Below are 112851 nucleotides of genomic sequence, written 5' to 3' on the forward strand. Positions count from 1 at the left end.
ACCCGGTTACATTCCGAACCCGGAAGTTAAGCTTCCCAGCGCCGATGGTACTGCACTCGGGAGGGTGTGGGAGAGTAGGTCACCGCCGCACAAAAACATGCAGGAGAAGGGGCCCGACCAATCCGGTCGGGCCCCTTCTTCGCGTTCTTCGCGTTCCGAGGGGCTGTCCCACCGTTGTGGGATAGCCCCTTTTTTGCGTTGCGGGCTCACCTGCGCGAGCCTGCCCCCCTCACGTGTGCGCCTCCACCACACGAACCCGGGCGGCCGGGGCTCACACCACCCCGCCCTCCCCACGCTTGTCCAGCGCCGGGACGGCGAGAACCCCGCGGGCGTGTTCGGCGCAACGCGTGTGGCGGCCCAGGGTTTCTGGCGCCTCGGGGCTCCTCGTGTGTTGGCGCGTGGTTGGCGAACTGACCGCGGCGCAGGCGGTGGTGGGCATACACGGTGCCGTCTACGGAGTGGCTTTGTGTGGGTGGTTAGCCGGTGGCGTTGCGGGGGGCGGCTATTAGGCCGTAGATGATTACTACGCATAGAGCGATGCTGATGATGGACCAGACCGGGTAGGCGGGGACGAAGGCGAACTGGCCGATCATGGCCAGGGCGGCGAGGATGACGCCGACTGCGCGGGCCCAGACTTGGCCTGCCATGATGCCGGCGCCGGCGGCGATCTGCAGGATGCCGACCGCGAGCCAGATCCAGCCCCAGGTGGTGTAGTCGAAGACGAGTAGGCGGCCGGCCGGGGTGATGAAGTAGTCGTTGCGGAACAGGGCGATCAGGCCTTCGATGGCGTTGAAGACGCCCAGCACGACGCCGAGCATCCCGGCGAAGGTCAGCCAGCCGGATTCCGGGCGGAAGGCCGGGCCGTGGTGCGTGGATGCAGTTGCCATGTCTGGATATATCCCCTGACGTGGGGAGATCTGGTTTATGGGTTGAGCAAAGGTATGGCTGGGCGGAGGATGAAGACGCCCCAGCCGAGGTACTGCCGGCCGTACTCGAGATGGGAAGTGCGGCATTGGCGGAGGAAGTCGCGCATCGCGGGGGCCTCCGGGTCGTCGGGGTTGTCGCGGAGCCAGTCGCTGATCGTCCACCATTGGGAGGCGGTGTAGCGGTCCCAGCTGTCGGGGTTGGCCAGGATCATGTCGAGGAGCTCGAAGCCGGATCGCTCGATGCGTTCGGCGGTCGCGGCCAGTGAGAGGCAGGGGTGGTTGGCGATGCCCAGCGCGGTGGCGGCTTCCGGGGGCGGAGTGGTGTTCCAGAAGATCTCGCCTACCAGGATCAGCCCGCCAGGGCGCAACAGCGGGCGCATGAGGTCCAAGGTGCCGGTGAGGCCGTTGCCGATCCAGGTGGCGCCTATGCAGGAGACGATGTCGTATGCGCTGGGTTCGGCCTTTTCTTGGGCGTAGGTGGCGGCTTCCGAGTGGATGAATTGGACGCGGTCGGTGACGTTGAGCTCATTCGCGCGTTCGCGGGCGGCGGTGAGGAAGACCTCGCTGAGGTCGACGCCGGTGCCATGGACGCCGTAGCGGCTGGACCACCGGTTGAGCAGTTCGCCTTTGCCGCAGGCGAGGTCGAGGTGCCGGGTCCCTGGGCTGGGGTGACAGATTTCGCCGAGGAGATCGAGTTTGTCTTCGGTGAAAGGGTTGAGGATGCGGTGGCGGGCTTCGGCTATCTCGTACGGGCGTAGCGACATGCCGTCATCCTGGTGGAGCCGGGCTTCGGGGGCGACCGAATATTGGCCCGGGTCGGTGAACTGCTGGAGCTTGCTAGGCTGGAGGAGCCGGGCCACCCCACCACGGGTGGCCTTCTTCGCGTAAGACCCGCGGTGCGGGCAGCCACAGTGGACCGTTGGGTGAGACACGGGTCCGCGGAGTGAGCCAACGAAATGGACCAGAAGTGAACAGAGATAGCGGATCGGACGGCGGACAGAGCGGGCGTGGCGACAGCCCCCGCGACGGAGACAAGCGCCCAGACGACAACAGAGGCGGGTACGGCTCCCGCGACTCGCGCGGAAACCAGGGCGACCGTCCGTTCCGTTCCGACGATCGGGGACGGGAGGGTCGCCGGGAAGGCGGCTACGACCGTGGCCCCCGTCGGGATGACCGCGGGCCGCGAGGAGAAGGCGGTTACGACCGCGGGCCCCGTCGCGAGGGCGGTTACGACCGCGGGCCTCGCCGTGAGGGTGGTTATGACCGCGGGCCTCGCCGTGAGGGTGGTTACGATCGTGGTCCTCGTCGTGAGGGCGGATTCGATCGTGGTCCGCGGCGGGATGATGACCGCGGTCCGCGACGAGAAGGCGGCTACGACCGTGGCCCGCGTCGTGAGGGCGATGCTCCGCGGCGGGCGTTCCCGGACCGGGATGAGCGCGGGTTCGCCGAGCGTCCGGACTTCGGGAGCGGCGGGCGGCGCGACGGTGGTTTCGACCGCGGTCCGCGCCGGGATGATCGTGGTCCTCGTCGGGACGACCGTGGTCCGCAGCGTGAAGGTGGTTACGACCGGGGTCCTCGTCGTGAGGGGGACTCCGATCGTGGTCCTCGTCGTGAGGGCGGGTATGACCGTGGGCCGCGTCGTGAGGGTGGCTACGATCGTGGTCCGCGTCGGGATGATCGTGGTCCGCAGCGTGAGGGTGGTTACGACCGGGGTCCTCGTCGTGAGGGGGACTCCGATCGTGGTCCTCGTCGTGAAGGTGGGTATGACCGTGGGCCGCGCCGTGAGGGTGGTTACGGTGGTCCGCGCCGGGATGATCGTGGTCCGCGCGATGACCGGGGCGGGTTCGACCGTGGGCCGCGCCGTGAAGGCGGCTACGACCGTGGTCCTCGTCGCGAGGGCGGATATGACCGTGGTCCCCGTCGCGAGGGTGGCTACGATCGCGGGCCGCGTCGTGAGGGCGGGTTCGACCGGGGACCTCGCCGCGACGATGATCGTGGTCCGCGTCGTGAGGGGGGCTACCGGGATGACCGGGGGCCCCGCCGTACCGACGGATTCCGTGACGAGCGGGACTCGCGCGGCGAGGAGCGGCGTGACTCCGACAGCGGCCGGCCGTTCTCGCGCGAGGGCGACAGTGGGTCGCGGGCGCGTTTCGGCAAGCCCGAGCGGGAGGAGACGCGCGAGCGCGAGCCGCTGCCCGAGATGCCGGCGGACATCACCGCGGACGAGCTCGACCAGGAGGTACGCGACGAGCTGCGCGCCTTGCCCGGCGATCTCGCGGATCTGGTGGCCAGGCATCTGGTCGCGGCCGAGCGGGCGCTTGGTGAGGATGATCCGGATCAGGCCTACGAGCACACCAAGGTCGGGCGGCGGTTCGCGGCCCGGATCGGGGTGGTGCGGGAGGCCGCGGGGATCGTGGCCTACCGGGCCGGGCATTTCGCCGAGGCGCTCAGCGATCTGCGGGCGGCGCGGCGGCTGACCGGGTCGGACGCGTACCTGCCGGTCATGGCGGACTGCGAGCGCGGGCTCGGACGGCCTGAGCGGGCGCTTGACCTGGTGCGTTCGCCGGAAGCGGAGCGGCTTGACCGCGCCGGGCGGATCGAACTGGCGATCGTGGAGTCCGGGGCCCGCCGGGACCTGGGGCAGCACGACGCCGCGGTCATCACGCTGCAGCGGCTTCCCGAACTGCGTGACCCGCAGACCCGTCCCTGGTCGGCGCGGCTGGCGTTCGCCTACGCGGACGCACTGGCCGAGGCCGGGCATGGCGAGGCGGCTACGGACTGGTTCGCGCGGGCCATGTCCTTCGACGAGGACGGCGAGACGGATGCGGCCGAGCGCTACGCGGAGCTGACCGGGGCGGTCATCGAGGACCTTGAGGAGGACGACGAGGACCTCGACGCCGACGCCGAGACCGATGTCGAGGCCGAGGAGGTGTCCGACTCGGCGGCGTTCGCGGAGGCGGGTGACCTGCTGGGCGGCGACGAGCCGGAGGCCGACGAGTCCGTGGCTGTGGATGCGCCCGCGCCGGAGGAGGCCGAGGTCCACGAGCCCGCCGACGCTGTCGAGGAGGCCGAGGTCGACGAGCCCGCCGACGTTGTCGAGGAGAAGTCCGTGGCTGACGACGCCACGGACCTGGCCGAGGCCGAGACGGTGACGGAGCCGCCGGCCGAAGCGGAGCCTGAGGCCGGCAAGGCGGACGATGAGGCCCCGGCCGCGGCCGGTATCACGCCCGCGTTCATCGAGCCGGACTTCGGTGACATCCTCGACGAGGCGCCTGAGCCCAAGGACGGCAAGACCGAGTCCTGACCTGCGTCGCCGCCCGCCGTACCGTGGAATCTTCTGGGGTACGGCGGGCGGCGCCGTTTACGGTGAGACGCGGTCGAGCCAGTGGAGGATGCCGGCGACGTTGGAGGCCGCGCCGCTGAGCAGTTCGAACTGCTCGGCGGTCTCGTCGTCGGTCTTGAGTGCGAGATAGCGCTCCTTGGTGCGTTCGTGGACCATGGCGACGGCGTGGTCCAGGTCCATCCCCTCGGAACGGGCCTGGCGCGTCATGTCCACCCAGACACGTAGTTCTTCCGCGGACCTCTCCAGGGTCTCCTGAACCGCCTCCACCGGTCCGTAGTGGCTGAACAGCAGCCGTTGTGGCCCCAACGCCTCGAACAGCGCGATCGAGTTGAGCGCCGTTTCGAGGTCGAAGTCGGGCGGCGGGGTGGCGGGGCGGAGGTCGCCGGTCTCGGGGAGGTAGACCCCGGCCGCGTCGCCGACATAGAGGTCGCCGGTGCCCGAATCGACCAGTCCGACATGGTGTTTGGCGTGGCCCGGGGAGTAGTGGCTGCTGAGTGTGCGGCCGTTGCCCAGGTCGATGGCGCCGGTGTCGCCGAGGGCGACGATGCGTTCGGCCTCGGTGGGGGTGAGTTCCCCGAACAGCGTGTCCAGCCGATCGCCCCACACCATCCGGGCACTGGCCATCAACCTCGACGGATCGGCCAGATGCCGCGCACCCTTCTCGTGCACCACGATCTGCGCGGACGGGAAGTACTTCGCCATGTCCCCCACTCCGCCCGCGTGGTCGAGGTGGATATGGGTGACGACGACCGTCGCGAGGTCCTGAGGCCCCACACCGAGCGAGGCCAGCGCGTCACGCATGACCGGCGCGGAGGTCGAGGTGCCCGTTTCGACCAGGCATGGCCGGTCACCCAGGATCAGATAGCCTGCGGTGATCCCGGAGTATCCGGCCATCTTCGTGTCGATTTCGTACACGTCGCCGCCAAGGGCGGTGATGTTGTCCACAAGCACTCCCGAGTCGTTCACCACAATCCCCAGAACGGCGTTCGAGCCGATCCGGCCATGCCCACATCGTAAAGAGTGATCTCGGCCAGTTCACCGACGAGGGAGGCCCGAGATGGACCACAACGACGTCCAGCTGACCGGCAAGCTGTCCGGCGCGCCGGAGCACAGGGAGATGCCGAGCGGCGACACGCAGACGGCGTGGCGCCTGGTCGTCCGCCGCCCACAGCCTCGGCCGCGCGCGGTCGTCGACACGATCCGGTGTGTGACGTACGACCCCGATATCACCGCGTTCGTCGAGGGCCTCGCGTCCGGCGACCGCATGGAGATCAGCGGCGCCATCCGCTGCCGCATCTACGGTCCGTCGCAGGCCAAGGTCTGGCGCTACGAAGTCGAGGTGGCCACGGCCACCCGGGCAGTCGTCCCCGAGTCCGAGGCGGTGGCCGCGTGCTGAGCCGCCCCGGCCGGATCAGTCGGCGTCCAGCGTGCGCAGCACCAGTCCCGTGCGCGGCTTCGGCCCGAACGACGTGGACTTGCGCGGCACCCGCTCACCCTCGGCCGCCACCGCGAGCACGTCGTCGACGGCCAGCGCGTTGAGGATCACCGCCGTGCCACCAGTGGTGGCGGCCAGATCCGCCGCGGCCTGCGCGTCGTGGTGCACGATCCGGACGTCGACCTCGTCGTCCCGCATCCCCCACACCCTGGGCATGACGAACTCCGTCAGGACGGAGGTGTTCAACGCGTTCCACCGCGCCGAGCGGTCAGCCGGCATGGCACGGGCGAACTGCACCGGATCCGGGTCGGTCAGCAGATGGCCGCCGCCCTCTCCGGCCAGCAGGAACGCCGGCTCATGTGCCTCCCGCAGCGCCGCCAGCCCGGAGGGCAGGTCCGCGAAGTCCTGGACTCGCCAGGCGCCCTTGGCGCGGGCGGCCGCCTCTTCGAGGGGCAGTCCGGGGATGACGCGATGGATCGCCTTGAGGTCCGGCGGGTAGGCGTCGGAGTCGACGAGCAGGGCCAGCCCGAAGTCCCACGGGCCGGACGCTTGGTTCTGCGTGCCGGACATGTGGTCGGCCTGGGCCGGGCTGGTCGCCGGTGCGGGCCCGTTCGTGCCGTCGGCCGATGGCCCGGGCCCGTTCGTGCCGTCGGTCGATGGCCCGGGCCTGTTCGTGACGTCGGCAGGGTCGGTCGATGGCCCGGGTCTGTTCGTGGCGTCGGCTGGGCTCGGGGCCGGGGTTGGGATGGCCGCTGCGTGCGGGCCTGTTGGTGCGGGGGTTGTGGGGGTGGTCGTACGGCGGGCGTGTTCGTGGCGTTGGAGTTCGCGGTAGGTGGCGTAGCGGTGGTGGCCGTCGGCGATGAGGGCCTGACGGTGGCGGAGGTCGGCGTTCACGGCGTCGATCTCGGCCCGGTCGGTGATGGCCCAGAGGCTGTGCCGTACGCCGTCGGTGGTTTGGGCGGTCACCAGGGGCCGGCGGGTGGTGGCGACCTCGTCGACCAGGCGGCTCGCCCTGCCCTGCCTGGCTGCCGAGCCGGACGTTCCGCTGCCTCGGTATCCGGCCGTCGGAGTGTCCTTGGGGTCTGCGTGTGTGCTGGGGGCGGTGGTGGGGTCGTTGCCGTTGTAGAGGAGGAGAATGGGTTCGAGGTTGGCCTGGGTGGTGCTCATGAGGGCCAGGCGGTCGGCTACGGGGCCGGGCATGACGTTCTCGTGGGGAAGGATGACGCGCTGCTCCGGGGCGGCCAGGCCGACGTCGCCGATCAGGCCGCGCTGCAGCATGCCCGGGGCTTGTTGCTCGTAGACGTACAGGGCCGGGCGGTCGTCACGGACCAGGACGCCGTCCGCCAGCCAGGCGCGCAGGGCCTCTCGGGCCGCGCCGTATCGGCGGGCGGAGGATGACGTGCGGTCTTGGGTCTCGGCCTGCGGGCGGGCCGTGGCGTGCTCGGCTGCCGGTGTGGCCTGCCGTGGGGCGTGGCTGGGCTCGTCGTCGGTGGCCTCGCGGGCCTCCTGGCCTGTGCCCGATGCCTGGTCCGCCTCGTGGGGGTTGTGCGGTGTCCCGGGGTGTGGGCGGTGCGTGGGAGCTTGCCCGACGTCGTCGAGGCGTGCGGAGACCGTGGGTCCATCGACGGTGGAGGCGGACAGGGAGGCTTGGGCCGCGCTGTGCTGCCCCGTCGTGTCCGTGGGCTGTGGGCGGCTGTTGTCGGCGGCGCGCTGGCCTGTGGTGTCCATGGGCTGCGCGCTTTCGGCGTCCGTGTTGTGTGGGTTGACGGAGGGCGGCTGGGGTGGGGCTTGGGGGGCGGAGGTGTGGGTCGGGGGGTGGGGCGCGCTCTTAGGGAGGGTGGCCGGGTCGCTGGAGGACTCGCCGGGTTCTTGGGGGATGGGGGTGGTGACCTGTGGTGAGGAGGCCAGGTGGGCAGGGGCGCGGGGAAGGATGAGGCGGACGACATTGTTGGGATGAGAGTCCAGGAGAGCTTGGACGTCGTCGTCCGAGATCAGGTCATAGGGCGGGGAGGTGACCGCCCCGGGATCGTCCACGGAGAAGCGGACACCGCGGAAGGGGCGCAGCATTAGCCCATCTGGCACCGGTAGTTCAGGAGTCCCCATACCGGGCATGCTCCCATAGAGGTCCGAGTCTTCCCCGGGTTGCCCCCATATCCCGGCGATGCCCGTTCTCTCCGGGAATCGCGCGGAACTGCCGTCGTTCGATGAAGGAGCCCTCACGCATGATCCAAGGCAGAAACGTCCCCGATGATTCCCCCGGAGCACCTTCGGGTGAGGTTTATGACTGGTACCAGCGTGGGGTGAAGCTTCTTCAGGAGGGCAGCCCGGCCGCTGCCGCGTCGCTTCTGGAACGTGCGGTGGCGGCTGAGCCGGAGTCGCGCAGCATTCGGGAGGCGTTGGCCCGGGCACAGTTCAACTCGCGGCAGTATGTGCAGGCTGCGGATACGTTTCGGTGGATTGTGGATGCGAATCCTGCGGAGGACTACGCCTATTTCGGGCTTGGGTTGTCGTTGTGGCGTACCGGGGATATGGAAGCGGCTCAGGAGCCGCTGGCTATCGCTGTGGCCATGCGGCCGGATGAGCGTAACTATGTGACGGCTTTGAGGAATGTGCGGGCGACTTTGCGGGCTCGGCGGGCCATGTGAGGGGCTCGGTGGCGTCCCGGTTCTCTGGGTGGCTTGGCCCGGGGAGCTGGGCGTTGCGTGGGTGCTTGATGCGCGCTTGTCCTGGGCGGCTGCCGATCCTCTGACGGTTGGGACTGCTGCCGAGGGGCCGGTGGGGTTCTGTGTGAAGGGGTTCTTGGAATCTGCGCCTCTGGGCTTGGTGCGTGCGGGATCTTTCAGTGCCGGTTGTCACTGCTCTCTTGGGTTCTCGGCATGGGCTGCGGGACTTCGGGTGGGTTCTCGGCATGGGCTGCGGGAATTGGGTTTCGGCTCTTGGGCATTGGCCCTTGGGCTTGTTCTTGGGTTTCGGCGTCGTTGGGGCTTTCCTGTGTGCGGCCGGACGGCTGGTTGCGGGTGGGTGAAGGCGCGGGGGCTAGAGTCGCTGGCGGTGTTGGTCGCGGGTTAGGGGAGATGTGGTGCTGGTCGATGGGTACGACACCTTGCTGCTTGACCTTGACGGGGTTGTCTATCTGGGGGATCAGGCCGTGCCTGGGGCGGCTGAGTCGCTGGTGGCGGCCAAAGGGCGAGGGGTCCGGCTGGCTTATGTGACGAACAACGCTTCGCGTACTCCCGCTGCCATCGCGGGGCATCTTCGGGAACTGGGGGTGCCTGCGGAGCGGGAGGACGTGGTCACTTCGGCGCAGGCGGCGGCCCGGTTGATCGCTGAGCGGTTCGAGCCCGGGGCGCGGGTGCTGGTGGTGGGTGGGACGGGGTTGCGGCTGGCCGTACGGGATCAGGGGCTTCGGGTGGTGACGACCGCGATGGACCAGCCTGTGGCGGTGGTGCAGGGGATCGCGGCCGGGTTGTCGTACGGGCTGCTGGCTGAGGGGGCTCTGGCGGTTCGGCAGGGGGCGCTGTTCGTGGCGTCCAACGGGGACGGCACGATGCCTTCCGGGCGTGGCGAACTGCCGGGAAACGGGGCCATGGTGCGGGTGATCGCCTCGGCGACCGGGGTGGAGCCTGTCTATGCGGGTAAGCCGGCGCCGCCGTTGCATCGGGAGTCGATGTTGCGAACGGGGGCCGAGCGGCCGCTCGTGGTGGGGGATCGGCTGGACACCGACATCGAGGGGGCCGGCAATGCGGGGGTCGACAGCCTCCTGGTGCTGACGGGGGTGGCGGGTCCGCTCGATCTGCTGACGGCCGCGCCTGAGCACCGGCCCACCTATGTCGCGGAGGATCTGCGGGCTTTGGGTGAGGACTATCCCGGGGTACGGCGGGGCTGGCGGGCCACGTGGGTCGAGGGGAGCCTCCGCCTGGAGGGTGACGGGACCTGGATCGACGGGCTCCGGACGGCCTGCGAGGCGGCTTGGGCGGCGGCCGGGGCGGGGCGCGTGGACGAGGACAGCGTGAAACCGGTGCTGGAACGGCTCCAGGCCGGCTGACATGGGGACGCGGCGCGGGCCCGGCCGCCCGGGGGCTGCTGGGCGGCCGGGCCGCGGCGGTGTGACGCCCACAGGCGGGGCGCCGGGGTGCGGGTGGGTGTTGGGGTGTTACGCGGGGGTGGGGCGTTGGGGGGCGGTGGGGTGGGTGAGGGCGCCCTCGGGGGAGAAGAACAGGTGGTCGATGTGGTCCAAGGCCAGGCAGGCCGCGCCCAGGACCACGCATTCCTCGCCCAGCGTAGAAGGCCGGATCTCCGGTACGCGCAGGCAGTGCGGGGCCAGGGCCTGGCGTAGCGGGGCGAGCAGGACGTCGGCTGAGCGGGAGAAGCCGCCACCCAGGACCACGACCTCGGGGTCGAGGGTGAGGACCATGGCCGCGGTGCCCAGGGCCAGGTCCCGCGCGTAGGCCTCGACGGCGGCGCGGGCGGCGGGGTCGCCGGTGCGGGCGGCGCCGAAGACGAGGGCGGCGGCGTCCTCCGCGGGCGCGCCGGCGGCGGCGGGGCAGGATTCCAGGTGGTCGGTCATGGTACGCCAGCCGGTGATCTCCATCAGCCCCACCTCGCCGGTGGCGCCGCTGAAGCCGTGGTAGGGGCGCCCGTTGAGGATCAGGGCGGCGCCGGGGCGGCGGCCGGCGTGGAGGTAGACGAGGTCGCGTACGCCCGCGGCGACGCCGAGGCGTTGTTCGGCGAGGGCGGCGAGCTTGCTGTCGTTCTCGATGGTGATGGGGCAGGGCAGGCGGGCGCCGAGGTGGCCGATGAGGTCGGTGCCGGCCCAGTCGGGCAGCGCTTGGACGCGGGTGATGACGCCTTCGCGATCGACGACGCCCACGGTGCCGGCGGCCACGCCCCACATCTGGGCGGGGGTGAGGTCGGCGGCGATCAGGGCGGCGTCCATGGCTCTGTTCATGGCGTCGAGGCGCTGCGGGCGCGGCGTGCCGGGGCTGACGGAGGTGCGGCCGCTGGCGATGGCCCTGCCGTTGAGGTCGGTGATGGTGGCCAGGACCTTGTGCACGCCGATGTCGATGCCGAGGACGTGTCCGGCGTCGGCGCGGAAGCGGTAGCGGCGGGCGGGCCGGCCCATGCCGCCGGGGGAGGGTTCGACCTCGGCGATCCAGCCGCGTTCCTGCAGGTCGGTGACGACGTCGACGATGGAGCCGCGCGAGAGCCCGGTGTGGGCGGCGAGTTCGGTGAGGGTGAGCGGCCGGCGCGCGTCGCGCAGGGCGCGGATGCTGCTGAGCGAGTTCAGCTGCCGCAACCGCTGTAGGTCCCCACCGCTGACGTGCACGCCTGGACTCCTCCTTTTTGATGGAAACCTCATTATGTACGGCAAGCGACGTCTCCGCCACCTTGAAACCTGGGGCTTGACCACGGCCGGTCATCCATGAATATTTATGGACTCCCACATAAGTCGCGGAGTGAAACACATCGATGACCGTAACCATCGCGATCGCCGGCGCCGGAGCGCGCGGGCAGATCTACGCCAGGGCGGCGGCCGCCTCCGGCCGTGCCAGGGTCGTGGCCGTGGCCGATCCCGATCCGGGGCGCCGCGCGGCCGTGGCCCGCGAGCACGGGCTGCCCGAGGAGGCCTGCTTCCCCGGCTGGGAGGAACTGGCCGCGGTACCGAAGCTGGCCGACGCCGTGGTCATCGCCACCCAGGACCACCAGCACGCCGGCCCCGCCGTCGCCTTCGCCGCGCTCGGCTACGACATGCTGCTGGAAAAGCCCCTGGCTCCGACGGAGAAGGAGGCCCGCCGGATCGTCGAGGCGGTCGAGCGGGCCGGTGTCGTGTTCGCCGTGGGCCACGTGCTGCGCTACACGGCGTATACGAGAGAGCTGAAGCGTGTCCTGGCCTCCGGCGTGCTCGGCGAGATCGCCAGCGTGCAGCACCTGGAGCCGGTGGGGTGGTGGCACCAGGCGCACTCGTTCGTGCGCGGGGCGTGGCGCAACGTGGCCGGATCCGGCCCGATGCTGCTCACCAAGTCGTGCCACGACCTCGACTGGCTGCTGCACGTCGTCGAGGACGAGCCCGCGAGGGTGGCCTCCTTCGGCTCGCTGATCCACTTCCGCCCCGGGAACCGGCCGGCCGGCGCCGCCGACCGCTGCGTGTCGTGCCCGCTGGAGATCGAATCGGCCTGCCCGTACTCGGCGAAGCGGTTCTACCTGGAGATGATCGGGGACCCGCACAAGGAGTTCTGGCCGCTCGGCGCGGTGACGGCGGACGCCAGCGTGGCCGGCGTCACGCGGGCCCTGGAGACGGGGCCGTACGGTCGCTGCGTCTACGCGGCCGACAACGACGTGGTCGACCAGCAGGTCGTGATCGTGGAGTTCGCGCGCGGGACGACGGTCTCGTTCACCATGACCGCCTTCACCCCGCTCGAACACCGCAAGACCAGGATCTTCGGCTCGCACGGTTACGCCGAGGGCGACGGCGTGTCGATCAGGGTCGTCGACTTCCGCACCGGTGAGGAGCACACCGTGGAGGCCACGGGCGGCGGAGCCTCGCTGGCCGACGGGCACGGCGGCGGGGACGGCGGCCTGGTGGAGGCGTTCGTGGAGGCCGTGGCCACCCGGGACCAGAGCGGGCTCGGCGGCGACGCCACCGACGCGCTCGCCGGGCACCTGCTGGTGTGGGCGGCGGAACGGGCCCGCGAAACCGGAACGGTGGTGACGCTGTGACCAGTGCCGTGCCGCTTGTTCCCGCACCCGTCGCCGCCGTCCCCGGGCAGGGCGCCTTCAGCCTGGGCCCCGCCACCACGCTCACCGCCGACCCCGCCCTGGCCCGCGCCGCCGCCTGGCTGCGCGGAGCGCTCGGCCCCGCGACCGGCTTACCCCTGCCGGAGGGCCCCGGCGGCATCGAGATGCGCCACGTGGGCGACATGGCGGAGGAGGAGTACCGCCTCACCGCCACCCCCGGCCGCGTCCTGATCGAGGCCGCCACCGCACCCGGCGCCTTCTACGGCGCCCAGACCCTGCGCCAGCTCCTCGGCCCGGCCGCCTTCCGCGCCGGCCGTACCGCGCGAGGGCCGTGGCAGGTGCCCGCCGTCACGATCGAGGACCGTCCCCGGTACGGCTGGCGCGGCTGCCTGATCGACGTGGCCAGGCACTTCCTGCCCAAGCACGACCTGCTGCGCTACATCGACCTGCTGGCCGCCCACAAGCTGAACGTCCTGCACCTGCACCTGACCGACGACCAGGGCTGGCGGCTGCAGATCAGGAAGTACCCGAAGCTCACCGAGATCGGCGCCTGGCGCCACGAGTCCCCGCTCGGCGCGAAAAGGCACCGCAGATGGGACGGCCGCCCGCACGGCGGCTTCTACACCCAGGACGACATCCGGGAGATCGTCTCCTACGCGGCCGACCGTTTCGTCACCGTGGTGCCGGAGATCGACCTGCCCGGCCACACGCAGGCCGCCATCGCCGCCTACCCCGAGCTCGGCAACCTGGACACGAGCCTGCCGGTACGCACCGAGTGGGGCGTCGGCGAGAACGTGCTCAACGTCGCCGACGCCACCATCGCCTTCTTCAAGGACGTCCTGGACGAGGTGCTGGAGCTCTTCCCCGGACCGTACGTGTGCGTGGGCGGCGACGAGGTGCCCAAGGGCCAGTGGAACGAGAGCGTCCCCGCCAAGGAACGCATCCGCGAGCTGGACCTGCGCGACGCCGAGGCACTGCAGAGCTGGTTCGTGCGCCACTTCACCGACTACCTCATCGCCCGCGGACGCAAGCCCGTCGGCTGGGACGAGCTGCTGGCGGGCGGGCTGCCGCCCGGTCTGACGGTCGCCGCCTGGCGCGGGCAGGCGTGCGCGGCGATGGCCGCGCGGGCCGGCCACGACGTGGTGGTCTCGCCGTTCGCCGAGACCTACCTGGACTTCCGGCAGGCCGAGGGCGAACAGGAGCCGGTCGCGATCGGCAGCGTGACCGGGCTGCGCGCCGTGCACGGGTTCGACCCGGTGCCGGCCGGGCTCTCGGCGGCCGAACGCGAGCGGGTGCTGGGCGCGCAGGCGGCGCTGTGGACCGAGCACATCGACTCGCCCCGGCTGCTGGACTACATGGCCTTCCCCCGCCTGGCCGCGTTCGCGGAGGCGGTATGGAACGACGGGCGCGACTTCGAGGACTTCCTCGGCCGCCTCGCCGTACACGAAAGGCGGCTGGACGCGCTGGGCGTGGAGTATCGCCCGGCCGGCGGGCCGCACCCCTGGCAACGGCGTCCCGACGCGCCGGGCCACCCACGGACCCGGGCGGAGATCGACGCAGAGCTCGCCGCCTGGACGGCCAACCTTCGATGGCCGTAGCCACACCCCCTGTTTGGAGAACGACCATGCGTAAGCGCCTGCCCATCGCCGGGCTGCTCGGACTGGCCCTGTTAGCTTCCGGCTGCGGCTCCAGCGAGCCCGAGAAGCCCGGAAAAATCGAGATCAGTTATGCGCTGTGGGAGAAGAACGACGCCCCCGCCGCCCAGAAGATCATCGACGCCTTCCAGAAGGCCAACCCCGGCGTCACGGTCAAGCTGGAGATCACCCCCTGGGACCAGTACTGGACCAAGCTCCAGACCGCCGCGGCCGGCGGATCGGCGCCCGACGTGTTCTGGATGAGCAGCCTCAACGTCCGCATGTACGCCAAGGGCGGCGTCATCGCCCCGGCCGACGAGAGCAAGACGACCGGCTTCACCCCGGCCACCGTCGCCGGATACCGCTATGACGGCAAGGTGTGGGCGCTGCCGTTCAGTGTGAGCCTGCCCGCGCTCTGGTACGACAAGAAGATCTTCGACGCCGCCGGGATGAAGTACCCGACCGCCGACTGGACCTGGGACGACGTCAGGGCCGCCGCCAAGAAGCTGACCGACCCGGCCAAGAAGCAGTGGGGCATCATGACCCCGATGTGGGACCAGGGCGGGTTCTACAACACGATGATCCAGGCCGGTGGGCGCGTGCTGTCGGCCGACGGCAAGAAGTCCGGCTTCGACGAGGCCGGCTCCATCCAGGGCCTGGAGTTCTGGACCGACCTGATGAACAAGGACAAGGTCGCGCCGCAGGCCCAGGTCTACAACGACACCGAGCCGCTGCAGCTGTTCCAGACGGGCAAGATCGGCATGCAGTACGGCGGGTCCTGGTTCGCCGCCACCTACGCCGCCAACCCCGAGGTGAAGTCCCGCGTCGACCTGGTCCCGCTGCCCAAGGGCCCGGCCCAGGAAGGCATGATCGTGGCCTCGCTGGCCAACGCGGTCTCGGCCAAGACCGAGCACCCGAAGGAGGCCACCGCCTTCGCCGCGTTCTTCGCCTCGGAGGAGGGCCAGAAGATCTTCAGTGACGCGGGCGGCGCCTCGATCTCGGCCCGCGAGGGCACCCAGGACGGCTTCTACAAGGCCTACCCCGACTTCGACCTGAAGGGGCTGTTCGAGGGCTCGATGCCGCACGGCGTGGAGTATCCCGTGACGCTCGACACCGCGAAGTGGCAGGACGTGCAGAACAAGCTGCTGGTCGACGCCTGGACGGGCAAGCGGCCGACGGCCGAGGTGGCCAAGGAGATCGCGGTCAAGATGAACGAGATCCTGGCCAAGGAATGAAAGGCAGAGAACGGCTCTGGGGTTACGCGCTGATCGCCCCGATGGCCCTGGGCCTGGCCGTGTTCTACGTCTGGCCGATCGCGCAGACGCTCTACCTCAGCTTCACCGAGTCCGGCGTGTTCGGCGGGCAGACCTGGGTCGGCCTGGACAACTTCACCGCGCTGGCCGCCGACGAGGAGATGACGGGGGCGCTGGGCAACACACTGCTGTACGCGGTGCTGGTGCTGGCGGGCGTGCCGCTGTCGATCGTGGTCGCGGCGCTGCTCAACGTACGCGGGCTGCGCGGGCTGGGCTTCTACCGGACGGTCTACTTCCTGCCGGTGGTCACCATGCCCGCGGCCGTGGGCCTGACCTGGCGTTACCTGTACAACGGCGACTTCGGGCCGATCAACCAGCTCCTCGCGGTGGTGGGGATCGACGGCCCGTACTGGGTGGCCGACCCCGACGCGGCGATCTACGCCCTCGCCCTCGTCGGCATCTGGAGCTCCATCGGGTACAACGCGGTGCTGTTCCTGGCCGGGCTCCAGGGCATCCCCCGCCACTACTACGAGGCGGCCGAGATCGACGGGGCCGGGCGGCTGCGCCAGTTCTTCCGCATCACGCTGCCGCTGCTCACCCCGACCACCTTCTTCGTCCTCGTCATCACGCTGATCAACGCGCTGCAGGTCTTCGACCTCGTCTACCTCATGATCGACCTCAAGAGCCCGGCGCTGCCCGGCGCCCGCACGATCGTCTACTTCTTCTTCGAGCAGGGCTTCGTGCAGAACCAGCGCGGCTACGCCGCCGCCATCGCCGTCGTCCTGCTCGGCCTGATCCTCGTGCTCACCGCGATCCAGTTCAGGCTGCAGAAGAGATGGGTGCACTATGCGTAGGACCTGGCCCGCGCACGTGACCCTGATCGCCGGGGCGCTGGTCATGCTGGCGCCCTTCGTGTGGCAGCTCATCGTCTCCCTGCAGACGCTCAGCGACTCGCTGCGGGTGCCGCCGGTGTTCGTGCCGTCGTGGCGGTGGGAGAACTTCGCCGACGTGTTCAAGACGGTGCCGCTCGGGCGGCAGTTCCTCAACACCGTCGTGGTCACCGCCGCGGTCACGGCCGGGCAGCTGCTGTTGTGCTCGCTGGCCGCCTTCGCCTTCGCGCGGCTGCGCTTCCCGGGCCGGGGCGTCATCTTCATGGTGTTCCTGGCCGTGCTGATGGTGCCGCAGGAACTGTTCCTGCTGCCCCGCTACGAGATCATGCTGGGTCTCGGCTGGCTCAACACGCTGCAGGCGCTCATCGCGCCCGGCGTGTTCGGCGCCTTCGGGACGTTCCTGCTGCGGCAGTTCTTCCTCACGCTGCCCAACGAGCTCGACGAGGCCGCCCGCCTCGACGGCGCCAGCCCGCTGCAGATCTACTGGCACGTCATGCTCCCGCTGGTCAGGCCGGGGCTGCTGGCGCTCGGGCTGCTCAGCGTCATGTGGTCGTGGAGCAGCCTGCTGTGGCCCCTCGTCGTCAACACCGACCCCGAGCAGATGACGCTGGCCGCCGGGCTGGCCTCGCTGCGCGGCCAGTTCCAGACCAACTTCCCGATCCTGTTCGCCGGATCGATCGTCGCCTCGCTGCCGGTCATCGTGCTCTTCGTGATCATGCAGCGGCAGCTCATCGCCGGAATCGCATTCACCGGAACGAAGGGTTAGATCCCCATGCGTTTACCCCTGCTGATAGGCGCGGCCGCCCTCGTGGCGCTCACCGCACAGCCCGCCTCGGCCGCCGGGCGCCAGCCCGTCGACGTGCAACTGCTGTCCATCACCGACTTCCACGGCTACATCACCCCGCAGAGCAACGCCGCCGACGGCACGATCAAGGACGGCGCCGGCAACACGCTGGTGGTGGGCGGCGCGCCGTACGTCTCGACCCACCTGAAGAATCTGCGGAACGGCAAGCGCAACACCGTCACCTTCACCACGGGGGACGACTTCAGCGGCTGGCCCGTGGAGGTCTCCCACCACGCCGACGAGCCGACCGTCGAGTTCCTGAACCGGATCGGCGTGCAGTTCACCGCGGCGGGCAACCACGAGTTCGACCGGTCGCTGGAGTTCACCCGCGACCACATGGGCAAGGGCAGGTGCTTCGGCGAGGTCGGCCTGGACAGCTGCTTCACCGACTCCTCCGGCAGGCGCTTCCCCGGCGCCCGCTTCGAGATCTCCTCGGCCAACATGACCCGCAAGGGCAGCACCCGGCCGGTGCTGCAGCCGTTCGTGATCAAGCGCTTCCAGGGCGTGCCGGTGGGCTTCATCAACCTCACCACGCCCACGACGGTCGCCGGCTCGACCTCCTACCAGCCCACGCTGGACAATTTGCCGCTGGTGGAGACGGCCAACAAGTACGCCGCGATCCTCAAGCGGATGGGCGTGGAGGCCATCGTCGCCAACGTGCACGAAGGCGGCGCCGCCGGCCAGGACTTCAACGGCTGCGGGGCGACCAAGAGCGGCCCGATCTGGGACTTCGCCCGCGACGCCTCGCCCGACATCGACGCGATCGTCACCGGCCACTGGCACTGGTTCTTCAACTGCTCGCTGCCCGACCCGGCGGGCAACCTCCGCCCGGTCGTGGAGGCGGCCAACCACGGCCGGCTCATCAACGAGATCAATCTGAAGATCGACCGCCGCACTCGCGACGTGATCAGGCCGGCCACGACCGCGCGCAACCACCCCGTCACCCGCGACGTGCCCGCCGACCCCGAGATGGTCGCGATGGTCGACTATTGGAACGCCAAGGCCAAGGAGACCGGCGCCCGCCAGATCGGCACGCTGACCGGTGACGTGACCAGGGTGCGTGACGCCGACGGCGAGAGCACGCTGGGCAACCTCGTGGCCGACGCGGGCAAGGCCGCCTCCGACGGCGCCGACCTGGCGATGGTCGCGGTGGCGCCGGTGAAGGGCTCGAACTCGCTGCGCGGCGACCTCAAGGCGGGCCCCGTCACCTTCGCCCAGGCGTGGGCGGCGTGGGGCTACGCCAACCCGGTGCTGACCGTCTCGGTGAAGGGCGCCCAGGTCGACCAGGCGCTGGAGCAGCAGTGGCAGACGCAGCCCAACGGGACGGTCCGGTTCGCCCCGCTGGCCGTATCAGGAAATGTCCGCTTCTCGTATGACGTGAGCAAGCCGGTCGGCGAGCGCGTCGAGAACGTGCTCATCGACGGCAAGCCGCTCGACGCCGCCCGCACCTACCGGCTGGCCGCCCTGGCCTACACGCTGATCGGCGCCGACGGCTACAGCGCCTTCACCGGCTACACCGACGCCGTGCGCGGGCCGCGCGACTACGAGGCCCTGCGCTCCTACCTCGGCACGGGCCCGCTGAACCCGCCCGCCCTGGACCGAGCTCAGCCGCTCCTCTAGGCGACGCGTTCGCTGGTCTGGCGTCCGAACTGCCACGCTCCCACCACGAGCAGCAGCGCGGACGCCAGCACCAGCGCCCCCATCGCCACCGGCAGCCCGGCGCTCCAGCCGTCCAGCATCAGCAGCCGCATCGCCTCGATCGCGTACGTGAGCGGGTTGGCCTTGGCCACGACCTGCATCCAGGCGGGCATCGCGGTCAGCGGCACGAAGGCGTTGGACATGAACAGCAGCGGCAGCGACGCGAACCCGGTGACTGCGAAGAACGTGCCGTGCGAGGGGACCGCGCAGGCCAGCGCCATGGCCGCGGCCGTCATCGCCAGCGTCAGCAGCGCCGCGGTGAGCAGGATCGCCAGCACGCCGGGCAGGCCGGTGGCGGGCCGTACCCCGAGCAGGAGCGCGACGAGCAGGATGACCAGCACCTGCGCCGAGTTCATGCCCATCTGGAAGACGAAGCGCGAGACGATCAGCGAGCTGCGCCTGATCGGCATGCTCATCAGCTTGTCGAGGTAACCGGTCTCCTTGTCGAACAGCAGCGGCATCGCCGCGCTCACCCCGTTGCCGACGACGGTGAAGGCGATGATGCCGGGCACCGCGAAGGCGAGGTAGTCGGTGGTGCCCACGACCTCGGCGTTCATGGCGCCGCCCAGCGAGCCGGCGAAGAACACCAGCCACACCGCCGGCTGGAGCACGCTGAACAGCAGGTTCAGCCGCTCGCGCAGGGTCATCAGCAGCCAGCGCCGCGACAGCGCGAGCACCTCCTGGGCCCACATCACGCGGCCTCCTCACGCAGCGCGTGGCCGGTGTGGCGCAGGAAGACCTCGTCCAGGCTGCCGGCGCCGATCTCCGCCTTGAGCCCGGCCGGGGTGCCCGAGACGACCTCGCGGCCGTGGTCGACGATGGTCAGCCGGTCGCACAGGCGCTCGGCCTCGTCCATGTAGTTGGTGGCCAGCAGGACGGTCATGCCCTCCTGGCAGAGCTGCCTGATGTGGTCCCAGACGTGGTGGCGCGACTGCACGTCCAGGCCCAGCGTCGGCTCGTCGAGGATCAGCAGCTCGGGCCGGTGCAGCAGGCCGCAGGCCAGCTCCAGCCGCTTCTGCATGCCGCCCGAGTACGCCTGCACCAGGCGGTCGGCGTGGGCGCTCAGGCCCACGAGCTCCAGGACCTCCGCCGCCCTGGCCTTCACCCGCTTCCTGGGCACGTGGTAGAGGGCCGCCTCGATCTCGGTCTTCTCCCGGCCGGTGAGCATGTAATAGCCCATCGGGGAGACCTGCTGCATGACGTAGCCGATGCGCAGGCGTACCTCGCCGGCCGCGCGTACCACGTCGAAGCCGCACACCCGCGCCGTGCCCGAGCTCGGCGGGAGCAGGGTGGCCAGCATTCTGATGGTCGTGGTCTTGCCGGCGCCGTTGGGACCCAGGAGGCCGACGACCTCGCCGGCGCCGGCCGTGAGGGTCAGCTCGTCAACCGCGGTGCTCTGCCCGAAGCGGCGGCCGAGCCGCTCCGCGTCGATGATCATTCCCATGGACGCACCCCAAGTACTTAACGGATGCGTTAAGCATATCAGAGCAACTTCCGCAGCCGCAGAAGGTCGCCGAAGCTGGCATCCACCTTGACCCTGCCGCCCAGCAGCGCCCTGGCCAGGTCGAGCTCGCCGTCGACCAGCGCGATCAGGTCGTCGCTCGTGATGGTCAGCTTCACGTCCGCCTCCTTGCCGCCGGCCGGAGGCTCCTGCGTGAACGGGTCCAGGCCGTCGTGGCTGAGCCGGCCGTAGAAGACGACGTCGAGGTCGGAGACACGGCAGCTGACCGTCCGCTCGACGACGTGCTTGGCGCGGTCCTCGTCGCTGATCTCATCGAAATTGGCGACAAGCTTGGCCAGGGCGGCCCGGCACTCCTCGACGCTTGCCATGGATGCGCTTCCTTTCTCCCCACTGACACGGACCGTAGCGTTCCATACGACTGCATAACGTGTGACACGCCTGCCGAGGTGCCGGGTGTCGGTGCCAGGCGTTACGGTCGTGTCATGACTGAGATCCCGGAGGGGACGGGCGACGAGCGGGTCGACGCCGTTCTCGCAGGTCTGGAGCGTCTGTCCGGGCTGCCCGTGGGCGAGCACGCCGCCGTCTACGACGACGCGTTCGCCGGGCTGGAGGAGACCCTCGCCGCGATGGACGAGCAGTGAGCCGACGCGTCCGGCTCGACAGCGAGCTCGTACGGCGCGGCCTGGCCCGCTCCCGCGAACAGGCGGCCCAGCTCATCGAAGCCGGCCGGGTCACCGTGGGCGGACAGGTCGCCGGCAAGGCGGCCACCCAGGTCGACACCGCCGCCGCCATCGTCGTGGCCCGGTCGCCCGACGGCCCCGACTACGTCTCGCGCGGCGCGCACAAACTGCTCGGCGCGCTGGAGGCCTTCAAGGCGCTGAGCGTCGAGGGCCGCCGCTGCCTCGACGCCGGCGCCTCCACCGGCGGCTTCACCGACGTGCTGCTGCGCCACGGCGCCGCCCACGTCCTGGCCGTCGACGTCGGCTACGGCCAGCTGGCCTGGTCGCTGCGGACCGACGAGCGGGTCACCGTCATGGAACGCGTCAACGTCCGTGACCTGACGCCGGAGATGGTCGGCGAGGCCCCCACCCTGATCGTCGGCGACCTGTCGTTCATCTCGCTGCGGCTGGTGCTGCCCGCGCTCGCCGCCGTGGCCGCGCCGTCCGCCGACTTCGTCATGCTGGTCAAGCCGCAGTTCGAGGTGGGCAAGGAGCGCGTCGGCGCCGGCGGCGTGGTGCGCGAGCCCGCGTTGCGCGCGCAGGCGGTCCGCGACGCCGCCACCAAGGCACAGGACATAGGTTTGGCGGTGCGCGGCGTCACGGCCAGCCCGCTGCCGGGACCGTCGGGAAATGTCGAATACCTGCTCTGGCTGGGCAAGGGGGAGGGCGAGCCGCCGGTCGCCGGGCTCCTCGACCTCGACGCCGAGATCCAGCGCGCCGTAGAAGAAGGGCCCCAATGAACCGGACCGTTCTGGTCACCGTGCACACCGGGCGCGGCGCCGCCGTCGACAGCGCCCGCCTAGTCGTCAACCGCCTGGTCGACGCCGGGATCACCGTGCGCGTGCTGGAGCAGGAGGCCGTGGAGATCGGGTGCGTCGGCGCCGAGGTGGTGCCGTGCGACCCCGGCGCGGCCAAGGACGCCGAGGTGATGATCGTCCTGGGCGGCGACGGCTCGCTGCTGCGCTCGGCCGAACTGGCCCGCTCGGCCGGCACCCCGCTGTTCGGCGTCAACCTCGGCCACGTGGGTTTCCTGGCCGAGGCCGAGGTCGACGACCTGGCCGCCGCCGTCGACAGCGTCGTCGCCGGGAACTACGACGTCGAGGAGCGCATGACCATCGACGTGCTCGCCCGGCTCAACGGCCAGGTGATCGCCGACACGTGGGCGCTCAACGAGGCCACCGTCGAAAAGCGCGAGCGCATGCTGGAGGTCGTGGCCGAGGTCGACGGCCGCCCGCTGTCGCGCTGGGGCTGCGACGGCGTCATCTGCGCCACCCCCACCGGCTCCACCGCCTACGCCTTCTCCGCCGGCGGCCCGGTGGTCTGGCCGGAGGTGGAGGCGCTGCTCATGGTGCCGATCAGCGCCCACGCGCTGTTCGCCAAGCCCCTGGTCGTCTCGCCGCGCGCGACCCTCGCCGTCGAGATCCTGCCCGGCACGCCGGGCGGCGTGCTCTGGTGCGACGGCCGCCGCCGCTTCGACCTGCCGACCGGCACCCGCGTCGAGGTCCGCCGCGGCGAGCACCCGGTGCGCGTGGCCCGCCTGCACGGCATCGAGAGCACCGGCGCGCCGTTCACCGACAGGCTGGTCGCCAAGTTCGAACTTCCCGTGCAGGGGTGGCGCGGAAGGGTGCGTCCCTGAGTCAATTGGCTCAGGAGCGCGTAGGATCGCTTGCGCACGTGTGTTCGGACAGTGGGCTCCGAAGCCGGGTGCGACCGTAAACGCAGGCAGCGACAGGAGTGGCCGGTGCGACCCAGGGTCGAAGAGGTCCGCATCCAGGGGCTGGGTGTCATCGACGAGGCCGTTCTCGAGCTCTCGCCGGGATTCAACGTGGTCACGGGCGAGACCGGAGCGGGCAAGACCATGGTTGTCACCGGGCTCGGCCTGCTGTTCGGCGGCCGTGCCGACCCCTCGCGCATCCGCCCGGGCTCCGACAAGGCGACCGTCGAGGGCACGCTAATCATCGAGGCCGGCGGCCGCGTCGGCCAGCAGGTCGAGGACATCGGCGGCGAGGTCGAGGACGGCGAGCTGATCATCTCGCGCACCGTCTCCGCCGAGGGCCGCTCGCGCGCCTGGCTGGGCGGGCGCACCGTCCCCGTCGGCACGCTCACCTACCTGGCCGACGACCTGGTGGCCGTCCACGGGCAGATGGACCAGCAGCGCCTCCTGCAGCCGGCCAGGCAGCGCGCCGCGCTCGACCGGTATGCCGGCGACGATCTGGTCAAGCCGCTGCGGGCGTACTCGCAGGCGTACAAACGGCACAAGCAGGTGGCCGCGCTGCTGGAGGAGCTGACGACGCGGGCGCGCGAGCGCGCCCAGGAGGCCCACCTGCTGCGCTTCGGCCTGGAGGAGATCGAGAAGGTCGACCCCAAGCCCGGCGAGGACGCCGAGCTGCGCGCGGAGGAGGAGCGGCTCTCCCACGCCGACGCGCTGCGCACCGCCGCCACCGGCGCCCACACGGCGCTGCTCGGCGACCCGATGGAGTCCGCCGACGGCACCCACGACGTGATCTCCCTGCTGGGCGAGGCTCGCTCGGCGGTCGAGGGCGTGCGCGACTTCGACCCGCAGCTCGCCCAGGTGGCCGACCGGCTGGCCGAGGCGGGCTACCTCATCTCCGACGTCGCCACCGACCTGGCCGCCTACGCCGAGTCGATCGAGGCCGACCCGGCCAGGCTGGCGATCGTGCAGGAACGCCGCTCGCTGCTGACGGGCCTGATCCGCAAGTACGCCGAGGACAGCGCCGGCGTGCTGGCCTGGGCCCAGCAGTCCTCGGCGCGCCTGGCCGAGCTCGAAGGCGACGACGAGCGCATCGACGAGCTCACCCGCGAGCTCGACGAGCTGACCGAGCGGCTCACCGAGCTGGCCGCCGAGCTGACCAAGGTGCGCAAGGCCGCCGCCGAGCGCTTCGGCGAGGCCGTCACCGAGGAGCTCACCGCCCTGGCCATGCCGCACGCCCGCGTGGTCGTGCAACTCGCCCAGAGCGCCGAGTTCGGCCCCGAGGGCGTCGACGAGGTCGAGCTGCGCATGGCCGCGCACCCGGCCGCGCCGCCGCTGCCCCTGAACAAGGGCGCCTCGGGCGGCGAGCTCAGCCGCGTCATGCTCGCCATCGAGGTCGTCTTCGCCGGCGCCGACCCCGTGCCCACCTTCGTCTTCGACGAGGTCGACGCGGGCGTGGGCGGCAAGGCCGCGGTCGAGATCGGCCGCCGCCTGGCCAGGCTCGCCCGCACCGCACAGGTCATCGTCGTCACCCACCTGCCCCAGGTGGCGGCCTTCGCCGACCAGCACCTCGTCGTGGAGAAGGCCAGCGACGGCAGCGTCGTGCGCAGCGGCGTCGTCACGCTCAACCACGAGGGCCGGGTACGCGAGCTTTCGCGCATGCTGGCAGGCCTGGAGGATTCCGAGCTGGGCAGGGCCCATGCGGAAGAACTGCTCGGGCTCGCCGCTGCCGACTCTGCGTGACATATCAGACACGCCGCGCAGTGCGTGGCCCCCGGGCTCTCCGGCTCTGGCAGGATGGTCTTGATGAAGGTACCGGGGAACAAGTTGCCGGGCCTCCGCGGCAGGAAGGTCGTTGACCTTCCCGGCCTCACGGCAGTGGCGAGAATCGACCGGCGGACGAAGAGGCTAACCAAGCGCCTCCAGCCGGGGGAAATTGCGATTATCGACCATGTTGACGTGGACCGGGTCAGCGCGGAGGCGCTCGTCGCGTGCGGCGCCGCCGCCGTCGTCAACGTCGCGGCGGGGATCAGCGGGCGCTACCCCAACCTGGGTCCGCAGATCCTGATCGAGGCCGGCATCCCGTTCATCGACAACGCCACGCCCGAGCTGTTCGAGCGGGTGGCCGACGGCGAACCGGTCCGCGTCTGCGACGGGATCGTCTACCTCGGCGAGGAGATGGTCGGCAAGGGCGACGTCGCGACCGAGGAGACCGTCGAGGCCGCCATGGCCGAGGCACGCGCCGGACTTTCCGTGCAGATTGAGGCTTTCGCCGTCAACACGATGGAGTACGTTCGTGGTGAGGGCAGGCTTCTCATCGACGGAGTCGGCGTGCCGGAGATCCGCACCCCCATCGAGGGCAGGCACGTTCTCATCGTCGTGCGCGGGTACCACTACAAAGAGGACATCGCCACGCTCCGTCCCTACATCCGCGAATATCGCCCCGTCCTCATCGGCGTCGACGGCGGCGCGGACGCGCTCCTGGAGGCCGGATACCTGCCCGACGTGATCGTCGGCGACTTCGACTCCGTCTCCACCAAGGCTCTCACCTGCGGCGCCGAGCTCATCGTGCACGCCTACCGCGACGGCCGCGCGCCCGGCCTCGAGCGCGTGCACCAGCTCGGCCGCGAGGCCGTCATCTTCCCCGCCACCGGCACCAGCGAGGACATCGCCATGCTCCTGGCCGACGACAAGGGCGCCGAGCTCATCGTCGCCGTCGGCACCCACTGGACGCTGGAGGAGTTCCTCGACAAGGGGCGCTCCGGCATGGCCAGCACCTTCCTCACCCGGCTGCGCATCGGCAGCAAGCTCATCGACGCCAAGGGCGTCAGCAGGCTCTACCGCAGCCGCATCTCCACGCAGCAACTGCTGCTGCTGGTGGGCACCGCGCTCGTCACGATGGGGGTCGCTCTGTTCAGCTCGCCCATCGGCCAGACCTGGCTCAACGGCCAGCAAGACCTTTGGAACGCCTTCATCTTCTGGCTGGTCGGACTTTTCTCGTGATCGATTTCCGCTATCACCTCGTCTCCATCGTCGCCATCTTTCTCGCGCTGGCGGTCGGCATCGTCATGGGCACCACGCTGCTGCAGAATCCGGCCATCCAGATGGCCAAGGAGACCACGGACGGGCTGATCAAGAACAACAGCGAGCTGCGGGCGGAGAAGGACGACCTGGCCCGGCGCCAGGCCGGCAACGACTCCTTCGTCAAGGACATGACCCCGGTGCTGGCCCTGGTCGCGGGCGGGCTCAGCGGCCAGCGCGTGCTGCTGGTCGACACGCCCGGCTCCACCGGCGCCCTGCGCGAGGCGCAGCAGCAGGTGCTCGACCAGGCCGGCGCGACCGTCGGCCAGCGGGTGACGATCAGCGACAAGTTCCTGGCCCTCGACAGCGAAGGCGTCCTCGACGGCCTGGCCACCCAGCTCAAGCCCGCCGACCTCACCTACACCGCCGGCGCGAGCGTCTACGACAAGGTCGCCCAGCTCCTGGCCGCGACGCTGACCACCGCCGACCCCACCCAGGCGGGCACCGCCAACGCCGAGACAGCCGCCGTGCTGGCCGCGTTCGAGAAGGGCGGCTTCATCAGCGTCGAGGGTGACGTCGACAAGCGCGCCACGCTCGCGGTGATGTTCGCGCCCGACAAGCCCTTCGAGGGCGAACGCGCCGAGACTCAGGCGGGCGCGCTCGTCTCCCTCGCCTCCGGCCTCGACGCCGGGAGCAAGGGCGCGCTCATCGCCGGCAGCACGACGGCGGTGGCCCCCGGCGGCGTCATCACCGAACTGCGCGACTCCGGCGACATCAGCCAGCGGGTCTCCAGCATCGACACCCTCGACATGCCCGCCGGCCGCGTCGTCGGCGTCTACGCCCTGCGCGAGCAGATCGCCGGGCGGGCCGGCCAGTACGGCATCGGCACCGGCGTGACCGACTTCCAGCCGCCGCTGCCCAGTCCCACCCCCGTCCCCACCTCGTCAGGGAGCTGAACCATGGCCCGTGCCCTGCTGTGCGCGCTCGCCGGAGCCGCACTCGGCGCCGTCGCCGCCCGCGCCGCCTACTCCGCCTTCACCTCGCGTGTGGCCGAGGCTCCGGAGAAGACGGCCACACCGTCCGGCGAGGTCGTGGCGACGGGCGGGCTGCGCGCCGCCGCGACCTGGACCCGGAGCAACCACCGCGGCGAGCCGATCACCCTGCTCGAAGGCCCCGCGTTCGTGGCGGGCGCGAGCGCCGCCGCCGCGCTCACCCCCGGCCTGGACCCCCGCGTACGGCTGGCCGCCCTCCTGGCCGGAGCGGGCAGCGGCACGCTGGGCGCCTACGACGACCTCTACGGCAGCACCTCGTCCAAGGGCTTCAAGGGCCACCTCAGCGCCCTGGCCAAGGGCGAGGTGACCAGCGGCGCCGTCAAGATCCTCGGCATCGGCGCCACGGGCCTGGCCGCCGCCGCGCTCGTCTCCCGCGGCCCCCTCGACACCCTCGCCAACGGCGCCACCATCGCCGGCGCCGCCAACCTGGCCAACCTCTTCGACCTGCGGCCCGGCCGGGCCATCAAGGTCGCGCTGCTGACCGGCGGCCCACTGCTGGCCGCCTCGCTGCTGCGCGGCTCCCCGTCGGGCGCGGCGCTGGCCGCCGTCCCGCTGGGCGCCGCCGCCGCGCTGCTGCCCGACGACCTCGGCGAGCGCGCCATGCTCGGCGACGCCGGGGCCAACGCCCTGGGCGCCCTGCTCGGCCTGGCCGCCGTCACCACGCTCGGCCGCCCGGGGCGGCTGGCCGTGCTCGGCACCGTCGCCGTCCTGACCGCCGCCTCGGAGAAGGTCTCCTTCACCAAGGTCATCGCGGGCAACCCGGTGCTCCACCGCATCGACATGCTCGGCCGCCGCCCCGCCCCGTGACAGGACGGCTGGCGCGGGGCGTCGCGGGCGGCGCGGTACTGATCGGCGCGATCACGATCCTCGCGCGCGTCACCGGCTTCGCCAAGCAGTACGTCTTCGCCCAGACCGTCGGCACCGGCTGCCTGTCCACCGCCTACTTCACCGCCAACCAGATCCCCAACATCGTCTTCGAGGTGGTGGTCGGGGGAGCGCTGGCCGGCATGGTGGTCCCGGTCCTGGCCGGCGCCGCCGCCCGCGCCCGGCCGTGGGGTGAGCCGCCGCTGGAGGAACCCGACTCCCCGGAGGCCGCCCGCGGCGCCCAGGCCGTGGCTGCCTCGCCCGTCGAGGCCCACGCGTACGTGAGCCGCGTCTCCTCGGCGCTGCTGACCTGGGTGCTGGTCGTGCTGGTGCCCCTGGCCGTGGCCGTGGCGGTGCTGGCGGGCCCCATCGCCGGACTCTTCTACGGCTCCGAGCTCGCGTCGTGCGAGGTCGAGGCCGTGCGGGCCGTCACCGCGGACATGCTGGTCGTCTTCGCCCCCCAGATCCCCCTGTACGGCGTGGCCGTCGTCCTCTACGGCGTCCTTCAGGCGCACAAGCGCTTCGCCGGACCCGCCGTGGCGCCGCTGGTGTCCAGCATCGTGGTGATCGCCGCCTACCTGGTGTTCGTTCCGGTCAGCGATGGCACGAGCGCGCCGGCCAGCCCGCTCGACGCGGGGGAGACCGTGCTGGCGGTCGGCACCAGCCTGGGCGTGCTCGCGCTCGTGCTCACCGTCGCCGGGCCCGCGTCGCGGCTCGGGCTCCGGTGGCGTCCCACGCTGCGCTTCCCCGCCGGCGTGGCCGCGCAGGTGCGCGGGCTGGCGTTCGCGGGGATCGCCGGGTTGCTGGCCCAGCAGGCGGCCATGGTCGTGGTGCTGTACCTGTCCAACGGGATCGGCGTGGGGGCGATCGCGGTCTACAACTACGCGTGGGCCATCTACCTCGTGCCTTACGCGGTGCTGGCCGTACCCATCGCGACCAGTGCCTTTCCCGGGCTGTCCGCGCGGGCGGAGAGCGGCGACGAGGAGGGGTTCGCGGGCCTGGCCGCGCGCACGACGCGGGCGGTCGTGCTGGTGTCGGGGCTGGCGGCGGGGGCGCTCGCGGCAGTGTCCGGGCCGGGCGCGGAGGTGTTCCTGCTGGGGTCGGAGTCGGCGGTGCCGCACGCGCAGTTCGCGCGGACGATCGCGCTGTTCGCGCCGGGCCTGATCGGGTACGGGCTGATCGCGCACCTGAGCCGGGTGCTGTACGCGGCGGGAAGGGGCCGGGAGGCCGCCGCCGGGACCGTGGCCGGGTGGCTGGTGGTGATGGTGGCGCAGGCCGGGTTCGTGCTGGTGCTGCCGGATGAGTGGGAGATCGCCGGGATGGCGCTCGGGATGAGCGCCGGGATGACCGTGGGCGGACTCTGGCTGCTGGTGGCGGTGCGCAGGGCCCGTGGCAGGGCGGCGGTCGCGGGGCTGGTCAGGGCGGCGTTCGCGGCGGTGGCCGGAGGGACCGCGGGGTTCCTGGCGGGCGCCTGGGCGGCGGGCCTCGTCGGCGCTGACGGGCTCTGGCCTCTCCTAGGAGCCACGGCTCTGGGCGGGGCGGTCGCGATCGTGGCGGGCGCGGCGGTGGCGGCGCTCCTGGACCGCGACGACGCCCGCGCCCTGGCCGGGATGGCCAGGCGGCGCTGACGGGGAACGGAACGGGCTTCAGCGGATGGGTGAGAGGAGAGGGTCGTGCGGGTGGTGTTCGTGCTCGGAACCACGTCAGGCGGGACCGGGCGGCATGTGCTCATGCTGACCGAAGGCCTGGTACGGCGCGGCCACCAGGTGGTCGTCGCCGGGCCCGCGGCCGTCGGCGAGGCGTTCGGGTTCGGCGCGGCCGGGGCGCGGTTCGCCCCGGTCGCCGTCTCCGACCGGCCGCACCCGGCCCGCGACCTGGCGGCGGTCGCCGCGATCCGCCGCATCACCCGCGAGGCCGACGTCGTGCACGCCCACGGGCTGCGCGCGGGCGCCCTCGCCGCCCTGGCCGGGCTCGGCCGGTCCCGACGCCCGGCCACCCGGACGTCGGCGACGAATCAGGCCGCCCGCCCGGCCCCCCGTACGTCGGCGACGAAGCGGGCCGCCCGCCCGGCCCTGGTGGTGACGCTGCACAACGCGCTCACCGCCGGGGGATTCGTCGGCGCGGTCCACGGCGTGCTGGAGCGGATCGTGGCGCGCGGCGCCGGCCGCGTGCTGGTCGTCTCACCGGACCTGGGCGAGCGGATGACCGCACTCGGCGCCCGCGACGTGCGCCCGGCCGTGGTGCCCGCCCCCGTGCCCAGGCCGCCGTCACGCGCCGCCGCGCGGGTGCGCGAGGAACTCGGCGCCGGGGATCGGCCCGTGGTGCTGACGGTCGCGCGGCTGGCGCAGCAGAAGGGACTGGAGTTCCTGCTCGACGTGGCGGCCGGTCCCTGGGGCGCGCGGGAGCCGATGTTCGCGATCGCGGGAGAGGGGCCGCTGCGGCGGGAGCTCCAGGAACGTGTAAAGAAGGAGAGGCTGCCCGTGCGGCTGCTGGGCAACCGCGACGACGTGCCCGATCTGCTGGCCGCGGCCGACGTCGTGTTCTGGCCGAGCCGCTGGGAGGGACAGCCGCTCAGCCTCAGCGAGGCGCTCATGGCGGGCCGTCCGGTGGTGGCCACCGCGGTGGGCGGCATCCCTGACCTGCTGGGGGGTGCCGGGGCGCTGGTGCCGTACGGGGACGTGGGGGCGGCGCGCGCGGCCGTACGGGCGATTCTGGAGGAGCCGGGCGCGGCGGAGCGGCACGCTCGGGCGGCGGCGGAAAGGGGCGCGGCGCTGCCCCGCGACGACGACGCGGTGGACGCTGTCCTGCGCGTCTACAACGCGTGAAGACCTCCGGGAAGATTAGGCCGCGACCCCGCGTTCTCCTATACTGCGTTGGTTAGGGGAGGGGAGTATCCCTTCGCGGCAGCCTCGTCATCACGGTGTAGCCCCGCTCCACGGGGCCCCCGGGGCTGCCGGTCGGCCGATATAGCGCCGGCGGGAGAGACCTCCGGCTGTCAGTCATGCGTGCCGGAGGTAGGAAGACCGTGACCGTACCCGTGTGGGCCTGGATCGCCGTGATCGGCGGGCTCCTCCTGGTCATCGCCATCGATCTGTGGATCGTCGACAGAGGCGAGGCCCGCGAATTCTCCATGCGGCAGGCGACCTACTGGGTCTCCTTCTACATCGCGCTCGCCGTCGCCTTCGGTGTGCTGTTGTGGGTGACCGAGGGGGGCGGCAAGGCCGGTGAGTTCTTCGCCGGATACATCACCGAGTACAGCCTGAGCGTCGACAACCTGTTCATCTTCTTCATCATCATGAGCCGGTTCGCGGTGCCGAAGCAGTATCAGCACAAGGTGCTGCTGGTCGGCATCCTGATGGCGCTGGTCATGCGCGGCATCTTCATCGCGCTCGGCGCGGCCGCCCTCGAGCGCTTCAGCTGGCTCTTCTACGTCTTCGGCGCCTTCCTCGTCTACACCGCGATCAACATCGTCCGCCAGCACCTCAAGGGCGACGACGAGGACTTCCAGGAGAACGCGGTGCTGCGGTGGGTGCGCAAGGCGTTCCCGACCACGCCCGACTACGTCGGCTCCAAGATCATGGTCAAGATCCACGGTCGCCGCCTGGTCACCCCGATGCTCATCGTCATGGTCGCGATCGGCACCACCGACCTGCTGTTCGCGCTCGACTCCATCCCCGCCATCTTCGGGCTCACCAAGGACCCGTTCATCGTCTTCACCGCCAACGCGTTCGCCCTGATGGGCCTGCGCCAGCTCTACTTCCTGCTCGGCGGACTGCTCCAGCGGCTGGTCTACATCAGTTACGGCCTGGCGTTCATCCTCGGCTTCATCGGGGTTAAGCTGGTTCTGGAGGCTCTGCACGCCAGCAATGTCTCCTGGGCGCCCACCGTGCCCATCCAGCTTTCGCTCGCGGTCATCGGCGTCACGATGGTCGTCACCACCGTCGCCAGCCTGCTCAAGTCCCGCAGCGACGCGCGCAAGAGCGTGAAGAGCGCAAGCCAGAGCGGGGCTAGCTAAAAGGCGTTCTAGGCGCTTTGCTGTGTCTAGTTGCGTCGTGTCATAGTTGCAAGTTCTGTAACATCACGGCAAAGCGCCGGTTCGTTCACCACTCCAAAGGTTGTCCGTGTCAGACGATTCAGCTAAGACCGCCCGCGTGCGCCTGGCGCGCGGGGTGTCCCCGTGGCTCCTCCCGACCGTGGCGGCCGCCGCCGCGACCACGCTGCTCACCCGCAAGGACAAGCGCTGGGCGCTGGCCGCGGTGCCGCTGACCGCACTCACCGGCGGGATGCTCTGGTTCTTCCGCGACCCCGACCGGACGCCCGGTCAGGGCCGCGTCCTGTCGCCCGCCGACGGCGTGGTGCAGAGCATCGACCCGTGGCCGGACGGCCGGACCCGGGTGGCGATCTTCATGAGTCCGCTGAACGTGCACGTCAACCGGGCACCCCTTGCGGGAACCGTCACCTCCGTGCAGCATGTGGCGGGTGGGTTCCTGCCGGCGTTCAACAAGGACAGCGACCAGAACGAGCGCGTGGTGTGGCATTTCGAGACCGCGCTCGGCGACATCGAGATGGTGCAGATCGCGGGCGCGGTGGCGCGCAGGATCGTGCCGTACCTGAGCGCGGGGGCCAAGGTCACCCAGACCGAGCGGATCGGCCTGATCCGGTTCGGCTCGCGTGTGGACATCTACCTTCCCGAAGGCATCACGCCCGCGGTCGCCGTGGGTGAGAAAACGGTTGCGGGGGTGACCCGAATTGACCACGGCTGACGCAGGCGGCTGGCAAGCCGACGACGAGGACCCCCGTGGGCCCGTCGGCAAGGCGTTCCGCCTTTCCGCCGCAGACTCCCTGTCGCTGGGCAACGCGCTCTGCGGCTTCCTGGCCGTGTGCGTGCTGGCCACCTCGGCCGTCAGCTCCCTGCAGGCGAACAAGGGCCTGGTGATCCAGCCCGGCTTCTTCGCCACCGCCGTGGTGCTGCTGCTCATCGGCGCCACCTGTGACCTGTTCGACGGCCTGGTGGCGCGGCGCTTCCGTGCCTCGGCGATGGGCGCCGAGCTCGACAACCTCGCCGACGTCATCAGCTTCGGCTTCGCGCCCGCCTTCATGGTGGTGATCTGGGGCGGCTTCAACGGCACCGTCCCCATCTGGTGGGTGCTGACCGCCGCCGCCTCCGTGCTCATCGCCGGCGTCGTACGGCTGGCTCGCTTCGCCTGCGTGAAGACCAAGAGCGGCGACTTCATGGGCCTGCCCATTCCCATGGGCTGTATGACCGTCATCTCGATCGTCATGCTGTTCGAGGCGAATGTCTGGTCGCTGCTGGCCGTGCTCGGCGTGTCCTGGCTGATGGTCAGCCGCGTGGAGTACCCGAAGCCCAAGGGCCAGCTCGCCGCCGTCGTCCTCGGCTGGATCATGGTCAACGTCGCCTTCCTGACGTTCTGGGTGGCCTTCCCCCAGGGCGGTGACCTGCCGATCAAGATCGGTGCGACCATGCAGATCGCGCTCGTGGCGGCGATCCCGCTGCGGATGCTCTTCTACAAGCGCGAGCAGCGCAAGGAAGCCCACCGCGTCGACAACTGAGTCTCCTCAAGCCGGGCGTCATCGGCTTTGATGGAGGCATGGCGCGCGAACACACTCGCACGTACTTCCTCGGCAAGCTCGCGAGGGAGCTGGAGTTTCGTGGCTTCGATGCCACACTGCGCGCCGACCCGCCCTCGTTGCGGGTCGGCGACCCCGGTGCCCGGCTGCTGACCGAGACGGTCGACTGCGTTCCGCTCGCCGAAGGCTGGTACTACCGCTGGTCCTGGGGCGAGGTGGTGGAGTCGACCACCAACCCCGCCGAGGCCGCCGACCGGATCGCCAGGATCCTCGGGCCGATCCCTTGACTCAGCTCGCGGCCGGGTTCACCATCCCCTGGCCTTCCACTCCGGCAGCGACGGGCGCTCGGCGCCCAGCGTGGTGTCCTTGCCGTGGCCCGGGTAGACCCAGGTCTCGTCCGGCAGCCGGTCGAAGACCCGCTCGGCCACGTCGGTGTAGAGCTGGGTGAAGCGCTCGGCGTCGTCCCAGGTGTTGCCGACGCCGCCGGGGAACAGCGAGTCACCGGTGAACAGGTGCTTGATCGTCTCGCCGCCGTCGTAGAGCAGGGCGATCGAACCCGGCGTGTGTCCGCGCAGGTGGATGACCTCCAGCGCGACCTCGCCGACCGTGACGTGGTCGCCGTGCTCGACCAGGCGGGCGGGCACGACGGGCAGCGCGGGCGCGTCGAGCGGGTGGGCGACCACCTGGGCGCCCGTGACCTTGGCCACCTGCTCCAGCGCCTGCCAGTGGTCGCCGTGCTGGTGGGTGGTGACGATCGTGCTGATCGCCTGCTCGTCGACCAGCGCCAGAAGCCGGTCGGCCTCGGCGGCCGCGTCGATGAGCAGGCCGTCGCCGGTCACGGAGCAGCGCAGCAGATAGGCGTTGTTGTCGAAGGGGCCGACGGCGAGCTTGGCGATGCTCAGCGCGGGCAGCTGCCGCACATCGGCAGGGCCGCCGACCGTGACGTCGCCGGTGTAGGTCATGAGATCTCCTCGGGGCCCGATCACGGATAGTCGTCGGGGGGCGCCGCCGGAAGGCCGGGCGGGGCCGGCTGGCTCAGCCAGGGCGGCGGCTCAGGAACGGCGTGCCCCTCGCGCACCACCCTAATCCCCTCGCCACGCGAGCGACCCGTGAGCCAGGCGAGCACGTCCACCGGCCCGCCCGCCACGGCGGGTAGCCCTCCGCCGGGAGCCGCCGCGTCCCCGCCGAGGTCGCGCCAGGTGTCCGGGGGCTCGCCCAGCAGGGTGATCTCACCGACCGTGCTCTGCCCATATGGCCAGCTCGCCAGGCAGTCGTGCAGCTCGCGCCGGACGAACGCGGCGGGCCAGTCGGCGGGGCCGTAGCCGGCGCCCAGGTCGGCGTGGTGGATCTCCAGCTCCCTGATCCGCCTGACCAGCACGTACCAGGCGGGGTGCCAGGGCGGGCGCAGAGCGCGTACCATGCCGCTCCACGCCTGCGCGGGCTGCTCGCGGATGGCGCGCGCGAGCCGTACGGCGCCGTCTTCCAGATCGGCGAGATGTTCGGCCGGGGTACGGCCGGCGCCGTCCTCGATGCCGGCGACCCGGGCGGCGAGCGAGGGGTACTGGGGCGTCTCGACCCCGGTCCTGGCCCAGGCGAGCAGGTTGAGCAGGCCGTCGGCGTTGCGGGCGAGGTGGGCCAGGACGTGGCCGCGGGTCCAGCCGGGCAGGTTCGACGGGGCGGACAGGTCGGCGGGCGACAGGCCGGCCGCGGTGGCCAGGAGACGGTTGGTGGCCGCCGTGATCTCGGAGTGGAGCGCGGGGATGACCGTCATGGCGGCCATTCCAGCAGGTTTCGCCGCGTCCTCACCAGCGGTCCGGGCCGTACGCGGGCATAAAGGCGCAGGTCGCGCGGTTGACTCCCAAAGAGCGCCTGCCCTCGCGGCGGGAGGCCGTAGTCTGAGGAGGACGGATTTTCGGGGGCCGGGGAGCGGGCCACCGAAATTGTCGGTGCCCCCATCTACTATCCCCGTGGACCTATCCGTTTATCGACTTCCGGGATCGCCGTGGCTGACCGCCTGATCGTGCGTGGAGCACGTGAGCACAACCTCAAGGACGTCTCGCTGGACCTGCCGCGAGACTCGCTGATCGTCTTCACCGGCCTGTCCGGATCGGGCAAGTCCAGCCTGGCCTTCGACACGATCTTCGCTGAGGGACAGCGGCGCTACGTCGAATCCCTGTCGGCCTACGCCCGCCAGTTCCTCGGCCAGATGGACAAGCCCGACGTCGACTTCATCGAGGGCCTGTCGCCCGCGGTGTCCATCGACCAGAAGGCCACCAGCAAGAACCCCCGCTCGACCGTCGGCACGATCACCGAGGTCTACGACTACCTGCGCCTGCTGTGGGCGCGCATCGGCAAGCCCCACTGCCCGGTCTGCGCGCGGCCGATCGCCCGGCAGATGCCGCAGCAGATCGTCGACCGCGTGATGGACCTGGAGGAGGGCACCCGCTTCCAGGTGCTCGCGCCGGTCATCAGGGGCCGCAAGGGCGAGTACGCCGAGCTCTTCCGCGAGCTGCAGACCAAGGGCTTCGCCCGTGCCCGCGTCGACGGCACCGTGATCAGGCTGGAAGAGCCGCCGACGCTGAAGAAGTACGAGAAGCACGACATCGAGGTCATCGTCGACCGCCTGTCGGTCAAGGACTCGGCGCGCCGCAGGCTCACCGACTCGGTCGAGACCGCGCTGCAGCTGTCCGGTGGCACGATCACGCTGGAGTTCGTCGACCTGCCCGAGGGCGACCCCGGCCGCGAGCGCTTCTACTCCGAGCACCTCTACTGTCCCTACGACGACCTGTCGTTCGAGGAACTGGAGCCGCGCTCCTTCTCCTTCAACTCGCCCTTCGGCGCCTGCCCCGAGTGCACGGGCCTGGGCACGAAGATGGAGGTCGACCCCGACCTGGTCGTGCCCGACCCGGAGAAGACGCTGCGCGACGGCGCCCTGCACCCGTGGTCGGGCGGCCACACCAGCGAGTACTTCATCCGCCTGACCGAGGCGCTCGGCCACACCATGGGCTTCACCCTCGACACGGCCTGGGAGAAGCTGCCGAAGAAGGCGCAGAAGTCGCTGCTGTTCGGCCACGAGGAGCAGGTCCACGTCCGCTACAGCAACCGCTATGGCCGCCAGCGCTCCTACTACACCACCTACGAGGGCGTCATCTCGTGGGTGCAGCGCCGCCACGCCGAGGCCGAGAGCGACGCCACGCGCGAGCGCTTCGAGGGCTACATGCGGGAGATCCCGTGCCCGGCCTGCGACGGCAAGCGCCTCAAGCCGGTCACGCTGGCCGTGACGGTCGCCGACATGTCGATCGCCGACGTGGCGAGCATGTCCATCGGCGAGTGCGCGAAGTTCCTGGCGGGGCTGAAGCTGTCCGACCGCGACATGCACATCGCCGAGCGGGTGGTCAAGGAGATCAACGCCCGGATGGGCTTCCTGCTCGACGTCGGCCTCGACTACCTGTCCATGGACCGCGCCGCCGCCACCCTGGCCGGCGGCGAGGCGCAGCGCATCCGCCTGGCCACGCAGATCGGCTCCGGCCTGGTCGGCGTGCTGTACGTCCTGGACGAGCCGTCCATCGGCCTGCACCAGCGCGACAACATGCGCCTGCTCGACACCCTCATCAGGCTGCGCGACATGGGCAACACGCTCATCGTCGTCGAGCACGACGAGGACACGATCGCCGCCGCCGACTGGGTGGTCGACATCGGCCCCGGCGCGGGCGAGCACGGCGGGCAGGTGGTCGTCTCCGGCACCGTCCAGGACCTGCTGTCCAGCGAGGAGTCGATGACCGGCGCCTACCTGTCCGGCCGCAGGTCCATCGCCGTTCCCGCCAAGCGCCGCAAGCGCGACAAGAAGCGCCAGATCACGGTGAAGGGCGCCCGCGAGCACAACCTCAAGGGCGTCGACATCGACTTCCCGCTCGGCGTGTTCACCGCGGTCACCGGCGTCTCGGGCTCGGGCAAGTCGACGCTGGTCAACGACATCCTCTACAACGCCCTGGCCAAGGAGCTCAACGGCGCCCGCACGGTGCCGGGCCGCCATGCCCGGATCAACGGCATGGACCAGGTCGACAAGGTCGTCCACGTGGACCAGTCGCCGATCGGGCGTACCCCGCGCTCCAACCCGGCCACCTACACCGGGGTCTTCGACCACGTCCGCAAGCTGTTCGCGGCCACGACCGAGGCCAAGGTGCGCGGCTACCAGCCGGGCCGCTTCAGCTTCAACGTCAAGGGCGGGCGCTGCGAGGCGTGCGCGGGAGACGGCACCATCAAGATCGAGATGAACTTCCTGCCGGACGTCTACGTCCCGTGCGAGGTCTGCCACGGCGCCCGCTACAACCGCGAGACCCTGGAAGTCCACTACAAGGGCAAGACCATCTCCGAGGTGCTGGACATGCCGATCGAGGAGGCCCTCGGGTTCTTCGACGCGATCCCGGCGATCAAGCGCCACCTGCAGACGCTCAACGACGTCGGCCTCGGCTACGTGCGGCTCGGCCAGCCCGCCACCACGCTGTCGGGCGGCGAGGCCCAGCGGGTCAAGCTCGCCTCCGAACTGCAGCGCCGCCAGACCGGGCGGACGATCTACGTCCTCGACGAGCCGACCACCGGTCTGCACTTCGAGGACATCCGGCGCCTGCTCGGCGTCCTCGGGCGGCTGGTCGACGGCGGCAACACGGTGATCGTCATCGAGCACAACCTCGACGTCATCAAGACGGCCGACTGGGTGATCGACATGGGCCCGGAGGGCGGATCCAGGGGCGGCACGCTGGTGGCGGCGGGGACGCCGGAAGACGTCGCGGCGGTGGAGGAGAGTCACACCGGGCGCTTCCTGCGCAAGATCCTGTCCGTCTGAGACGAGTGACCTCCCCTGTGCGGCCGGCGCGAGCCGCACAGGGGCTTTCCGGCCGGTCAGGCGCGGGGCGGCGTTGGCCAGTCAGGGCGGCGGCGTTGGCCGGTCAGGGTGGGCGGGACGGCGTTGGACGGTCAGGGGCGGACGCGGCGGCGGCCGGAGGCCGGGCGCTCCAGCCACCACTCGGCGAACAAGAGCGGCAGCACCCATCCCATCCAGGTGGACAGACCGGCGACCGTCTGGCCGACCTGCTCCGGCGTGCTGCCCAGAGACTCGCCGGGCACGAACATCACGACCAGGGCGCCCCAGATCCGGTTCGTGATGATGGACATGGTCAGGGCGAAGCTGCGGATCATCCAGCGCCGGTGGCCGGTGAAGCGCCGCTGCCTGGCCATGCGCCAGCCGGCCAGCGTGCACCCCAGCCACAGCAGCGCCAGCAGGACGTTGCTCGCCCGCGCCACGTGCCCGAACGGCGTCGCGGCGCCCACCACCAGGCCCAGCAGCCCGGCGGGCAGCACTCCGGCCAGCACGTACACGCGGCCCGTGTGGCGGTGAGCCGTCGGATAGCGGCCCCTGAACCACGGCCAGATCTGCAGACAGCACGTGATCATGGCGATCGACCCGAAGATGACGTGCAGGGCCAGCAAGGGGAAGTGCGGCGGGAAGAAGTCCGGCGCCGGAACCCTGGAGCCGGCCTCGTCGAACGTCGCGTACGGCGGCAGGGAGAAGGCGATGAACGCCACCGCCGCCACCGCCAGGGGGGCGATCCAGGGCCGCCGCCACCAGCGCGCGCGCTGCGGGGCCGGTGGCTGTGGCGGGCTCATGGTGTCGGTCACGACGGCTCCTTAGGGGGTTGCTGGGGTTGAGGTCCGGTGCCCGGAGAGCGGACGCTGGACGTGACGCGGTGTGCGCGTTCAGAGTCGGGCGGAGCGCTGACCGTCCGCCTACCACCCGCTGACGGGACCGCCCTGGGCGGCCAATAGATTGGTGCGACGGGTAACGACCTGGCCTGTTGGGGGTCACGGGCGACGCGGAAGGGTCGGGAAATGACAAGTTCTGAGCGTGATGTCGTCATGCCGGAAATCGGCCGCCGGACGGTGCTGGGCGCGGCGGGCGTGGCCGCGTGCGGCGTGGCGCTGGCCGGATGCGGCGGCGAGCCCCAGGGCGCGGCGCCCGGCATCAAGGGCAAGGAGATCGCCAAGGCGGCCGACGTCCCCGTGGGTGGCGGCAAGGTGATCTCCAAGTGGAAGATCGTCGTGACCCAGCCGACGGCCGGCGTCTACAAGGCGTTCAGCGCCGCGTGCACGCACAAGGGCTGCGCGGTCGCCTCGCCGAAGGAAGGCGTCATGACCTGCCCGTGCCACGGCAGCGAGTTCGACGCCAACGACGGCAAGTGCCTCAAGGGGCCGGCCACGGCGCCGCTGGCCGCCTACCAGGTCAAGGTTCAGGGCGACGGGATCATCATCGTCTGAACCGGTAATTGTGCGTGGTTCCCGGGATCCGCACGCCTCAGGCTGAACCGGTGCCGGTGCGCCGGCCGTACCTGAAGTGAGCAAACGACCTGGGAGGACCGGATATGGCGGAGACGACACGCAGGGCCGTGGTGCTGGGCGCCGGCGCGGCGGTGCTGACCGCGTGCGCGGGATACGGACAGCCAGCCGGGGAGGACGCGGCCGCACCCAGTTCGGAGGCGCCGAGCTACGGAGCCACGGAGCCGAAGAAGAGCAAGAAGCCGGCCGCCGGAGGCAAGGCGCTGACGACCACCGCCGACATCCCCGAAGGCGGCGGCAAGGTCTTCGAGAGCCAGAAGATCGTGGTGACGCAGCCGACCGCGGGGGAGTTCAGGGCGTTCAGCGCGACGTGCACACACGCGGGCTGCACGGTCGCCGACGTCGCGGACGGCACGATCAACTGCCCCTGCCACGGCAGCAAGTACGACATCTCCGACGGTTCGGTGACCGGCGGCCCGGCGCCGAAGCCGTTGCCCAAGAAGAAGATCACGGTGGACGGAGACGAGATCAAGCTCGCCTGACGCGGGCCGATTCATGCAATTCTCACGCGGGTGCGGTTGTCTGTCCCGCATGGGAGATGACCTTCAGAGCCGTAGAACGATGATCGCCGGCGTCGGTGCGGGCGGGCTGACGCTCGCGCTGGCGGCCTGCGGCGGTGGCTCCGCCGAGACGTCGGCGGAGGCTTCCAGCGCTCCGGCGACCTCGGGTTCCGCCGCGCCGCAGGCGCCCGCGGGCGGGCTGGGCAGCACGGCCGACGTGCCGGTCGGCGGTGGGAAGATCTTCGCGTCCGAGAAGATCGTGGTGACGCAGCCGAAGGCCGGTGAGTTCAAGGCTTTCAGCGCGTCCTGTACGCATAGCGGGTGCACCGTCGGTTCCGTCTCCGACGGGACGATCAACTGCCCGTGCCACGGCAGCAAGTTCGCCATCGCGGACGGGGCGGTGGTCAAGGGACCGGCGGACAAGCCGTTGCCGGCCAAGGACGTCACGGTCGAGGGCGATCAGATCAAGCTCGCCTGAGAGCGCCGGAGCGGCCCGTCGCGCATCGTGTACGGCGGGCCGCTCCGTCCGGGCCGCATGAGGTTGTCGGTCGGGCGGGCTAGGCTTCTATCCGTGCCCAGCCCACTCAGTTTCCGCCCCCGATCCGGCTCCATCCCCGACTCCCCAGGGGTCTACCGGTTCCGGGACGCGCACCGCCGCGTGATCTACGTGGGCAAGGCCAAGAGCCTGCGTCAGCGGCTCAACTCCTACTTCGCGGACTTCGCCGGGCTGCACCCGCGTACCCAGACGATGCTCACCACCGCCGCCGACGTCGACTGGACGGTCGTCAGCACCGAGGTGGAGGCGCTGCAGCTCGAATACTCCTGGATCAAGGAGTTCGACCCGCGCTTCAACGTCAAGTACCGCGACGACAAGTCCTACCCCTACCTCGCGGTCACCATGGGCGACGACTTCCCGCGCGTGCAGGTGATGCGGGGCGCCAAGCGGAAGGGCACCCGCTACTTCGGCCCCTACTCCCACGCCTGGGCCATCCGCGAGACCGTCGACCTGCTGCTGCGCGTCTTTCCCGTGCGCACCTGCTCGGCCGGGGTGTTCAAGCGGGCGGGCCAGATCGGCCGCCCCTGCCTGCTCGGCTACATCGACAAGTGCTCGGCGCCGTGTGTCGGCCGGGTCACCCCCGACCAGCACCGCGAGCTGGCCGAGGACTTCTGCGACTTCATGGCGGGCAACACCACGCGCTGGATCAAGCGCCTCGAACAGGACATGCGCCAGGCCGCCGCCGAGCAGGAGTACGAGCGGGCCGCGCGCCTGCGCGACGACATCCAGGCGCTGCAGCGGGCGCTGGAGAAGCAGGCCGTGGTGCTCGGCGACGCCACCGACGCCGACGTGATCGCGCTGGCCGAGGATCCGCTCGAAGCGGCCGTCCAGGTCTTCTACGTGCGTGGCGGACGCATCCGCGGGCAGCGGGGGTGGGTGGTCGACAAGGTCGAGGAGACGACGCCGGGCGAACTCGTCGAGCACTTCCTGCTGCAGATCTACTCCGAGGGGGAGATCCCCCGCGAGGTGCTGGTCCCCGAGCTGCCGCCGGAGCCGGAGGCGGTCAGTGAGCTGCTGTGCGAGCAGCGCGGCGCCCGGGTCGAGCTGCGTGTGCCGCAGCGCGGCGACAAGAAGTCGCTGATGGAGACCGTCGAGCGCAACGCCAAGGAGTCGCTGGCCCAGCACAAGATCCGCAGGTCGAGCGACCTGACCACCCGCAGCAAGGCGTTGCAGGAGATCGCCGACGCGCTCGACCTCGACCAGGCGCCGCTGCGCATCGAGTGCTACGACGTCTCCCACCTGCAGGGCGAGAACGTCGTGGCCTCCATGGTCGTCTTCGAGGACGGCCTGGCCAGGAAGAGCGAGTACCGCCGGTTCGCGGTGAAGACCAAGGAAGGCGACGTCGCCTCGATCTACGAGGTGATCAAGCGGCGGTTCCGCCGTTACCTCGAAGAGCGCTCCAACACCGGCGAGCTGACGCCGGAGGCGGGCGAGGACGAGGAGGAAGCCGGGGGCGTCGCCTCCGGCCCGATCGACCCGGAGACCGGCAGGCCGCGCAAGTTCGCCTACCCGCCCAACCTCGTCGTGGTCGACGGCGCCGGCCCCCAGGCCGCTGCCGCGCAACGGGCACTCGACGAGCTCGGCGTGGACGACGTGGCCGTGTGCGGCCTGGCCAAACGGCTGGAGGAGGTCTGGCTGCCCACCGACGACCAGCCGGTCATCATGCCGCGCTCAAGCGAGGGCCTCTACCTGCTGCAGCGTGTGCGTGACGAGGCACACCGCTTCGCCATCACCTACCATCGAGCCAAGAGGTCCAAGTCCGTGAAGGAGAGCGCGCTCGACGCGGTGCCCGGCCTTGGCCCGGCGCGCAAGCAGGCGCTGCTCAAGAGGTTCGGCTCGGTCAAGAAGCTCAAGGAAGCCACGGTGGCCGAGATCCGCGAGGTCCCCGGCATCGGTGAGGCGACCGCGGAGATGATCGTGTCGAGGCTGAAGGGGGAAGGACAGTGAGCACCACCGAGCCGGCGTTCGTGATCGTCACCGGCATGTCGGGGGCGGGGCGCAGCACGGCGGCCAAGGCACTGGAAGACCTGGGCTGGTTCGTGATCGACAACCTGCCGCCCGGGTTGCTGTTCGCCATGGCGGAGGAGGCCGGCAAGGTCAAGCTCGCCGCCGACAAGGTGGCGGCCGTCGTCGACGTGCGCAGCCTGGCCTTCACCACCGACCTCAACGCCGCCATCGAGGAGCTCGAAGGCCGCGGCGTCCGCGTCCGGGTGGTGTTCCTGGAGGCCAGCGACGAAGAACTCGTCCGCCGCTTCGAGAACGTCCGCCGCCCCCACCCGCTGCAGGGTGAGGGCCGCCTGGTCGACGGCATCGCCCGCGAACGCGGCATCCTGCGCGAGGTGCGGGCCAACGCCGACCTGGTCATCGACACCTCCGCGCACAACGTGCACGAGCTTCGCAACAAGATCGTCGCCTACTTCGGCGGGGAGGACCGGCCCGGCCTGCGGGTCAACGTGCTCTCCTTCGGCTTCAAGTACGGCCTGCCCGTCGACGCCGACCTCGTGGTCGACTGCCGCTTCCTGCCCAACCCGCACTGGGTGCCGGACCTGCGTCCCATGAACGGGCTCGACGCCCCGGTGCGCGACTACGTGCTCAGCCAGCCGGGTGCCAAGGAGTTCCTCGACGCGTACGAGGAGGTGCTGGGGGTCGTCGCCGCCGGCTACGCGCGTGAGGGCAAGAGCTACGCGACGCTGGCGGTGGGCTGCACGGGCGGCAAGCACCGCAGCGTGGCCATGGCCGAACAGGTCGCCGCCCGGCTGCGTGACCGCGGGATGGAGATCCAGGTGAGCCACCGGGATGTGGGCCGCGAGTGACTGACGAACTTCCGGGCGCGGGAGACGCCTCCACGGCGGCTTCCGGCGCCCGTTCGGCGTATCCGCCCGCCGGTTCCGGGGGGCGGGGTCCCTCGGCCGCTTCCGACGTGCTCGGGGTGCTGCTGGGGGACGGGGCGGCGGTGCCGTACCGGATGGAGGGGCAGATATCCGTCCCGGCGGAGAGCGGCGGGCCGGGCGGCGGGCCGCGGCGTGACGGGCCGCGGGTGGTGGCGCTGGGCGGCGGGCACGGGCTCTACGCGTCGCTGTCGGCGCTGCGCGGTGTGGCCGGTGAGCTGACCGCGGTGGTGACCGTGGCCGACGACGGCGGGTCCAGCGGGCGGCTGCGGCGTGAGCTCGGCGTGCTGCCGCCGGGCGACCTGCGGATGGCGCTGGCGGCGCTGTGCGGCGACGACGAGTGGGGCGGCACGTGGAGCGAGGTCGTGCAGCACCGCTTCCGCTCCGAGGGTGACCTGCACGGGCACGCGGTCGGCAACCTGCTGATCGTGGCGCTGTGGGAGCTGCTGGGCGATCCGGTGGCCGGGCTCGACTGGGTGGGCAGGCTGCTCAAGGCGCACGGCCGGGTGCTGCCGATGGCGTCGGTGCCGCTGGACATCGTGGCCCAGGTGGAGCTCGACGGGAACATCTCGATCGTGCGCGGGCAGGTCGCCTGCGCGCTGACGCCGGGGCGGGTTCAGGCCGTCTCGCTGGTGCCCGAGGACCCTCCGGCGCGGCCCGAGGCGATCGCGGCTGTGCGGGAGGCCGACTGGGTGGTGTTCGGGCCCGGGTCGTGGTTCACCAGCGTGCTGCCGCATCTGATGGTGCCGGAACTGGCCAGGGCGCTGCACGAGACGCGGGCGCGCCGCCTGGTCACGCTCAACCTGGCGCCCCAGCCGGGGGAGACCGATGACTTCTCACCACAGCAGCACCTGGAGGTGCTCCGGCAGCACGCGCCCGATCTTTCGGTAGATGTCGTCCTCGCCGACACCGGGGTGGTCGACGACCGCGACGCCCTGGAGAAGGCGGTGGCGGCGCTCGGCGGCCGGCTCGTGATGGCCGACGTCGCCACCTCCGACGGTTCCCCCAGGCACGACCCACGCCGACTTGCCTCCGTCCTGGACGAGATTTTCCTCCAGAAGCGCTGATCAAGGCCACCTATCGGGGGCGGCGGCCCGAAAGGTGCGAGAGACTGCTGTGAGGCCGGTCTGAATGGGGGAGGACTAACGCTTATGGCGATGACAGGTGTGGTCAAGGACGAACTGAGCCGACTGCCGGTGCTGAAGCCGTGCTGCCGCAAGGCGGAGGTCTCGACGCTGCTGCGGTTCGCCAGCGGCCTGCACCTGGTGGGAGGGCGGATCGTGATCGAGGCCGAGCTCGACACCAATGCCACCGCCCGTCGGCTGATCAAGGACATCGGTGAGGTGTTCGGGCACAAGGCGGAAGTGCTGGTGCTCGCGCCGGCGGGCTTGCGCAAGGGCTCGCGCTACGTCGTGCGCGTCTACCGCGACGGCGAGGCGCTGGCCCGCCAGACCGGGCTGATCGACAACCACGGCCGGCCGGTGCGCGGCCTGCCGCGTCAGGTGGTGGCGGGGGCCGCCTGCGACGCGGAGGCGGCCTGGCGGGGGGCGTTCCTGGCGCACGGGTCGCTGACCGAGCCGGGGCGCTCGATGTCCCTGGAGGTCACCTGCCCGGGGCCGGAGGCGGCGCTGGCCCTGGTCGGCTCGGCGCGCCGGCTCAAGATCCACGCGAAGGCCCGTGAGGTGCGCGGCGTCGACCGCGTCGTGGTCCGCGACGGCGACGCGATCAGCGCGCTGCTGACCCGCCTCGGGGCGCACGACAGCGTGCTGGCCTGGGAGGAACGCCGCATGCGCCGCGAGGTGCGGGCGACCGCCAACCGGCTGGCCAACTTCGACGACGCCAACCTGCGCCGCTCGGCCCGCGCGGCGGTGGCGGCGGGGGCGCGGGTGCAGCGGGCCCTGGAGATACTGGGGGACGACGCGCCCGACCATCTGGTGATCGCCGGGCGGCTGCGGGTGGAGCACAAGCAGGCCTCCCTCGAAGAACTCGGACAGATCGCCGACCCGCCGCTGACCAAGGACGCGATCGCGGGCCGCATCCGGCGGCTGCTGGCCATGGCCGACAAACGCGCCTCCGACCTGGGCATCCCCAGCACCGAGGCCAACCTCACCTCGGACATGCTCGCACCCTGATCGGCGTCTCTTCGTCGCCTCTTCCGGCGTCTCTTCGCCGCTGTTTCTCTCTGTGTGTCTGTTGCTGTTTCGGTCCTCGTATCCGCTACGGCTCCCGCCCCACCACCGCGCACGGTCCGACGTGCGCGCGCCTCTGTCCTGGCCGGTCGTGAGGGCCCACGGGGTTGCTCGCCGTGACGAGCGTCCTGTGGGCCGGGCTCCGTGGCCGCCTTGCCAGGTGACGACACGTCCGCCCTCCAAGGCGTCTCCGTGGGGCACCTTGTCACGCTGGAGTTATGGCTGCCGTTCCCGTTGTGCTGGGGTGAAGGGGGAGCCGGTGGGGCGGGGCGGCTGGACGGGATCGAAGGCACCGCGCTTCTCAGGTGACTGGGCGGGATCGAAGGCGCCGCGCTTCTCAGGTGGCTGGACCGGCTCGAAGGCTCCGCGCTGCTCCGGCGCTTGGATGGGGTCGGGCGAGCTGCCGTGGTCCGGGGTGCCGGGGGCATTCGGGGTGGTGGCGGGGGTGGTTTCGCGGGTCTGGCGGACCTTGAAGGCGACCGCGGCGAAGGCGAGCAGGGCCGGGATCGTCGTGAGCGTCCAGTAGGGCCAGGAGTGCTGGATGGGCTCCACGTAGGCCATGGCCGCCTGCCGGAAGCCGCCGAGGATGGTGTCCAGGGTGATCACCTGCTCCGCGGCGCCCGTGGTGGACAGCGCGTAGGCCGCCGGGGCGGAGCCGATGATCAGGCCCAGGGTCATGGCGGCGCCCGCGTACAGGAGGGCCAGGAACGGGAGCAGGAGGCTGCGCGGGCGGCCGATGCGCAGGGTGAGGCCCACCACGAGGCCGGGCAGCAGGGCCTGGGCGGTGCTCCAGGGCAGGCCGTCCGCGGTCTGGGTGATGGCCGCGGGCAGGCGGTCGCCGAAGAGCTTGGCGCAGGCGAGTGCCGTGGCGCTGACGGCCATGGCGAGGAAGCCGAAGATCAGGGCGCGCATCAGGACTCTCCCGGCTCCCGCGGCGGGGCGAACATGTCAGGGACGGGACGGCGCACGGGCGGCTGAAGCGGCTCGAACGCTCCACGCTCCTCGGTCGCACTCCGTTCCTCCGCGAGCCTGCGGTCCTCCGCGCCCCTGTGGGCGTCCTTGGCCCTGTGGTTCTCCGCGCCCCTGTGGTCTTCCTCAGCCCTGTGGCCCTCCTTGGCCCTGTGGTCCTTCTCCAGCCTTTGGCCGTCCTCGGCCGTCCGTGTGGCGTCCCGCCCGCTCGTGGGCCGGCGGAACGCCTCGTGGTCCACCGGGGCTCCTCCCGCCGCGGCCGGCTCGGCGGCCGCGGGGTTCTGGGCGGGCTGCGCGGACCGGGAGTCCTGTGCGGGCGTGGCGGATCGGGTGAACGAATCGAACTGCTCCGGCGCGGGTGTGGCGGGCCCTTCGGGTGTGGGGGAGGCGGGTGACGGGGCTGCGAGGGCGGCGGCCTCTGCCCGGTCCCGGCGGCGCAGGCGCAGGACGCGGAGCAAGGTGAGGAGGAAGGCGGGGACCGCGGCGATCGCCACGCCCTGCCAGAGGGTCGGGGAGGTGCGGAAGAGCTCGGGCAGTTCCGAAACGATGAGCAGGGCACGGTCGTCCAGCGACGACCACGGGAAGCCGGCCCTGACGTAGTTCCCCAGTTCGGAGCCCATCGAGCCGATCGTGCGGGCGCCGAAGGCGAACAGGGCGGCCAGTACCGGCACGAGCAGGCTCCGGGGGCGGGTCAGCCACAGGGCCAGCCAGATGAGCACGGCGATGACCAGGCCGAGGACGGTGTGGGCCAGGAGACGCTGGTCGCCTGTGAACCACCTCACGTTGTACGGCAGCAGCCTGAAGCCGTAGGAACCCGCGCTGTACGCGACCCCGGCAACCAGCATGGCGACGAACCCGGCGAACAGCCCTCGTACCAGGCCGGATCGTGGTTGTGACATCTCAGCCCCCAGAGAATGCCGCGAATTTACTCCGACGAGTCGGGCACTTTACTTCAATGCCGCAAATTGCGCTCCCTGATCTGTCATACGCAGGCCGGGGGTTGCAGTGGTCTAAACCAATTTAGGTCCGATAGGGTTCGTGATTGAGGTTTCAGCCCGCCATCACGTTCGAGGAGATCGGTTCCCGTGAGCATCCGCGTAGGCGTCAACGGCTTCGGCCGCATCGGTCGTAACTTCTGGCGCGCGGTCGCCGCCAGCGGCAAGGACATCGAGATCGTGGCCGTCAACGACCTGACGGACAACGCGACGCTCGCCCACCTGCTGAAGTACGACAGCATCCTGGGCCGCCTGCCGTACGAGGTGAAGGCCACTGCCGACGAGATCGTCGTCGACGGGAAGACCATCAAGGCCTTCGCCGAGCGCGACCCGGCCAAGCTGCCCTGGGGCGACCTGGGCGTGGACGTCGTGGTCGAGTCGACCGGCTTCTTCACCGACGCCAACAAGGCCAAGGTGCACGCCGAGAACGGCGCGAAGAAGGTCATCATCTCCGCCCCGGCGAAGAACGAGGACGTGACCGTCGTCATGGGTGTCAACCACGACACCTACGACCCGGCCAGCCACACGGTCATCTCCAACGCCTCCTGCACGACCAACTGCCTGGCCCCGCTGGCGAAGGTGCTCAACGACTCCTTCGGCATCGAGAAGGGCCTGATGACCACCATCCACGCCTACACGCAGGACCAGAACCTGCAGGACGGCCCGCACGGCGACCTGCGCCGCGCCCGCGCCGCCGCGCTCAACGTGGTGCCCACCTCGACCGGCGCCGCCAAGGCGATCGGCCTGGTGCTGCCCGAGCTGAAGGGCAAGCTCGACGGCTTCGCGATGCGCGTGCCGATCCCCACGGGCTCGGCCACCGACCTCACCGTCGAGGTCCGCCGTGACGTCACCGTCGACGAGGTCAAGGCCGCCTACAAGGCCGCCGCCGAGGGCCCGCTCAAGGGCTACCTGACCTACACCGAGGACGAGATCGTCTCCAGTGACATCGTCACCGACCCGGCCTCCTGCATCTTCGACGCCGGGCTCACCAAGGTGATCGGCAACCAGGTCAAGGTCATCGGCTGGTACGACAACGAGTGGGGCTACTCCAACCGCCTGGCCGACCTCATCGAGCTGGTGGGCAAGGACCTGTGACCTTCGCAGACACCGACGTCAGGGGTCGGCGCGTGCTGGTGCGCGCCGACCTCAACGTGCCGCTGGACGGCGAGACGATCACCGACGACGGGCGTATCCGCGCCTCGGTGCCGACGATCAAGGCCCTGGCCGGGCAGGGCGCCAAGGTCGTCGTCTGCGCCCATCTGGGCCGCCCCAAGGGCGAGCCCAACCAGAAGTACTCGCTGAAGCCCGTCGCCGCCCGCCTGGGCGAGCTGCTGGGCCGCGAGGTCGCCTTCTCCGGGAAGGTCGTGGACGGCGAGCTCGTCGACGGCCTCAAGGACGGCGAGGTGGCGCTGCTGGAGAACCTGCGGTTCGAGCCGGGCGAGGAGTCCAAGGACGACGCCGCCCGCGGCGCCTTCGCACGGAGGCTGGCGGGCCTGGCCGACCTTTACGTCGGCGACGGGTTCGGCGCCGTCCACCGCAAGCACGCCAGCGTCTACGACGTGCCGGAGCTGCTGCCGCACGCCATGGGCGGGCTGGTGGCCGCCGAGGTCGAGGTGCTGAAGCGGCTCACCGAGAACCCCGAGCGCCCCTACGTCGTGATCCTGGGCGGCGCCAAGGTCTCCGACAAGCTCGGCGTCATCGCCAACCTGCTCACCAAGGTCGACCGGCTGCTGATCGGCGGCGGCATGGCGTACACCTTCCTGAAGGCCCAGGGCTACGAGGTCGGCCAGTCGCTCCTGCAGGAGGACCAGCTCGACCAGGTGCGCGGCTTCCTCTCCGAGGCGATCAAGCGCGGCGTGGAACTGGTGCTCCCGGTGGACGTCCTGGCGGCCACGCACTTCGCCGAGGACGCGCCGTACGAGGTCGTGGCGGCCACCGAGATCCCGGCCGGCCGCCAGGGGCTCGACATCGGCCCGAAGACCCGCGAGCTGTTCGCGACCAAGCTCGCCGACGCGCGCACCGTCTTCTGGAACGGCCCGATGGGCGTCTTCGAGTTCGAGGACTACGCCGGGGGAACACGGGCGGTGGCCGAGGCGTTGATCCGCTCGCAGGCCTTCACGGTCGTGGGCGGGGGCGACTCCGCCGCGGCCGTACGCAGGCTGGGCCTGCCCGAGGACGGCTTCTCCCACATCTCGACCGGTGGTGGCGCTAGCCTCGAGTACCTCGAAGGAAAGACCCTTCCCGGGCTGGAGGCCCTTCAGTGAGAAAGCCGCTCATCGCCGGCAACTGGAAGATGAACCTCAACCACCTCGAGGCCATCGCTCTGGTGCAGAAGCTCGCCTTCGCCCTGAACGACAAGGACTTCGACAAGGTGGAGGTGGCGGTGCTGCCGCCGTTCACCGACATGCGCAGCGTGCAGACGCTCGTCGACGGCGACAAGCTGCGCATCGTGTACGGCGCGCAGGACATCAGCCAGTACGACGGCGGCGCCTACACCGGCGAGGTGTCCGGCGCCATGCTCGCCAAGCTGGGCTGCACGTTCGTCACCGTCGGCCACTCCGAGCGGCGCGAGTACCACAACGAGGACGACGAGCTGGTCAACGCCAAGGTGCTGGCCGCCTACCGGCACTCGATCACGCCGATCCTGTGCGTGGGCGAGGGCCTGCCGGTACGGCAGGCGGGCGGCCAGGTGGCGTATTCCGTGTCACAACTCGATGCCGCTCTGCGCAAAGTCTCGCCGGAGCAGGCAAAATCGATAGTGGTGGCCTACGAACCGGTCTGGGCGATCGGCACCGGCGAGGTGGCCACCCCACAGGACGCGCAGGAGGTCTGCGGGGCGCTGCGAGAGCGACTCGCTGAGCTCTACGACGCCGAAGTGGCCGCCGCGGTCCGTATCCTGTACGGAGGGTCGGTGAAGTCAGGCAACATCGCCGGGATCATGGCTCAGCCCGATGTCGACGGCGCGCTCGTGGGCGGTGCCAGCATCGACGCCGGGGAGTACGTCAAGATCTGCCGATTCGGCGAATTGTCCGGCTAACTGGGTCGTTCAGGGGGTGCGACTTGACACCAGGTCGTACCCTCTAGAAGCAAGTTTGAATCGTCACGCGTAACAGTGGATTGAAGGAACAGGCATACCGTGGAAATCGGAATCTCCATCGCCCTCATCCTGGCGAGCCTTCTCATGATCCTGCTCGTCCTGCTCCACAAGGGTAAGGGTGGCGGTCTGTCTGACATGTTCGGCGGCGGTTTCTCGTCGAACTTCGGCGGCTCGTCCGTGGTGGAGCGCAACCTCGACCGGCTGACCGTTATCACCGGCGTGGTCTGGTTCGTCTGCATCATCGCGCTCGGCCTGCTGCTCAAGCCCTGAGCTTCCCGGCGACGCGTGACAGTGATTCTCCCCCCGCCGCTCGCGGGGCGATCGAGCAAGGAGTTCATCCGTGGGTAGTGGCAACGCGATCCGTGGCAGCCGTGTCGGCGCCGGCCCGATGGGGGAGGCCGAGCGCGGCGAGGCAGCTCCCAGAGTGCGGGTCTCGTTCTGGTGCGCCAACATGCATGAGACGCGACCCAGCTTCGCCAGTGACGCGGCCGTCCCCGAGCACTGGGACTGCCCGCGCTGTGGCCTCCCGGCCGGTCAGGACGAGGCGGCCCCGCCCGCTCCTCCGAAGAACGAGCCGTACAAGACGCACCTGGCCTATGTGAAGGAGCGCCGGAGCGACAAGGACGGCAAGGCGATTCTGGAGGAGGCGCTCGAGCGCCTGCGCAACAACAAGTCGCCCTGGTAGACGCCGACCCGGTTTGACGGAAGCCCCCGCGCCCTCGCGGGGGCTTCCGTGTGTTCCCGGCGTGCGCGCTCCGGGGTGGTGGACGCGCAGCCCGATCCTTCACGTCATCCGTGTCCGCGACGACGACACGAGGGGAACCTTCGGTGAAGGCGCGGACAACGCTCCCGCGCTCAGCCGGCGTAGACCTGCTCGCCGTCGACGAACGTACGGCGCACGCGGGTCGTCCAGATCTCGCTCCCGGGCAGCGTGAACGGGTCGCGGTCGAGTACCACCAGGTCGGCGGGACGGCCCCGCTCGATGACGCCCGCCGGGGAGCGGTTGACCCACGCCGATCCGGCCGTGTACGCGGTGAGCGCCTCGGCCAGGCCGATGCGCTGGCCGGGCAGGAACGGCGTGCGCGCGGTCGGGTAGTCCGCGTGCACCGAGCCGCCGGGCTCGGTCCTGTTGACCGCCACGTGCACGCCCTGCAGCGGGTCGGCGCTGGAGACCGGCCAGTCGCTGCCCGCGCACAAGCGGGTGCCGTGGCCGAGCAGGTCGGCGAAGGGGTACTGCCACGACGAGCGCGGCTCGCCGAGGAAGGGCAGCGTCAGCTCGTCCATCTGGGCGTGGTGGGTGGCCCACAGCGGCTGCAGGTTGGCGGTGACGCCGAGCGCGGCGAAGCGCGGCACGTCCGACGGCTCGATGATCTGCAGGTGGGCGATGTGGTGGCGGTTGGCCGGATCGGTGCCTTCGAAGCTGTCCAGCGCCTCGCGTACCGCTCGCTCGCCGATGGCGTGGAAGTGCACCTGGAAGCCGAGCCGGTCCAGTTCGCGCACGTACTCCTTGAGCTTGCCCGGATCCACGTAGGAAAGGCCGGTGCCGCCGCACTGGCAGTACGGCTCCAGCGTCGCGGCGGTGAAGTTCTCCGTGATGCCGTCCTGCATGATCTTCACCGAGGTGGCGCGGAAGCGCTCCAGACCCTCGGCGGAGGCGCGGCGCTCCACCAGCCCGGGGATCTGCTCGGCGCCGCGGGTGCGGTCCCACCACAGCGCGCCCACCACGCGGGCCTTCAGCCGGCCTGAGCGGGCCGCCGACAGGTAGGTCGGCAACTGGTCGTCGGAGCCGGCGTAGGAGCCGACGATCGCGTCCTGCCAGCCGGTGATGCCCAGCGAGAACAGATGCGCCTGCGCGTCCACGAGCGCGGCGTCGGCGTCCTGGGCGGTGGCGCGCGGGGTCAGCAGGCCGACGAGGTCCATGGCGCCCTCGTGCAGGACGCCGGTCGGGGTGCCGTCGGGCTCGCGCTCGATGCGGCCGTCGGCGGGGTCGGGGGTGTCCTTGGTGATCCCGGCCCGCTCCAGGGCGCGGGTGTTGACCCAGGCGGCGTGGTGGTCGCGCTGGATCAGGTAGGCGGGGCGGTCGAGGAAGTCGAGCTGCGCGCGGTGGGGCAGGCCGCCGGGGAAGGCCGACATGTCCCAGCCGCCGCCGTCGATCCACTCCTTGTCCGGATGGCCGGCGGCGTAGCGGCTGATCTCCCCGAGGTAGGCGTCGAGGCCGTAGACCTCGCTCAGGTCGCACTTGGCGCGCTCCAGCCCGGCCTGGACCGGGTGGATGTGCGCGTCGGTGAAGCCGGGCACCAGCAGGCCGCCGTCCAGGTCCACGCTCTCGTGGCGGGGGGCCTGCCGTGCCAGGTCGGCCTCGTCGCCCACGGCGGCGATCACGCCGTCGCGCACGAGTACGGCCTCGGCGAAGCCGCCGAGCGCGGTGAACACGCGCCCGCCGCGGAAGAGGGTCGTCATCGGGGAGTGTTCTCCTTCAGTGGCCGGTGATGAGGTCGGCGAGGCGGGCCAGGGCCGAGGTGCGGGTCATGGAGCGCTCGCGCTGGTCGGCCATACGGTACAGGCGGTACATGGAGTGCACGCCCGCCCATCGCAGCGGCTCCGGCTCCCAGGCGCGCACCTTCCTGCCCACCCACGGCAGCGCGGTCAGCCCGGTGTCCTCGCCGAGGATCAGGTCGCGCAGGGTACGGCCGGCCAGGTTCGTCGTCGTGACCCCGTGGCCGGTGTAGCCGCCCGCCCAGCCCAGTCCGGTGTCACGGTCCAGGTGGACGGTCGAGCACCAGTCGCGCGGCACGCCCAGCACGCCGGACCAGGCGTGGGCCACCTTCGATGAGGCGGCGGCGGGGAAGAAGTCGATCAGTATCCGCCAGAGCGCCTCGACGGTCCAGTCGTGGGTGTTGCCGCGGGCGTCGACGCGGGAGCCGTACAGGTAGGGGCGGCCGCGGCCGCCGAAGGCGATGCGGTCGTCCTCGGTGCGCTGGGCGTAGATGTAGTAGTGGGCGAGGTCGCCCAGGAGTTCGGCGCCCTGCCAGCCGACCGTGTCCCAGAACGCGGCGGGCAGCGGCTCGGTGACGATCATGGAGCTGTTCATCGGGAGCCACTGGCGGCGCAGGCCCTTGAGCTGGGAGGTGAAGCCCTCGGTCGCGCGGATCACATGGTCGGCCTCGGCGGTGCCGTACGGCGTGATGGCCCGATGCGGCAGGATGCTCGTGACCGGGGTGCGCTCGAAGACGCGCACGCCGAGGTCGCGCACCACCCGCGCCAGGCCGCGCACGAGCTTGGCGGGCTGGATGCGGGCGCAGTGCGGCGTCCAGACCGCGCCCACGGCGCCGGCCACGCGCAGGTGGTCGGCGGGGTCCACCACACGCAGGTCCTCCTCGCGCAGGCCGGTCGCGCGCGCGTCCGCGACGAGCTCGCGCAGCCGGCCGGCCTGGGCGCTGGTGCGGGCCACGGTGAGTTCGCCGCCCTTGACGATGCCGGCGTCCACGTCCTCCTTGGCGCAGACCGCGATCACCTCGTCGATCGTGGCGTACATCTCCCGCTGCAGCGCCCGCGCGGCGTCCTCGCCGTGGGTCCTGGCGTAGCGGCCGTGGGAGCCGGCCAGCGCGCCGGTCAGCCAGCCGCCGTTGCGGCCCGAGGCGCCGAACCCGGCGAACTCCTGCTCCAGCACCACGACGTCGAGCGCGGGCCGGGCCTTCTTGAGGTAGTACGCGGTCCACAGCCCGGTGAGGCCGGCGCCGACGATGACCACGTCCGCCCGGAGGTCGCCGTCCAGGCGCGGTCCGGGCTCCGGTACGCCGGAGGAGCGATACCAGAAAGACACCTCGCCATTGACGAAGTCCTCAGATAGTGGCACACGCGCGTTCATAGCACCCCATCTTCCAGCATGCGGGATGTAACACGCTGCATCGAAAAGGGGTGTGAGCGAAACAGGGTGTTAGCTTGTCCGAAACAGCCTCCCCGCATGCTGGACGACATGGCATTCCTGCGTATCCGCACCACGGTCGACGAACGCCCCGGACGTCTCGCCGCGCTGGCCGCCGCCCTGGCCGGCCGGGGCGGCAACATCCTCGGCCTCAGCGTGCAGACCGACGCCGACGGGACCGTCGACGAGTTCGTCGCTGAGATCTCCGCCACACCCGAGACCGTCCGCACCGCCCTGGAGGCGGCCGGCGGACGCCGGGTACAGGTGGTGCCCGCCACCGCCCACGAGCTGACCGACGAGCCCACCAGGGCGCTGCTGCTGGCCTCCCGGCTGCGCTCGATGCCGTGGCGCCTGCCGGAGCTGCTGGCCGAGCTGCTGCGCGCGGACGACGGCCGATGGACCTATGGTGAAGCGGTGAGCGATCTTCCCGACCCGACGCGGCTGGTGGTGCCGGTCGCCGCCCGGCGCGCCGTACGGCTGCGCCGCGCGGAACTGCCCTTCACGCTGACCGAGGCGGCGCGGGCGGCCTCCTTCGTGCGGCTGGCGCAGCCCGTCCCCGGCCACTCCACCGCCGAGCAGGGCGTCCGGCTGGCCGACGGCGCCCAGGTCACGGTCAAACCGCTCACCGGCATCTACCGCGAAGCCGTCCGCGACCTGCACGACCGGTGCTCGCCGGAGGCGCGCAGGTTCCGCTACTTCACCTCGATGCCGGCGCTGCCGCCGCGCATGTTCGAGCGCCTGTGCGACCGCACCCGCGGCCACTCTCTCGTGGCCGGGCACGACGGCCAGGTCGTGGCCATGGCGAACCTGATGTTCACGCCGGATCCCGGCATCGCCGAGATGGCCTTCCTGGTCGAGGACCGCTGGCAGGGGCGCGGTCTGGGCGCGGCGCTGGCCAGGATGCTCGTGACCGAGGCGCGCGACCAGGGCTACGCCGAGGTGCGGGCCACGATGCTCTCCGACAACGTCAGGATGCGCCGCCTGCTCGTCTCCCTGGGCGCGACGCTGGGCTACACCGACGACCCAGGCGTGGTCGAGGCCCGCCTGCCGGTCGGCGCCCTGACCGTGGCCTGACGTGCCCGCGCGAGGGCCTCAGCCCGATGCGGCTTCGCCCTCTTCGCCGGGTTTGTGGCCGGGCCCCTCGGCGGGCGGGTCGTCCGGACGGGCGATGCCCAGGTGCCGCTCGATCCGCCGCAGGCTCGCCTCGATGCGCGTCAGCCGTTCCTCCAGGTGGGTCGCCCGCGGCCCGATCAGCGGATCGGCCAGGCTCTCCGGGCCGCGGCCGCGGGTCTTCTCCACGACCTTGGCGCGCAGGGTGCTGAGGTTCGCGCCCCGCTTGACCAGGACCTGCGCGGCCACCCCCTCGCCCTCCCTGATCAGGCCGAGCAGGATGTGCTCCGTGCCGATGTAGTTGTGGTGCAGTTGCAACGCCTCGCGCAGCGACAGCTCCAGCACCTTCTTGGCCCGAGGCGTGAACGGGATGTGCCCCGACGGCGACGCCTGGCCCTGCCCGATGATCTGCTCCACCTCCACGCGGACCTCGGGCAGCGCGATGCCGTTCTCCCGCAGCACCATGGCGGCGATCCCCTCGCCCTCATGGATCAGCCCGAGCAGGAGGTGCTCGGTGCCGATGTAGTTGTGATTGAGCATCCTGGCCTCTTCCTGGGCCAGAACCACCACGCGGCGGGCACGGTCGGTGAAACGCTCGAACACGGGGGCCTCCCGGCTAAGAGGGCTGATTCCACTATGCGCTACAAACCCCCCGATGTGGGGTAATTGACAGGTGTGGATCTTGACGAGGTGGCGGACCGCCTGTATGGCCTCCCGCCTGCCGACTTCACCGCCGCACGCACCGCCGAGGCCGCCGCGGCGAAGGAGTCCGGGCAGGTACGGCTGGCGCGCGAGATCGCCGCGCTGCGCAAGCCCACGGTCTCGGCCGCAGCGGTCAACCGCGCCCGCAGGGAACATCCCGAACTGCTGGCCGAGCTCCTGTCGGTGGGGGAGGGCCTGCGCGCCGCCTGGGCCGAGGGCGACGCCGACGCGCTCGCCGAACTGACCAGGCGCCGCGGCGAGGTGACCGGCAAGCTCGCCCGGCTCCTGCGCCAGGGCGGCCTGTCCGGCGCGGCGGCCATGGAAGCCGACCAGACCCTCGACGCGGCCGTGGTGGACGAGGAGGCGGCCGGCCTCGTACGGCTCGGCCGCCTGGTGAAGCCGCTCAGCTACAGCGGTTTCGGCGGACCTTCCGGGCTGCCGTCGGCCGGGCCAGGGCTGGGCCGTACCTCCGCCCGGCCCCGCCGCGCCACCCGCTCAGCGGAGGAGGTGGAGCGGGAGCGGCGCGAGGCCGGGGAACGGCGGGCCAGGGAGCTGGCCCAGGCCGAGTCCGACTACCAGGAGTGGCGGGACACGCTGGCGCTGGCCGTACAGGAGCTGGACGAGCGCTCGGAGAAGGTGGCCAGGCTGGAGAAGAAGCTGGCCAAGGCCCGCAAGAAGCAGAACGAGAGCCACCAGCGCGTCGAGGTCGCCCGCCGGGAGGAGCGCCTGGCCCGCCAGCGCCTGGAAAAGGCCCACTAGAGCGGGCCGGCGACGCGGTAGCGCGCGACGATCGCGCCGCCGTCGAACACCCGCGTCCCGGCGAGCTCCAGGCCGAGGTCGGCGGTCAGGCCGTCGAACATCCGCGGTCCCGAGCTCAGGACGGCGGGGGTGACGGAGAACAGGTACTCGTCGATCAGCCCGGGGGCGGCGGCGAGCGGCGCGAGCGTGTCGGGCCCGCAGGACAGGATGACGTCCCCGCCGTCCTCGCGCTTCAGTGCCGTGAGCTCGGCGACGAGGTCGCCGCCGACGACCAGGCGTTCGGGCGTGGAGCGCAGGGTCCGGGAGAAGACGATCTTGGCCATGGCCCGCTGCCGCCGGGCGAAGCGGTGGTCGGCCGCGGTGAGCGGGCCGTCGCCGGGGTTCTCGCCGCGCGCGACCCGGTCCCACCAGGACACGATCGCCTCGTACGCCGTCCTGCCCAGCGCCCACGTGTCCGCACGGGCGAACTGCCCGGTGATGTACGCGGTCTCCTCCTCGCCCCACGGGAACGGCTCCCAGAACCCACCGGCGGCGTTCGCGATGCGGTTGTCTAGGGTGGTCTGCATGTGGAACACGATCTTGCGCACGTGAAGCGGCCTCCTTGCGTACGGTTCACCTGTGAGGTAGACCCCCGCGGGCGCGCGAACTCATCGGTTGCCCGGTTAGCGGGTGGCGTGGGCGAGGTGGGCGCAGACCGGGAAGCCCTGCTCGGCGTAGGGGGCGGCCAGGGTGAGGTAGGCCTGGCGGATGTGTTCCACGGTGGCCGCGTCCTGGTCGAGGATGAACGCGAAGCGGGGCCCGGCGGCGCCGGTGAGGTCGTCCCACCAGGTGGCGAGGTCGACGCGGTGGCGCCAGCGGATGGTGTCGACCGCGCCGCCGGAGAAGCCGGTCTTCCTGAGCAGGGCGGTGAAGGCCGCGGGGCCGGCGTACGGGTCGAAGTCGCGCGGCGGGTCCGGGTCCCTCGAAAGCCCGGCGCGGGCGGCGGCGTCGGCCGGCAGGGTCGTGGCGGGCATCTCGTCGCGCTTCCACCAGCTCAGTGCGAGGGTGCCGCCGGGGCGCAGGACGCGGTGGAGCTCGGCGAGGGTGGCCGGAGTGTCGGGGGCGTGCTGGATGACGAAGTTTCCCGCCACCGCGTCGAAGGAGCCGTCCGGGAAGGGGAGCTCGGGCAGGGCGGCCAGCCGGACGGCGGCGTGGGGGTGGGCGCGGGCGGTGTACTCGAGCATGTCCAGGTCGGAGTCCACGGCGGTGACGTCGGCGCCCAGCGCCAGGGCCGCCGCGGTCACCACGCCGGTGCCGCAGCCGAGGTCCAGAAGTCGTGGGGCGCGGCTCTTGCGGACGAGGTTGAGCAGCGGGTCCACGGTGTGGGCGGTGAGGCTCGCGAAGCCGCGGGCGTACACCTGGGGGTTGGTCACGGGCGGCAGCCTATCGGGGGAGATGCCGGGCCGCAGCCCCGCAACCGCAAAGCTCACATTCTTATGTGAAATTTCGCGATAAAGCCTGTCATAGCCAATTGAAGGCGACCTATGGTCGTCCGCATGACGATCGACGCCTTCATCGACGCCCTGCCCAAGGTGGAACTCCACGTCCATCTGGTCGGCTCCGCCTCGGTTTCCACGGTGCTGGAACTGTCGCGGCGCCACCCCGGCAGCGGCGTGCCCACCAGCGAGGAGGAGCTCCGCGCCTTCTACACCTTCACCGACTTCCCCCACTTCGCCCGCGTCTACCAGGCGGTCAACTCCCTGGTCCGCGACCCGCAGGACGTCGCCACCCTGGTCCTGGGCCTGGCCCGCGACCTGTCCGCCCAGAACGCCCGCTACGCCGAACTCCAGGTGACCCCGTACGCCCACGCGATCATGGGCATGCCGATGCGCGAGGTGACGGAGGCCCTGAACCTCGCCGCCACCGCCTCCCGCGAGGACCACGGCGTGGAGATGGCCTACATCTTCGACATCCCCGGCGAGTACGGCGAAGAGGCCGCCAGGATCACCCTCGACCACGCGCTCGGTGAACCTCCCGCCGCGTTGGTAGGTTTCGGCCTGGGCGGGATCGAACAGAAGCGTCCCCTCTTCCGCGACGCCTTCGCCGCGGCCCGGGCCGCCGGCCTGCACAGCGTCCCGCACGGTGGCGAGATGTCCGGCCCGGAGACGATCTGGGAGGTCATCGAGGGCCTCGGCGCCGAGCGCATCGGCCACGGCATCAACTGCCTGGGCGACGAGCGCCTGGTCGCCCACCTGCGCGAGACGCAGATCCCGCTGGACGTCTGCCCGACCTCGAACGTCTGCACCGGCCAGGTCGGCCGCATCGAGGACCACCCGCTGCCGCGCCTGCTGGAGGAGGGCCTGTACGTCACGCTGAACAGCGACGACCCGCCCATGTTCGCGACCACGCTCTCCCAGGAGTACCGGGTGGCCCACGCCTTGGGCCTGAGCGCGGAGCAGCTGGCCCAACTGGCCCGCAACAGCGTGAACGCCTCCTACCTGCCGAAGGAAACCAGGCAGACCCTCCTGGCCGAGATCGACGCCGTGCCCACCTCCTGAACGCAGCCGTCTCGCGCGGCCACCCTGCCACGGCGCGGGCCCACGGGGCGCTCGTCACGGCGAGCGACCCCGTGGGCCCTCACGACCGGCCAGGACAGAGGCCCGCCCACGTCGGCGCGTGCGGGTCAGCCCGGCTTGCCGTAACCCCTAAGGGCGGTGAAACCCGAACCGAAACCCGCAGGCGTCACAGGCCCGGGGTGTAGAGGAGGCGGTTGGGAGAGCCGGAGCCGGGGCTGCGGACGACGCCGGTGGTGGCGTTGGCGACGATGGCGTCGCGGACCTGCTGCGGGGTCGCGGTGGGATGGCCCTGCAGGTACGCGGCGGCGGCCCCCGCGACATGCGGCGCCGACATCGACGTGCCGCTGATCGTGTTGGTGGCGCTGTCGGAGGTGTGCCAGGCCGAGGTGATGTTGTAGCCGGGCGCGAACAGGTCCACGCACGGGCCGCGGTTGCCCCACGACGGCTTGGTGTCGGAGATGTTCGTGATGGACACCGTGATCGCCTCGGGCACCCTGGCCGGCGACTGCGTGCAGGCGTCGAGCGCGAACAGCCCGAACAGCCCGTTGCCCGCCGCGATCGCGTAGCTGACGCCGGAGGCGATGGAGCCCTTCACCGCGTCGTCCAGCGCGGTGTTCGCGGAGCCGCCCAGGCTCATGTTCGCCACGGCGGGCTTGACGGCGTTGGCGGTGACCCAGTCGATGCCGGCCACGACCTGCGCCGTGGTGCCGGAGCCCTGGCAGTTCAGGACGCGCACGCCGACCAGCGTCACGAGCTTGGCGACACCGTGGGCGGTGCCGCCGGTGGTCCCGGCGACGTGGGTGCCGTGGCCGTTGCAGTCGTTGCCGTTCTGGCCGTCGCCGATGGCGTCGAACCCGATCGAGGCGCGCCCGCCGAAGTCACCGTGGCTCGGCCTGATGCCGGTGTCGATGATGTACGCGCGCACGCCCTGCCCGGTGGGCCCGTAGGTGTAGGAGCTGTTGAGCGGCAGGTTGCGCTGGTCGATCCGGTCCAGCCCCCAGGACGGCGGGTTGGGCTGGGTGTCGGAGGCGCGGTGGATCGCGTTCTGCTGCACGTAGGCGACGGCCGGGTCGGCGGCCAGGCGGCGCGCCTGCCGCTCGGTGGCGTTCACGGCGAAGCCGCGCAGCGCGTGCCGGTATTCGGCGAACGTCGTGCCACCGTGCCGCGCGGTCAGGTCGCCGGCCCGGGCGCGTACCTCGCCGGAATCCTTGAGTACCACGATGTAGCTGCCGGGGATCGGTTCGGCCTCCGGGGTGAGGATGGCCGGGGCGGGGTCGGCGAGCGCGGGGGTGGTGCTCGCCAGGACGGTGGCGGCGGCCGCGGCCAGGGCGGCAGCCCAGCGGAATAACGCCATGGGGGTATCCCTTCGTGAGGATTCGCCCCCGAAGCTAAACGCGACTCCTGCTCATGACAAGGCCTAACATTTGTGGTCAAGCGGCGGGCGTACACCCAGGGGCCGATCCCGCCCGCCCCGCGCGTACACGCAACGCGGTACCCGCACGGTCTCTCCACGCCGGACGCGGCCGGAACCGCAAACCCGGACCCTGGACGTCATGAGACTGGGAACGAGAACCCGCAAGGTCGTCCTGGTCGGTCACGTCGTCTCGGTGAGCGCGTGGATCGGCATCGACCTCGCGCTCGGCGTGCTCGTGCTGACCGCGATGCTCACGGACGACACCGCCACCGCCGCGACCGCCTTCCAGGCCGCGCACCTGATCGCCGTGTGGCCGATGCTCATCGCCAGCCTGCTCAGCCTGGCCACCGGCGTCACGCTGGGCCTGGGCAGCAAGTACGGCCTGGTCCGCTACTGGTGGGTCGCGGCCAAACTGACGATCAACCTGGCCATGACGACGCTGATCTACTTCTCCCTGCGCCCGGGACTGTACGAGGCGGCCGAGCACGGACGGCGGCTGGCGGCGGGCGACACCGCCGCACAGCCGCCGGACCAGCTGCTCTACCCGATCTTCGTGGCCCCGAGCCTGCTGCTGGTCGCCGTCGTGCTGTCGATCTTCAAGCCGTGGGGCCGTATCTCACGGCGAGGCGATACGGCCAAGCCCCGCCGGTATCTTCGCCGCCGCGGCGCGATCTAGCAGGAACAACGTACGGCCACGCCCGCGCGCACCCGCGGCGGGCACCTGCACCGGGCCGGAGTCGGACAGCGCCAGCCGTACCGACCCGGCCTTCTCCGCACCCGCCGCCACCACCCACACCTCTCGCGCGGCCTGGATCGTGGGCAGCGTCAGCGAGATCCGCGTCGGCGGCGGCTTGGGCGAGCCGTGCACCGCCACGACCGGCCGGGTGTCGTACAGCGCCGGCATCCCGGGGAACAGCGAGGCCACGTGGGCGTCGGGCCCCATGCCGAGCAGCATCACGTCGAAGCTCGGCGCCGGCCCGTGGTCCTCAGGCCGCGCCGCCGCACGCAGTTCCGCGGCATAGGCGTCGGCCGACTCCTCGGCGGTCATCCCCGAGTCCGGCCCGCGCATGACGTGCACCCGGGCCGGGTCGAGGTCGACGTGGTCGAGCAGAGCCTTGCGCGCGCCGGTCTCGTTGCGCTCGGGGTCGCCCTCCGGCAGGAACCGCTCGTCGCCCCACCACACGTCCAGCTTCGGCCAGTCGACGGCGTCGCGGGCCGGCGTCGCGGCGATCGCCGCCAGCGTGGCGATGCCGACCGACCCGCCGGTCAGCACGATCGAGGCCCACCCCTTCGCCGACTGCGCGTCGACCAGCCGCGTGATGATCCGCGCTGCCACGGCCTTGGCCAGAACGTCGGCGTCGCGATGGACGACCACAGAAGGAACACTCACGGCATCATCCCGCCTTGTAGGACTTGGCCAGGCGTTTGACCGCCGCCTCGTAGATCTCATCGGAGTCGAGGCGGCGCAGCTCCTCGGCCAGCAGCTCCGCCGTGGTTCTCCTGGCCAGCGCCACGTTGCGGTCGGGCTGGCCGGGCCGCGACAGCGTCGCCAGGCGGGCGTCGCTGCGGCTCACGGTCAGCTCGCCGTCGGCCAGCGACAGCCGTACCGAGGTCAGGCCGGGACCCGCCGAGTCCGACACCTTGACCGGCGCGCCCAGGCGCTCGCTCAGCCATGCCGCCAGCAGCGGCGCGCTCGGGTGGCCGGCGGTGGCCTCCACGACGCCCCTCTTCAGCTTGCCCACCGGCTGGTCGAAGGCGGCGGCCAGCAGGCTGCGCCACGGCGTCAGCCGCGCCCACGACAGGTCGGTGTCGCCGGGCGCGTAGCCCTTGGCGAGGGTCGCCAGCTCCTTGATGCCGTCGTGCACGGCCTTGGCGTCGGTGATGCGGCGCTGGGCCAGCGCGCCGATCGGGTCCTTGGCCGGGACGCGCGGCGCCTCGCCCGGCCACCACGCCACCACCGGCGTGTCGGGCAGCAGCAGCGGGCTGACCACGGAGTCGGCGTGCTCGGTCAGCTCGCCGTACAGGCGGAGCACCACGACCTCGCCCGGCGTGGACTCGCCGATCCGCAGCTCGGCGTCGAGCCGGTTGGCCTCGTCGGCCTCCCGGTTGATCACCACGAGGATGCGGGAGGGATGCTCGCGGGCGGCCTCGGTGGCCGCGCGCAGGGAGTCGTACTGGTCGCGCTCGTCACAGATCACCACCAGCGTCAGCACCATCCCTATGGCGGGCGCGCCCATCTGGTGACGCAGGTGCATGAGCTGGGCGGAGATCTTCCCCGCGGTCGTGTCCGTCAGCATGAAAGTGGTCACAGTCTTCTCCACACACGCCCGTCACGGGCCATCATCTCGTCGGCCGACGGCGGGCCCCACGAGCCGGCCGGATAGTCCTCCGGCTGGCCCTGCGTGGCCCAGAACTCCTCGATCGGGTCCAGGATCTTCCACGACAGCTCCACCTCCCGCTGGTGCGGGAACAGCGGCGGGTCGCCGATCATGACGTCCAGCAGCAGCCGCTCGTAGGCCTCGGGCGAGGACTCCATGAACGACTCGCCGTAGGCGAAGTCCATGGACACGTCGCGCACCTCCATAGCGGTGCCCGGCACCTTCGAGCCGAAGCGCACCGTGATGCCCTCGTCCGGCTGCACCCTGATGACCAGCGCGTTCTGCCCGAGGATCTCGGTGTCGTCCTTGCTGAACGGCAGGTGCGGCGCGCGCTGGAACACCACGGCCACCTCGGTCACCCGCCGCCCGAGCCGCTTGCCCGTGCGCAGATAGAATGGCACTCCGGCCCAGCGGCGGTTGGCGATCTCCAGCTTGATGGCGGCGTAGGTCTCGGTCGTGGAGTCGGCGGGGATGCCCTCCTCCTCCAGGTAGCCGACGACCTTCTCGCCGCCCTGCCAGCCGGCCGCGTACTTGCCCCGGGCGGTGTTGTTCTTCAGGTCGGCCGGCAGGCGTACCGCCTTGAGCACCTTCTCCTTCTCCCGCCGCAGCGACGAGGCCTCGAAGGAGGTCGGGTCCTCCATCCCCACCAGCGCCAGCAGCTGCAGCAGGTGGTTCTGGATGACGTCGCGGGCCGCGCCGATGCCGTCGTAGTAGCCCGCCCGCCCGGCCAGGCCGATGTCCTCGGCCATGGTGATCTGCACGTGGTCGACGTAGGAGCGGTTCCAGATCGGCTCGTACAGGTTGTTGGCGAAGCGCAGCGCCATGATGTTCTGGACGGTCTCCTTGCCCAGATAGTGGTCGATCCGGAAGATCGACGACTCCGGGAAGGCCTCGTTGGTGATCTCGTTCAGCTCGTGGGCGCTCTTCAGGTCGTGGCCGAACGGCTTCTCGATCACCACCCGGCGCCACGAACCCTCCGGCGCGTCGGCCAGCCCCGTCCGCTTCAACTGCTTCACCACGGCGGGGAAGAACTTCGGCGGCACCGACAGGTAGAAGGCATAGTTGCCGCCCGTGCCCCGCGTCTGGTCGATCTCCTTCAACGCCATCGCCAGCGCGTCGAACGCGCCGTCGTCGGAGAACTCCCCGGGCACGAAGTGGATCCCCTCGGCCAGCTGCTTCCACACTTCCTCGCGGAACGGCGTCCTGGCGTTGGCCTTCACCGCGTCGTGCGTCAGCCGGGCGAAGTCCTGGTCCTTCCAATCACGGCGCGCGAAACCGACCAGCGAGAAACCGGGCGGCAGCAGCCCCCGGTTGCCCAGGTCGTAGATCGCCGGCAACAACTTGCGCTTGGCCAGGTCGCCCGTCACGCCGAACAACACCATCACACACGGTCCCGCCACCCTGGGCAGCCGCTTGTCGCGCGGGTCACGCAGCGGATTGGCCGCCGCCACCTCCAAGGTGGTGGCGGTGTTCGCGACGGCCGCCGCCACGGTGACGGCCTCCTCCGCGGGCGCTGCCGGGTCTGTCATCTCAAGCCTCCTGTGCGGCTGCGAGCAAGTGCGCGACTCCCGTCACGCGGTCGGTCAGATGCAGGCGTACGGCAGGCCGTCCCCGGTCCGCCAGCGCCTGAAGGTCGCCCAGAGCCTGGGCCAGCTGCAGCCCGCCCAAGCTGTACGGCCGGCCGGGCACCCCGAGGTCGTCCTCCACCACACCGGTGATCAGGATGAACACCCCGTTCCGTGGCCCGCCCTTGTGGTACTGCCCGGTGGCGTGCAGGTAGCGCGGCCCCCAGCCGAAGGTCACCGGCCGGTCGGTGCGCAGCGCTAGCAGCGCCCGCAGCGTCGCCGCGTCGGCCGCCATCCAGGCGTCGGTCATCTCCTCGAAGTCGGCGCCGTCGGGCACCGGGGCGTCGAAGGCCGCCAGCCGGTCGAGGTGGGCCAGCACGGCCAGGTAGCCGTCGCGGGGCACGGCCGCCAGCAGCTCGGCCAGCAGCCCGGGAAGGTCGTGGGCGGCGGTGGGGCCGTAGACCTCCACCGGTCCGTCGGTGAACGCGGGGCGCTCTGCCGCGGCCGGGCGATCCAGCAGCGCCGCGGTGTTCCGCTCGGCCCCGGCCACGTCCGGCCGGCCGAAGGGATCGACCTCCAGCAGCCGCCCGGCCAGCGCCGTCGCGTACTCCCACACCAGGAACTGCGCCCCGAGCGCGCCGTCCACGCGCACGTCGCCGTCGTCGGAGCCGATCGCCACGACGAGTTCGTCGCCGGCCCCGCCGGGGTCGGCGGCGACGACGGGCAGGATGCCGCGGCCGTCCTTGCCGAGCGACTCGGCGACCAGATTCTCGATCCAGCCGGGCAGCCCGGTGATCGGCGCGAGCCGGTCCTCCAGGATGAGCTTGTCGCGGCCGGCCAGCGCCGCGCCGCCGAGCACCGCGCCCAGGTCGAGGCCGGGGTTGCCGTCGGAGCGCGCCAGTAGCGGCGTCACCTCGTCGGCGTCGTCGAGCAGCCGCTCGATCTCCGCGCCCGCCAGCGCGCTCGGCACCAGGCCGAACGCCGACAGCGCCGAGTAGCGCCCGCCCACGTCCGGTCTGGCCAGGACCAGCTGGTACCCGGCGTCGATCGCGGCCTGCTCCAGCGGGGAGCCCGGGTCGGTCACCACCACGATCCGGTCGCCGGGGTCGATCCCGGCGGCGCGGAAGGCGGCCTCGAAGACGCGCAGGGCGGCGTCGGTCTCGACGGTCGTGCCGCTCTTACTGGCGACCACGAGGACGGTCCGGTCCAGGTCGTCGGCCAGCGCGCGGCGTACCTGCCGGGGATCGCTCGTGTCGAGGACGGTCAGCGGCACGTCGGCGCTGTCGCAGATCACCTCCGCGGCCAGCGACGAGCCGCCCATCCCGGCCAGCACGACGTTGGTCAGGCCCTGCGCCCCCGCCCACTCGGCCAGCTTGCCGATCTCCGGCAGCAGCTCGCGCGAGGTCAAAGGCAGGTTGAGCCAGCCGAGGCGGGTCGCCGCCCCGGCCGCCGCCTCCTCGCCCCAGAGCCCTGGGTCGCCGGCGGCCAGCCGTCGCGGCACACCGTCGTCGAGGAGACGTACCGCGGCGGAGGAGGCGGCGTCGGCCACCTCCTCGTCGCGGATCGTGACTTCCACTAACCGGCCAGCTTCTTCGCCACGCTGTCGAGCAGCTCGGTCCAGGAGGCCTCGAACTTGTCGACGCCCTCGTCCTCCAGGACCTTCACGACGTCGTCGTAGTCGACGCCGGCCTCCTTGAGCGCGGCCATGGTGTTCCAGGCCTGCTCGTAGAAGGGGCGAATGGTGTCGCCGGTGATGTTGCCGTGGCCGGCGGCCGCGTCGAGCGTCTTCTCCGGCATGGTGTTGACCGTGCCGGGCGCGACGAGGTCGTCGACGTACATCGTGTCGCGGTACTCGGGGTTCTTCACGCCGGTCGAGGCCCACAGCGGCCGCTGCGGGCGGGCGCCCGCGGCGCGCAGGCGCTGCCAGCGCTCGGAGTTCATGACCTCCTCGAAGGCCGCGTAGGCCAGGCGCGCGTTGGCCACGCCCGCCTTGCCCTTCAGCTCCGGCTTGCCGGCGGCGTCCAGACGCTTGTCGATCTCGGTGTCGACGCGGCTGACGAAGAACGAGGCCACCGACTCGACGCCGGCGAGCTTGAGCCCCTTGGCCTGCGCGGCCTCCAGGCCGGTCAGCCAGGCGTCCATCACCGCGCGGTAGCGCTCCAGCGAGAAGATCAGCGTGACGTTGACGCTGATGCCCTCGGAGATCGCCTGCGTGATCGCCGGCAGCCCCTCCCGGGTCGCCGGGATCTTGATGAAGAGGTTGGGCCGGTCGACCATCCACCACAGCGCGCGGGCCTCGGCGACGGTCTTCTCCGTCTCACGGGCCAGGCGCGGGTCGACCTCCAGCGACACGCGGCCGTCCACGCCGCCGGTGGCGTCGTAGACGGGGCGCAGCACGTCGGCGGCCCAGCGGATGTCGTAGGAGGTGATCGCGCGCACGGCCTCGCCCACGTCGACGCCGCGTACCGCCAGATCCTGGATCTGGCTGTCGTAGGCGTCGCCCTTGCTGAGGGCGCCCGCGAAGATCGTCGGGTTGGAGGTGACGCCGACCACGTTCTTCTCGCGGATCAGCTGCTCCAGGTTGCCGGTGCGCAGGCGCTCACGGCTGATGTCGTCGAGCCAGATGGACACACCCTGGCCGGACAGCTTGTTCAGGATCTCGCTGCTGCTCATCTCAGTTTCCCGTCGTCTCGCCCTTGTCCTGACCGAGCTTGGCGAGGCTGGCCTTGGCCGCCGCCGCCACGCGCTCGGCCGTCAGGCCGAACTGCTCGTACAACGTCTTGTAGGGAGCGGAAGCCCCGAAGTGCTCAAGGCTGACCGTCTCGCCCGCCTCACCCACAAACTCCCGCCAGCCGAGCGCGATTCCCGCCTCGACCGCGACGCGGGCCTTGACCGAGGGCGGCAGCACACTCTGCCGGTACGCGGAGTCCTGCCCGTTGAACCACTCCACACACGGCATCGAGACCACGCGCGCAGGGATGCCCTGCGCCTCCAGCAGTTCCCGGCCCTCCACGGCCAGCTCGACCTCGGAGCCGGTGGCGATGAGGATCACCCGCGGCTGCCCGTTGGAGGCCTCGCGCAGCACGTACGCGCCGCGCTTGACGCCCTCGGCGCTCGTGCCCTCGTAGACCGGCAGGTTCTGCCGGGTCAGCGCCAGCGCGGCCGGGCGGTCGGTGTGCTCCAGCACGGCCTTCCACGCGAAGACGGTCTCGTTGGCGTCGGCCGGGCGGACCACGTCCAGGCCCGGGATCGCGCGCAGCGCCCACAGGTGCTCGACCGGCTGGTGGGTCGGGCCGTCCTCGCCGAGGCCGATCGAGTCGTGCGTCCAGACGTAGGTGACCGGCAGCTTCATCAGCGCCGCCAGGCGTACGGCCGGCCGCATGTAGTCGGAGAAGACCAGGAAGGTGCCGCCGTAGGGCCGGGTGCCGCCGTGCAGGGCGATGCCGTTGAGAATGGCGCCCATGCCGTGCTCGCGGATGCCGAAGTGCAGCGTCCGGCCGTAGCGGTTACCGGGGAAGTCCTTGGTCTGGTGCTCCTCCGGGATGAAGGACGGCTCGCCCTTCATCGTGGTGTTGTTGGACTCGGCCAGGTCGGCGGAGCCGCCCCACAGCTCGGGCAGCACGCGCGAGACGGAGCTGAGGAACTCGCCCGAGGCCTTGCGCGTGGCGACCGAGGCGCCGGCCTCGAACTCCGGCAGCGCGCCGGTCCAGTCGGCGGGCAGCTCACGGGCGGAGATGCGGTCGAGCTCGGCGGCGCGCTCGGGGTTGGCCTGGCGCCATGCGGCGTAGCCCTTCTCCCACTCGGCGTGCGCCTCGCGGCCGCGCGCGGCCACCAGCCTCGCGTGCTCCAGCACCTCGGCGGGGACGTCGAAGGACTTCTCCGGGTCCATGTCGAGGATCTTCTTGGTGGCGGCGACCTCGTCGGCGCCGAGCTTGGAGCCGTGGATCTTGCCGGTGTTCTGCTTGTTGGGCGCCGGCCAGCCGATGATCGTGCGCAGCATGATGAACGACGGCTTGCCGGTCTCGGCGCGGGCGGCTTCCAGCGCGGCGTTCAGGGCGGCGACGTCCTCGGCGTACTCGCCGGTCTTCGTCCAGTCGACCTTCTGCACGTGCCAGCCGTAGGCCTCGTAGCGCTTGAGGATGTCCTCCGACAGCGCGATCTGCGTGTCGTCCTCGATCGAGATGTGGTTGGAGTCGAACAGCACGGTCAGGTTGCCGAGCTTCTGGTGGCCGGCGAGCGCGCTGACCTCGTGGCTGATGCCCTCCTCGATGTCACCCTCGGAGGCGACGCACCAGATGTGGTGGTCGAAGGGGCTCGTGCCGGGGGCGGCGTCCGGGTCGAACAGGCCGCGCTCGCGGCGGGCGGCCATCGCCATGCCGACCGCGTTGCCGACGCCCTGGCCCAGCGGGCCCGTCGTGGTCTCCACGCCGATCGTGTGCCCGTGCTCCGGGTGGCCGGGGGTGAGGCTGTCCCACGTACGCAGGCTCTCGATGTCCTGGAGCGTCAGCCCGTAGCCGGAAAGGTAGAGCTGGATGTAGAGGGTGAGGCTGGAGTGGCCGCACGACAGGACGAAACGGTCGCGGCCGAGCCAGCTCGCGTCGGTCGGGTCGTGCCGCATCGTGCGCTGGAAGAGCAGGTAGGCGGCCGGCGCCAGGCTCATCGCCGTGCCGGGGTGGCCGGAGCCGGCCTTTTCCACCGCGTCCATCGCCAGTGCTCGGACGACGTCGACCGCCTGCTTGTCGAGGTCGGTCCATTCAAAGGTGCTCAACTGCTCGATCTCCGGAATCTCGTTGTCATAGGTGGTGCCGGTTGGCATTTCCCGCCCACACCGGACCCTAACGGAGCCGCGGTCAAGATCGATTCCCTTGCCGCTCCGTGCGTGTCCGAGAGCGGGTCACGCCCCCCATGGCCGGACCGGCCGACCCTGCTACTACAGTTTGTGTGTTCGCAGAGACGCCACGGCGTCCATTCACGGATCCGCTCTAATCAGAGGTTACGCGTTGACTCCGCACGTGCTGGAAGCGCCTTGACGGTGCTCACGAACAGGCAATCGACGGCCCCGGCCCCGCAGGCCACGCCGCCGCGCTCCTTCGGCGCGGTCGTCAAGGCCTATGTCGCGCTGACCAAGCCGCGGGTCATCGAGTTGCTCCTGATCACGACGCTGCCGGTCATGTTCCTCGCGTCGGGCGGCCTGCCGCCCCTGTGGAAGGCCCTGTGGGTCATGGTGTTCGGCACGCTGTCGGCGGGCAGCGCCAACGCGCTCAACTGCTACATCGATCGCGACATCGACGTGAAGATGCGGCGCACCCGCAAGCGCCCGCTGGCCCGCCACCAGGTCACGCCGCGCAACGCGCTGATCTTCGGAATCGTCCTCGGAACTTTGTCCGTTGTTGGCATGTGGGTCACCACGAACCTGCTCGCCGCCGCGCTCAACCTGTCGGCGATCCTGTTCTACGTCTTCGTCTACTCGATGATCCTCAAGCGGCGCACGTCCCAGAACATCGTCTGGGGCGGCCTGGCCGGCTGCATGCCCGTGGTCATCGGCTGGTCGGGCATCACCGGCAGCCTGGAGTGGACGCCGCTGGTGCTGTTCGGCGTGGTGTTCTTCTGGACGCCGCCGCACACCTGGACGCTGGCCATGCGCTACAAGGAGGACTACGCCGCCGCCTCGATCCCGATGCTGCCCGTGGTCGCCACCGAGCGCCGGGTCGTCGTGGAGTCCATCGTCTACACGTGGGCGACGGTGATCTGCTCGCTGCTGCTGTGGCCCGTCGCCGGCACCACGCTGCTCTACCCGATCGTCGCGCTCGCGCTCGGCGTCGTGTGCCTGTGGGAGATCCACCGCATGCTGGCCAGGGTCAACGCCGGCAAGACCGGGGTCGATCTGCGGCCGATGCGCTTCTTCCACTGGTCCAACGCCTACCTGGCGCTCCTCTTCCTCGCCGTCGCCATCGACCCGCTGCTCACCTGAGCGTGTGCGGCGGGACAGCGTGCAACACGATCCGTTAAAGTCACCCTATGGCGTCCCGTGATCCACGCTGGGTGTTCAAGGACCGGCCATCCTTCGCCCTGATCATCGGGCTGGTCGTCACCGGCATCTGCGCACTCGTCTCGCTCTCCTTCGACGTGATCAACGGCGCGCCTGTCGACTTCCTCGTCGCTCTCCTGCTGGCCCTGGCTCCGGTGCCCGTCCTGCTCGCGGCGGTGCTCGCCCTCGACCGCATGGAGCCTGAGCCGCGGAGCAACCTCGTCTTCGCCTTCGCGTGGGGGGCGGGCGTGGCCGTCCTGGTCGCGGGCGTCGTCAACTCCCTCAACCTGCACTACATCGTGGACGCCGCCAACCTCACCCCCGACAACGCCCGCAGCGTCGCCGCCACGTTCGGCGCGCCCGTCGTCGAGGAGACGATGAAGGGCCTGGTCCTGCTCGGCCTGCTGCGCTTTCGCCGGGCCGAGCTCGACGGCCCCACCGACGGCATCATCTACGCCAGCATGGTCGGCCTCGGCTTCGCGATGAGCGAGAACGTCAGCTACTACGTGGCCGCGCTCACCGAGCGGGGCGTCGAGGGCCTGGCCGTCACGGTCGTGCTGCGCGGCATCCTGTCGCCGTTCGCGCACCCGCTGTTCACCTCGATGATCGGCGTCGCGGTCGCCTACGCCGCGCAGCGCAGCGGCTCGGTGCGGGTCGGCTACATCCTGGCGGGCTGGATCGGCGCGATGCTCCTGCACGGCCTGTGGAACGGCATGGCCTCCTACGGCGGCTTCGGCGGCCTCGTGATCGCCTACCTGATCCTGCTGCTGGTCCTCCTGGTCATGATCGGCATCGTCATCAAGGACAGGCGGCGCATCGTCGCCCTCATCCAGCGCTATCTGCCGCCCTACGCACCGACCCGCCTGGTCGACACGGCCGACATCCACATGCTCTCGGCCCTGTCCCGCCGCCGCCGCGCCCGCCAGTGGGCCAGCGCCCATGGCGGCAAGCGCGGGTTGCGCGCGATGAGCGACTACCAGCTGGCCGCCACCGAACTCGGCCTGCTGCACGACCGCGCGGCCCGCCGGGTGGTCGACGAGCGAACCTTCCACGAGGAACAACGCGCCCTCCTCGAATGCATGAGCGCCGCCCGCGCCGGCTTCCCCGTGCCCGCGAGAAGATAACGCCGCCCGCGTCTCGTTCTGCTCGATCGCTTTCCGTTATGGCTGCCGCCACCCCACCGCCACCCTCCGCCGTGGGCTGGCGCCGATCGTGGGGATCGCTTCTCACGTCGGACGTGGTCCCCGCCGTCACGGCCCCCTTGGCCGGCCAAGCCGCTACTCGTCCGGCCAAGCCCCTACTTGACCGGTTAGGGCCGCTTGGCCGGCCGAGCCGCTCCTTGACCGGAGCCGCTCTTGGGCCGATCGCGCCCGGCGGCATTTCGTGGCCCTTCGCCTTGGGCGGGCTCGATGGGTGTGGTCGTGGCCGCTCTTGCGGGCCCTAAGGGCGGGGGTGGGCCAGGATGTGGTCCAGGGTGGTTTCCCTCGGGCCCGGGAAGACGGGCTCGGAGCGCAGGAGGACGGCGTCGGCGAAGCCCTTTGCCGTGGCCAGGAGTTCCCTGGTCGCGTAGACGTAGGTCGCCGCCGCCCACTGCTTGGTCGAGTCGTCGCCCACCCCGTGGGTTTCCAGGCCGGCCGTACGGCAGAGCGTGACGGCGCGGGGGATGTGGAAGACCTGGGTGACCACGGTCAGGCGCCGGGCGCCGAAGACCTTGCGGGCCCGTACGCAGGAGTCCCAGGTGTCGAACCCGGCGTAGTCCAGGACCATCGCTCCCGGAGGCACGCCCTTGTGGGTCAGGTAGTCGCGCATGGCGGTGGGCTCGTCGTATTCCCGGCGGCTGTTGTCGCCGGACAGGAGCAGCGCCTTCACCTTGCCGGCCCGGTACAGCTCGGCGGCGATGTCCAGGCGGCGGGCGAGCATGGGGGAGGGCTGCCCGCCGTACAGGCCGGCGCCGAGCACGAGGGCGGCCTGCGCGTCCGGGACCCGCGCGAGCCAGCCCTCGGTGCCGGCGGTGGCGCGGTGCGGCGAGCTGCCGAGCCAGGCCCAGGTCATGGGGGCCAGCGCGAGCACGCTGGCCAGGACGAGCGTCTGGTAGCCCCATCTCAGGAGCTTCCGTTTATTTCCCGACAAGGGTGGCCTTCCGCCGGTGGGGGAGGGGCGGACCTATCGTGCCATAACCGGTCAGGCGGTGGCGGGCTCCCGGTCGGGGGAGGGGAGCGCCCCCACCGGCTCACGGACGCGCGTGGCGGTCGCCGCACGCAGCGCGAAGATCCACACCAGGGTCGAGCCGAGCACGTGCAGGCCCACGAGGAAGGCGGGCACGCCCAGGAAGTACTGCGTGTAGCCGATGACGCCCTGCAGCAGTTCGATGCCCAGCAGGGCCAGCGCTGCCCGGCGGGCGGCCCGTGGCGCGTCGCTCACGTGCAGGGCGATCAGCAGCGCGAAGGTCAGGCCGACGACGAGGTAGGCGAGGTCGGCGTGGATCCTGGCCACGGTCTCGATGTCGAAGTCGAAGCGCGAGGCCAGCTCGTCGCCGGAGTGGGGGCCGGTGCCGGTGACCAGCACGCCCGCCATCAGCAGCGCGAACGTCGCCGCGACCAGGACCTGCGCCAGCCGCCTGATGTCACGGTGCACGGTGCGCCTGATCACTCCCTCGCGCTCGCCCGTCCGCACGTAGAACAACCAGCAGGCGGCCATCAGGCCCACGGAGATCAGGTAGTGCGTGCCGACCGTGGCCGGGTGCAGTGCGCTCCTGACCACCAGCCCGCCCCAGAGCGCCTGCACGACGATGCCGACCGGCTGCAGCCAGGCCAGGCGTACCAGGTCGGGACGGCGCGGCGCCAGGCGCAGCGCGGCGATCACGCAGGCGAAGCCGACCGCCAGCACCAGGAACGTGAGCAGGCGGTTGCCGAACTCGACCGCCATGTGCAGCGGCGAGATCTCGGGGTGCAGGACCGGGAGGTAGCTGTCGCTGGTGCACTGGGGCCAGGTCGGGCAGCCCAGCCCGGACTCCGTCACCCGGACCGTGGCGCCGGTGACCGTGATGCCCGCGTTGACCACGACCGACGCCAGCGCCCAATAGCGGATCGAGGCCTGGCTGGGCGCCCAGAAGAAGAGACTCCTGATGATCGGGTTCGGGTGGTCCGTGGGTAGCTTCACGTCATCGATGGTAGGGGCCGTATGTGCCGGTCCTTCCACCGCGATGGCCTCTGGCCGACCGAGCGAAGTTCAGTGTAGTGTGACATATTACTGAAGGGAGGCCGATGTCGGACGTCATCGTCATCGGCGCCGGAGTGGTCGGCGCCGCCTGCGCCTACTACGCGGCGCGCGCCGGGCTGGACGTGACCGTCGTCGACCGCGGCCCCGTGGCGAGCGGCACCACGGGATCCGGCGAGGGCAACGTGCTCGTCTCCGACAAGGAGCCGGGCCCCGAGCTCGACCTCGCCCTTCTGTCCAACCGCCTCTGGCGCGAACTGGCCGGTCACGGCGGGTTCGAGTTCGAGGCCAAGGGCGGGCTCGTCGTCGCCGAGACCGCCGACGTCCTGCGGCAGCTCACCGAACTGGCCGCCAAGCAGGGCGTGGAGCACACGGCGGTACCCGGCGAGGCGCTGGGCGGCTACGAGCCGCACCTGGCGCCGGGGCTGGCCGGCGGCGTCCACTACCCCCAGGACGCGCAGGTCCAGCCCATGCTCGCCGCCGCCCGCCTGATCGGGCTCGGCGCGGACTCCTACGGCCATGGCGCCCTCCACCTGCGCACCGGCGTCACCGTCACCGGCTTCCTGCGTGACGGGGAGAGGGTGAACGGCGTGCGTACCTCCCACGGGGACATTCTCGGCGGCGCCGTCGTCAACGCCGCCGGCACCTGGGGCGGCGAGGTCGCCGCGCTGGCCGGCCTCCACCTTCCGGTGCTGCCCAGGCGCGGCTTCATCCTGGTGACGGAACCGCTGCGCGAACCGCTGATCCGGCACAAGGTCTACACCGCCGCGTACGTCACCAACGTCGCCAGCGACGCGGAAGGGCTGGAGACCTCCGCCGTGGTCGAGGGAACCCCCGCCGGACCCGTGCTCATCGGGGCCAGCAGGGAACGGGTCGGCTTCGACCGGACCACCTCGGTGCCGGTGCTGTCCAGGCTGGCCGCGCAGGCCGTCGCGCTGTTCCCCGCCCTGCGCGAGGTGCGGGCGATCCGCTCCTACTGCGGCTTCCGCCCGTACTGTCCCGACCATCTGCCCGTCATCGGCGAGGATCCCCGGGCGCCCGGCCTCTACCACGCCTGCGGTCACGAGGGGGCAGGCATCGGCCTGGCCCCCGCCACCGGCTACCTGCTGGCCCAGCTTCTGACCGGGCAGCGGCCCGGCCAGGACCTCCGCCCGTTCCGCCCCGACCGCTTCACCCGAGAGGAGACCGGCTGATGGAGCGGTTCGACATCTCCGTCGACGGCCGCGCCGTGCCCGCCGAACCGGGGCAGACGATCGGCGCGGCGCTGCACGCCGCCGGGGTGCGTTCCTGGCGCAGTACCCGGTTCGGCGGCCGGCCGCGCGGCCTGTTCTGCGGCATCGGGGTCTGCTTCGACTGCCTCGTCGAGGTCAACGGCCGCCCGGCCGAGCGCGCCTGCCAGCTGGAGGCCCGGCCCGGTGACGAGGTGAGCACCTCATGACCCACGACCTGGCCGTCATCGGCGGCGGGCCCGCCGGGGTCGCGGGCGCGCTGACCGCCGCGCTCGCCGGGCTGCGCGTCGTGCTGCTGGACGGTGGCCCGCGCCTGGGCGGCCAGTACTTCCGCCACGCCCACGGCGCCGAACCCGAACCCCGCTTCGCCCGCCAGTCCCACGCCCTGCGCCAACGGGCCGAGGTCCTGCTCAAGCACCAGGTCTGGGCCGTCAGCCGCGAGGACGACGGGTTCACCGTGCACGCCCACGGCACCGCCCGTACGCAGGTTCGGGCGCGGCGCCTGCTCATCGCCACCGGCGCCCACGACCGGCCCCTGCCCTTCCCCGGCTGGGACCTGCCCGGCGTGCTCACCGCCGGCGGCGCGCAGGCGCTGCTCAAGGGCGAGCGCGTCCTGGCCGGGCGGCGGATCGCCGTGGCCGGGACCGGGCCGTTCCTGCTGCCGGTGGCCGCCGGGCTGGCCGGGGCGGGCGCGGAGGTGGCCGGGGTGTTCGAGGCCTCGGGCGGGCTGGGGCTGGCCCGGCATCCGGTCATGGCACTCGGCAAGGCGGGCGAGGCCGCCGGGTACGCGTGGGCGCTGGCCGCGCGCCGCGTGCCGTACCGGAGGAACCACGCGGTGATCGCCGCGCACGGCGAGCACGAGCTGCGCGCGGTCACGGTGGCCAGGCTGGATCGCGACTGGAACGTTCTGGGCACCGAGGAACTGGAGTGCGACGCGCTGGCCGTCGGCTACGGGTTCGTGCCGCAGATCGAGCTGGCCGTCCAGCTCGGCTGCCTGACCCGTCACGACGCCGACGGCACGCCGGTCGTGGATGTGGACGCGCGCCAGCGCACCAGCGTTCCCGGGGTGTGGGCGGCCGGTGAGCCCACCGGTGTCGGCGGCCGGGAGCTGTCGGAGATCGAGGGCCGCGTCGCCGGCCTCGCGCTCGCCGGTGGGCCCTCCGGTGAGGTGCCCGGCCTGCTGCTGCGCAGGCGCGCCCGGCTTCGGGCCTTCGCCGCGGCGCTGCTGAGTGCCTACCCGGTGAGGCCGGGCTGGCAGTCGTGGCTCACCCGGGACACGCCCGTCTGCCGGTGTGAGGAGGTGCCGCTGTCTCGCGTGCGCGAGGCACAGGAGCTCGGCGCCACCGACGCCCGTTCGATCAAGCTGCTGGCCAGGCCGGGTATGGGCTGGTGCCAGGGCCGCATGTGCGGCTACGCGCTCGCCTGCCTGGCCGGGGAACCCCAGCAGCCCCCACGCCGCCCCATCGCCCAGCCGATCTCCCTAGGTGCACTAGCGGAGCCCCCACAGAAGGAATATTGATGACTAAACGCACCAAACCCTGGCACGGCGTCATGGTGGCCACCGCGCTTCCCCTGCACGACGACCTGTCCGTGGACGACGACGGCTACGCCGCGCACTGCCGCTGGCTGGTCGAGAACGGCTGCGACGGCGTCGTGCCCAACGGCTCGCTGGGCGAGTACCAGACGCTCACGCCGGAAGAGCGAGCCAAGGTCGCCGAGACCGCCGTCGCCGCGATCGGCGGCGAGCGCGTCATGGCCGGCGTCGGCGCCTACGGCGCGGCCGAGTCGCGCCGGTGGGCGGAGCACGCCCGCGAGATCGGCTGCGGCTCGGTGCTCGCGCTGCCGCCCAACACCTACCGCGCCGACGAGCGCGCCGTGCTGGAGCACTACCGCCAGGTGGCCGAGGCGGGCGTGCCCGTCGTGGCCTACAACAACCCCTATGACACCAAGGTCGACCTGACCCCGGCGCTGCTGGCCAAGCTGCACGCCGAGGGGCTGATCGTGGCGGTCAAGGAGTTCACCGGGGACGTGCGCCGCGCCTACGAGCTGGCCGAGCTCGCCCCCGGACTCGACCTGCTGGTCGGCTCCGACGACGTGCTGCTGGAGCTGGGCATCGCCGGGGCCGTGGGCTGGATCGCGGGCTTCCCCAACGCGCTGCCCGCCGCCAACGTCGCCCTGTACCGCGCCGCGCTCGCCCGCGACCTGGACACGGCGCTGCCCCTGTACCGCACGCTGCACCCGCTGCTGCGCTGGGACTCCAAGATCGAGTTCGTGCAGGCCATCAAGCTCTCCATGGACGTGGCGGGCCGGCGCGGCGGCCCCTGCCGCCAGCCGCGCGTGCCGCTGACGGAGGACCAGTCCGCCGCCGTCCGCGCCGCCACCGAGAAGGCCCTCGCCGAGGGGATCGCATAACTCTCTCCCAGCGTTGCTCTTCACGGAGGGCATTCTCTGGGAGCGAGCTCCCAGCGTTGCTCTTGACGGAAGGCCTTCTGCTGGAGAGCTCCTAGTGTTGCTCTTGACGGAGGGGCCTTCTCTCAGAGCGAGGCTTTCCCGTACGGCAAGCCGTGTGACCCCCACCCCGGTCTCGGGGCGGGCGGCACTCCAGGGGGACGGCCGGCGGCCGTGCCCCCTCCCGCCGTGACGAGGTCCGTCACACCGGCCAAGTGGCCCAGGCACCCCCCAGAGGAGCTGTATGAGAACCAACCGGGTCTTCCACGCGGTCGACTCCCACACCGAGGGCATGCCCACCCGGGTGGTCACCGGCGGCGTCGGGGTGATCCCGGGGGCCACCATGGCCGAGCGCCGGGTGTACTTCCGTGACCACCTCGACCACCTGCGCAACCTGCTCATGCGCGAGCCCCGCGGCCATTCGGCCATGAGCGGGGCGATCCTGCAGCCGCCCACCCGGCCGGACGCCGACTGGGGCGTGCTGTTCATCGAGGTGTCCGGGCTGCTGCCGATGTGCGGGCACGGCACGATCGGGGTGGCGACCGTGCTGGTCGAGACCGGCATGGTCGAGGTGAGCGAGCCGGTGACCACGATCCGGCTGGAGGTTCCCGCCGGGCTGGTCACCGTCGACGTCGCGGTCAGGGACGGCGTCGCCGAGTCGGTCACGCTCCGCAACGTCGCCGCCTTCGGCGACCGGCTGGACGCCGAGGTCGAGGTGCCCGGGTTCGGGCGGATCCGCTATGACCTGGCCTATGGCGGCAACTTCTACGCCATCGTCGGCCTCGACTCCTACAAGCTGCCGTTCGACCGGGCGGCCAAGAACGAGATCATCGCCGCCGGGCTGGCCACCATGGACGCGATCAACGCCACCGACGAGCCGGTCCACCCCGAGGACCCGCGCATCCGCGGCTGTCACCACGTCTACTTCGCCGCCCCCGGCTCCACCGCCCAGCACTCCCGGCACGCGATGGCGATCTTCCCGGGCTGGTTCGACCGCTCGCCCTGCGGCACCGGCACCAGCGCCCGGATGGCCCAGCTGCACGCCCGGGGCGAGCTGGCGATCGGCGCGGACTTCGTCAACGAGTCGTTCATCGGCACCCGCTTCATCGGGCGGCTGCTGGAGGAGACCACCGTGGGCGGGCGGCCCGCGGTCGTGCCGTCCATCACCGGACGGGCCTGGATCACCGGGACCGCCCAGTACTTCCTCGATCCCCGCGACCCCTTCCCCGAAGGGTTCGAGCTGTGATCACGACGGTCGACTACCACACCGGTGGCGAACCGTTCAGGATCGTGACCGGTGGGGTGCCGGACATTCCCGGTGCCACGGTGCTCGAACGCCGGTCGGCCACCGAGGGGGTCGATCACGTGCGGCGGCTGTTGTGCCACGAGCCGCGGGGCCATGCCGACATGTACGGATGTTTCCTGGTGCCTCCTGATGACGCCGGGGCTCATCTGGGGGTGCTGTTCTGGCACAAGGACGGCTATTCCACCGCGTGTGGTCATGGCACGATCGCGCTGGCCGTACACGCTGTGCAGGAGGGACTGGTCGCCGCCGGCCCGGACGGTGTCACCGACGTGGTCGTCGACGTCCCGTCGGGGCGCGTGACGGCCCGCGTGGCCCGCGCCGGGGGCCGGATCACCGGCGTCACCTTCCGCAGCGTGCCGTCGTGGGTGATCGCCCGCGGGGTCGAGGTCGCCGGCGTCAGCCTCGACCTCTCCTACGGCGGCGCCATCTACGCCAGCCTGCCCGCCTCCGCCGCGGGCCTGTCCGTGGAGCGGGAGCACCTGCCCGCCCTCATCGCCCACGGCCGCCGCGTCAAGGCCGCGCTGGAGCACCACCCCGCCGCCCGCCACCCCGGGGACGAGCGGCTGTCCGGGATCTACGGCGTCATCTTCCACGACGAGCTGTCCGCCGACGGAACCGCCCTGCACCAGCGCAACGTCACCGTCTTCGCCGACGGCGAGGTGGACCGCTCGCCGTGCGGCTCCGGCACCGCCGCCCGCATGGCCCTGCTGGCCGCCGACCACGGCGACGCCGTCACGCTGACCCACGACAGCGTGATCGGCACCCGCTTCACCGCCCGGGTGGCCGGGCGGACGGCCGAGGGGATCGTGCCGGAGATCGACGGCATGGCCTACCGCACCGGCCGCCACACCTTCGACCTCGACCCCGCCGACCCCCTCGGCACGGGCTTCGTCCTCCGCTGACCCACCCCGCTCACGAAAGCCCGACCGACACCCCCGGGCCGCCCGGCTCACACGCTGGCCGGGTCGCCCGGCCCACCCTCCGCCCGGCTCGCCTTCCACCCGGCTCGCCTTCCACCCGGCTCGCCCTCCGCCCGGCTCGCCTTCCACCCGGCCCACCTTCCGCCCAGCCCACACTCCGCCCGGCTCACGAACTGCCCCGGACCGCCCGGAAACCGCCCGCCACGCTCATGGGCGCCCAAGTATCCACGGCGGCCCGGCTCCCCGGGCTCAACGTCCGGCCGGCCGGATCACGGGCTGCCGGGCGTGCCGGGCCAAGGGCCGCCTGGTTCGATGACGCCGTGCTCGTACGCGTAGATGATCGCCTGGACGCGGTCCCGGCAGCCGATCTTGGCCAGGAGGTTGGCCACGTGCGTCTTGACCGTCGAGACGCTGACGGCCAAGGTCTGGGCGATCTCCCCGTTGGACAGCCCGCGGGCCAGGAGGACGAGTGTGTCGTGCTCCCGGCCGGTCAGCGCGGGCAGGGGCTCCAGGACCCGCGGCGGCTTCGAGGTGCGGGCGAACTCGGCGACGAGGCGGCGCGTGACGCCGGGCGCGACCAGGCCCTGACCTCCGGCCACCACCCGCACGGCCGCCACCAGCTCGTCGGGTTCGACGTCCTTCAGCAGGAAGCCCCGCGCGCCGCCGCGCAGCGCGGAGAAGACGTACTCGTCGAGGTCGAACGTGGTCACGACCAGCACGGCGAGCGGGTCGGCGACCCCCGCGCCGGCCAGTTGCCCGGTCGCGGCGATGCCGTCGAGGACGGGCATGCGGACGTCCATGATGACCAGGTCGGGCCGCAGGCGGCGGGCGAGCCGTACCGCCTCCTGCCCGTCGGCCGCCTCGCCGACGATCTCGAGGTCGGGCTCCGACTCCAGGATCGTGCGGAATCCGGCCCGGACCACGGCCTGGTCGTCGGCGATCAGGATCGTGAACGTCATGGACGCTCCAGGGGGAAGGAGGCGCTGACCAGCCAGCCGCCGTCGGGTTCGGGGCCGGCGGTGAGCGCGCCGCCGGCGTGGGTGACGCGTTCGCGCATGCCGAGCAGGCCGTAGCCGCCGTCGGGGCCGGTCGGCCGGGCGGCGCGGGCGGGCCTGGCGTTGCGCACCGCCACCGCGAACCCGGCCTCGCCGAAGGTGGTCGTGACGCTGACCTTGGCGCCGGGCGCGTGCCTGCGGACGTTGGTCAGCGCCTCGCGGACCAGGCGGGAGACCGCCAGCCCGGTGGTGACGGGCAGCGGTCGCGGCTCGCCCGAGGCGCTGACCTCGACGTCCATGCCGGTCGTCCGGAACCGGCGGACGGTCTCCTCCACGCCGGTCAGCGCGGGGGCGCGGCCGTCGGCCCCATCCGGCTCGCTGTCGCGCATGAGCCCCACCAGCGCGCGCAGCGCGGCCAGTGTGTCGCGGCCCTGGGACCTGATCGCCCGTAACGTGGCCCGCGCGGCCGCCGGGTCGCGGTCGAGCAGCCGGTCGGCGGCACCGGCCTGCACGACGATCGCCGACAGGTCGTGCGCGGCGATGTCGTGCAGTTCCCTGGCTATCCTGGCCCGCTCCTCGGCGACCGCGGTCCTGGCGCGTTCCTCCCGCTCGCGCGCGATGCCCGCCGCCGCCCTGGCCACACCCGCCCGCCTGGCCTGTACGGCGAAGCCCGCCGTGGCGGGAAGCAGATAGGCGGCGGCGACGGCGGCCGCCATCCCGGCCGGATCGCCGGGCGGCACGCCCCAGAAGGTGAGCAGCCCGCCGTGCCCGCCGCCCGCCAGCGTCCCGAGCAGCCCTCCGGCGGCATGGACGGCCCCGCAGGCCAGGATCGCGACCGTCGCCCGCACCTGGGGCAGGCGGCAGGCCACGGTGTAGGAGCACACCACGGCGCCCACGCCGATCAGGGCGGGACGGGCGGGCAACAGCATGGCCGCCAGCGGGATCACACTGGCCGCCGCCAGAGCCAGAACGGGACGGCGCCGCCGCAGGGCGATGGTGGCCAGGTCCGCGGCGGCCAGGGAGAAGCCGGCGGCGATGACGCCGGGGGCGAGCGCGCTCAGCGTGCCCTGGTGGACGGCCGGCAGCAGGCGGGCCGTACTGGCGAGGATGAGCAGAGCGGCGGCCAGCGCGTCACGCCCGGCGGCGGTGCGGACGCCGAGTCGCGCCGGCCCTTCGCTCCACACGCTCATGCCGCCCCGCGAGCTCCTCCGGCGTCGGCGCGACCGCCCATGGGCAGCCGCCGCCAGTACGTCACGCACCGCCAGGCCCACTCCAGCGGGCCGTAGCCGTACCTTCGCAACCACAGGTTACTCACCACGGCCTGAAGGAGCAGGATCGCTGCGCCCAGCGCCGCCGCGAGCGCCCACTCCTTGGAGCCGCGCAGGCCGAGCGCCGCGCCGATCGGGACGAACAGCAGGGCGGCGCCGAAGTAGTTGGTCAGCGCCATCCTGCCCATCGGCGCCAGCGCCCACGACAGCGCCGCCCCCGCCGGGGTGCGCAGAAGCAGCAGGAAGAGCGCGACGTAGCAGCCCGCGGTGGCCAGCGACAGCGTCGTGCCGAGCCGGATCTGCGCCACGTCGGGCAGCGGCAGGGTGATGAGCCAGTACGTCAGCCCGCAGACCGCCAGCGAGACGGCGCCCAGCGCGGCCAGATGCCGGGGACGCTCGCCGAGCGTCTCCGGCACCCGCAGTTCGGCCAGCGTGTACCCGAGCGCGAACAACCCGGGCAGCAGCCCCAAACCGCCCACCCCGGCCAGGACGCCCGCCACCGTCAGCGCGACGGCCACGGCGGGCAGTGCCCGGCGCGGCAGGTAGCTCAGGGGGAGAAGCACCAGGACGCCGGTGACGGCGAACGGCAGCAGAACCTCGCCCGGCTGCAGCAGGTGCAGGACGGCGCCCAGCGCGGCCAGCGCCGCGAACCGCCTCAGCAGCAGCGGCCTCGGCCGTCCCGTGCGCCGGGCGGCCGAGCGAAGGAAGATCCCGAAGCCGATGCCGAACAACAGGTAGAAGAGGGGATAGAAGCGCCCGAGAAAGAACAGGCGCAGCGGGCCGGGCAGTTGCCCGGCGTAGGCGAACATCTCCATGGTCTGGGGGATGTTCACGAAGATGATTCCGCACAGGGCGAACCCGCGCAGCGCGTCGAGCGCGGCGATGCGCTGCTTCGGGGCGACCGGGGCCTGCGGGGAGGACGGGGAGCCTGACACGCCTTCATGGTGATCGGGAACGGGGCCCTGGCGCTTCGGGACCGTGGCCCCTTCCTTCTCGGTCGCGGGGAGGAGGGCGACTCGTCCGCGCGGCCCCCTTCCCTTCTCCGGCCGGTGGCCTGGATGCTTGGCCCCATGAACGCGCTGCCCTATATCGACGCGGAGGCCCTCGGCCGCCTGGTTCCGGTGACGCGGGCCGTACACCTGCTGGAGGTGGCGCTGCGCGACGGGCTGGATCCCGAGGACACCCCGCGGCGGCCGGTCGTGGACCTGCCCGGTGGCCAGATGTTGCTGATGCCCGCCGCCACCCGCGCCTACGCCGGAGTCAAGGCGGTCACGATCGCGCCCGACGGACCCGAGCGCGACCTGCCCCGCGTCCAGGGCGCCTACCTGCTGTTCGACGGCGGCACCCTGAGCCCGCTCGCGGTCATGGACGGCATCGCGCTGACCAGCCTGCGCACCCCGGCCGTCTCCGCGCTGGCCGCCACCCACCTGGCCGCCGCCGACGCCCGCACGCTGGTGGTCTTCGGCTCCGGCCCGCAGGCTTGGGGTCACGTCCTGGCCTTGCGCGCCGTACGCCCGCTGGAGCGCGTCACCGTCGTCGCCCGGCACGGAGGGCGGGCCGAGGCCATGGCCGAGCGCTGCCGGTCACTCGGCCTGACCGCCCGGGCCCTTCGCGGCGACGATCCCGGCACGCGCGCGGCCGTCGACGCCGCCGTGGCCGGGGCCGACCTCATCGCCTGCTGCACCACCGCCCGCGAGCCGCTCTTCGCCGGTAAGCTCGCCCGCGACGGCGCCGCCGTCATCGCCGTCGGCTCCCACGAACCCGGCGCCCGCGAGGTCGACGACGACCTCGTCGCCCGCTCGTGCGTGGTCGTCGAGTCCCGGGCGAGCGCGCTGGTCGAGGCGGGAGATGTGATCGTCCCGATCCGCCACGGTACGATCACGACTGGTCACCTCGCCGGAAACCTCGCCGAGCTGATCAACGGCCGCATCACCGCAGGCCCAGAGCCCAGACTGTTCAAGAGCACAGGGATGGCCTGGCAGGACCTCGTGGTGGCCGCGGCCGCCTACGAGGCGTGGACGTAAGGAAAGGGATGCGCGCGATGGCTGCGGAGGACCGGCTCGACCTGCCGATGGTGGGGGAGCGGCAGAGCCTGCGCGAGCAGGTCGCGCACGCGCTCCGGGCGGCGCTGATCACCGGCGAGATGCGGCCGGGCGTGGTGTACTCCGCGCCGGTCCTGGCCGCCCAGTTCGGGGTGTCGGCGACCCCCGTCCGCGAGGCCATGCTCGACCTGGCCAAGGAGGGCCTGGTCGAGGCGGTCCGCAACAAGGGCTTCCGGGTCACGGAGCTGTCCGACCGCGACCTCGACGAACTCACCGAGATCCGCCAGCTGATCGAGGTGCCCACGGTGACCCGGCTCGCGGACGCCTCGCGGGCCGCGGAGTTCGAGAGCCTGCGGCCGCTCGCGGAGAAGATCGTCTCCGCGGCGGAACGCGGCGACCTGCTGGCCTACGTGGACGCCGACCTGCGCTTTCACGTGGAGCTGCTCAAGCTGTCGGGCAACGCGCACCTGGTGGAGGTCGTACGCGACCTGCGCAACCGGGCCCGCCTGTACGGCCTGCAGCAGCTCTTCGAGCGCGGCAGGCTCCCCGACTCGGGACGCGAGCACCTGGCCCTGCTCAGCGCCTTGGCCGCGGGTGACTCCGCCGCGGCAGAAAGCATCATGAGCGCCCACATCCAGCACGTACGCGGCATCTGGGCCGACCGCCCCGAATAGGCGGTCAGAGGTGGCGCGCACGGACCAGCCAGAGGTCCATCTCCGGGGTGCGCAGCCGCTGCGGCAGCGGAGGAAGCCACCCGCACGCCCCCGCGGCGATCTCCCGGTGCAGGGCGGCCGAAGCGCTCCACCCGTGCCGTGCCAGCAACGCCGCCGGATCGCGCAGCGCCCCCGCGAACGGAACGCCCCGCAGCGCCATCTCCCGCAGGAACGGCTGCATCACCGGGTCCCGCAGGAACGCCTCGTGCGGCACGTCGAACGTCAGCCACGAGCCCGGCGCCGCCAGCGCGCTGACCGAGTCCAGCACCGCGTGGGTCTGGGCCGGGGTCAGGTAGTAGAAGAGCCCGTCGGCGATCCAGCAGGCGGGCTCGGAAACGGAGAACCCGGCCTCGACCAGCGCCGGTGCCCAGTCGAGCCGGAGGTCGGCCTCGACCACCCGCACCTCGCAGCGCGCGCCGAACCCGGCCGCGGCCAGCAGTTCCGTCTTGCCGTCCAGCTGGCCGGGCAGGTCCACCTCGTAGTAGACGAGTGAGGGCTCGACGGGCAGCCGGTAGGCGCGGGCGTCGGTGCCGGATCCGAGGCAGACGGCCTGCCGTACGCCGGAGGAGAGCAGCGTGAGGTCGCCCAGCCGCCCGCGCAGCGGCACCACCGCGGACGGCAGCGCGCCGGCGCGCACGGTGTCGACGCCCGCCTCGGAGGCCGGGGTGACGAAGACGGCCGCGCACGGATCGTCCAGGTACGCATCGGGCTGGGCGTGTTCGCGGGCACGCAGCACGGCCATCCAGTCACTGGTGAGCTTGACCGGCTCGGACCCCATCGTCCACGACCCTTCGCATCCGAAGAATGACTCAGGGTAATAGTGCCTGGTGGTGGCGGTGGAAACCAGTCCAGGATCAGAGCTTCTTGCGCGCCCGGGTGGCGCCCAGGCTGGCCGCGACCACGCAGATGACCGCCGCCCACTCGCGGAGGTGCAGGATCTCGCCCAGCACCACCAGCCCGATCATCGCCGCCACGGCGGGCTCCAGGCTCATCAGGATCCCGAACACGTGCTTGGGCATCCGGCGCAGCGCCTGCAGCTCCAGCGAGTACGGGATCACCGACGACAGCAGCCCGACCCCCAGCCCGATCAGCAGCACCTCGGGCCGCAGCAGGTCCGCCCCGCCGGCCGTGACGCCGACCGGCGCGACCACCACCGCGGAGACCGCCATGGCCAGCGACAGCCCGGTGGCGCCGGAGAAGCGCTGCCCGGCCGCCGCCGACAGCAGGATGTACGCCGCCCAGCACGCCCCCGCGACCAGCGCGAAGCCGATGCCGGCCCAGCTGACCGAGGTCGACTGCCCCCAGGGAGCGAGCAGGACCACGCCGCCCCCGGCCAGAAGCACCCACAACAGGTCGAGCCGCCGCCGCGAGGCCGCCACCGCGACCCCCAGCGGCCCCAGGAACTCGATCGCCACCGCGATCCCCATGGGCAACCGGGCCAGAGCCTCGTAGAACGTCAGATTCATGACCGCCAACGTGGCGCCGAAGCCGACCACGACCGCCCAGTCACGCCTGGTCATGCCCCGCAGCCGCGGCCGGGCCACAGCGGTGATGATCAGCGCCCCGGCCGCGATGCGCAGGAAGACCATGGCGCTCGGCGGCAGGATGTGGAACAGGTCCTTGGCGAACCCGGCGCCGAGCTGGACGGAGACGATGGCCAGCAGCACGAGCCCGGAGGGCGGGATCGAGTCGGCGGCGGTGCGCAGCAGACCGCCCGGTCCCGGCACACCGGACTTGGAACGGTCGAATGGTTCATCAAGGGCAAAGGCGGTCAAGGGGACTCCTCAGGTCGTCGTCAGAGGGTACTCACGACGACCGACACAACCGGAGCCCGGGGTGTCACTCCCAGCGGAACGTGCGCGAGGCCAGCCCCAGCGTGAGCACCGCCCAGACCGCCAGAACGGCCAGCGCGCCGAGCGGCAGCGCGGCGCCGTCGCGCAGCACCGCGCGCAGGCCGCCGGTCAGCGCCGAGATGGGCAGCAGCTCAAGCGCCGAGCGCAGCCCCTCGGGGAACTTCGACAGGGGGAAGACCACCCCGCCCGCCCCCAGGAGCACCAGGTAGACGAGGTTGGCCGCGGCCAGCGTCGCCTCCGCGCGCAGCACCCCCGCCATGAGCAGGCCCAGCCCGCTGAAGGCCGCGGTGCCGAGCAGCACCAGCAGGGCCGCCCCCAGGAACGAGCCCTGCGGCCGCCACCCGAGCGCCAGCGCCACGGCCACGATGACCACCACCTGCAGGGCCTCCACCGCGAGTACGGCCAGCGTCTTGGCCAGCATGAGCCCGGCCCGCGACAGCGGCGTGGCCCCGAGCCGCTTCAGCACGCCGTAGCGGCGCTCGAACCCGGTCGCGATCGCCTGCCCGGTGAACGCCGTGGACATCACGGCCAGGGCCAGCACGCCGGGGGCCAGGAAGTCGACCCGGCTCCCGCCCCCGATGTCGATCAGCGGCGCCAGCGAGAAGCCCGCGAGCAGAAGCACCGGGATGATCAGCGTGAGCAGCAGCTGCTCGCCGTTGCGCAGGATGGCCCGCACCTCGGCTCCCGCCTGCGCCAGCACCATCCTGGGCAGCGACGCGGCGCCGGGGGCCGGAGTGAAGTCAAGGGCGGTCATCGCAGTTCGCGTCCCGTCAGTTCGAGGAAGACGTCCTCCAGCGTGCGGCGCTCGATGCGCAGGTCGTCGGCGGTGACGCCCTCGGCGGCGCACCAGGCGGTGACCGTGGCCAGCAGCTCGGGCCCGACCTGGCCCTCGAGGATGTAGTGGCCGGCCGGGGACTCCTTGGCGGCGCTGCCGGCCGGCAGCGCGTTGAGCAGTTCCTCCAGCGCCAGGCCGGGACGGGCGCGGAAGCGCAACTGCCGCTCGGCGCCGGTCAGCTGGGCGGGGCTGCCCTCGGCCACGACCTGGCCGCGGTCGATGATGACGACGTGGTCGGACAGGCGCTCGGCCTCGTCCATGTGATGGGTGGTGAGCACCACGGAGACCCCGGCCGCGCGCAGGTCGCCGATCAGGTCCCAGCAGCCGTGCCTGGCCTGCGGGTCGAGCCCGGCGGTCGGCTCGTCGAGGAAGACCAGCTCGGGGCGGCCGACGACCGCCGCGGCCAGGGACAGGCGCTGCTGCTGGCCGCCGGAGAGCCTGCGGTAGGGGGTGCGGGCGTGCTCGGCCAGCCCGAGGCGTACCAGAAGGGCATGCGGGTCGAGGGGGCGGGCGTAGAAGCGCGAGACCAGCCGCAGCCACTCGCCGCAGCGCATCGCGGGCGGGACGCCGCCCGCCTGGAGCATGACGCCCACCCGGGGGCGCAGCGCGTGGGTGCGCGGATCGGCGCCGAGCACCCGGACGGTGCCGGCGTCGGCGCGTCTGAAGCCCTCGCAGATCTCGATCGTGGAGGTCTTGCCCGCGCCGTTGGGGCCGAGGATCGCGGTGACCGCGCCGCGGGCCGCCGAGAGCGTGAGGCCGTCGATCGCCGTGGTGGCGCCGTAGCGCTTGACCAGATCGATGATCTCGACGGCTGGGGAATCCATGGCAAGAGTCTAGGGACTGCCCGCGATGGTCCGGGCTTCGACCTGGCAGTGCGTAAAGGCTTGCGGACGAACCCGTCAAGTCGCCTGACGGGTGAGACGGGACGTGATTGGGTAATTGTGGTCCATCTCACAGAAGGAGGGGGAAGTGTCAGTACGCAGCGCTTATGATCCAGGCGTTCCCTGCTGGGTGGATCTGTCGACCACCGACGTGGCGGCGGCGGTCGGCTTCTACGGCGAGCTGCTCGGGTGGCGGGCCGAGATGGCCGAGGACCCGGCCGCGGGCGGCTACGGGCAGTTCTACGTCGGCGACAAGGTCGTGGCCGGCGTCGGCCCGCTCCAGGCTCCGGGCATGCCGCCGGTCTGGAACATGTACGTCTCCACCGACGACGCGGCGGCGGTCGCCGACCGGGTCAAGAACGCGGGCGGCACGGTCGTCGCCGAGCCGTTCGCGGTGTTCGAAGAGGGCACGATGGCGGTCTTCCAAGGCCCCGACGGCGGCTTCTTCAGTGTCTGGCAGCCCGGCAACCACCATGGCGCGGCGCTGGTCAACGAGCCGGGCGCGTACTGCTGGAACGAGCTCGTCAGCCGCGACGTCGAGGCCGCCACCCGCTTCTACGGCGAGGTGTTCGGCTGGCGGCCCCACGCGCAGCAGATGGGCGAGATCGCCTACACCGAGTGGTACAACGGCGAGAACAGCATCGCGGGCATGATGCCCATGGGCGAGGAGTACCCGCCGCAGGTCCCGTCCCACTGGGGCACCTACTTCGCCGTGGCCGACCTCGACGCCACGATCGCCAAGGCCCGCGAGAAGGGGGCCACGATCCTCGTGGACAGGATGGACGCGCCGCCCGGTGCGTTCGGCGTGCTCACCGACCCGCAGGGGGCGGCGTTCAACGTCATCCAACTTCGTGAAAATTCCTGAAATGGGGAATTAGGGCGACCTAATCCCCGTTCCACCCCTCGGCCCTCGTGGGCCATCGGTCTACGAGGGAGAGGGGATCACGCATGTCCGTGGCAGAGGCCACGCCGGCGATCGAGGTCAGGAAAGAACGCCGCGGACTGCTCCTGGTGATCCTGGGCGCGCTGAGCGCCATCGGACCGCTGTCCATCGACATGTACCTGCCCGCGCTGCCGGCCATCTCCGGCGAGATGATGTCGGCCCCGGCTCAGGTGCAGCTCACCCTCACCGCCTGTCTCATCGGCGTCTCCGTCGGCCAGGTGCTGGCCGGGCCGCTGAGCGACGTACGCGGGCGCCGCGGGCCGCTGCTCGTGGGCGTCGGCGGGTTCGCGCTGGCCTCGCTGCTGTGCGCCTTCGCCCCGAACGTGCCGGCGCTGATCGCGCTGCGCCTGCTGCAGGGCGTGCTCGGCGGCGCCGCGCTGGTGATCGTCCGCGCCGTGGTGCGCGACCTGTACGACGGGGCGGCCATCGCCCGCATCTTCGCCACCCTCATGCTCGTCAGCGGCCTCGCGCCGATCCTGGCCCCGATCGCCGGCGCGCAACTGCTGGCGTTCACCTCCTGGCGCGGCGTCTTCGTCGCGCTGAGCCTGCTCGGCCTGGCGCTGCTGCTCGCGGTCATCCCCGGCGTCAAGGAGACGCTCCCCGCCGACCAGCGGGAGAGCGGCGGGCTCAGGCACACCGCCATGACGTTCTGGCGCCTGCTGCGCGACCGCGCCTTCATGGCCAGCGCGCTGACCGCGGGCCTGGCCTTCGCCGCCATGTTCGCCTACATCTCCGGCTCGCCGTTCGTCCTGCAGGGCGTCTACCAGGCCACGCCGCAGCAGTACTCGCTCATCTTCGGGCTCAACGCCCTCGGCCTGACCGTCATGGCACAGGTCGGCGGGCGCCTGGCCGGACGTGTCCGGCCCGCGCTCCTGGTCCGGGTCGGCCTGGTCGTCACGCTGGCGGGAGGCGTGCTGCTCGTCGCCGCCGCCACCGCGGGGCTGGGCCTCGGCGGGATCGTGGCGGGGTTGTTCGTCATCATGTGCGGGCAGGGCCTCGTGCTGCCGGGAACCGGCGCGCTCGCCCTCGCCAGCCAGCCTCCGCAGGTCGCCGGGAGCGCCTCGGCGCTGCTCGGGGTGCTGCAGTTCGCCCTCGGCGCGGTCGCCGCGCCGCTGGTGGGACTCGCCGGATCCGGTACGGCGGTGCCCATGGCGAGCGTCATGCTCGGCCTCATCCTGGCCTCGGGAGTGGCGTTCACCCTGCTCCGGCGTGGAGTTAGGTAAGGCTACCCTGCGTGAGAAATTGCATTCTCCGCATCTCCGGAACCGTTTGTGAACGGGGAAGGAATTACGGCACACTGATGTTGTGAAAAACGTGACCTCCTCGATCGAGCCAGGAAGCGAGCGCAGCACACGCGCCCGCGTGGCCCGGCTGATCCTGGAGCACGGTCCCGTCACGGCCGCGGCGCTCGGCGAGCGGCTCGGGCTCACGCCCGCAGCCGTGCGACGCCATCTCGACGCGCTGCTGACCGACGGGATGATAGAGCCTCGCACCGTGCGGCCGCGCGGGCAGCGCGGCAGAGGGCGGCCGGCCAAGCTGTTCGCCATCACCGACGCGGGGCGCAGCGCTTTCGAGCACGCCTATGACGACCTGGCCGGGAGCGCGCTGCGCTTCCTGGCCGAGCGCATGGGTGAGGAAGCAGTGACCGAGTTCGCCCGCTCGCAGGTCAAGAGCCTGCTGCAGCGGCTTGAGCCGGTCATGGCGACAGTGCCGGAGGACCAGCGGGTGCACGTGCTGGCCCAGGCGCTGTCGGCAGAGGGTTACGCCGCCTCGGCCAGCAAGGCCAAGTCCGGCGGCGACCAGCTCTGCCAGCACCACTGCCCGGTGGCGCACGCGGCGGCGGAGTTCCCGCAGCTGTGTGAGGCCGAGACGGAGGCGTTCGCGCAACTGCTCGGCACCCCGGTGCAACGCCTGGCCACCATCGCACACGGCGACGGGGTCTGCACCACGCATGTGAGCCCCGTTCGGATACAGGGAGCGCATCCGCCCACCCAGCGGAATGAGCGAGGAGCGGTGCGCGACCCATTGGACACTGAGAGCAAGGAGACCGGAAGGTGACTGTCACCGACCGCCCGGAGCTGGAAGGCCTCGGGAATTACAAGTTCGGCTGGGCCGACTCGGACGAGGCGGGCGCGGCCGCCAAGCGCGGCCTGTCCGAGGAGGTCGTCCGCAACATCTCCGCGCTCAAGAACGAGCCGGAGTGGATGCTCGACCTGCGTCTGAAGGGCCTGCGGCTGTTCGGCAAGAAGCCGCTGCCCACCTGGGGCTCCGACCTCACCGGCATCGACTTCGACAACATCAAGTACTTCGTGCGCTCCACCGAGAAGCAGGCCGCTTCCTGGGAAGAGCTGCCCGAGGACATCAAGAACACCTATGACCGGCTCGGCATCCCCGAGGCCGAGAAGCAGCGCCTCATCGCCGGCGTCGCCGCCCAGTACGAGTCCGAGGTCGTCTACCACAAGATCCGTGAGGACCTTGAGGAAAAGGGCGTCATCTTCGTCGACACCGACACGGGCCTGAAGGAGCACGAGGAGCTCTTCAAGGAGTACTTCGGCTCGGTCATCCCGGTCGGCGACAACAAGTTCGCCGCGCTCAACACCGCGACCTGGTCCGGCGGCTCCTTCATCTACGTGCCGCCGAACGTCAACGTCGAGATCCCGCTGCAGGCCTACTTCCGGATCAACACCGAGAACATGGGCCAGTTCGAGCGCACCCTGATCATCGTCGACGAGAACTCCTACGTTCACTACGTCGAGGGCTGTACCGCGCCGATCTACTCCAGCGACTCGCTGCACTCCGCGGTCGTCGAGATCGTCGTGAAGAAGGGCGCCCGCTGCCGTTACACGACCATCCAGAACTGGTCGAACAACGTCTACAACCTGGTCACCAAGCGCGCCGTCGCCTACGAGGGCGCCACCATGGAGTGGATCGACGGCAACATCGGCTCCAAGGTCACGATGAAGTACCCGGCCGTCTACCTGATGGGCGAGCACGCCAAGGGCGAGACCCTGTCGGTCGCGTTCGCGGGCGAGGGCCAGCACCAGGACGCCGGATCCAAGATGGTCCACCTGGCGCCCCACACCTCCTCCAGCGTCATCTCCAAGTCGGTGGCGCGCGGCGGCGGCCGTACCTCCTACCGCGGTCTGGTGCAGATCGAGGAGGGCGCCCACGGCAGCGCGAGCACGGTCAAGTGCGACGCGCTCCTGGTCGACCAGATCAGCCGCTCCGACACCTACCCCTACGTCGACGTGCGCGAGGACGACGTCTCGATGGGCCACGAGGCCACGGTCTCCAAGGTCAGCGAGGACCAGCTCTTCTACCTCATGAGCCGCGGGCTCGGTGAGGACGAGGCGATGGCGATGATCGTGCGCGGCTTCGTCGAGCCGATCGCCCGCGAGCTCCCCATGGAGTACGCCCTCGAACTGAACCGCCTGATCGAGCTGCAGATGGAAGGAGCCGTCGGCTGATGGGCCTGAACGAGAAGCCCCTGTCGACCCTGCACGAGAAGTCCTCCTACAACCTGGACGACTTCGAGGTGCCCACGGGCCGCGAGGAGCAGTGGCGCTTCACGCCGCTGTCCCGTCTCAAGGGCCTGCACAACGGCACCGCCGCGGCCTCCGGCCACGTGATCGTGGACGTCGACGCGGCCCCCGAGGTCACCGTGGAGACGGTCGGCCGCGACGACGCCCGGGTCGGCAAGGCGTACGTGCCCGCCGACCGGGTCAGCGCGCAGGCCTACAACTCCTTCGAGAAGGCCACGGTCATCACCGTGCCGCGCGAGGCCGTCGTCGCCAAGGAGACGGTCATCACGCTCACCGGCTCCGGCGACGGCGCCGCCTACGGTCACATCGTGATCAAGGTGGAGCCGATGGCCGAGGCCGTGGTCGTGCTCGACCACAAGGGCAGCGCGGTCTACGCCGACAACGTCGAGTTCGTGGTCGGCGACGGCGCCACGCTGAAGGTCGTCAGCCTGCAGGACTGGGCCGCCGACGCCGTGCACGTCTCCCACCACCACGCCCAGCTCGCCAAGGACGCGACCTTCCGCAGCTTCGTGGTGACGCTCGGCGGTGACCTGGTACGCCTGTCGCCCAGCGTCTCCTACACCGGCCCCGGCGGCGACGCCGACCTGTCGGGCGTGTACTTCGTTGACGCCAAGCAGCACCTGGAGCACCGCCTCCTGGTCGACCACTCCGAGCCCAACTGCAAGAGCAACGTGGACTACCGCGGCGCCCTGCAGGGCGAGGAGGCGCACGCCGTCTGGATCGGCGACGTGATCATCCGCGTGGCGGCCGAGGGCACCGACACCTACGAGCTCAACCGCAACCTCATCCTCACCGACGGCGCCCGCGCCGACTCGGTGCCGAACCTGGAGATCCTCACCGGCGAGGTCGCCGGGGCGGGCCACGCCTCCACCTCGGGCCGCCTGGACGACGAGCACCTGTTCTACCTCCAGGCCCGCGGCATCCCCTTCGACGAGGCCCGCCGCCTGGTCATCAGGGGCTTCCTCGGCCAGCTGATCGAGAAGATCGAGGTCGAGGCGATCCGTGAGCGCGTGATGACCGCGGTGGAAGCGGAGCTCGCGCGGTGAGCTACGAGAAGGTCTGCAGGGTGGGTGACATCCCCGACTCGGGGGTCATCGCCGTCGAGGTGGGCGAGACGCCGGTCGCGCTCGTGCGCAAGGGCGCTGAGGTCTTCGCGCTGCACGACATCTGCTCACACGCCGAGGTCAAGCTCAGCGAGGGCGAGGTCTACGACGACACCCTCGAATGCTGGCTGCACGGCTCGTGCTTCGACATCCGCAGCGGCAAGCCGACCGGCCCGCCGGCCACCAAGCCCGTGAACGTCTACACAGTGAAGATCGATGGCGATGACGTGCTCGTCTCGCTCTCGAAGGAGTCATAAATGAGCACTCTCGAAATCCGCGAGCTGAAGGTCGCCGTCGAGGACAAGGAAATCCTGCGCGGCGTCAACCTCACCGTGAAGTCGGGCGAGACCCACGCCATCATGGGCCCCAACGGCTCGGGCAAGTCGACGCTGGCCTACGCCATCGCCGGCCACCCGAAGTACACCATCACCGGCGGCCAGGTGCTGCTCGACGGTGTCGACCTGCTGGAGCTGACGGTCGACGAGCGGGCCCGCGCCGGCCTGTTCCTGGCCATGCAGTACCCGGTCGAGGTGCCCGGCGTCTCGGTCTCCAACTTCCTGCGCTCGGCCGTCACCGCCATCCGCGGCGAGGCGCCGAAGCTGCGTGAGTTCGCCAAGGACCTCAAGGGCGGCATGGACGCGCTGGCCATCGACGCGGCCTTCGCCCAGCGCAACCTCAACGAGGGCTTCTCCGGCGGCGAGAAGAAGCGCCACGAGATCCTCCAGCTCGAACTGCTCAAGCCGAAGATCGCGGTGCTCGACGAGACCGACTCCGGCCTCGACGTCGACGCCCTGCGCGTGGTGTCGGAGGGCATCAACCGCTTCCGGGCCTCCGGCGAGACCGGCGTCCTGCTGATCACGCACTACACCCGCATCCTGCGGTACGTGAAGCCCGACTTCGTGCACGTCTTCGCCAACGGCAAGATCGTCGAGGAGGGCGGCCCCGAGCTGGCCGACAAGCTGGAGGCCGAGGGCTACGTGGCCTACACGAAGGCTGCCGTCTAATGTCCGCGGCCTTCGACGTGGAGAGGATCAGGAAGGACTTCCCGGTCCTCTCCCGCGAGCTGCCCGGAGGCCGGTCGCTGGTCTATCTCGACTCGGGCAACTCCTCGCAGAAGCCGGCGCAGGTCGTCGAGACCATGCGCGAGCACCTGGCGATGCACTACAGCAACGTCGGCCGTGCCATGCACGTGCTCGGCGCGGAGTCCACCCAGGCCTACGAGGACGCCCGTGACAAGGTCGCGGCCTTCGTCGGCGCGCCCTCGCGCGACGAGGTGGTCTTCACCAAGAACGCCTCCGAGGCGCTCAACCTGGTCGCCTACAGCTTCGGCAACAAGACGAACGAGGACCCGCGCTTCACGATGGGTCCCGGCGACGAGATCGTCATCTCGGAGATGGAGCACCACTCCAACATCGTGCCGTGGCAGATGCTGGCCCAGCGCACCGGCGCCACGCTGAAGTGGTTCGGCGTCACCGACGAGGGCCGGCTGGACCTGTCGGGCGAGGTCATCACCGAGCGCACGAAGATCGTCTCGATCGCGCACCAGTCGAACGTGCTCGGCACCGTCAACCCCGTCGCGCCCGTGCTCAAGCGGGCCCGCGAGGCCGGCGCGCTGGTCATGCTCGACGCCTCCCAGTCGGTCCCGCACCACCCGGTGGACGTGGCCGCGCTGGGCGTCGACTTCGTCGCCTTCACCGGCCACAAGATGCTCGGCCCGTCCGGCATCGGCGTGCTCTGGGCCCGCGGCGAACTGCTGGAGGCCATGCCCCCGTTCCTGGGCGGCGGCGAGATGATCGAGGCGGTCTGGATGGACCACTCGACCTACGCGCCCTACCCGCACAAGTTCGAGGCCGGCACGCCGCCGATCGTCGAGGCCATCGGTCTCGGCGCCGCCGTCGACTACCTCACGGCAACCGGGATGGAGGCGATCGAGGCGCACGAGCGCGCCCTGACCGCCCACGCTCTCGACGCGCTGGCCGAGGTGCCGTCGCTGCGGCTCATCGGCCCCTCCACGCTGGAGGAGCGCGGCGGGACCGTCGCGTTCACGCTTGAGGGGATTCACCCGCACGACGTTGGGCAGATCCTCGACGACGAGTTCGGTATCGCGGTACGCGTCGGGCACCACTGCGCACGGCCGCTTCACCTGCGCTTCGGAATACCCGCGACCACGCGGGCGTCGTTCTACCTGTACAACACCACGGGCGAGATCGACGCCCTGGTGCGCGGCCTCCATCACGTCCAGAAGGTGTTCGCATAGTCATGATCGGCGAGTCGATGTACCAGGAGCTGATCCTGGAGCACTACAAGCACCCGCAGGGGCGGGGGCTGCGCGAGCCGTACGATGCCGAGGTTCACCACGTGAACCCGACGTGCGGCGACGAGATCACGCTCCGGGTGAAGCTCGGCGACGGCGGCAAGATCGAGGACGTGTCCTACGACGGCCAGGGCTGCTCCATCAGCCAGGCCGCCGCGTCGGTGCTGCACGAGCTGACCACCGGTTCGACCGTCACCGAGACGTTGTCCGTGGTCGATGAGTTCACCCGTCTCATGCAGGGCAGGGGACAGGTGGAGGCCGACGAGGACGTGCTGGGCGACGCCGTCGCCTTCGCCGGGGTCGCCAAGTTCCCGGCGCGGGTCAAGTGCGCGCTGCTGTCGTGGATGGCCTACAAAGACGCTGTGGTGAGGAGTGCCTCGTGAGTAAGCCAACGCAGACCCCGACGCAGGGGTATGACGGTGAGGCCACCGTCGAGGAGGTCATGGAGGCCCTGAAGGACGTCGTGGACCCCGAACTCGGGATCAACGTCGTCGACCTCGGCCTCATCTACGGCCTCCACCTTGACCCGGCCGAGGGCGCCGCGCCCGTGGCCACCATCGACATGACCCTGACCAGCGCCGCCTGTCCGCTGACCGACGTCATCGAGGACCAGGCCCACTCGGCGCTCGACGGCATGGTCTCCGACGTGAAGATCAACTGGGTCTGGCTCCCGCCGTGGGGCCCGGACAAGATCACCGACGAGGGGCGCGAGCAGCTCCGTATGCTAGGCTTCAACGTCTGATCCCCAAGGGTCTGAACTTTTCTTGTGCTGCACGGCTGACGCAGCCCGCGTCAGCCGCTTCAGCGTGCCAGGGCGGGAATAGATCGATCTCCTCCCGTGTTGGCCACCACGTGCACCTGACGCATCATCTCGCGTCTTCAGCCGCCTGCGCCGGCACCGGGTGCGCGTAGACGACCGCCTTCATCAAGGCGGGCACGTCCCCACCCCGAGGTGTTTTCTCTGCACAGGTACGGCGCTGCCGTACGCCCCGGCTCGTCCTTTCGCAGAAGTGACGCGCCACTTCGACCGAAAGGCACGATTTTCCGTGACCATGCTTGACGTTGTCCTGCCCGAAACCTCCCCGGAGTCGGGTCCGTCCGAGTTCGAGCTGCTGGGCCTGCCCGCGCCGATCGTGAACGGCCTCGCCCGGCAGGGCATCAGCGCCCCGTTCCCCATCCAGAGCGCCACCATCCCGGACGTGCTGGCGGGTCACGACGTGCTCGGCCGCGGCCAGACCGGCTCCGGCAAGACCCTCGCCTTCGGCCTGCCGACGATGGTCCGCATCGCCGGTGACCGGCCCAAGCCGAAGCACCCGCGCGCCATGATCCTCGTTCCCACCCGTGAGCTCGCCCTCCAGGTGCACGACGCCCTCGAGCCTCTCGGCCGCGGCCTCGGCCTGCGCATGAAGGTCGTCGTCGGCGGCATGTCCATGGGCAAGCAGGTCGAGGCGCTGCGCCGCGGCATCGACCTCGTCATCGCCACCCCCGGCCGCCTCGGCGACCTCATCCGCCAGGGTGAGTGTTCGCTGTCGGAGGTCGAGGTCAGCGTCCTGGACGAGGCCGACCACATGTGCGACCTCGGCTTCTTCCCCGTCGTCACGGACCTGCTCGCGCAGACCGCGCCCGGCGGCCAGCGCCTGCTGTTCTCGGCCACGCTCGACGGCGACGTCGACAAGCTGGTGAAGAAGTTCCTGAAGGACCCGGTCACCCACTCCGTGGCCCCGGCGACCTCCCCGGTCGACACCATGGAGCACCACGTGCTGCAGGTGACCCGCGACGAGAAGTTCGACGTGACCGCCGAGATCGCCAACCGCGAGGGCCGCACGATCATCTTCGTCCGCACCCAGCACGGCGTGGACCGGCTGTGCAAGCAGCTGGCCCGGGTGGGCGTGCGTTCCGGCGGCCTGCACGGCGGCAAGCGCCAGAACCAGCGCACCCGCATCCTGGCGGAGTTCCGTGAGGGCTCCGTCAACGTCCTGGTCTGCACCGACGTGGCCGCCCGCGGCATCCACGTCGACAACATCAGCCTGGTGCTGCACGTGGACCCGCCCCAGGACCACAAGTCCTACCTCCACCGCGGCGGCCGTACGGCCCGCGCGGGGGAGAAGGGCACCGTCGTCACCCTGGTGCTGCCCAACGAGCGGCGCTCGACCGACCAGCTCACCCGGCGCGCGGGCATCCACCCGTTCCGCCTCAAGGCCGCTCCCGGTAACTCCCGGGTGGCCGAGGTCACCGGCGCCCGCGTTCCCAGCGGCGAGCCGATCCCGGTCTGGGAGCCGGACGTCCGCAAGCCGCTGCGTCCCCGCCGCGAGGGTGGTCACGGCGGCGAGCGTCGCGGCCGTCGCGGCGAGCGTTCCTACGGACGTCGTCCCGAGAGCGGCGAGCGCCCCACCGGCGGCCGTCGTCACGAGGACGGCGAGCGTTACCCGAAGCGTCACTTCGACGGCGGGCCCCGCACGGTCGGCGAGAACCGCTCCGAGCGCGACGACCGCGGTCAGAGCGGCGGCGGCTTCCGTTCGGGTGAGCGCTCCGGCGACCGCGGTCCCCGTGGGGGCGGCTTCCGCTCCGACGACCGCGGCCGCGGTGGCTACCGTTCCGACAACCGTCAGGGCTTCCGCTCCGACGACCGCGGACAGGGCGGCGGATTCCGCTCCGACGATCGTCAGGGCGGACGCTCCGACGACCGTGGCGGCTTCCGTTCCGGCGAGGACCGCGGTCCTCGTGGTGGCTACCGCTCCGACGACCGTCAGGCTCCCCGCTCCGACGACCGTGGCGGCTACCGCTCGGACGACCGTGGCGCTCGTGGTGGCTCCTTCCGTTCCGACGACCGGGGCTCGCGTCCCTTCCGCGCCGACGACCGCGGCCCGCGCGGTGGCGCGTTCCGTGCCGACGACCGTGGCGAGCGCCGTCCGTTCTCGGCCGACCGCGGCGAGCGTCCCCGTGACGGTTACCGTTCCGGCAACACCGGTAACTCCGGCCGCCGCTACGGCCGCTGACCCCGGCCGCCGGGCCTGACGCCCGGCGCGCCTCCTGAGATCCCGGCCGATCAGCGCGATCGGCCGGGATTTCCCGTTCCGGTACGGCCCTCCCGCGGTAACCCGCGAGGCTCCGGTACGGCCCGCCCGCGGTAACCCGCGAAGCCGTGGCGGGCTGTGCCCGCCGTTCCCCCGGAGGAGGCACGGCGGGCCGCAGCACCCCGTTGTGTCCGTGCGCCCTGAGACGCACTCCCCCGACACAGCCGCGAGCGTAGCGCCGAGCGCTTTCGATTCGTTATCGACGGACCGAAACCAGGGCGTCTCGGGTCGCGGACGCCGCACGTACGAAGCCGCCGCGAACGTTAGGCTGGACCCGCATGTCAGCCGACCGACGAGAGAGATCATGAAGACCTTCGAAGAGCTGTTCGCCGAGCTGTCGGACAAGGCCCGCCTGCGCCCGGAGGGATCGGGCACCGTGGCGGCGCTCGACGCGGGCGTCCATGCCATCGGCAAGAAGGTCGTGGAGGAGGCGGCGGAGAGCTGGATGGCCGCCGAGCACGAGTCGAAGGACCGCGCCGCAGAAGAGATCTCTCAGCTGCTGTACCACGTGCAGGTGCTGATGATCGCCCGGGGTATCGGGCTGGACGAGGTTTACAAGCACCTGTAGGGGGTTGAGCACTGATGTTGCGGCTTGCCGTACCGAACAAGGGCGCGCTCAGCGAAGCGGCCCAGACCATGCTCAAGGAGGCCGGCTACCGGCCCCGCCGAGACAGCAAGGAACTGGTCGTCGTCGACACCGACAGCTCCTGCGAACTGTTCTTCCTGCGCCCGCGTGACATCGCCGTCTACGTCGGGGAGGGTACTCTCGACGCCGGCATCACCGGGCGCGACATGCTCATCGACTCCGGCGCGCAGGTCGAGGAGGTGATGCCGCTCGGGTTCGGCGGCTCCACCTTCCGCCTGGCCGCGAGCAGCGGGCAGATGAGCTCCGTGCAGGACCTCAAGGGGCTGCGCGTGGCCACCGCGTATCCGGGGCTGCTGGAGAAGTACCTGGCCGAGTGCGACGTCGACGCCCGCGTGATCAAGCTCGACGGCGCCGTCGAGACCGCCATCCGGCTCGGCGTGGCCGACGCGGTCGCCGACGTCGTCGAGACCGGCACCACCCTGCGCAACGTGGGGCTGGAGGTGTTCGGCGAGCCGATCATGCGCTCGGAGGGCGTGCTGATCAGGGGCCGCGAGAGCGCGGGCACCCCCGGTCTCGAACAGGTCGTGCGCCGCCTGCAGGGCGTCATCCACGCGCGCGACTACGTGATGATGGACTACGACATCCGCGCCGAGCGGATCGAGGAGGCCATCGCGCTGACCCCCGGCATGGAGGGCCCGACGGTCTCCCCGCTCCACCGCGAGGGCTGGGTGGCGGTACGCGCCATGGTCCGGCGCAAGGGGCACCAGCACGTGATGGACGAGCTGTGGGACATCGGCGCCCGGGCCATCCTGGTCACCGACATCTACGCCTGCAGGCTGTAGCCCCGTGATCTCCCGGCGACCACCGTGCCGCCGGGAGATCCGCTCGGGGCTAGCGCAGGGCGGCGACCGCCTTGACCGCCCGGTCGACCTCCTCGGGCGTGTTCATGATCGTGGTCCCGAGACGCAGCAGCGACTCGCGGTACGGGGTGCTGCTGGCCACGATCCGGTGCTGCTCGCGCAGCCTGCCCACCGCCTCGTACGGGCTGGCGATCCCGTCCACCTCCATGCACACCAGCCCCGCCGACAGCTCGGGCGCGACCGGCGTGGCCAGCTTGACGTGGGCGACCCCGGCCAGGCCGCTCTTGAGGCGGGTGGCCAGTTCCTGGATGCGGGCCTGGACCCGGTCCTTGCCGATCGCCTCCTGGAAGGCGAAGGCGGCGCCGGCCGCCCAGCGGTGCTCGAACGCCTTGTAGCCACCGGGAGTGAAGTACTCGGCGGTGACCGGCTGTTGTGAGGACCCTTCGAAGAAGTAGTCGAAACTGGCCTGGCCGAAACTCGGGATTAGCGGCACGACCGCCTCCCACGCGCGTCCCCACACGATGCCGGTGCCGCGCGGCCCGCACAGCCACTTGTGGGTGCCGCTGGCCAGGAAGTCACAGCCGAGGTCCTCAGCGCCGTCGGCCAGGGCGCCGAAGCCGTGCACCCCGTCCACGCACAGCAGCGCCCGGTCCTTGTCCTCGCGGCCCTTGTTGGCCTCGGCGACGACCGCGGCCATCTCCTTGACCGGCAGCCGCACGCCGGTGCTGGAGTGCACCCAGGTGACGGCGACGATCCTGGTTTTCGGGCCGATCGCCTTGCGCAGCCGGCCGGCGATCTCGTCCACGGAGGCCTTGGCGGGCTCGTCGTACAGGCGCACCCTGCGTACGGCGGCGCCGGTGCGCTCGGTACGCAGCCGCAGCGCCTCGTGCGTGGCCAGGAAGTCGTGCTCGGTGGTCAGCACGTCCTGGCCGGGCAGGAGCTTGATGCCGCCGTACAGGAGGGCCAGGCCCATCGTGGTGCTGTCGGTGAGCACGATCTGGGCCGGGGCGCCGCCCAGGTAGCGTGCCGCGGCCTCGCGTACGGCCTGGTCGGGGTTGCCCCCGGCGGGAAGGTACTCGGGATCGGCGTCCAGCCCCCTGCGGTGCTCCTCGATCGCGCGGCGGACCTCGGCGGGGTGGCGGGCCAGCACGAACGCGGCGAAGTCGGCACGATCCTTCGGCAGGTCGAACTGGGCGCGCACCGACGCCCAGTCGTCGGCCTTGAGCGGTGGCGCCGGACTGCCGCCGGTCGGGGCGGCGGCCGGGGGAGCGGAGGTGCAGGCGCCCACTCCGGTCAGGAGTCCGGCGCTGAGCAGGGCCCGTCTGTTCAGCTGCTGGTTCACGCCTCCTGCTTACCCGCACGCGAGGCCGCGAGACAGGGCCGATCCATCACGGTTTCACGACAGGTCAGGTCTTGGCGACATGCCGGATCAAGTCGGAGACGCGGACGATGCCCAGGCAGCGGTTCAGCTCGTCGGTCACCACCAGGTCGTCGTACACGCGCATCGAGTCGCGCCCCGCCGCCTGCATGGCCGCCACCGCCGGGGTGGTGCGCGGCACCGTCCTGGGCGGGTCGGCCAGCCGGTGGGCGGGCTTCTTGCCGTGCAGCGCGTGCCCGTAGCGCGCCGCGAACGACAGCAGGAACCGGCTGCGGTCCAGGCTCCCCTTGGGCCGTTGGTACTCGTCGACCAGGATCACGCTGGAGATCGACGGCTCGTGCCCGAACGCCGCGACCACGTCCTCGGCGTTGGCCTGGGCGGGCAGCGTCACCGCCGGCAGCAGCAGTTCCTGCACTCTCGGCCCCAGCATGAACGCCTCGGGCGTCTCCTCGGGCGCGGGCAGCGGCACCCGCACCCGCCCGTCGGGTCCCGGCGACAGCAGCGGCCCGTAGGCCAGACGCACGCCGCAGTTGCGCGCCGCGCCCAGCTCCGCCTCGTCCTCCACGCCGGGCGCCAGCACATGCGCCCCCAGCCCGCGGGCCAGCGTCGCGGTCGCGCGCGCCACCGCGACGCTGCGGTGGTCGCGCGGCATCCGCGCGACCAGCTCCGTCTCCAGCAGCAGCAGGTACGGCGAGGCCTGCGACACCAGATCCAGCGGCACGCCGCCGGACCCGCTGAAGGCCAGCAGGTAACCGTGGGCCCGCAGCCCGTCGAGGCCGACCTTGAACACGTCCTTCTCGGTCTCCCCACACGTGCCCCGGAGGGTGAGCACCACCTCCCGCGGGTGCCGCCCGGCCCGGCGGAGCGCTTCGTGGAGCGGGGCCAGCGCGCCGGCGCCGTTCAGGACCACCTGGACGGGCAGGTCGAGCAGCAGCGGCAGCGGTCCCTGGGGGATGCTGTCTGTGGCGTGCGTCGCGATGACCGCCCCCGTGTCAAGATCTACAACAGGGGCTGTGAACTGGGAAGACACGCAAAAATGATCCGCCCGGCAACCGGTGCGGCATAAGTGCCGGGAAACGAAGTTCACCGACATTTCAGGCGGTGTTCCTTACCACCGAACCCCCGAATTGGCCACCCCCAGCCCCCGTTCACGTCCGGAACCCACCCCACCTGCACCCCAGGCCCCACCACCCCCAACCAGCCGCCTTCAGCCCCGAAAGCCCCAGCGCCCACCCACCCTGACCAGAACCCCGCCCGAACCCCAACGGCCCCTGACCAGAACCCCGAACGCGGCACGGCCCCGCGACGCGGCCCCCGCACAGCACCTGCCACCCGGGACAGGGCGAAGCGTCTGCCATGAGGCGGGGTGTGCCGGACAACACGTGCCGCGGGAGAGCCCCGGGAGGTGGTTGACCGGGAGGGGGTGACGAAGGGCCGTCGCGGTGGGGACCACGTCCGACGTGAGAAGCGATCCCCACGATCGGCGCCGGCGCACGGCGGCGGGTGGCGGTGGGCGGCGACAGCCGTAACGGATGGGCGCCCTCAAGCGGGAGATCTGTCAGAGGGAGAGCAGAAGAGAGCGGATAGGGTGCGGGGATGGGGCCGGCGCGGGGTGGGGGGAGATGGGTGGCGGTCGCGCCCGGGCGGATGAACAGGTGGATCGATGGGTTCGCCGACCGGCACGGTGCGTTCGAGGCCAGCGGGGATGGGCTGGTCGTGCGGCTGCGCGCCGAGGACGGGGCGCTGGCGGAGATGCACGTGCCGTTTCCGCCGCTGACCCAGGGGCCGCCTTTTGTGTCCAGGTTCGTGGCGCACGCTCAGCGTGACCGGCGCGTGGGTGTGGTGCTGGTGCGGCTCGGAGGGTACGCGGCCGGGGTGTTTCAGGGGAGCGAGCTGGTCGCGTCCAAGGTGGGGTCACGGCTCGTGCAGGGGCGTACGGCGGCCGGCGGCTGGTCGCAGCAGCGGTTCGCCAGGCGGCGCGCGCTCCAGGCGAACCAGGCGTTCGAGGCCGCGGCCGAGACGGCGCTGCGGGTGCTGACGCCGCACCTGGACGGGCTGGAGGCGGTGGTGTTCGGGGGCGACCGGAAGGCCGCCGACGCGCTCAGGGCCGATCGGCGGCTGGCGCCGCTGGTGGCGCTGGAGGTGGAGCCGTTCCTGGTGGTGCCCGATCCCCGGCTGGCGGTGCTGAAGGAGGCTCCGGAGCAGTTCCGCGCGGTGCGCATCCGGGTCGTGGACCCAGAACCCGGGAGCCGTGGGGGCCCGTAGACTGGCCGCATGCACACTCCCGGTTAACCGGCGCAAGCATGCCCACGTCTCCGACGTCCTTTCCTAGCCCGGGAGCGTCCTTTCAACCATGATCCTTGCTACTGACATCGAGCTGCGCGCCGGTGCGCGTCTGCTGATCGAGAAGGCCAGCTTCCGCGTCAACCCAGGCGACAAGATAGGACTTGTCGGCCGGAACGGGGCGGGCAAGACCACGTTGACCAAGGTGCTGGCGGGTGAGGGCCTGCCCGCCGCGGGCACGGTCACGACCACGGGCGCGGTCGGCTACCTGCCGCAGGACCCGCGTACCGGCGACCTGCAGGTGCTGGCGCGCGACCGCATCCTGTCGGCGCGCGGCCTGGACGAGGTGCTGCGCAAGCTGCACCAGGCGGAGCTGGCGATGTCCTCCGCCGACGACAAGACCCGTGAGAAGGCCGTGCGCAGGTACGGCAGGCTCGAGGACCAGATGCACGTCCTGGGCGGCTACGCGGCAGAGGCGGAGGCGGCCTCGATCGCCTCCAGCCTGGGGTTGCCGGACCGGGTCCTGAAGCAGCCGCTCGAAACGCTCTCGGGCGGCCAGCGCAGACGCGTGGAATTGGCACGCATTCTTTTCAGCGGAGCGGAAACTCTCCTTCTCGACGAGCCGACAAACCACCTTGATGCAGACTCAATCGGGTGGCTTCGTGATTTTTTGCGATCACATCACGGCGGGTTGGTGATCATCAGTCACGACGTCGGTCTTCTTGAAGCGACGGTCAACAAGGTCCTCCACCTCGACGCCAACCGCTGCGTGGTCGACCACTACAACGTCGGCTGGAAGGCCTATCTGGACCAGCGCGAGACCGACGAGAAGCGCCGCAAGCGCGAGCGTGCCAACGCCGAGAAGCAGGCGGGCGCGCTGCTGGCGCAGGCCGACAAGATGCGTGCCAAGGCCACCAAGGCCAAGGCCGCCCAGGACATGATGCGCCGCGCCAACCGCCTGCTGGCCGGCACCGAGGAGGAGCGGCAGAGCGACAAGGTCGCCAAGCTGCGCTTTCCCGACCCCTCCCCGTGCGGCAAGACGCCGCTGCAGGCCGTGGACCTGTCGAAGTCCTATGGCTCGCTGGAGGTCTTCACCGACGTCGACGTGGCCATCGACCGAGGTCACCGGGTCGTCATCCTCGGGCTCAACGGCGCGGGCAAGACCACGCTGCTGCGCATCCTCGGCGGCGTCGAGGATCCCGACACCGGCGAGATCCGCCCGGGTCACGGCCTCAAGATCGGCTATTACGCCCAGGAGCACGAGACCCTGGAGGCCGATCGCACCCTCCTGGAGAACATGCGCTCGGCCGGCGGGGAGTACACCGACACCGAGCTGAGAAAGGTCCTCGGATCTTTCCTGTTCACCGGCGACGACGTCGACAAGCCGGCGGGGGTGCTGTCAGGAGGTGAGAAAACCCGGCTTGCCCTTGCGCTGCTGGTGTTGTCGAGCGCCAACGTCCTCCTCCTGGACGAGCCCACCAACAACCTCGACCCCGTCTCCAGGGAGCAAGTCCTCAGCGCTTTGCGGTCGTATTCAGGAGCAATCGTCCTGGTTACCCATGACGAGGGTGCCGTTGATGCACTTTCACCGGATAGGGTGATCTTGCTACCAGACGGAACTGAAGACGCGTGGAGCGAGGAATTTTCCGATCTTGTGGCACTCGCCTGATCTGAATTTGAGTGGGTACGGATCTTTTCCCGTGGAGTAGGTAGCCGATCCCGCTGAAATGACTGATCATGGCGGTGTAACGCTGCGGAAGTCTGGCACTACAGGAGGTACTCGTGGCCGAGACTCTGAAGAAAGGCACCCGGGTGACCGGGGCCGACCGCGACAAGCTGGCCGGTGATCTCAAGAAGCGCTACGCCGCGGGTGAGAGCATCCGCGCCCTGGCCGCTTCGACCGGTCGCTCCTACGGGTTCATCCACCGCATCCTCAGCGAGTCCGGAGTGACTCTGCGCGGGCGCGGCGGGGCGACCCGAGGCAAGTCCAAGCGCTAAGGCCGCCTCGGAACGTCGCGACCGCAGCCGCTTCGTCTCCAGTCGACCGGCCGTCGCGCCCGGGTCAGAATCTTATTCTGTAAGCTCGGGCGCGACGGCACAGCGACGGACGGAGCGAGGCGATGGCGGAAGCGAAGGCGCCTTATCAGCGCGGGGGGAGTGCGAGGGACGCCTCTTTCGAGGAGGCGGGCCTGCGCTTCGAGGTGGACGGTGAGATTGCCACGATCACGCTCGCACGACCGGAGAAGCGGAACGCGCAAACGTTCGCGACCTGGTCGGCACTGGCCGGCATCGGCGACAGCCTGCCGGAGCGGGTGCGCGTCGTCGTGGTGAGAGGTGAGGGACCGTCCTTCTCGGCAGGGATCGACCTACGCATGTTCACCCCTGAGGGGGTTCCGGGACAGGGCTCGTTCAGCTCTGTGGCCCGGCAGGATCAGGACACGTTCGACAAGGGGATCGAACGAGCACAGCAGGGATTCCTGTGGTTGCGCCGTCCGGAGATCGTCTCGATCGCGGCCGTTCAGGGCCATGCGATCGGCGCCGGATTCCAGCTCGCGCTTGCCTGCGATCTACGGATCGTGGCCGACGACGTCAAATTCTGCATGAAGGAGCCCGCACTGGGCCTGGTCCCCGACCTGACCGGCACCAAGCCGCTGGTCGAGCTGGTGGGCCTCGCCAAGGCGAAGGACCTGTGCCTGACCGCCCGCATCGTCGGGGCGGAGGAGGCCTTCCGGATCGGCCTGGCCGAACAGGTCGTCGAACCGGGTGAGCTGGCGAAAGCCGTACAGGAGAAGGTCGCGCAGCTGCTGTCGACCAACAGGGAAGCGGCCGCGGCGACCAAGCGTCTCCTCCAGGGGGCGCAGACGCGCACCCTGGAGGAGCAGAGCGCCGCCGAGCGGACGGAGCAGGCGGCGCGGATCCGGGCGTTGTTCGCCGGGAGCTGAGAGGGGAACAGCCGCAGGCGCCCGCGTGCTGACCAGACAATGGCGATGATGGGTGGCGGGTTCGGCCCGCAGGCGATGCGGTCGCTACGCCGTGACGAGTCGGTCATGGACCAGCGGCTGACGCCCGGCACCGTGCGGCGCATCGCCTCCTACGCGCGGCCGTACAAGAAGCAGATCACCGCGTTCCTGCTGCTGGTCGTGGCGGGCGCGGTCATCGTGGTGGCCAACCCGCTGCTCATGAAGGCCATCATCGACGACGGCATCCTGCCCAAGCGGCCGGGCGTGGTGATCGCGCTGGCGGTCTCGATCGCCGCGCTGGCCCTGCTGGACGCCGGGCTGACGCTGGCGCAGCGCTGGTTCTCCTCGCGCATCGGCGAGGGCCTCATCTACAACCTGCGCACGGAGGTCTTCGACCACGTGCAGCGCATGCCGGTGGCCTTCTTCATGCGTGCCCAGACCGGCGCGCTGGTCTCCCGCCTCAACACCGACGTCATCGGCGCCCAGCGCGCCCTGACGACCACGCTGTCGTCGGTGGTGTCCAACGTCATCAGCCTCCTGCTCGTGCTCGGCGCCATGCTCGCGCTGTCGTGGCAGGTCACGCTGGTCGCGCTGGTGCTGCTGCCGGTCTTCATCGTGCCCGCCAAGTGGGTGGGCCGCCGCATGTCCGCGCTGACGCGCGAGCAGATGCGACTCGACGCCGAGATGAGCTCGGTGATGACCGAGCGTTTCAACGTGGCGGGCGCGATGGTCGCCAAGCTGTACGGCAGGCCGCAGGAGGAGACCGACCTGTTCGGCAGGAGGGCGGCCAGGGTGCGCGACGTCGGCGTGACCGTCGGCATGTACGGCACCATCTTCCGGGTCGCGCTCGGCCTGGTCGCCGCCCTGGCCACCGCGCTGGTCTACGGCATCGGCGGCGTCATGGCCACCCGCGACGTCTTCGAGCTCGGGACGCTGGTCGCCCTGACCGCGCTGCTCATGCGGCTGTACGGCCCGCTGACCTCGCTGTCCAACGTGCACGTGGACGTGATGACGGCGCTGGTCAGCTTCGACCGGGTCTTCGAGGTGCTCGACCTCAGGCCGATGGTCGCCGAGAAGCCGGAGGCCAGGCCGCTGCCCGACGGCCCGGTCACGATCACCTTCGACGACGTGCACTTCCGCTACCCGGCGGCCGAGGAGGTCTCACTGGCCTCCCTGGAGTCGGTGGCCCGCCAGGACACCGGTCCGTCGCACCCGGTGCTCAAGGGCGTCTCGTTCACCGCCGAACCGGGACAGCTCATCGCCCTCGTCGGCCCCTCGGGAGCGGGCAAGACCACGATCACCTCGCTGGTCTCGCGCCTGTACGACGTGAACGAGGGCGCGGTGCGCGTCAACGGCGTCGACGTGCGCGAGGCCACGCTGGCCTCGCTGCACGACACCGTGGGCGTCGTCACGCAGGACGCGCACCTCTTCCACGACACCATCGGCGCCAACCTCCGCTACGCCAGGCCCGGCGCCGAGGAGGAGGAGATCTGGGAGGCGCTGCGCGCGGCGCAGATCGCCGACCTGGTCGAGGCGCTGCCCGACCGGCTCGACACCGTCGTCGGCGACCGGGGCTACCGGTTGTCCGGCGGGGAGAAGCAGCGCCTCGCGCTGGCCCGGCTGCTGCTGAAGGCGCCGCGCGTGGTCGTGCTGGACGAGGCCACCGCCCACCTCGACTCCGAGTCGGAGTCGGCCGTGCAGCAGGCGCTGAAGACGGCGCTGGCCGGGCGTACCTCGCTGGTCATCGCCCACCGGCTGTCGACGATCCGCGAGGCCGACACGATCCTCGTCGTCCAGGACGGCCGCATCGCCGAGCGCGGCGGGCACGACGAACTGCTGGAGCGCGGCGGGCTGTACGCCGAGCTCTACCGCACCCAGTTCAGCGCGACAGGTAGCCCAGGCGTGTGAGCTCCTGTCTGGCGACCTTCTCCACCAGCGCCAGGTCGTCGGGGCGCAGGCCGGAGCGCCAGGAGCCGACCTTCGGGGCCGGCCGGCCGTACAGGGCGACCTTCGACACGCGCGTCTCCAGAAACTCCGACACCGACGCGATCGTCTGCGCGGGCCGCAGCACGAGGTCCTCGTAGCGCAGCGTCAGCAACTGCTCGGCGGGCAGGTCGCGGCGCAGGGAGGCGCTCAGGCGCACGGCGCTGCGCCAGCGCAGCGCCGACTTGCCCGCGGCCGGCATGTCCCGCCAGCGCTCGCGGTGCTCGTCGCGGTTGAGCCCCAGGAACGCGTTCGGAAACTCGGTGCCCTCGGCCAGCATGACCGGACGGAACCAGGCCAGGCACGACGGGTCGGCCAGCATGTCCACCGCCACGTCGCGGCCGTCGCGGATCAGCTGCAGGAACCGGGCGTCGGGAAAGGCCTGCCGTAGCACCGGCGCGCTGTAGAGCAGGTCGGGGCTGGCGTCGCCGAAGCGGGTCACGGTGTTGGTGGCCACGCACGGGCCGAGTCCGGTCACGCCGCCGGCCTCACGGCAGGTCTCCGGGCACAGCGCGCACGAGCCGCGCAGCACCTGCCATGACTCGGCCAGCGAGTCGCGCAGTACGCGGACGGCGCCGGGACCACTGGCGATCGAGGGTTTGCGGGCGAAGGCGTAGACGACGTTGGCCACGCAGGCCCTGCCCGTCGTCACGTGGAAGCCGGGGGAACGTTTCAACGCGCGGGCGAGCAGGTCCGCACCCGAATGCGGGGCTCCGAGCAGGAACACCGGGCGGCGGACCTTGATGCCGTTGACCACGAGGATGTGAGGCGGAAGTCGCATACGGCATCCAAGTGTGACACCGTTTGCCAGGTGAGCGAGCCAATGTCGGTGACCGTCCTGACAGGTGCGGGAATCTCCACGGATTCCGGGATTCCCGACTTTCGCGGGCCCCAGGGAGTATGGACGAAGGACCCCGCCGCCCAGGAGCTGTACACCATCGACAACTACCTGGCCGACCCTGGCGTACGGCGCCGCGCGTGGATCGGCAGGCGCGAGCACGCCGCCTGGCGGGCCGGCCCCAACGGCGGCCACGCCGCCCTCGTCGAGCTGGAACGCGCCGGCCTGCTGCGTGCCCTGGTCACCCAGAACATCGACGAACTGCACCAGCGCGCGGGCAGTTCGCCGGAGAAGGTCATCGAGCTGCACGGCACGCTCTTCCACGTCGTCTGCATGTCCTGCGGGCTGCGCACGCCCATGCGCGAGGTGCTCGACCGGGTCGAGGCGGGGGAGGAGGACCCGCCCTGCCCGGAGTGCGGCGGCATCCAGAAGGCCGACACGATCTCCTTCGGCCAGTCGCTCAAGCCGCTCGTCATCCACGCGGCGCTGGAGGCGGCGCGGTCCTGCGACCTGTTCCTCGCGGTGGGCACGTCACTGACCGTGCATCCGGCCGCCGGGCTGTGCGGCGAGGCGATCGACGCCGGCGCCCGCCTGGTCGTCATGAACGCCCAGCCCACCCCCTACGACGACTTCGCCCACGAGGTCGTCCGCGAGCCCATCGGACAGGCGCTGCCGGCGCTGGTCAAGGAGCTGGTTCATGCGGCCGGGTGACACCGTCGCCGTCGTCTCCCCCTCCGGACCACCCGACGCCGTCCGGCTCGCGCGCGGGGTGGCGCTGCTGGAAGGGCTCGGCGTGCGGGTCGTGGTGGGCGCGCACACGATGGCGCGCCAGCACCTTCCCCACCTGGCCGGCTCGGACGCCGCGCGCGCCGCCGACCTGCAGGCCGCCTGGTGCGATCCGGCCGTCACCACGGTGTTCTGCACCAGGGGAGGGTACGGCGCCGCCAGGGTCCTCGACCTGCTGGACTGGAACGCCATGCGGGCCGCCGGGCCCAAGACGCTCGTGGGGTCGAGCGACGTGACGGCTCTGCACCACGCGTTCCGGGCGGAGCTCGGGGTGGCGACGCTGCACGGGCCGATGCCGGCCTGCACGACGTTCTCCGACGAGGGCGGGCCGGAACCGGCGACCTGGGCGTCGCTGACCGGGGCGCTGAAGGGCGAGCCGTGGTCGGTGGCGGGCACGTCGATGCTGTCGCAGGGGCCTGCCGGAGCCGCCGGTCCGATCGCCGGGGGGAACCTGTCGGTGCTGGCGTCGCTGTGCGGGACCCGGTGGCAGCCACGCTTTACCGGAAATATCGTGTTTTTGGAGGATGTGGGGGAGGCGCCTTACCGCATCGACCGGATGCTCACGCAACTCCAGCGGGCTGGGGCCTTCCAAGGAGTGCTCGGCTTTGCGCTCGGCTCCTGGGAGGAGTGCGGGGACCCGTACCCCGTTCTCCGGGAGCGGTTGCTGCCGCTCGGCGTCCCCGTGCTGGCCGGGCTTCCCGTGGGACACGGCACTCCGCAGCTGAGCGTCTGGCTTGGTGCGCTTGGTGCTATCGATACCGAATCGTGCTCGCTGGCTGGTCAGTTCAGCGACGTCGGCACGGCAAGGTAGGAGAAACACGCAGGGACGAAACCGGCATGAGGGGATAGAGCGCGTGAAATTCTTCAGGCGTGAGCCGTCCCGCCGCCGCCCTGAGGACGTGGACCTCGATTCGCTTCTCGCCCTGGTGGCGGACTCGCTGGGCTACGGCTGCGACTTCGCCGCCGACGGTGCCACCCTGACCCTGACACCCGGCCCGGCCGGTGGCGTCCGGTCGGCGTTCGACCTGGGCCGCGACACCCGGCCGATGCGGGACGGGCTCGTTCTGGTCCGGCTGACCGGCCTGCGCAGGGAGGCCGGTCGACGGCCCCGCGAGGACTGGCCCACGCTCGTCTCCGAGCACCTCGGCAACGCGGTCTCCGGTGACCTGGTCGACTTCTGCGACCTGGACCAGGTACGCCCGCTGCTGCGTACCCGCGTGGAAGCCGTGGACGCCGTCGAGGACCTGACCCGCGTCGTCGGCCGCCACCTGAACGGCGACCTGGTGGAACTCCTGAGCG

General features: G+C 71.2%; 107 protein-coding genes, 1 rRNA gene and 1 pseudogene (1 of these 109 only partly in view). 72 read left to right on the forward strand and 37 right to left on the reverse strand.

The genetic code is table 11. The features are described from left to right. Positions 1–91, forward strand: a 5S ribosomal RNA gene (rrf, locus tag ACIBKY_RS48995); the annotation flags it as partial. A gap of 385 nt (positions 92–476) precedes the next feature. Here the strand turns inward: rrf and ACIBKY_RS49000 are convergent. Together ACIBKY_RS49000 and ACIBKY_RS49005 are read right to left on the reverse strand one after the other, a co-directional pair. Next, on the reverse strand, positions 477–887 hold the full coding sequence (locus ACIBKY_RS49000; RefSeq protein ID WP_397108497.1) for a hypothetical protein: 411 nt from the start codon (positions 885–887) through the stop codon (positions 477–479). Between the two features lie 35 nt (positions 888–922). Then, positions 923–1786 carry an SAM-dependent methyltransferase gene (locus ACIBKY_RS49005; protein ID WP_397108499.1) on the reverse strand — a complete coding sequence of 288 codons (864 nt, stop codon included), beginning with the start codon at positions 1784–1786 and terminating at the stop codon, positions 923–925. Between the two features lie 1340 nt (positions 1787–3126). Between ACIBKY_RS49005 and ACIBKY_RS49010 the strand changes: the two genes are divergently transcribed. Beyond that, entirely contained in the window at positions 3127–4230 is a 1104-nt protein-coding gene (locus ACIBKY_RS49010; protein ID WP_397108501.1) for a hypothetical protein, read from the forward strand. A gap of 57 nt (positions 4231–4287) precedes the next feature. Here ACIBKY_RS49010 and ACIBKY_RS49015 read toward each other — a convergent pair whose 3' ends face one another. Continuing rightward, the gene (locus ACIBKY_RS49015; protein ID WP_397108503.1) at positions 4288–5214 is read right to left on the reverse strand and encodes an MBL fold metallo-hydrolase; all 927 of its coding nucleotides are present in this window, start codon (positions 5212–5214) and stop codon (positions 4288–4290) included. 112 nt (positions 5215–5326) lie between these two features. Between ACIBKY_RS49015 and ACIBKY_RS49020 the strand changes: the two genes are divergently transcribed. Next, positions 5327–5665: a single-stranded DNA-binding protein gene (locus ACIBKY_RS49020; protein ID WP_397108505.1), complete on the forward strand. Its 339-nt coding sequence runs from the start codon at positions 5327–5329 to the stop codon at positions 5663–5665. A 15-nt stretch (positions 5666–5680) separates the two neighbouring features. Here the strand turns inward: ACIBKY_RS49020 and ACIBKY_RS49025 are convergent, their stop codons facing one another. After that, entirely contained in the window at positions 5681–7771 is a 2091-nt protein-coding gene (locus ACIBKY_RS49025) for a DUF1015 family protein (protein WP_397108507.1), read from the reverse strand. 155 nt (positions 7772–7926) lie between these two features. Between ACIBKY_RS49025 and ACIBKY_RS49030 the strand changes: the two genes are divergently transcribed. Beyond that, a complete protein-coding gene (locus tag ACIBKY_RS49030) occupies positions 7927–8349 on the forward strand; it encodes a tetratricopeptide repeat protein (protein ID WP_379617555.1) in 423 nt (140 codons plus the stop codon). 434 nt (positions 8350–8783) lie between these two features. Continuing rightward, positions 8784–9749, forward strand: a complete 966-nt coding sequence (locus ACIBKY_RS49035; RefSeq protein ID WP_397108715.1) for an HAD-IIA family hydrolase — start codon at positions 8784–8786, stop codon at positions 9747–9749. Positions 9750–9857: 108 nt separating this feature from the next. Here the strand turns inward: ACIBKY_RS49035 and ACIBKY_RS49040 are convergent, their stop codons facing one another. Further along, positions 9858–11030 carry an ROK family protein gene (locus ACIBKY_RS49040; protein WP_397108509.1) on the reverse strand — a complete coding sequence of 391 codons (1173 nt, stop codon included), beginning with the start codon at positions 11028–11030 and terminating at the stop codon, positions 9858–9860. 143 nt (positions 11031–11173) lie between these two features. Between ACIBKY_RS49040 and ACIBKY_RS49045 the strand changes: the two genes are divergently transcribed. From ACIBKY_RS49045 to ACIBKY_RS49070, 6 genes are read left to right on the forward strand one after another with little or no spacing between them, the layout of a single operon-like run. Further along, entirely contained in the window at positions 11174–12421 is a 1248-nt protein-coding gene (locus ACIBKY_RS49045) for a Gfo/Idh/MocA family protein (RefSeq protein WP_397108511.1), read from the forward strand. Next, positions 12418–14037 (forward strand): beta-N-acetylhexosaminidase, encoded by a 1620-nt coding sequence (locus ACIBKY_RS49050; RefSeq protein WP_397108513.1) that lies wholly within the window; start codon positions 12418–12420, stop codon positions 14035–14037. The genes ACIBKY_RS49045 and ACIBKY_RS49050 overlap by 4 nt, the downstream gene beginning before the upstream one ends. 26 nt (positions 14038–14063) lie before the next feature. Next, positions 14064–15308, forward strand: coding sequence for an ABC transporter substrate-binding protein (locus ACIBKY_RS49055; RefSeq protein WP_397108515.1), 1245 nt, complete (start codon positions 14064–14066; stop codon positions 15306–15308). Beyond that, positions 15305–16180, forward strand: a complete 876-nt coding sequence (locus ACIBKY_RS49060; RefSeq protein WP_397108517.1) for a carbohydrate ABC transporter permease — start codon at positions 15305–15307, stop codon at positions 16178–16180. Before ACIBKY_RS49055 ends, ACIBKY_RS49060 begins: the two co-directional genes overlap by 4 nt. Beyond that, positions 16173–16982, forward strand: coding sequence for a carbohydrate ABC transporter permease (locus tag ACIBKY_RS49065; RefSeq protein WP_397108519.1), 810 nt, complete (start codon positions 16173–16175; stop codon positions 16980–16982). Before ACIBKY_RS49060 ends, ACIBKY_RS49065 begins: the two co-directional genes overlap by 8 nt. Before the next feature lie 6 nt (positions 16983–16988). Next, a complete protein-coding gene (locus ACIBKY_RS49070; RefSeq protein WP_397108521.1) occupies positions 16989–18680 on the forward strand; it encodes a bifunctional metallophosphatase/5'-nucleotidase in 1692 nt (563 codons plus the stop codon). On the opposite strand, the gene ACIBKY_RS49075 is transcribed toward ACIBKY_RS49070, so the two are convergent. The 3 genes from ACIBKY_RS49075 to ACIBKY_RS49085 are packed head-to-tail and all read right to left on the reverse strand — an operon-like array spanning position 18677 to position 20588. Beyond that, positions 18677–19450, reverse strand: a complete 774-nt coding sequence (locus ACIBKY_RS49075; RefSeq protein WP_397108717.1) for an ABC transporter permease — start codon at positions 19448–19450, stop codon at positions 18677–18679. The two genes, ACIBKY_RS49070 and ACIBKY_RS49075, sit on opposite strands and share 4 nt — an antisense overlap. Further along, positions 19450–20202, reverse strand: a complete 753-nt coding sequence (locus ACIBKY_RS49080) for an ABC transporter ATP-binding protein (RefSeq protein ID WP_397108523.1) — start codon at positions 20200–20202, stop codon at positions 19450–19452. The genes ACIBKY_RS49075 and ACIBKY_RS49080 overlap by 1 nt, the downstream gene beginning before the upstream one ends. 38 nt (positions 20203–20240) lie before the next feature. Next, positions 20241–20588, reverse strand: coding sequence for an SCP2 sterol-binding domain-containing protein (locus ACIBKY_RS49085; protein WP_397108525.1), 348 nt, complete (start codon positions 20586–20588; stop codon positions 20241–20243). 114 nt (positions 20589–20702) lie between these two features. On the opposite strand from ACIBKY_RS49085, the gene ACIBKY_RS49090 reads away from it, so the two are divergent. From ACIBKY_RS49090 to ACIBKY_RS49150, 13 genes are all read left to right on the forward strand, one after another. Beyond that, on the forward strand, positions 20703–20861 hold the full coding sequence (locus ACIBKY_RS49090; RefSeq protein ID WP_379617577.1) for a hypothetical protein: 159 nt from the start codon (positions 20703–20705) through the stop codon (positions 20859–20861). After that, entirely contained in the window at positions 20858–21679 is an 822-nt protein-coding gene (locus ACIBKY_RS49095) for a TlyA family RNA methyltransferase (RefSeq protein ID WP_397108527.1), read from the forward strand. The genes ACIBKY_RS49090 and ACIBKY_RS49095 overlap by 4 nt, the downstream gene beginning before the upstream one ends. Beyond that, positions 21676–22575: an NAD kinase gene (locus tag ACIBKY_RS49100; RefSeq protein WP_379617581.1), complete on the forward strand. Its 900-nt coding sequence runs from the start codon at positions 21676–21678 to the stop codon at positions 22573–22575. The genes ACIBKY_RS49095 and ACIBKY_RS49100 overlap by 4 nt, the downstream gene beginning before the upstream one ends. A gap of 105 nt (positions 22576–22680) precedes the next feature. Next, the gene (recN, locus tag ACIBKY_RS49105) at positions 22681–24393 is read left to right on the forward strand and encodes a DNA repair protein RecN (protein WP_397108530.1); all 1713 of its coding nucleotides are present in this window, start codon (positions 22681–22683) and stop codon (positions 24391–24393) included. 63 nt (positions 24394–24456) lie between these two features. Further along, positions 24457–25653 (forward strand): putative cytokinetic ring protein SteA, encoded by a 1197-nt coding sequence (steA, locus tag ACIBKY_RS49110; RefSeq protein WP_397108532.1) that lies wholly within the window; start codon positions 24457–24459, stop codon positions 25651–25653. Then, positions 25650–26627 (forward strand): copper transporter, encoded by a 978-nt coding sequence (locus tag ACIBKY_RS49115; RefSeq protein ID WP_397108534.1) that lies wholly within the window; start codon positions 25650–25652, stop codon positions 26625–26627. The genes steA and ACIBKY_RS49115 overlap by 4 nt, the downstream gene beginning before the upstream one ends. Positions 26628–26630: 3 nt before the next feature. Next, positions 26631–27530 carry a hypothetical protein gene (locus ACIBKY_RS49120; protein ID WP_397108536.1) on the forward strand — a complete coding sequence of 300 codons (900 nt, stop codon included), beginning with the start codon at positions 26631–26633 and terminating at the stop codon, positions 27528–27530. Then, positions 27527–29215 (forward strand): murein biosynthesis integral membrane protein MurJ, encoded by a 1689-nt coding sequence (gene murJ, locus ACIBKY_RS49125; RefSeq protein ID WP_397108538.1) that lies wholly within the window; start codon positions 27527–27529, stop codon positions 29213–29215. The genes ACIBKY_RS49120 and murJ overlap by 4 nt, the downstream gene beginning before the upstream one ends. A 45-nt stretch (positions 29216–29260) precedes the next feature. Beyond that, positions 29261–30412, forward strand: a complete 1152-nt coding sequence (locus ACIBKY_RS49130; RefSeq protein WP_397108540.1) for a glycosyltransferase family 4 protein — start codon at positions 29261–29263, stop codon at positions 30410–30412. 200 nt (positions 30413–30612) lie between these two features. Beyond that, a complete protein-coding gene (locus ACIBKY_RS49135) occupies positions 30613–31602 on the forward strand; it encodes a TerC family protein (RefSeq protein WP_397108542.1) in 990 nt (329 codons plus the stop codon). Positions 31603–31708: 106 nt separating this feature from the next. Continuing rightward, positions 31709–32350, forward strand: a complete 642-nt coding sequence (locus ACIBKY_RS49140; protein WP_397108544.1) for a phosphatidylserine decarboxylase — start codon at positions 31709–31711, stop codon at positions 32348–32350. After that, complete coding sequence (gene pssA, locus ACIBKY_RS49145) at positions 32337–33158, forward strand: CDP-diacylglycerol--serine O-phosphatidyltransferase (protein ID WP_184974071.1); 822 nt, start codon at positions 32337–32339, stop codon at positions 33156–33158. The genes ACIBKY_RS49140 and pssA overlap by 14 nt, the downstream gene beginning before the upstream one ends. Positions 33159–33196: 38 nt before the next feature. Further along, positions 33197–33463 (forward strand): hypothetical protein, encoded by a 267-nt coding sequence (locus tag ACIBKY_RS49150; RefSeq protein ID WP_397108546.1) that lies wholly within the window; start codon positions 33197–33199, stop codon positions 33461–33463. An 18-nt stretch (positions 33464–33481) separates the two neighbouring features. On the opposite strand, the gene ACIBKY_RS49155 is transcribed toward ACIBKY_RS49150, so the two are convergent. Both ACIBKY_RS49155 and ACIBKY_RS49160 read right to left on the reverse strand, forming a co-directional pair. Continuing rightward, complete coding sequence (locus ACIBKY_RS49155; RefSeq protein ID WP_397108548.1) at positions 33482–34138, reverse strand: MBL fold metallo-hydrolase; 657 nt, start codon at positions 34136–34138, stop codon at positions 33482–33484. Positions 34139–34158: 20 nt separating this feature from the next. Then, a complete protein-coding gene (locus ACIBKY_RS49160) occupies positions 34159–34947 on the reverse strand; it encodes a maleylpyruvate isomerase family mycothiol-dependent enzyme (protein WP_397108550.1) in 789 nt (262 codons plus the stop codon). Positions 34948–35178: 231 nt separating this feature from the next. On the opposite strand from ACIBKY_RS49160, the gene uvrA reads away from it, so the two are divergent. Continuing rightward, positions 35179–38019, forward strand: coding sequence for an excinuclease ABC subunit UvrA (gene uvrA, locus ACIBKY_RS49165; RefSeq protein WP_397108552.1), 2841 nt, complete (start codon positions 35179–35181; stop codon positions 38017–38019). A 131-nt stretch (positions 38020–38150) separates the two neighbouring features. Here the strand turns inward: uvrA and ACIBKY_RS49170 are convergent, their stop codons facing one another. Beyond that, positions 38151–38852, reverse strand: a complete 702-nt coding sequence (locus ACIBKY_RS49170) for a DUF2306 domain-containing protein (protein ID WP_397108554.1) — start codon at positions 38850–38852, stop codon at positions 38151–38153. 210 nt (positions 38853–39062) lie between these two features. On the opposite strand from ACIBKY_RS49170, the gene ACIBKY_RS49175 reads away from it, so the two are divergent. The 7 genes from ACIBKY_RS49175 to whiA all read left to right on the forward strand — a co-directional run bounded on the left by ACIBKY_RS49175 (position 39063) and on the right by whiA (position 45642). Beyond that, the gene (locus ACIBKY_RS49175; RefSeq protein WP_397108556.1) at positions 39063–39488 is read left to right on the forward strand and encodes a Rieske (2Fe-2S) protein; all 426 of its coding nucleotides are present in this window, start codon (positions 39063–39065) and stop codon (positions 39486–39488) included. A gap of 104 nt (positions 39489–39592) precedes the next feature. Next, complete coding sequence (locus ACIBKY_RS49180) at positions 39593–40048, forward strand: Rieske (2Fe-2S) protein (protein ID WP_397108558.1); 456 nt, start codon at positions 39593–39595, stop codon at positions 40046–40048. A 79-nt stretch (positions 40049–40127) separates the two neighbouring features. Then, on the forward strand, positions 40128–40544 hold the full coding sequence (locus tag ACIBKY_RS49185) for a Rieske (2Fe-2S) protein (RefSeq protein WP_397108560.1): 417 nt from the start codon (positions 40128–40130) through the stop codon (positions 40542–40544). Between the two features lie 57 nt (positions 40545–40601). Beyond that, positions 40602–42569, forward strand: coding sequence for an excinuclease ABC subunit UvrC (uvrC, locus tag ACIBKY_RS49190; protein ID WP_397108562.1), 1968 nt, complete (start codon positions 40602–40604; stop codon positions 42567–42569). Further along, a complete protein-coding gene (gene rapZ, locus ACIBKY_RS49195) occupies positions 42566–43435 on the forward strand; it encodes an RNase adapter RapZ (RefSeq protein ID WP_397108564.1) in 870 nt (289 codons plus the stop codon). The genes uvrC and rapZ overlap by 4 nt, the downstream gene beginning before the upstream one ends. Positions 43436–43659: 224 nt before the next feature. Then, positions 43660–44577 (forward strand): uridine diphosphate-N-acetylglucosamine-binding protein YvcK, encoded by a 918-nt coding sequence (gene yvcK, locus ACIBKY_RS49200; protein WP_397108719.1) that lies wholly within the window; start codon positions 43660–43662, stop codon positions 44575–44577. An 84-nt stretch (positions 44578–44661) separates the two neighbouring features. Continuing rightward, a complete protein-coding gene (whiA, locus tag ACIBKY_RS49205; RefSeq protein WP_379617619.1) occupies positions 44662–45642 on the forward strand; it encodes a DNA-binding protein WhiA in 981 nt (326 codons plus the stop codon). Between the two features lie 273 nt (positions 45643–45915). Here whiA and ACIBKY_RS49210 read toward each other — a convergent pair whose 3' ends face one another. Together ACIBKY_RS49210 and ACIBKY_RS49215 are read right to left on the reverse strand one after the other, a co-directional pair. After that, the gene (locus ACIBKY_RS49210; RefSeq protein WP_397108566.1) at positions 45916–46611 is read right to left on the reverse strand and encodes a hypothetical protein; all 696 of its coding nucleotides are present in this window, start codon (positions 46609–46611) and stop codon (positions 45916–45918) included. Next, positions 46611–47567, reverse strand: coding sequence for a hypothetical protein (locus ACIBKY_RS49215; protein ID WP_397108568.1), 957 nt, complete (start codon positions 47565–47567; stop codon positions 46611–46613). The genes ACIBKY_RS49210 and ACIBKY_RS49215 overlap by 1 nt, the downstream gene beginning before the upstream one ends. Positions 47568–47753: 186 nt before the next feature. Here ACIBKY_RS49215 and gap point away from each other — a divergent pair, with 186 nt between their 5' ends. From gap to ACIBKY_RS49240, 5 genes are all read left to right on the forward strand, one after another. Beyond that, a complete protein-coding gene (gene gap, locus ACIBKY_RS49220; protein WP_379617625.1) occupies positions 47754–48758 on the forward strand; it encodes a type I glyceraldehyde-3-phosphate dehydrogenase in 1005 nt (334 codons plus the stop codon). Further along, positions 48755–49927, forward strand: coding sequence for a phosphoglycerate kinase (locus tag ACIBKY_RS49225; protein WP_397108571.1), 1173 nt, complete (start codon positions 48755–48757; stop codon positions 49925–49927). Before gap ends, ACIBKY_RS49225 begins: the two co-directional genes overlap by 4 nt. Beyond that, the gene (gene tpiA / locus ACIBKY_RS49230; protein WP_397108573.1) at positions 49924–50700 is read left to right on the forward strand and encodes a triose-phosphate isomerase; all 777 of its coding nucleotides are present in this window, start codon (positions 49924–49926) and stop codon (positions 50698–50700) included. The genes ACIBKY_RS49225 and tpiA overlap by 4 nt, the downstream gene beginning before the upstream one ends. A gap of 99 nt (positions 50701–50799) precedes the next feature. Continuing rightward, the gene (secG, locus tag ACIBKY_RS49235; RefSeq protein ID WP_184974103.1) at positions 50800–51030 is read left to right on the forward strand and encodes a preprotein translocase subunit SecG; all 231 of its coding nucleotides are present in this window, start codon (positions 50800–50802) and stop codon (positions 51028–51030) included. Between the two features lie 70 nt (positions 51031–51100). Further along, positions 51101–51445 (forward strand): RNA polymerase-binding protein RbpA, encoded by a 345-nt coding sequence (locus tag ACIBKY_RS49240; RefSeq protein WP_184974105.1) that lies wholly within the window; start codon positions 51101–51103, stop codon positions 51443–51445. Positions 51446–51615: 170 nt separating this feature from the next. On the opposite strand, the gene ACIBKY_RS49245 is transcribed toward ACIBKY_RS49240, so the two are convergent. Together ACIBKY_RS49245 and ACIBKY_RS49250 are read right to left on the reverse strand one after the other, a co-directional pair. Then, positions 51616–53220, reverse strand: coding sequence for an amidohydrolase (locus ACIBKY_RS49245; RefSeq protein WP_397108575.1), 1605 nt, complete (start codon positions 53218–53220; stop codon positions 51616–51618). Positions 53221–53236: 16 nt separating this feature from the next. Further along, on the reverse strand, positions 53237–54628 hold the full coding sequence (locus ACIBKY_RS49250) for an NAD(P)/FAD-dependent oxidoreductase (RefSeq protein ID WP_397108577.1): 1392 nt from the start codon (positions 54626–54628) through the stop codon (positions 53237–53239). Positions 54629–54736: 108 nt separating this feature from the next. On the opposite strand from ACIBKY_RS49250, the gene ACIBKY_RS49255 reads away from it, so the two are divergent. Continuing rightward, the gene (locus ACIBKY_RS49255; protein ID WP_397108579.1) at positions 54737–55759 is read left to right on the forward strand and encodes a GNAT family N-acetyltransferase; all 1023 of its coding nucleotides are present in this window, start codon (positions 54737–54739) and stop codon (positions 55757–55759) included. A gap of 242 nt (positions 55760–56001) precedes the next feature. Here the strand turns inward: ACIBKY_RS49255 and ACIBKY_RS49260 are convergent. Beyond that, a pseudogene (locus ACIBKY_RS49260) lies at positions 56002–56398 on the reverse strand (Clp protease N-terminal domain-containing protein); the annotation flags it as partial. A 72-nt stretch (positions 56399–56470) separates the two neighbouring features. Between ACIBKY_RS49260 and ACIBKY_RS49265 the strand changes: the two are divergent. Next, complete coding sequence (locus ACIBKY_RS49265; RefSeq protein ID WP_397108581.1) at positions 56471–57256, forward strand: hypothetical protein; 786 nt, start codon at positions 56471–56473, stop codon at positions 57254–57256. Here the strand turns inward: ACIBKY_RS49265 and ACIBKY_RS49270 are convergent. Both ACIBKY_RS49270 and ACIBKY_RS49275 read right to left on the reverse strand, forming a co-directional pair. After that, positions 57253–57843, reverse strand: a complete 591-nt coding sequence (locus ACIBKY_RS49270; protein WP_397108583.1) for a dihydrofolate reductase family protein — start codon at positions 57841–57843, stop codon at positions 57253–57255. The two genes, ACIBKY_RS49265 and ACIBKY_RS49270, sit on opposite strands and share 4 nt — an antisense overlap. Before the next feature lie 75 nt (positions 57844–57918). Further along, positions 57919–58668 (reverse strand): class I SAM-dependent methyltransferase, encoded by a 750-nt coding sequence (locus ACIBKY_RS49275; RefSeq protein WP_397108585.1) that lies wholly within the window; start codon positions 58666–58668, stop codon positions 57919–57921. Between the two features lie 123 nt (positions 58669–58791). On the opposite strand from ACIBKY_RS49275, the gene add reads away from it, so the two are divergent. Further along, a complete protein-coding gene (gene add / locus ACIBKY_RS49280; RefSeq protein ID WP_397108587.1) occupies positions 58792–59793 on the forward strand; it encodes an adenosine deaminase in 1002 nt (333 codons plus the stop codon). Positions 59794–59977: 184 nt separating this feature from the next. On the opposite strand, the gene ACIBKY_RS49285 is transcribed toward add, so the two are convergent. After that, on the reverse strand, positions 59978–61165 hold the full coding sequence (locus ACIBKY_RS49285; RefSeq protein ID WP_397108589.1) for a S8 family serine peptidase: 1188 nt from the start codon (positions 61163–61165) through the stop codon (positions 59978–59980). A 199-nt stretch (positions 61166–61364) separates the two neighbouring features. Here ACIBKY_RS49285 and ACIBKY_RS49290 point away from each other — a divergent pair, with 199 nt between their 5' ends. After that, complete coding sequence (locus ACIBKY_RS49290; protein ID WP_397108591.1) at positions 61365–61901, forward strand: hypothetical protein; 537 nt, start codon at positions 61365–61367, stop codon at positions 61899–61901. On the opposite strand, the gene pgl is transcribed toward ACIBKY_RS49290, so the two are convergent. The 6 genes from pgl to tkt are packed head-to-tail and all read right to left on the reverse strand — an operon-like array spanning position 61842 to position 69984. After that, positions 61842–62615 carry a 6-phosphogluconolactonase gene (gene pgl, locus ACIBKY_RS49295; RefSeq protein ID WP_397108593.1) on the reverse strand — a complete coding sequence of 258 codons (774 nt, stop codon included), beginning with the start codon at positions 62613–62615 and terminating at the stop codon, positions 61842–61844. The genes ACIBKY_RS49290 and pgl overlap by 60 nt on opposite strands. Before the next feature lie 4 nt (positions 62616–62619). Next, entirely contained in the window at positions 62620–63534 is a 915-nt protein-coding gene (opcA, locus tag ACIBKY_RS49300; RefSeq protein ID WP_397108595.1) for a glucose-6-phosphate dehydrogenase assembly protein OpcA, read from the reverse strand. Beyond that, the gene (gene zwf / locus ACIBKY_RS49305) at positions 63531–65132 is read right to left on the reverse strand and encodes a glucose-6-phosphate dehydrogenase (RefSeq protein WP_397108597.1); all 1602 of its coding nucleotides are present in this window, start codon (positions 65130–65132) and stop codon (positions 63531–63533) included. Before zwf ends, opcA begins: the two co-directional genes overlap by 4 nt. 1 nt (position 65133) lies before the next feature. Then, positions 65134–66744, reverse strand: a complete 1611-nt coding sequence (locus ACIBKY_RS49310) for a glucose-6-phosphate isomerase (protein ID WP_397108599.1) — start codon at positions 66742–66744, stop codon at positions 65134–65136. Continuing rightward, entirely contained in the window at positions 66744–67841 is a 1098-nt protein-coding gene (gene tal / locus ACIBKY_RS49315; protein WP_397108601.1) for a transaldolase, read from the reverse strand. Before tal ends, ACIBKY_RS49310 begins: the two co-directional genes overlap by 1 nt. Before the next feature lies 1 nt (position 67842). Then, positions 67843–69984, reverse strand: coding sequence for a transketolase (gene tkt / locus ACIBKY_RS49320; RefSeq protein ID WP_397108603.1), 2142 nt, complete (start codon positions 69982–69984; stop codon positions 67843–67845). A 210-nt stretch (positions 69985–70194) separates the two neighbouring features. Here tkt and ACIBKY_RS49325 point away from each other — a divergent pair, with 210 nt between their 5' ends. Next, positions 70195–71139, forward strand: coding sequence for a heme o synthase (locus ACIBKY_RS49325; protein ID WP_397108605.1), 945 nt, complete (start codon positions 70195–70197; stop codon positions 71137–71139). Positions 71140–71186: 47 nt separating this feature from the next. After that, the gene (locus tag ACIBKY_RS49330; RefSeq protein WP_397108607.1) at positions 71187–72320 is read left to right on the forward strand and encodes a PrsW family intramembrane metalloprotease; all 1134 of its coding nucleotides are present in this window, start codon (positions 71187–71189) and stop codon (positions 72318–72320) included. A gap of 316 nt (positions 72321–72636) precedes the next feature. Here ACIBKY_RS49330 and ACIBKY_RS49335 read toward each other — a convergent pair whose 3' ends face one another. Next, positions 72637–73326 carry a vancomycin high temperature exclusion protein gene (locus tag ACIBKY_RS49335; protein ID WP_397108609.1) on the reverse strand — a complete coding sequence of 230 codons (690 nt, stop codon included), beginning with the start codon at positions 73324–73326 and terminating at the stop codon, positions 72637–72639. A gap of 51 nt (positions 73327–73377) precedes the next feature. After that, on the reverse strand, positions 73378–74355 hold the full coding sequence (locus tag ACIBKY_RS49340) for a heme A synthase (RefSeq protein WP_397108611.1): 978 nt from the start codon (positions 74353–74355) through the stop codon (positions 73378–73380). Between the two features lie 104 nt (positions 74356–74459). Here ACIBKY_RS49340 and ACIBKY_RS49345 point away from each other — a divergent pair, with 104 nt between their 5' ends. The 6 genes from ACIBKY_RS49345 to ACIBKY_RS49370 all read left to right on the forward strand — a co-directional run bounded on the left by ACIBKY_RS49345 (position 74460) and on the right by ACIBKY_RS49370 (position 80297). Then, positions 74460–75605 carry an NAD(P)/FAD-dependent oxidoreductase gene (locus ACIBKY_RS49345; RefSeq protein WP_397108613.1) on the forward strand — a complete coding sequence of 382 codons (1146 nt, stop codon included), beginning with the start codon at positions 74460–74462 and terminating at the stop codon, positions 75603–75605. Then, positions 75605–75850 carry a (2Fe-2S)-binding protein gene (locus tag ACIBKY_RS49350; RefSeq protein WP_184974140.1) on the forward strand — a complete coding sequence of 82 codons (246 nt, stop codon included), beginning with the start codon at positions 75605–75607 and terminating at the stop codon, positions 75848–75850. Before ACIBKY_RS49345 ends, ACIBKY_RS49350 begins: the two co-directional genes overlap by 1 nt. Continuing rightward, a complete protein-coding gene (locus tag ACIBKY_RS49355; protein WP_397108615.1) occupies positions 75847–77160 on the forward strand; it encodes an NAD(P)/FAD-dependent oxidoreductase in 1314 nt (437 codons plus the stop codon). The genes ACIBKY_RS49350 and ACIBKY_RS49355 overlap by 4 nt, the downstream gene beginning before the upstream one ends. Then, entirely contained in the window at positions 77160–78053 is an 894-nt protein-coding gene (locus tag ACIBKY_RS49360) for a dihydrodipicolinate synthase family protein (RefSeq protein ID WP_397108617.1), read from the forward strand. Before ACIBKY_RS49355 ends, ACIBKY_RS49360 begins: the two co-directional genes overlap by 1 nt. A gap of 280 nt (positions 78054–78333) precedes the next feature. After that, positions 78334–79335, forward strand: coding sequence for a proline racemase family protein (locus ACIBKY_RS49365; protein WP_397108619.1), 1002 nt, complete (start codon positions 78334–78336; stop codon positions 79333–79335). After that, entirely contained in the window at positions 79332–80297 is a 966-nt protein-coding gene (locus tag ACIBKY_RS49370; RefSeq protein WP_397108621.1) for a proline racemase family protein, read from the forward strand. The genes ACIBKY_RS49365 and ACIBKY_RS49370 overlap by 4 nt, the downstream gene beginning before the upstream one ends. Before the next feature lie 287 nt (positions 80298–80584). Here ACIBKY_RS49370 and ACIBKY_RS49375 read toward each other — a convergent pair whose 3' ends face one another. From ACIBKY_RS49375 to ACIBKY_RS49385, 3 genes are read right to left on the reverse strand one after another with little or no spacing between them, the layout of a single operon-like run. Then, entirely contained in the window at positions 80585–81274 is a 690-nt protein-coding gene (locus ACIBKY_RS49375) for a response regulator (RefSeq protein WP_397108623.1), read from the reverse strand. Beyond that, on the reverse strand, positions 81271–82500 hold the full coding sequence (locus ACIBKY_RS49380; RefSeq protein ID WP_397108625.1) for a sensor histidine kinase: 1230 nt from the start codon (positions 82498–82500) through the stop codon (positions 81271–81273). The genes ACIBKY_RS49375 and ACIBKY_RS49380 overlap by 4 nt, the downstream gene beginning before the upstream one ends. After that, on the reverse strand, positions 82497–83513 hold the full coding sequence (locus ACIBKY_RS49385) for a DUF418 domain-containing protein (RefSeq protein ID WP_397108627.1): 1017 nt from the start codon (positions 83511–83513) through the stop codon (positions 82497–82499). The genes ACIBKY_RS49380 and ACIBKY_RS49385 overlap by 4 nt, the downstream gene beginning before the upstream one ends. A gap of 135 nt (positions 83514–83648) precedes the next feature. Here ACIBKY_RS49385 and ACIBKY_RS49390 point away from each other — a divergent pair, with 135 nt between their 5' ends. Together ACIBKY_RS49390 and ACIBKY_RS49395 are read left to right on the forward strand one after the other, a co-directional pair. Next, positions 83649–84602, forward strand: a complete 954-nt coding sequence (locus ACIBKY_RS49390; RefSeq protein WP_397108629.1) for an ornithine cyclodeaminase family protein — start codon at positions 83649–83651, stop codon at positions 84600–84602. Positions 84603–84610: 8 nt separating this feature from the next. Beyond that, positions 84611–85294 carry a GntR family transcriptional regulator gene (locus ACIBKY_RS49395; RefSeq protein WP_397108631.1) on the forward strand — a complete coding sequence of 228 codons (684 nt, stop codon included), beginning with the start codon at positions 84611–84613 and terminating at the stop codon, positions 85292–85294. Positions 85295–85298: 4 nt separating this feature from the next. Here ACIBKY_RS49395 and ACIBKY_RS49400 read toward each other — a convergent pair whose 3' ends face one another. From ACIBKY_RS49400 to ACIBKY_RS49415, 4 genes are all read right to left on the reverse strand, one after another. Next, the gene (locus ACIBKY_RS49400) at positions 85299–86111 is read right to left on the reverse strand and encodes a class I SAM-dependent methyltransferase (protein WP_397108633.1); all 813 of its coding nucleotides are present in this window, start codon (positions 86109–86111) and stop codon (positions 85299–85301) included. A 76-nt stretch (positions 86112–86187) separates the two neighbouring features. Next, positions 86188–87108, reverse strand: a complete 921-nt coding sequence (locus tag ACIBKY_RS49405) for an EamA family transporter (protein ID WP_397108635.1) — start codon at positions 87106–87108, stop codon at positions 86188–86190. A 64-nt stretch (positions 87109–87172) separates the two neighbouring features. After that, positions 87173–87940 carry an ABC transporter permease gene (locus ACIBKY_RS49410; RefSeq protein WP_397108637.1) on the reverse strand — a complete coding sequence of 256 codons (768 nt, stop codon included), beginning with the start codon at positions 87938–87940 and terminating at the stop codon, positions 87173–87175. Further along, positions 87937–88845 (reverse strand): ABC transporter ATP-binding protein, encoded by a 909-nt coding sequence (locus tag ACIBKY_RS49415; RefSeq protein WP_397108639.1) that lies wholly within the window; start codon positions 88843–88845, stop codon positions 87937–87939. The genes ACIBKY_RS49410 and ACIBKY_RS49415 overlap by 4 nt, the downstream gene beginning before the upstream one ends. A 145-nt stretch (positions 88846–88990) precedes the next feature. Here ACIBKY_RS49415 and ACIBKY_RS49420 point away from each other — a divergent pair, with 145 nt between their 5' ends. The 13 genes from ACIBKY_RS49420 to hisG all read left to right on the forward strand — a co-directional run bounded on the left by ACIBKY_RS49420 (position 88991) and on the right by hisG (position 101306). Beyond that, positions 88991–89767 (forward strand): VOC family protein, encoded by a 777-nt coding sequence (locus ACIBKY_RS49420; protein WP_397108641.1) that lies wholly within the window; start codon positions 88991–88993, stop codon positions 89765–89767. A gap of 83 nt (positions 89768–89850) precedes the next feature. Further along, positions 89851–91068 (forward strand): multidrug effflux MFS transporter, encoded by a 1218-nt coding sequence (locus ACIBKY_RS49425; protein WP_397108643.1) that lies wholly within the window; start codon positions 89851–89853, stop codon positions 91066–91068. An 82-nt stretch (positions 91069–91150) separates the two neighbouring features. Continuing rightward, positions 91151–91903 (forward strand): helix-turn-helix transcriptional regulator, encoded by a 753-nt coding sequence (locus ACIBKY_RS49430; protein ID WP_397108645.1) that lies wholly within the window; start codon positions 91151–91153, stop codon positions 91901–91903. Beyond that, a complete protein-coding gene (gene sufB, locus ACIBKY_RS49435; protein ID WP_397108647.1) occupies positions 91900–93312 on the forward strand; it encodes a Fe-S cluster assembly protein SufB in 1413 nt (470 codons plus the stop codon). The genes ACIBKY_RS49430 and sufB overlap by 4 nt, the downstream gene beginning before the upstream one ends. Then, positions 93312–94433, forward strand: a complete 1122-nt coding sequence (gene sufD, locus ACIBKY_RS49440; protein WP_397108649.1) for a Fe-S cluster assembly protein SufD — start codon at positions 93312–93314, stop codon at positions 94431–94433. Before sufB ends, sufD begins: the two co-directional genes overlap by 1 nt. Beyond that, positions 94430–94747 (forward strand): non-heme iron oxygenase ferredoxin subunit, encoded by a 318-nt coding sequence (locus tag ACIBKY_RS49445; RefSeq protein ID WP_397108651.1) that lies wholly within the window; start codon positions 94430–94432, stop codon positions 94745–94747. The genes sufD and ACIBKY_RS49445 overlap by 4 nt, the downstream gene beginning before the upstream one ends. Next, positions 94748–95494 (forward strand): Fe-S cluster assembly ATPase SufC, encoded by a 747-nt coding sequence (gene sufC / locus ACIBKY_RS49450; protein ID WP_397108653.1) that lies wholly within the window; start codon positions 94748–94750, stop codon positions 95492–95494. Further along, positions 95494–96747 carry a cysteine desulfurase gene (locus ACIBKY_RS49455; protein ID WP_397108655.1) on the forward strand — a complete coding sequence of 418 codons (1254 nt, stop codon included), beginning with the start codon at positions 95494–95496 and terminating at the stop codon, positions 96745–96747. The genes sufC and ACIBKY_RS49455 overlap by 1 nt, the downstream gene beginning before the upstream one ends. Positions 96748–96749: 2 nt before the next feature. Further along, a complete protein-coding gene (gene sufU, locus ACIBKY_RS49460; RefSeq protein ID WP_379617703.1) occupies positions 96750–97187 on the forward strand; it encodes a Fe-S cluster assembly sulfur transfer protein SufU in 438 nt (145 codons plus the stop codon). After that, on the forward strand, positions 97184–97546 hold the full coding sequence (locus ACIBKY_RS49465; protein WP_397108657.1) for a metal-sulfur cluster assembly factor: 363 nt from the start codon (positions 97184–97186) through the stop codon (positions 97544–97546). The genes sufU and ACIBKY_RS49465 overlap by 4 nt, the downstream gene beginning before the upstream one ends. 310 nt (positions 97547–97856) lie before the next feature. After that, positions 97857–99800 carry a DEAD/DEAH box helicase gene (locus ACIBKY_RS49470; protein WP_397108659.1) on the forward strand — a complete coding sequence of 648 codons (1944 nt, stop codon included), beginning with the start codon at positions 97857–97859 and terminating at the stop codon, positions 99798–99800. A 382-nt stretch (positions 99801–100182) separates the two neighbouring features. After that, positions 100183–100446 (forward strand): phosphoribosyl-ATP diphosphatase, encoded by a 264-nt coding sequence (locus ACIBKY_RS49475; RefSeq protein ID WP_184974198.1) that lies wholly within the window; start codon positions 100183–100185, stop codon positions 100444–100446. A gap of 14 nt (positions 100447–100460) precedes the next feature. Then, complete coding sequence (hisG, locus tag ACIBKY_RS49480; RefSeq protein ID WP_397108661.1) at positions 100461–101306, forward strand: ATP phosphoribosyltransferase; 846 nt, start codon at positions 100461–100463, stop codon at positions 101304–101306. A gap of 49 nt (positions 101307–101355) precedes the next feature. Here the strand turns inward: hisG and ACIBKY_RS49485 are convergent, their stop codons facing one another. After that, entirely contained in the window at positions 101356–102666 is a 1311-nt protein-coding gene (locus ACIBKY_RS49485; RefSeq protein ID WP_397108663.1) for an aminotransferase class V-fold PLP-dependent enzyme, read from the reverse strand. Between the two features lie 64 nt (positions 102667–102730). After that, the gene (locus ACIBKY_RS49490; RefSeq protein WP_397108665.1) at positions 102731–103732 is read right to left on the reverse strand and encodes an EAL domain-containing protein; all 1002 of its coding nucleotides are present in this window, start codon (positions 103730–103732) and stop codon (positions 102731–102733) included. A 596-nt stretch (positions 103733–104328) separates the two neighbouring features. On the opposite strand from ACIBKY_RS49490, the gene ACIBKY_RS49495 reads away from it, so the two are divergent. The 5 genes from ACIBKY_RS49495 (at position 104329) to ACIBKY_RS49515 (ending at position 109853) form a co-directional block, all read left to right on the forward strand. Then, positions 104329–104967 (forward strand): acVLRF1 family peptidyl-tRNA hydrolase, encoded by a 639-nt coding sequence (locus ACIBKY_RS49495; protein ID WP_397108667.1) that lies wholly within the window; start codon positions 104329–104331, stop codon positions 104965–104967. Between the two features lie 88 nt (positions 104968–105055). After that, positions 105056–106654, forward strand: coding sequence for an ABC-F family ATP-binding cassette domain-containing protein (locus ACIBKY_RS49500; protein ID WP_397108669.1), 1599 nt, complete (start codon positions 105056–105058; stop codon positions 106652–106654). 113 nt (positions 106655–106767) lie between these two features. After that, positions 106768–106983: a helix-turn-helix domain-containing protein gene (locus ACIBKY_RS49505; protein WP_157247547.1), complete on the forward strand. Its 216-nt coding sequence runs from the start codon at positions 106768–106770 to the stop codon at positions 106981–106983. A 122-nt stretch (positions 106984–107105) separates the two neighbouring features. Then, positions 107106–107927: an enoyl-CoA hydratase/isomerase family protein gene (locus ACIBKY_RS49510; RefSeq protein WP_397108671.1), complete on the forward strand. Its 822-nt coding sequence runs from the start codon at positions 107106–107108 to the stop codon at positions 107925–107927. A gap of 39 nt (positions 107928–107966) precedes the next feature. Beyond that, positions 107967–109853, forward strand: a complete 1887-nt coding sequence (locus tag ACIBKY_RS49515) for an ABC transporter ATP-binding protein (RefSeq protein WP_397108673.1) — start codon at positions 107967–107969, stop codon at positions 109851–109853. Here the strand turns inward: ACIBKY_RS49515 and ACIBKY_RS49520 are convergent. Then, complete coding sequence (locus ACIBKY_RS49520) at positions 109825–110709, reverse strand: sulfotransferase family protein (RefSeq protein ID WP_397108675.1); 885 nt, start codon at positions 110707–110709, stop codon at positions 109825–109827. The genes ACIBKY_RS49515 and ACIBKY_RS49520 overlap by 29 nt on opposite strands. Positions 110710–110751: 42 nt before the next feature. Between ACIBKY_RS49520 and ACIBKY_RS49525 the strand changes: the two genes are divergently transcribed. The 3 genes in view from ACIBKY_RS49525 to ACIBKY_RS49535 are tightly spaced (at most 43 nt apart) and all read left to right on the forward strand, a layout consistent with a single transcriptional unit that may run on beyond the window. Continuing rightward, positions 110752–111477 carry an SIR2 family NAD-dependent protein deacylase gene (locus ACIBKY_RS49525; RefSeq protein ID WP_397108721.1) on the forward strand — a complete coding sequence of 242 codons (726 nt, stop codon included), beginning with the start codon at positions 110752–110754 and terminating at the stop codon, positions 111475–111477. Continuing rightward, entirely contained in the window at positions 111464–112363 is a 900-nt protein-coding gene (locus ACIBKY_RS49530; protein ID WP_397108677.1) for an LD-carboxypeptidase, read from the forward strand. Before ACIBKY_RS49525 ends, ACIBKY_RS49530 begins: the two co-directional genes overlap by 14 nt. 43 nt (positions 112364–112406) lie before the next feature. After that, positions 112407–112851: the beginning of a hypothetical protein gene (locus ACIBKY_RS49535; RefSeq protein ID WP_397108679.1), read on the forward strand. Its footprint extends 473 nt past the window's final position; 445 of the gene's 918 nt are visible here — the first part of the coding sequence; its start codon is at positions 112407–112409; its stop codon lies beyond the right edge, outside the window.

Origin of the sequence: Nonomuraea sp. NPDC050394, assembly GCF_044459065.1 — a bacterium.
Taxonomy (GTDB): Bacteria; Actinomycetota; Actinomycetes; order Streptosporangiales; family Streptosporangiaceae; genus Nonomuraea.

What these genes read in the sequence shown, in the direction of transcription:
- ACIBKY_RS49000 (WP_397108497.1), bottom strand. Translation starts at nt 887, where the DNA reads ATGGCAACTGCATCCACGCACCACGGCCCGGCCTTCCGCCCGGAATCC.
- ACIBKY_RS49010 (WP_397108501.1), top strand. Translation starts at nt 3,127, where the DNA reads ATGCCGGCGGACATCACCGCGGACGAGCTCGACCAGGAGGTACGCGAC.
- ACIBKY_RS49020 (WP_397108505.1), top strand. Translation starts at nt 5,327, where the DNA reads ATGGACCACAACGACGTCCAGCTGACCGGCAAGCTGTCCGGCGCGCCG.
- ACIBKY_RS49025 (WP_397108507.1), bottom strand. Translation starts at nt 7,771, where the DNA reads ATGCTGCGCCCCTTCCGCGGTGTCCGCTTCTCCGTGGACGATCCCGGG.
- ACIBKY_RS49030 (WP_379617555.1), top strand. Translation starts at nt 7,927, where the DNA reads ATGATCCAAGGCAGAAACGTCCCCGATGATTCCCCCGGAGCACCTTCG.
- ACIBKY_RS49045 (WP_397108511.1), top strand. Translation starts at nt 11,174, where the DNA reads ATGACCGTAACCATCGCGATCGCCGGCGCCGGAGCGCGCGGGCAGATC.
- ACIBKY_RS49055 (WP_397108515.1), top strand. Translation starts at nt 14,064, where the DNA reads ATGCGTAAGCGCCTGCCCATCGCCGGGCTGCTCGGACTGGCCCTGTTA.
- ACIBKY_RS49060 (WP_397108517.1), top strand. Translation starts at nt 15,305, where the DNA reads ATGAAAGGCAGAGAACGGCTCTGGGGTTACGCGCTGATCGCCCCGATG.
- ACIBKY_RS49065 (WP_397108519.1), top strand. Translation starts at nt 16,173, where the DNA reads ATGCGTAGGACCTGGCCCGCGCACGTGACCCTGATCGCCGGGGCGCTG.
- ACIBKY_RS49070 (WP_397108521.1), top strand. Translation starts at nt 16,989, where the DNA reads ATGCGTTTACCCCTGCTGATAGGCGCGGCCGCCCTCGTGGCGCTCACC.
- ACIBKY_RS49075 (WP_397108717.1), bottom strand. Translation starts at nt 19,450, where the DNA reads ATGTGGGCCCAGGAGGTGCTCGCGCTGTCGCGGCGCTGGCTGCTGATG.
- ACIBKY_RS49080 (WP_397108523.1), bottom strand. Translation starts at nt 20,202, where the DNA reads ATGGGAATGATCATCGACGCGGAGCGGCTCGGCCGCCGCTTCGGGCAG.
- ACIBKY_RS49085 (WP_397108525.1), bottom strand. Translation starts at nt 20,588, where the DNA reads ATGGCAAGCGTCGAGGAGTGCCGGGCCGCCCTGGCCAAGCTTGTCGCC.
- ACIBKY_RS49090 (WP_379617577.1), top strand. Translation starts at nt 20,703, where the DNA reads ATGACTGAGATCCCGGAGGGGACGGGCGACGAGCGGGTCGACGCCGTT.
- ACIBKY_RS49100 (WP_379617581.1), top strand. Translation starts at nt 21,676, where the DNA reads ATGAACCGGACCGTTCTGGTCACCGTGCACACCGGGCGCGGCGCCGCC.
- steA (WP_397108532.1), top strand. Translation starts at nt 24,457, where the DNA reads ATGAAGGTACCGGGGAACAAGTTGCCGGGCCTCCGCGGCAGGAAGGTC.
- ACIBKY_RS49120 (WP_397108536.1), top strand. Translation starts at nt 26,631, where the DNA reads ATGGCCCGTGCCCTGCTGTGCGCGCTCGCCGGAGCCGCACTCGGCGCC.
- ACIBKY_RS49150 (WP_397108546.1), top strand. Translation starts at nt 33,197, where the DNA reads ATGGCGCGCGAACACACTCGCACGTACTTCCTCGGCAAGCTCGCGAGG.
- ACIBKY_RS49155 (WP_397108548.1), bottom strand. Translation starts at nt 34,138, where the DNA reads ATGACCTACACCGGCGACGTCACGGTCGGCGGCCCTGCCGATGTGCGG.
- ACIBKY_RS49160 (WP_397108550.1), bottom strand. Translation starts at nt 34,947, where the DNA reads ATGACGGTCATCCCCGCGCTCCACTCCGAGATCACGGCGGCCACCAAC.
- ACIBKY_RS49175 (WP_397108556.1), top strand. Translation starts at nt 39,063, where the DNA reads ATGACAAGTTCTGAGCGTGATGTCGTCATGCCGGAAATCGGCCGCCGG.
- ACIBKY_RS49180 (WP_397108558.1), top strand. Translation starts at nt 39,593, where the DNA reads ATGGCGGAGACGACACGCAGGGCCGTGGTGCTGGGCGCCGGCGCGGCG.
- ACIBKY_RS49185 (WP_397108560.1), top strand. Translation starts at nt 40,128, where the DNA reads ATGATCGCCGGCGTCGGTGCGGGCGGGCTGACGCTCGCGCTGGCGGCC.
- uvrC (WP_397108562.1), top strand. Translation starts at nt 40,602, where the DNA reads ATGAGGTTGTCGGTCGGGCGGGCTAGGCTTCTATCCGTGCCCAGCCCA.
- whiA (WP_379617619.1), top strand. Translation starts at nt 44,662, where the DNA reads ATGGCGATGACAGGTGTGGTCAAGGACGAACTGAGCCGACTGCCGGTG.
- ACIBKY_RS49210 (WP_397108566.1), bottom strand. Translation starts at nt 46,611, where the DNA reads ATGCGCGCCCTGATCTTCGGCTTCCTCGCCATGGCCGTCAGCGCCACG.
- ACIBKY_RS49215 (WP_397108568.1), bottom strand. Translation starts at nt 47,567, where the DNA reads ATGTCACAACCACGATCCGGCCTGGTACGAGGGCTGTTCGCCGGGTTC.
- ACIBKY_RS49245 (WP_397108575.1), bottom strand. Translation starts at nt 53,220, where the DNA reads ATGACGACCCTCTTCCGCGGCGGGCGCGTGTTCACCGCGCTCGGCGGC.
- ACIBKY_RS49250 (WP_397108577.1), bottom strand. Translation starts at nt 54,628, where the DNA reads ATGAACGCGCGTGTGCCACTATCTGAGGACTTCGTCAATGGCGAGGTG.
- ACIBKY_RS49255 (WP_397108579.1), top strand. Translation starts at nt 54,737, where the DNA reads ATGGCATTCCTGCGTATCCGCACCACGGTCGACGAACGCCCCGGACGT.
- add (WP_397108587.1), top strand. Translation starts at nt 58,792, where the DNA reads ATGACGATCGACGCCTTCATCGACGCCCTGCCCAAGGTGGAACTCCAC.
- ACIBKY_RS49285 (WP_397108589.1), bottom strand. Translation starts at nt 61,165, where the DNA reads ATGGCGTTATTCCGCTGGGCTGCCGCCCTGGCCGCGGCCGCCGCCACC.
- ACIBKY_RS49290 (WP_397108591.1), top strand. Translation starts at nt 61,365, where the DNA reads ATGAGACTGGGAACGAGAACCCGCAAGGTCGTCCTGGTCGGTCACGTC.
- zwf (WP_397108597.1), bottom strand. Translation starts at nt 65,132, where the DNA reads ATGACAGACCCGGCAGCGCCCGCGGAGGAGGCCGTCACCGTGGCGGCG.
- tal (WP_397108601.1), bottom strand. Translation starts at nt 67,841, where the DNA reads ATGAGCAGCAGCGAGATCCTGAACAAGCTGTCCGGCCAGGGTGTGTCC.
- tkt (WP_397108603.1), bottom strand. Translation starts at nt 69,984, where the DNA reads ATGCCAACCGGCACCACCTATGACAACGAGATTCCGGAGATCGAGCAG.
- ACIBKY_RS49330 (WP_397108607.1), top strand. Translation starts at nt 71,187, where the DNA reads ATGGCGTCCCGTGATCCACGCTGGGTGTTCAAGGACCGGCCATCCTTC.
- ACIBKY_RS49345 (WP_397108613.1), top strand. Translation starts at nt 74,460, where the DNA reads ATGTCGGACGTCATCGTCATCGGCGCCGGAGTGGTCGGCGCCGCCTGC.
- ACIBKY_RS49350 (WP_184974140.1), top strand. Translation starts at nt 75,605, where the DNA reads ATGGAGCGGTTCGACATCTCCGTCGACGGCCGCGCCGTGCCCGCCGAA.
- ACIBKY_RS49355 (WP_397108615.1), top strand. Translation starts at nt 75,847, where the DNA reads ATGACCCACGACCTGGCCGTCATCGGCGGCGGGCCCGCCGGGGTCGCG.
- ACIBKY_RS49360 (WP_397108617.1), top strand. Translation starts at nt 77,160, where the DNA reads ATGACTAAACGCACCAAACCCTGGCACGGCGTCATGGTGGCCACCGCG.
- ACIBKY_RS49365 (WP_397108619.1), top strand. Translation starts at nt 78,334, where the DNA reads ATGAGAACCAACCGGGTCTTCCACGCGGTCGACTCCCACACCGAGGGC.
- ACIBKY_RS49375 (WP_397108623.1), bottom strand. Translation starts at nt 81,274, where the DNA reads ATGACGTTCACGATCCTGATCGCCGACGACCAGGCCGTGGTCCGGGCC.
- ACIBKY_RS49380 (WP_397108625.1), bottom strand. Translation starts at nt 82,500, where the DNA reads ATGAGCGTGTGGAGCGAAGGGCCGGCGCGACTCGGCGTCCGCACCGCC.
- ACIBKY_RS49390 (WP_397108629.1), top strand. Translation starts at nt 83,649, where the DNA reads ATGAACGCGCTGCCCTATATCGACGCGGAGGCCCTCGGCCGCCTGGTT.
- ACIBKY_RS49395 (WP_397108631.1), top strand. Translation starts at nt 84,611, where the DNA reads ATGCGCGCGATGGCTGCGGAGGACCGGCTCGACCTGCCGATGGTGGGG.
- ACIBKY_RS49400 (WP_397108633.1), bottom strand. Translation starts at nt 86,111, where the DNA reads ATGGGGTCCGAGCCGGTCAAGCTCACCAGTGACTGGATGGCCGTGCTG.
- ACIBKY_RS49410 (WP_397108637.1), bottom strand. Translation starts at nt 87,940, where the DNA reads ATGACCGCCCTTGACTTCACTCCGGCCCCCGGCGCCGCGTCGCTGCCC.
- ACIBKY_RS49415 (WP_397108639.1), bottom strand. Translation starts at nt 88,845, where the DNA reads ATGGATTCCCCAGCCGTCGAGATCATCGATCTGGTCAAGCGCTACGGC.
- ACIBKY_RS49425 (WP_397108643.1), top strand. Translation starts at nt 89,851, where the DNA reads ATGTCCGTGGCAGAGGCCACGCCGGCGATCGAGGTCAGGAAAGAACGC.
- sufD (WP_397108649.1), top strand. Translation starts at nt 93,312, where the DNA reads ATGGGCCTGAACGAGAAGCCCCTGTCGACCCTGCACGAGAAGTCCTCC.
- sufC (WP_397108653.1), top strand. Translation starts at nt 94,748, where the DNA reads ATGAGCACTCTCGAAATCCGCGAGCTGAAGGTCGCCGTCGAGGACAAG.
- ACIBKY_RS49455 (WP_397108655.1), top strand. Translation starts at nt 95,494, where the DNA reads ATGTCCGCGGCCTTCGACGTGGAGAGGATCAGGAAGGACTTCCCGGTC.
- sufU (WP_379617703.1), top strand. Translation starts at nt 96,750, where the DNA reads ATGATCGGCGAGTCGATGTACCAGGAGCTGATCCTGGAGCACTACAAG.
- ACIBKY_RS49470 (WP_397108659.1), top strand. Translation starts at nt 97,857, where the DNA reads ATGCTTGACGTTGTCCTGCCCGAAACCTCCCCGGAGTCGGGTCCGTCC.
- ACIBKY_RS49475 (WP_184974198.1), top strand. Translation starts at nt 100,183, where the DNA reads ATGAAGACCTTCGAAGAGCTGTTCGCCGAGCTGTCGGACAAGGCCCGC.
- hisG (WP_397108661.1), top strand. Translation starts at nt 100,461, where the DNA reads ATGTTGCGGCTTGCCGTACCGAACAAGGGCGCGCTCAGCGAAGCGGCC.
- ACIBKY_RS49500 (WP_397108669.1), top strand. Translation starts at nt 105,056, where the DNA reads ATGATCCTTGCTACTGACATCGAGCTGCGCGCCGGTGCGCGTCTGCTG.
- ACIBKY_RS49510 (WP_397108671.1), top strand. Translation starts at nt 107,106, where the DNA reads ATGGCGGAAGCGAAGGCGCCTTATCAGCGCGGGGGGAGTGCGAGGGAC.
- ACIBKY_RS49515 (WP_397108673.1), top strand. Translation starts at nt 107,967, where the DNA reads ATGGCGATGATGGGTGGCGGGTTCGGCCCGCAGGCGATGCGGTCGCTA.
- ACIBKY_RS49520 (WP_397108675.1), bottom strand. Translation starts at nt 110,709, where the DNA reads ATGCGACTTCCGCCTCACATCCTCGTGGTCAACGGCATCAAGGTCCGC.
- ACIBKY_RS49525 (WP_397108721.1), top strand. Translation starts at nt 110,752, where the DNA reads ATGTCGGTGACCGTCCTGACAGGTGCGGGAATCTCCACGGATTCCGGG.
- ACIBKY_RS49530 (WP_397108677.1), top strand. Translation starts at nt 111,464, where the DNA reads ATGCGGCCGGGTGACACCGTCGCCGTCGTCTCCCCCTCCGGACCACCC.